This window comes from Xanthomonas sp. BRIP62415 (assembly GCF_003993515.1).
Lineage (GTDB): Bacteria > Pseudomonadota > Gammaproteobacteria > Xanthomonadales > Xanthomonadaceae > Xanthomonas > Xanthomonas euroxanthea.
Genome location: NZ_QEZH01000012.1, coordinates 1 through 115,343 on the forward strand (window position 1 = coordinate 1; position 115,343 = coordinate 115,343).

Below are 115,343 nucleotides of genomic sequence, written 5' to 3' on the forward strand. Positions count from 1 at the left end.
CTCCCCATTCCCCATTCCCCATTCCCCATTCCGCGCGGCACCGGCCAATCCCCAATCCCGAATCCCCGCCACTCAAAGCTCTTTCCTTTCATGGCCTTATTGCCAGAAGTTCATCTGTTCTCTGTTACCCTCGGCCGATGATTCGACGCACTCTGACCTGCCTGCTCACCCTCGGCCTTGTCGCCTGCGCGACCCAGCCCAGCCCTCCGACCCCGCCGCCGGCCGCCAGCGCGCCCCCGGCCAAGCCACCGAGCACCCCGGTCGCGCCCGTCAGTGCGGCTGCCGAAGCGCCCGCGCTGCCGCCGGTGGACCTGACCCCGGTGCCGTTCGAGATCGCCCGTGCCAACTTCGTGCGCGACACCGCTGCCAAGTACGGCATCGACGCCGCACAGATCGAAGCGGTGCTGGCGCAGGCGCAGTTCAAGGACGCCATCGTCACCGCGATGTCGCGCCCGGCCGAGCGGGTCAAGCCGTGGAACGAATACCGCCCGATGTTCATCACCCAGGCGCGCATCGATGGCGGCCGCAAGTTCCTGGCCGAACATCGTGCAGAGCTGAGCAAGGTCGAAGCAGCCACCGGCGTGCCGGCGCAGGTGATCGTGGCCATCATCGGGGTGGAAACCAGTTACGGCAGCAATGCCGGCAAGTACCGCGTGCTGGACGCGCTGTACACGCTGGCCTTCCGCTACCCGCGCAGCGGCGACCCGGCCAAGCTCGAACGCGAAGTGCGTCGCGAGCTGTTCTTCCGCGATGAACTCGGCCAGCTGTTCGCGCTCGGCAAGGAAGAGCAGCTCGATGTCACCACGCTGATCGGCAGCTATGCCGGCGCGATGGGCATGGGCCAGTTCATGCCGTCCAGCTACCGCCAGTTCGCCGTCGATGGTGATGCCGACGGCAAGCGCAACCTGTTCACCGACCACAACGACGTGTTCGCCTCGGTGGCCAACTACTTCGTCAAGAAGGGCGGCTGGGTGCGCGGTGGTCAGGTCGCGGTGCCGGCCACGCTGGCCGCCGGCCACGAGGAATTCAATCCCACCGACTGGTCGCCGGTGCACACGCTGGCCGATCTGTCCGCGCGCGGCTACCACCCCAATGCGCCGGTGGTGGCCGGCACTACCGCCACGCCGATCACTCTGGACGATGCCAACGGCAAGCAGTACTGGCTGGGCTTCCAGAATTTCTACGCGATCACCCGTTACAACATTTCCAAGATGTACGCGATGGCCGTGTTCCAGCTGTCCGAGGCCATCGCCGGCAAGGAGTTACCCCCGGCATGAACAGCACGACAGGCCCCAAGTGGCTGATCCCGATGGCGCTGATGCTCGGCCTGGCGGCCTGTAGCAGTGCACCGAAGAAGAGCGCCGGCACCGGCGGAAGCGGCGCCATCAAGGGCGTCAAGGTCGACGGCAAGGGGCCGGCGTATGTCGCCACCGGTTGCCCCTCGACCTCGCCGTACGCGGCCGCCAAGGAAGACCCGTCCACGCGCGGCGACTACACCGCCGGCGGCCTGTACAAGCCCGGCGTCAAGGACACCACGCCGGACCATGTGCCCAACGTGGCCTGCATCCCCGAACCGCTGGTCACCAACGAGCCACGTTCGGCGGTGGGCAACCGCTCGCCGTATGAGGTGCTGGGCAAGCGCTACGTGGTGATGGACAACCCCGGTGACTATGTCGAACGCGGGACCGCCTCGTATTACGGCAGCAAGTTCCACGGCCGGCTGACTTCCAACAAGGAGGTCTACGACATGTACGCCTTCACCGCCGCGCACAAGACCTTGCCGCTGCCCAGCTTTGCGTTGGTGACCAATACCGACACCGGCGATTCGGTGGTGGTGCGCGTCAACGACCGCGGCCCCTTCCACGACGGGCGCGTGATCGATCTGAGCTACGCCGCCGCGGTCAAGCTGGGCATCACCGGCAAGGGCACCGGCAACGTCGAGGTGCGTGGCCTGACCGAAGCCGACAACGGCAATCTGCTGGCCAAGCGCCGCAGCGGCAGCGCACCGGTCAGCACCGCGGTGGCCGCCGCACGGCCGGCCGCCAGCGCCAGCCAGATCGATGGCCTGGTGCAGCGTCTGCCTACCCGCACAGTGCCGTCCGCCGCTCCGCGCGCAGGGGCCGCCAGCGCCGCCGCTCCGGTCGCCGCCGCAGTGGCAAGCAGTGCCGGGACTGCTGCGGTTCCCGCGGGCGAGCGTTGGCGCTACCGCGTGGCCGACTCGCGCCAGCCCGGCAATGCCGACAATTTCGATGCCTGGATGAAGGCGCAGGGCGTGCGCGTGGCCACCGGCAAGCCGGCTGCCGCCGCGCCGCGGCCTGCCTCGTCTGCCCCGGTCGCGGTCGCGCCAGCCGCCCCGGTCGCGGTGGCGGCGATCAAGCCCGCCGACAGCGCGCCGGCACGTCCGCTCAGGAGCGAACCGGTACCGGTCAAGGCGCCGAGCGTGGCCGAGGCGGCACTGGGCGACATCCTGTTGCAGGTGGCCAGTTTCGCCAGCCGCGAAAACGCCAACCGCGCGCTGTCGCAGCTCGCCTCGGCCGGCATTGCCGGCGCCAGCGTCAGCGACATCGTCAGCGGCGGCCGTACCTTGTGGCGGCTGCGCGTCAACGCGCGCGACCACGCCAATGCCTCGGAAATCGCGCAGCGTATCGCCGGCCTGGGCTTCGGGCGTCCGCAGATCGTTGCCAACTAGACCGGGTCTGTCTGCCTGCCAAGGCGTCGGCGGGTAAGCCGGCGCCTGATATCGACAGGTATCGTCGGGCAGCCGCGATCACGACGCACCCCGTGCGAGTTGCTCGATTGCGCATTCCGTCAGCTAGGTTCAGCACGTCGCCTGCCGTCATCGCTGAACTGCGCAGGCGCGCGCGGCCTCTGGCGCGTCGCCCTGATCGCCGCGGCACCTTACAATTTCGCATTACCCAGCCTTCGGGCCCGTCAGGAGTCGTTCTTCAATGAAATTCCGCTTCGCCGCCGCTGCGGTGGCCACGTTCGCCTTTGGCCTGGTCTGCGCCCAGACGCCTGCGCCGCAGCCGACGCCTGCCGTTGCCGCTGCGCCGGCCGCCGTCCCGGTTCCGCCCGCACCCGCCCCGGCCGTGTCCAAGTCGTGGATCCTGATGGATTACGCCACCGGGCAGGTGCTGGCCGGTGAAAATATCCACCAGCAACTGGCGCCGGCCAGCATCACCAAGGTGATGACGTCCTACGTGGTCGCTGCCGAAATCAAGAACGGCAAGGTCAAGCGCGACGACCAGGTCATGATGAGCGAGCGCGCCTGGCGCGAGGGCGGCGCCGGCACCGACGGCAGCTACAGCGGTTTCCCGGTCAACCAGACCGCGCGTCTGGAAGACATGGAAAAGGGCATGGCGATCCAGTCCGGCAACGATGCCGCGATCGCATTGGCCGAGCATGTGGCCGGCAGCGAAGAGGCCTTCGCCTCGCTGATGAACAGCTACGCCGCCAAGATCGGCATGAAGGACTCCTACTTCGTCAACGCGCACGGCCTCAGCGCCGAAGGCCACCATTCCACCGCCTACGACCTGGCCATGCTGGGCCGCGCGATGGTGCGCGACTACCCGGAGACCTACGCCTACAACAAGATCAAGGAATTCCAGGTCGGCAGCATCAAGCAGAACAACCGCAACCTGCTGTTGTGGCGCGACCCGGCGGTGGACGGCATCAAGACCGGACACACCTCCGAGGCCGGCTACTGCCTGCTGAGTTCGGCCAAGCGCGGCGACCAGCGCCTGGTGGCGGTGGTGATGGGCGATTCGTCCGAGCGCCAGCGTGCCGACGACAGCCTGGCCCTGCTCAACTGGGGCTTCCGCTTCTTCGAAACCCACAGCCTGTACGCGCCCGGCAAGGTCGTGACCAAGCAGAAGGTCTGGAAGGGCGAGCAGGACGAAGTGCAGCTCGGCGTGGCCCAGCCGCTGCTGGTCAGCCTGCAACGCGGCCGCTACAACGACCTCAAGCCCAGCATGGAAGTGGCCAAGAACCTGCAGGCCCCGATCAAGCAGGGCCAGCAGATCGGCACCGTCAAGGTCAGCCTGGACGGCAAGATCATCGCCCAGGCCCCGCTGGTCGCCATCAATGCCGTGGAAGAAGGCGGATTCTTCAAGCGCCTCTGGGATGCGTTCTGGATGTGGTGGGAATCGGAATGATCCAAAGAAAAAGCCGGCGAAAGCCGGCTTTTTTCTTTGCGGAGATTGGGGATTGGGCATTCGGGATTGGCAGGAGCGAGAGCAGAGGCAAAGCACCAGCAGCCCGCTCTTGCGACTCCCCAATCCCGACTCCCCAATCCCAGCCCTCAAAGCATCCGACTGATCGTGAAACTGCCATACACCGGCGTTTCGCGCTGGGTGTCGAATTCGCGGGTGCGGTGGTAGCGGGCGATGGCGAACTTCCAGCGGCCGTACATCACCGCCAGGCCGTAGCCGACATCGCCCACGAACGCGCGCTTGTCCACGCTGTGGCTGTTGCGGAAGGTGTTGCCGTCCAGGGTGATGTCGCGCAATACCCAGCGCGCATCGGTGGTCACGAACAGATGGCCCGACCAGCCGCTGGCGCGCCCGAGCCGGCTGGGGGCGGTGTTCTCGCCGGCCGGGCGGGTCGGGGTGCTGCCGAAATCGTCCGGCAGTTTCCAGCCGAAGCGCGCCTCGCCACCGGCATTCAGATGCGTGGCCATGTTGCCGACCGAGCCGCCCCAATGCGAAATGAAATCCCAGCCGAAGCCGTCCGCATTGACCGCCGCATCGCCCGGCCAACGGCGCATGCGCTCGTGGACCAGGTTGATCAGCGGCTCGTTGTGCAGCTGGTTGTCCCAGCCCTGAAACTTCTCGTCGCCCAGGATGTCGTGGATGGCGTCCTGCGCTTCCTGCGCAAATGCCCATGGGCCGACCACGCCGATCTGCAGCTGGGTGGTGCGCAGCTGCGCATCGTTGCGCGCATTGTAGCCGAAGCTCGCCAGCAGGATGCCCGCATACGGGCGATCGTCGGGGATCACATCGCGGCGGGTGGGATCGGTGGGGGTGAAAATCGCCTGCCCGATCGAGAACACCATGTTCTGCTGCTCGAACTCGCCTGGATGCAGGCGCTCCAGGTAGCCGTTGACCCAGCGCGCGGTGCGCGGCAGGCAGGGGTCGTCGGTGTAGTCGACCAGGTTGGGCGAGACCAGCGTCAGTACCGCACCATTGGAGTAGCCCTGATCCTGGTCCTCCCCACCGAACAGGTCATTATCGACCCGGAAGTTCACCGCCGGCGGGGTCCGGCTCATCCTGCTGGAGTCGCACTGGTCGGCGGCCAGGGCCGGCATCGACAGCCCGGAAAGAGAAAGCAGCAGGGCAGCGGTCAACGCGCGCGGTCGAAGCATGGAGGGCCTGGGAAGGTAGGAAGGACGATGTGGGGCAAAGGTGCCTGCGGCCACGGCTGCGCCGCGTGAATGTGCAGGAGGGATCATGCCCGAGCCGCCTGGATGCAGCGGCGGGGTCTGGAACACCAGTCCGTTCCATTTGCGGTATGACGGCCATGAAAAGCTCGCGCGAATAGCATATGATCCGCCCCCGGGGAAACCAGCCCCAAGGAACGGCGGCCTTTTCAGGCCGTTTCATCACAACGGATCGCGTTTGCCGACGGCAGCGCAGGTGTCAGGGGAACAATATGAGCAAGACGATTTCTGTGAGCGCAGCGCTGTTGTCCGGCGTGGTTGGCATTGCACTGGCCAGCGTCAGCGCGCCGGCCCTGGCCGGACTGAAGGATGCCTTCAAGGGCTCCGCACAGGATCAGCGCAAGGATGCCGTCGCGCAGATCCCGGTGTGTGCCAAGCCGCTGGGCAGCCTGTCGGTGATCGAGCCGGAGGACGCAGTCAACTGGTGGTCCGGTCAGCAATTGCCGGCGCCATCCAAGTTGATCAAGGTCTTCGTCAACCGTTCCCGCTGCTTCACCCTGGTGGACCGTGGCGCGGGCATGGCGGCATCGCAGCGCGAGCGCGATATGGCGGCAAACGGCGATCTGCGCGCACGTTCCAACGTGGGCAAGGGCCAGATCCGCGCAGCCGATTATGTGATGACGCCGGACCTCATTTCGCAGAACCACAATGCCGGCGGCAGTGCCATTGCCGGCATGCTGGGCGGCCTGGTGGGTGGCAATGCCGGCAACCTGGTCGGTGGCCTGAACCTCAACAAGAAGACCGCTGACGTGGTGCTGACCATCACCGATGTGCGCTCCTCCGAACAGGTCGCCATGGCCGAAGGCAACGCCAAGAAGACCGACCTGGGCTGGGGCGCGCGTGGCAACGTCTTCACCGGCGGCGACTACGGCGCGGCCGGTGCCGGCGGTTATGCCAACACCGAGATCGGCCAGGTGATCACCCTGGCCTATCTGCAGGCTTACACCGACGTCGTCACCCAGCTCGGCGGTCTGTCCGGCAACGCGGCTGCATCCAATGTGCAGCAGGCTGTGACCGTGACCCGTGCGGGGCGTCTGTTGGGCAATGCCAAGGGCACTGGCGCAGCCGTGCGCACGCTGGAGCCGGGCATGATGCTGTACCCGACCGGCACCAAGGAAGGCGTCATGTGGGAAGTCGAAGACGAAATGGGCAATCGCGGCTGGGTCTCGTCGGCCATGCTGGAACTGTCCAAATAAGCAATTAGCGCCATCCATGCCGGGCGTGACGCGTCTGGCGTGAAACAACGGGGCCCCGGTGGCCCCGTTGTTCTTTCCCACGTACTGCGGGCTTGGGTTTGTCCGCCATCGTCCCGATAATGGGCGGATGGAAATCAGCACCGACAACCCCGATCACGGCTTCCAGTTTCCCGGCACCTTCGAGCTCAGCGCCATGGGCGCGGCCGAGCGCGGGCTGGAAAGCGAACTTCCGCGCCTGCTCGCCGCCACCGGCGTGGAGCTGCTGGAGGAAAGCATCAGCTGGAAGCATTCGTCCAGCGGCAAGTATGTCTCGGTCAAGATCGGCTTCCGCGCCGAAAGCCGCGCGCAGTTCGACGCTGCGCACCAGGCGCTGCGCGACCATCCGGAAGTGAAGTGGACGCTGTAGCGGTGCAGACGCTGGCGGGCCCGGTCCCCGCCCTGCCGGCGCAGTGGCGCGATCTCGGTCGACAGGAGTACGCGCCGGTGTGGCGCGCGATGCAGCGGTTCACCGATGCGCGTGATGACGCCACGGCCGACGAGGTGTGGGTGGTCGAACATGCGCCGGTGTTTACGCTGGGCCAGGCGGGCAAGCCCGAGCACGTGCTGGCGCCGGGCGAGATTCCGGTGCTGCAGGTCGATCGTGGTGGCCAGGTGACATACCACGGCCCGGGCCAGCTGGTGGTCTATCCGCTGCTGGATCTGCGCCGGCTCAAGATCGGCGTACGCGATTACGTGTGCAAGATCGAGCAGGCGCTGATCGACACGCTGGAGGAGTGGAACATCGTCGCCGAGCGCCGCGACGGCGCGCCGGGCGTGTACGTGGGCGGGGCCAAGATCGCCGCGCTCGGCATCCGGGTGCGGCGCGGCTGCACCTTCCACGGCCTGTCGTTCAACGTGGCGATGGACCTGGAGCCGTTCCACCGCATCAATCCCTGCGGCTACCAGGGCCTGCAGGTGACCTCGGTGCTAGACTTGGGCGGCCCCTCCGGGATGGACGCCGTCAAGGCGGTGCTGCTCGATCAGCTGGCGCGCCAGTTCGGTCTCGTCCTGCAGCCCGCGTCCGCGTTGCCCGACCTTTCGCTTCCGGCCTGAGCGCCCGTTATTGCCATGACCCAGCCTATCGCCCGTTCCATCCCCTTGCAGGTCGTCTCCGGCGACTCCGCCGCACCTGCGCCGTTGCAGACCGGCGTCAAGCAGATCGGTGGCGACAAGATCAATCGCTCGCCGGTGCAGTTCGTCGATGCGCCGGTGCTGCGCAAGCCGTCGTGGATCCGCGTGAGGATTCCGTCCGGCAATGCAGTGCAGAACCTCAAGGCCAAGCTGCGCGAAAACCGCCTGGTCACGGTCTGCGAGGAAGCCAGCTGCCCGAACATCCACGAGTGCTTCAGCCACGGCACCGCGACCTTCATGATCCTGGGCGAGGTATGCACGCGGCGCTGCTCGTTCTGCGATGTGGCGCACGGTCGGCCCAAGCCGCCGGATGCGAACGAGCCGGCCAGCCTGGCCACCACCGTGGCCGACATGGGCCTGAAGTACGTGGTGGTGACCAGCGTGGACCGCGACGATCTGCGCGACGGCGGTGCCCAGCATTTCGTCGACTGCATTGCGGCCATCCGGGTCAGTTCACCCAAGACCCGCATCGAGATCCTGACCCCGGACTTCCGCGGCAAGGGCCGCATGGACCGCGCGCTGGAGATCCTGGCGCTCAGCCCGCCGGACGTGTTCAACCACAACATCGAAACCGTGCCGGACCTGTATCCGAACGTGCGCCCCGGTGCCGACTACCAGTGGTCGCTGACCCTGCTGCAGCGCTTCAAGGCGCAGCATCCGTCCATCGCCACCAAGTCCGGCATCATGCTCGGCCTGGGCGAGACGATGGAACAGGTGCAGGCCACCTTGCGCGACCTGCGCGCGCACGATGTGGACATGATCACCATCGGCCAGTACCTGCAGCCGACGCCGCACCACCATCCGGTGATGCGCTACTGGACGCCGGAGGAATACAAGGCGCTGGAGGAGTACGGCAATGCGCTGGGCTTCAGCCACGTCGCCTCCGGACCGATGGTGCGCTCGTCGTACCACGCCGACCGGCAGGCGGCCGGCGCCGGCGTGGCTGCCTAAGGCAGGCGATCGCCCCCGTGCTCAGGCGGCTGCGGTCGCCCGCCCGGGCGGATGCACCGTCTGGCACCGCAGCTGCGTGCTGGCCGGGCGCATCCCACGTGGCAACTGCGTGCGAGCGGTTGTAACGATTTCGATGCCGAGCGACCCACGAGACCCCGCCTCTTGCGGGGTCTTGTCGTATCCGGTCTTCGCATTCTGGCCTGCAGGGTACGGTCGCGTTCACAATCCGCTACAGGCCCGGCGCTAGGCTGATTCAGCCAGCGGATGACAACGCCAGCAACTTTCGGCACTGTCATGCTGTCCGATCCGTTCACCGCCTTTCTTTCGTCGGCCCTGTGCCGAGAGCCATTCGATGACCTACAACGTTTCTGCGTCCATGAAGGCCGGCCTGCTGGCGCTGGTGTTGACCACCCCGATGGCATTGCTCGCACGCGCCGATACGGCGTTGCCGGCCGCAGCCACGCCCGACCAGGCCACTGCGACCAAGCTGGTCTATGGCCTGCTCTCCGATAGCCGTTACGCCTACCGTCCGCGCACGCTGGACGAGGCGATGACCAAGGACGTGTTCAAGCGCTATCTGGAAACCCTGGACGGCAGCAAACAGTTCTTCACCCAGACCGACATCACCGGCTTCGCGCCGCTGGAAGCGGGCGTAGGCGATGCGCTGCGCGGCGGCAAGCTGGACCCGGCGTTCCAGGTGTTTTCGGTCTACAAGAAGCGTGTCGATCAGCGCGTCAAGTACGCGCGCGACCTGCTCAAGCAGGACTTCGATTTCACCGGCAGCGACAAGTTCGAGTACGACCGCAAGGACGTGCCGTGGGCCGCCGACGACAAGCAGCTGGACGTGCTGTGGCGCCAGTCGGTGATGAACGACTGGCTGCGCCTGAAGCTGGCCGGCAAGAAGCCTGAGGACATCCGCAAGACGCTGGACAAGCGCTATGCCGCGCTGGCCGATTCGGTCAACGAGTTGAAGGCCGAGGACGTGTTCCAGTTCTTCCTCAACGCCTACACCAATGCGGTCGATCCACACACCGATTACTTCACCCCGCGCACGGCCGAAAACTTCAATCAGCAGATGTCGCTGTCGCTGGAAGGCATCGGTGCGCAGCTGCAGAAGCAGGACGACATGGTGGTGATCCGCGAGGTGATCCCGGGTGGTCCGGCGGCGGTGGATGGCACGCTCAAGCCGGGCGATCGCATCGTCGGCGTGGGCCAGGCCAAGAACGGTGCGATCGAGGATGTGATCGGCTGGCGCATCGACGATGTGGTGGCCAAGATCCGCGGCAGCAAGGACACCCAGGTGCGCCTGGAATACATCCCGGCCGAGTCGGGCATCGACGGCAAGCACCGCACGGTGACGCTGACCCGGCAGAAGGTGCGCCTGGCCGAACAGGCCGCCAAGGGCGAAACCATCACCCTGCCGGCCAAGGGCAGCGAACCGGAGCGTCGCATCGGCATCATCAAGTTGCCGGGCTTTTATCAGGATTTCGAGGGCCGCCGGCGCAACGCGACCGACTATGCCTCGGCAACGCGCGACGTCGCCAAGCTGCTGGCCGGCTTCAAGGCCGACAAGGTCGACGGCGTGGTGCTGGACCTGCGCAACAACGGCGGCGGTTCGCTGGACGAAGCGATCGAGCTCACCGGCCTGTTCATCGAGCAGGGTCCGGTGGTGCAGGTGCGCGAATCCGGCGGCCGCGTCACCGTCAATGGCGACAGCAATCCCAAGGTCGCCTGGGATGGTCCGCTGGGCGTGTTGATCAATCGCGGCTCGGCGTCGGCGTCGGAGATCTTTGCCGGCGCCATCCAGGATTATGGTCGCGGTCTGGTGATCGGTGAAACCAGCTTCGGCAAGGGCACGGTGCAGAACATCGTCGACCTGGACCGCTGGCCGGCTGCGGAAGGCCAGCGCTATGGGCAGGTCAAGCTGACGATCGCGCAGTTCTTCCGCGTCAGCGGCTCCAGTACCCAGCACAAGGGCGTGGTGCCGGACATCGCATTCCCGGCCAGCGTGGATGCCACCGAGTTCGGCGAGAGCACCTACGACAATGCGCTGCCGTGGACGCGCATTGCCGCCGCGCCGCATACCCAGTACGGCAACTTCGCGCCGCTGCTGCCCAAGTTGCAGGTCCTGCACACCGCGCGTATCGCCACCGACAAGGAGTTCCAGTGGTGGGAAGAGGACGTCAAGCAGTTCCGCGATGAGAAGGCCAAGAAGTACATCTCGCTGAACGAGGCCGAGCGCGTTGCCGAGCGTCAGAAGCAGGATCAGCAGCGCAAGGACCGCCAGCAGTTGCGCAAGCAGCTGGGCCTGCCGCTGGATCCGCTTGCCGAAGACAGCGACGACGGCCTGACCGGCAACGAGCGCGATATCGTCAAGGACACCGCACGCGAAAAGGCCGCGGAAAAGCGCCCGGACCCGTTGCTGCACGAATCGGCCGCCATCCTGGCCGATGCGCTGGGCCTGCTGTCGCAGGACCAGCCGCTGTCGGCGCAGGTGCTGCCGCAGTCGACCGCACCGGGACGCTGGGCCGACTGATCTGCCGAGCACCCGGCGACTCCATCGGGTTGAAGGAATAAAAAACGCCACCGCACTGCGGTGGCGTTTTTGTTGGCCGACCCTGCATATCGGTCTTGCCGGCGCGAGCGGGTGTGACTGCGGATCGACCAGCCGGCTGCCGTGCCGGTATGCCTTGCAGTGTTCAGTGCGTCCGATGCGACCTTACGCCATTGCCTGCCAGATGCCTTGCAGGCCCAGCACCAGCAGCGTGGTGAAAAAGAAGCGCCGGAACGTATCGGCGGAAATGCGATGGCGTACCCAGGCCCCCAGCCACATGCCGATGGCGGTGGGCAGCAGCGCCCACAGTGACGGAGCGATCGCCGCGCCCGGTAGCGCGCCGTGCCAGGCCAGGGCGATGGCCAGCGCCAGCGTCGCAACGCCGAAACACCAGCCCAGAGACCGGATCAACGACTCGCGCGGGAGCCGCAATGCGGTGAGGTAAGGCAGTGATGGCAGCACGAACACGCCGGTGGCGCCACTCAACAGGCCGGTGACCAGCCCGGCCACTGGCCCGGCCCAGGGTTCGTGACGCGCCTGCAGCGTCCACTGGCGGCGGGCCAGCCCAAGCAGGGCATACAGCGCCAGCAGCACGCCCAACCCGGCGCGGACCAAAGTGGGATCGGCGCCTGTCATCACTCCTGCGCTCAGCCAGGTGCCGAGCGTCACGGTTGCCAGCAATGGCCACAGGCGTCGCAACAGGGCGAGCGTGTCTGGTCCCCAGGCTTGCTGCACATTCGTCACCAGCGAAGGCAGCGCCAGTAACGTCGCTGCCTCGGCAGGTGTCAGCCATAGACCCAGCAGCCCCATGGCCACGGTCGGCAAGCCCATCCCGGCCACGCCCTTGACCCAGCCAGCCAGCAAGAAAATACCTGCGATCAGATACCAATGGGTGTGCAAGGTCTCCATGCAGGCAAGAATCCGGGCTTGTTCCGCTGCGGACAATGCGGGATTGTTTGATGCAGGCTTCGGTACAACCGAAGGCTGAGGCACGGGGCGCGGGGCGTGTGAGGATTCATGGCCAGCTAGGTGGCTGTTGGCTGGCCTGCCTTGGCGGCGGCCGGTGCACATCGATTGACGTACACGTGCCTGTGGAGCGCTCATGCATCTGGAATTTGTCGATCTACGCTTGTTCATCGCGGTGGTCGAGGCAGGCAGCATCACTGCTGGCGCGCAACGGGCGGCGTTGTCGTTGGCGGCTGCCAGCGCGCGGATTCGTGCGCTGGAGCTGCAAGTGGGCGCCGTCCTGCTGGAACGCGGGCGCCGCGGTGTCAGCCTGACCCCGGCTGGCGGTGTGTTGCTGCGGCACGCACGGCAGTTGCAGCGGCAGACCGAGGCGTTGCAGCTGGAGCTGGGCGGCTACGGTGGCGGCGGGCAGGTGACGCTGCGGCTGGCGGCCAATACCGCGGCGTTGTCGGCATGGCTGCCCGAACGGCTGGCGGATTTTCTCATCGCACACCCGCAGCTGGATCTGGCGTTGACCGAGCAGGGCAGCGACGAAGCCGCCGATGCGGTGCGCGAGGAGCGCGCCGACATCGCCGTGGTCGCAGGCCATGCCGATGTCAGTGGCCTGCAGGTGCTGCCGTTCCGTGAGGATCGGCTGGTGCTGGTGATGGCTGCCACGCATCCACTGGCTGGCGCCTCGACGCTGCGATTGAACGAACTCGCCGGAATGGACACGCTGGGCCTGGCCGGCGACAGCGCCTTGCAACGGCACCTGCGCGTACACGTGAACCGCGCCGGCGTGCAGTTGCGCACCCGTGCAAAGGTGCAAGGCATCGACGCGTTGTACCGCATGCTCGCACAAGGCATGGGCGTGGCGATTCTTCCGCACGCCGCAGTGCAACGCTCATGCGTGCGCGATCGGCTGGTGACGGTGCCCCTGGATGAAGCCTGGGCACCTCGGCAACTGTCGATCGTGCTGCGTCACGGGCCCGCGCCATCGACCATGCTGCAAGCGCTGGTCGATTGGCTGCAACGCGATTGACCTGCGTGCCGTCAGACGGGCCGGCATCGTGACAGCGTCACCTCGCCGGCACGATCAATGCGGCCAGGCGAATTCGGCCAGCACCGGGTAGTGGTCGGAGGGCAACACACCGCCTGGGCGGGTATCCAGCGTGGAAAAGCGTGTTGGTGTCAGGCCACGGAACAGGATCCAGTCGATGCGTCGGGTCGGTTGCGTGGTGAAGTCCTGGAAGGTTTTTTCCGGGCCTTGCGGCGTCGAGACGCGGGCACGTGCATCGCCAAGCGTGGCGGTGAGGATGCGGTAGGTGCCTTGGTCAGGATCGCTGTTGAAGTCACCGGTCAGCACCACCGGGATGTCGGCCGGCAGCGACGCGATGCGCGACAGGATGACGCGCGCGCTGTGCTCGCGGGCGGCCTCGTCCTGGTCGCGGTGGGCGAAGTGCGTGTTGAGCAGATAGAAGCGGCGCTTGTCGCTGCGGCGCTCGAACAAGGCCCAGGTCACCATGCGTGGCAGGTCGGTATTCCAGCTGCGGCTGCCGGGCACCTGCGGCGTTTCCGATAGCCAGAAGTCGCCCGATTCCACCACCGACAACGTGCGGCTGTCGTAGAACACGCCCATGTGTTCGCCGTTGCCGTCGGCGTCGCGGCCCTTGCCGAACCAGCGGTAATCAGGCAGCTGTGCAGCCAGATACTGCGCCTGCTCCTGCACCAGTTCCTGCATTCCGAAGACGTCCGGGTGCGCTTGTTCGATCGATGCCACCATCGCCGTGCGGCGCACGGCCCAGCGCTTGTCACCGTCGCTGTCCACCGGCACGCGCACGTTGAACGACATCACCCGCAAGGGCACAGGCGCGGGTGCGGCCAATGCAGGCAGGGCGATGCACAGCAGCGCGAGTGCGGCGAGCAAGGAATATGAGATAGCGCGAAAGGACAAGCGTGGCATGCAGGCGGATTCCTCAAGGACCAATCGGCGAGTCTAATCGGCCTGCATGACCGAAATGTCATTGCGACACCGCGCCGGCTTGACGTTATCGCGCATCGGCGTAGCATTTGCAGCAAGCCAGCGGATAGACCGCTGGCTGCCTAGCCAACCGTGAGGGATTCTCATGGCATCGCAGTACGACTATCTCGTGTTTATCGGGCGTTTCGAGCCCTTTCATAACGGCCACGCCGCCGTCGCCCGCCATGCGCTGGGCAAGGCGAACAAGCTCATCGTGTTGATCGGCTCTGCCGACACCCCCCGCACCATTCGCAATCCGTGGACCGTCGCCGAACGCGCGGTGATGATCGAGTCCGCGTTGCCGGGCGAAAGCTCGCGGCTGATCCTGCGCCCGTTGCGCGACCATCTGTACAACGAAAGCCTGTGGATTGCCGAGGTGCAGCGGCAGGTTGCCGAGGCCGTGCAGGCCGATGGCGGCACGCTCGATGCACGCATCGGCCTGATCGGCATGGACAAGGACGCCAGCAGCTATTACCTGCGCGAGTTTCCGCAGTGGCCGCTGGAAGACGTGCAACATACCGCCACGCTGTCGGCCACCGAATTGCGCCGCTACCTGTTCGAGGCCGGCGAGATCGGCTTCCACGGTGGGCTGCTGATGCTGCGTGGCAATGTGCCGGCGCCGGTGTACGACATGCTGGACGCGTTCCGGCGCAATTCGCCGAGCTACGCACAGCTGGTGGCCGAATACCGCTTCATCGAGCAGTATCGCGCCGCGTGGAAGGACGCCCCGTATCCGCCGACCTTCGTCACCACTGATGCAGTGGTGGTGCATTCGGGCCACGTGCTGCTGGTGCGTCGACGTGCCGAGCCGGGCAAGGGCCTGTGGGCATTGCCGGGCGGTTTCGTCGGCCAGGACGAAGGCCTGCTGGACGGCTGCCTGCGCGAGCTGCGCGAGGAAACCCGGCTGAAAGTGCCGGTGCCGGTGCTCAAGGGGTCGTTGCGTGGGCGCCAGGTGTTCGATCACCCCGAGCGCAGCTTGCGCGGGCGCACCATCACCCATGCCTTCCACTTCGAGTTTCCGGCCGGCGAGTTGCCTGCGGTGCGCGGGGGCGACGATGCCGACAAGGCGCGCTGGATTCCGCTTGCGGAAGTGATGGCGATGGGGCCGCGCCTGTACGAAGATCACCTGCATATCCTCGAATTCTTTCTGGGTCGCGGCTGAGAGCGACAACGGGCGCGTGCCGTCGTCCACCAAAGGCATCCGCGCGCAATCCAAGATCGGCTCGAACCGTAGCCTCCCGCCGGCGGACAGACCGCCGGTTCACCCGACGCGAAGGAGCTTCCGTCATGCATTACCTCGATAACCTGCTGCTCAACACCGACAGCTACAAGGCCAGCCACTGGCTGCAGTATCCACCTGGCACCGATGCGGCGTTTTTCTATGTCGAATCGCGCGGTGGCGTCTACGACCAGACCGTGTTCTTCGGCCTGCAGTCGATCCTGAAGGAGGCGATCAACCGGCCGGTGACGCATGCCGACATCGACGATGCCAAGGCCTTGCTGGCCGCGCATGGCGAGCCGTTCAACGAAGCCGGCTGGCGCGACATCGTCGATCGTCTCGGCGGGCAACTACCGATCCGCATCCGCGCCGTGCCCGAAGGCGCGGTCGTGCCCACGCACAATGTGTTGATGACGATCGAATCCACCGATCCCAAGGCGTTCTGGGTTCCGTCGTATCTGGAAACACTGCTGTTGCGCGTGTGGTACCCGGTGACGGTGGCAACGGTGAGCTGGCAGGTGAAGCAGGTGGTACGCGATTACCTGCAGCGCACCAGTGACGATCCGGAAGGGCAGTTGCCGTTCAAGCTGCATGACTTCGGCGCGCGTGGGGTGTCCAGCCTTGGTTCGGCCGCGCTGGGCGGTGCCGCGCATCTGGTGAACTTCCTCGGCACCGATACCTTGTCGGCGTTGCTGCTGGCGCGTGCGCACTACCACACGCCGGTAGCCGGCTATTCGATTCCCGCTGCCGAGCACAGCACCATCACCAGCTGGGGCCGCGAGCGCGAGGCCGATGCGTACCGCAACATGCTGGCGCAGTTCGCGCGCCCCGGTTCGCTGGTGGCGGTGGTATCGGACAGCTACGACATCTACCGCGCGATCCGCGAGCATTGGGGCACCACCTTGCGCGAGGAGGTGATTGCCTCCGGTGCGACGGTGGTGATCCGTCCGGATTCGGGCGACCCGGTGGATGTGGTCGAGCAATGCCTGCTGCTGCTGGACGAGGCATTTGGCCATCAGCGCAACGGCAAGGGCTACAAGGTGCTCAACCATGTGCGGGTGATCCAGGGCGATGGCATCAACCCGCAGTCGCTGCGCGCGATTCTCGAACGCATCACTGCTGCAGGCTATGCCGCCGACAACGTCGCCTTCGGCATGGGCGGTGCGCTGTTGCAGAAGGTGGATCGCGACACCCAGAAGTTCGCGTTGAAGTGCTCGGCCGTGCGCGTGGACGGGCAATGGATCGATGTCTACAAGGACCCGATCACCGACAAGGGCAAGCAGAGCAAGCGCGGTCGGCTGACCCTGCTGCGCGACCGTGCCGATGGCAGCTATCGCAGCGCGTTGCTGGATGAAGTCGACGCGCATGCCGACAGCGAAGATGCGCTGGTGACGGTGTGGGAGAACGGCGTCATGCAGCAGGAGTGGACCCTGGAGCAGGTGCGCGCACGTGCCGACGCCGCGCGCCGCTGACGTTCCCCGCGCGGATAGCGGCATGCACGCCTCCCTCGACGAAGACTCGTTGCTGTCTGCATCGCCGCTGTTGGCCGGGTTGCGCGCGGCCGCGCCCAGCCTGCGGCGGCGTGTGCCGCAGCAGGACGAGAGCAGCCGATGGCATGCATTGCGCATCGGCGAGCGCGCGTATCGGGCAGCGTTGCCGATCACCTTGACCCCGTATGCCTCGGTACGGCCATGTTCGGCGCGCTGCGGCTTCTGTTCGGAAAACCTGCGTCAACACCGTGGTGGCCCGGCGGCAGCGATGTTGCGGCCAGGGCCGGACTACTTTGCGCAGTTGCGCGCTGCGTTGCAGCTGCTGCACGGGGTGCCGTTGTCGTATTCCTTGTCCGGCCTGGAGATGACCGACGACCCGGACTGGTTGCAGGACTTGCTGCAGACCCTGGCGACGACGCCCGACGGCCCGTGCGTGGAGCAGCGTGTGCTGTACAGCAATGGTGCCGGCCTGGCGCGCGCGCGAGGAGCGCAGTTGCTCGATGCCCTGGTCGACTTCGGCCTGTCGTGGATCGAGCTGTCGCGTCACCACCCGCTGCAGGCCGGCAACGACGCGATCATGCGCTTTCGTCCAGACGAGCCCATTGCCGATGCGGCCATTTTCGCGCGGACGGCGCAACGCATCGCAGCGCGTCTGCCGGTGCGGCTGGTCTGCATCGTGCAGCGGGGCGGCGTGGACTGTGCCGATGGCGTGGCGCAGTACATCGCGTGGGCGCGTCGCTGTGGCGCCACGCAGGTGATCTTCCGCGAGTTGTCGCGTCTGGACGATGCGTACCGCAGCAATGGCACCTGGCGCTATATCGCGCAGCATCGCATCGGCATGGAAAGCCTCTTGGCGGACTGCATGCAGCAGCCGTGGTGGTCGCATTGGCAAGCCGACGGCATGACCGAGGGTTATTACTTCTGGAATCTGCGCATGCGCAGCGAGGACGGCCTGGAAGTGGTGTTCGAAAGCGCCGACTACGCGGCCATGCACGCACGCCACGCCACCGGCGACCTCTACAAGCTGGTGTTCTTCGCCAATGGCCGCCTGTGTGCGGGCTGGGACCCGGATGCCGATGTGCTGTGGGAGCCGGCCGGTGGATGAGCTCGATCAGCGCAGCTGGTGGACGCCCACACCGGATGACCCGTCCTGGGCACTGCCCGAGGCGTTGCGCGCAGCCGATCCACTTGGCGGGCGCGACTGTGGCTGGGTCAACCAGATGCGCCCGTTCGTGCGGCACTTCAGCGCGCCGGGCGCGCAGGTGTTCGACCCGTTCTGCGGATTCGGCAGCACGCTGCTGGCGGCCACGCTGGAAGGGCGTGGCGCGCATGGCATGGAGATCGATGCCGCAGGCGCGCAACTGGCACGCACGCGCCTGCAGCGGCACGGCGTGCAGGCGCCGGTGGTGGTCGGCACGCTGGTCGACACCGCGCCCGCCGCGGCGATCGACCTGTGCCTGACCAACGTGCCGTATTTCGGTTGCCGCTGGCACGGTGAGGTGCTGCCCGGGCAGCTGTACGCCAGTGCCGATTACGCGGGCTATCTGTCCGGCATGCGCGCGGTATTGCATGCGCTGCGCAAGCGGTTGCGACCGGGTGGGTTCGGTGTGGCGATGGTGGAGAACGTCGTCGTCGGCGGGCGGGTGATCCCGCAGGCCTGGGATCTGGGGCGGATCCTTGCCAGCCTGTTCACCCTGCGCGAGGAGCGGGTGCTGTGCTACCGGCGGCCGGGCGCAGCGCTGGCGCCTGCAGGCACGCAGAGCAATCGCAGCCACGAATACGCACTGATCTTCCAGCACTGCCGTGCGCGGCTGGACCTGCAGCAGGCAGCGCAGCTGCTGCATGCGTTGCGGGCAAACGGCCTGCCGGTGGAGGTGCACGGCAGCTACGCGCGCTGGCTGGAGTCGCCGGCGTCGGTGCCGGAGGGGCCGGCGGATCTGGACCTGATCCTGCAGGCCGAGCAGCCGCTCTGGGACCGCCTTACCGTGTGGCTGCAGGCGCAGGGATTCGTCCTGAGCCTGTGGGGCGAGCCGTGCCGGGCGCCGGTCGCGCTGGCGGCGGTGCGTGCGCACCACTATCTGCGCGCCGAGCGCATCGGTGCAGACGGCAGCCGCCTGCAGCTGGACCTGCAACTGCCAGCGGATGAACCGCCGTTGCCCTGAGCCGGCCAGGCGACGCCGCGCGCACATGGGTTGCGGCTATGCTCTGTGCCGGTTTTGGATGCCGGAATGTCTCCATGTCTCGTTCTTCCCTGATTGCGCACGGCGCCCTGCTTGGCGCGCTGGCAACCCTGGCTGGCTGCGGCGGCAGCAAGGGCGACACGATGCTGATGCGCGAGTCGTTCAATTCCGACGACACCTATTCGCGCAATGTGGCAGCCACCTCGCCGCAGGCCTGCGAGGCCGCGCGACGGGTGTTGTTGAGCCAGGGCTATGCGGTGACGCGTGCCGATGCCGCCGCGGTGGAGGGCAGCAAGAACTTCCAGCTCAAGGAAGCCGAGCAGAGCGAACAACTCAACCTGCGCATTTCCTGCGCCACGCAGGACGGCGGCAAGGCGCAGGTGTTCGTCAGCGCATTGCAGGACCGTTACGCGCTGAAGAAGAGTTCGACCTCGGCCAGCGTCGGGGTGGGCGTGCTCGGCTCGCTGTCGCTGCCGGTGGGCAGCAGCGGCGATTCGCTGGTGCGCGTATCCAGCACCACGGTGCAGGACGCGGCCTTCTACAAGCGGTTCTTCGATCGTCTGAATTCGTATCTGCCCAAGGTTACCGAGGCGGTGCCCGCGGCTGCAGCTGCGGTGCCGCCATCGCCTGCGCATGCAATGCCAGTGGCACCGGCGGCCCCCATGCCTGCGGCGACTGCGGCCACTCAGGCGGGCGAGGCGACCAACACGCCCGCTGCCGCGCCGTCACCGGTTGCAGCGCCGGTCGCTCAGCCCCCTGTCGCGCAGCCGCCGGTGGCACCGTTGCCGGTGGAAGCGCAAGACCCGCCACCGACGCCGGCCGAGGTGCCGCAAACCGAGCCGGCAACACAGCCGTGAGGACGTGATTCAGGCTCTGTGCCAAAGCCTGAATCGCTGGCCGCACGCTTCACGTTGCGTTCTCGACCAACTGGCGAAAGTGGAACCATGACTCGCCGAAGGGGCGAGATGGAGACAGACGATGAAGATGCGCAATTCCCTCGTGGGTATGTCCCTGATCGCGTTGATGGCGACGAGCACCTTGGCGCAGGCGCAGACGCGGTCGCATCAGCAGCGTTATACCGAAGCAGATGAAGGCCGCAAGTTCGGTGACGGAACGCGCGTGCGCTGCCGCAATGTCGAAGTGCAGAAGAACTCGACCGATCCCAATCGGATTGGTGGCACCGTCGCCGGCGCTGCCATCGGCGGACTGCTCGGCAATCAGGTCGGCGGCGGCAACGGCAAGAAGCTGGCCACTGTGGCTGGCGCGGTCGCCGGTGGTGCAGCGGGCCGCACCATCCAGGGCAACCGCCAGCAGACCAATGGCAATCGTCAGGTCGAGCGCGTCTGCGAACGTCGCTGAGAATGATGTATTGAATCCTTCGAGCCCCGGTCCTGCCGGGGCTTTCTACGTCTGAGGGTGCAGCGCCTTGCTGCCGATCCGCGTCACCGCAACTAGATGAGTGTTTTCCGCAGCTCCCGCAAGCGATTGCAGGCAGGACGCATGCGGCTTGCGTTCGCAGCCGCACCTGCGGCTGCACCGCATGGACGGCGTGGTCGCCTTGGCGTGCGCCTGTGCGCTGCCGCGTTGCTCGCCGCGCAGCTGCTGCAGTCCGCCTTGGCCACGCCGAGCGAGGCCGCGCGCAAGGCCCCGGTGGACTGCGTCGATATCCTGTTGCGCCAGCTCGGTTGGGAGATCGGCAACGCTGCGGTGAGTGCGCCGGTGATCCAGCGCGGCAAGCCATGCACGCGCGCGTCGCTGGCGCAGGCGCGCGCGGCCGGCGATCTGCAGCTGACGCTGCCGGCCAGCTGGAACGCGCAACAACGCGCTGCCACGCTCGTGGCCTTGCTGGACGATACGGCGACCCAATGCGCGTATGCGTTCGAACTCGGTGCGGCCACGCGGCGCGCCGCCACACGGCTGCAGGACAACCCGGGCTACCGGTTTTCGGCGCTGCAACTGGGCTGGATCGGCTTCGGCTGGCGCGGCGCGGCATCGCAGGGCTGGAGCGGCTTTCGCAGTTTCGGGCGGGGCTATCAACCGCGCGGCAGCAATGCGCAGGCGCTGGATGCGTTCTACCACGGGCAGGTGCGCTCCGAATGCGGGGTGGGACGGCAGGTGGCCCAATTGGCCACGCAGCGCGAACTGTATGGCGATGCGGGATTCGATCAGGTGTTCAGCGCCGGCGAGTTGTCGATCGGCACCTTTCTGACCCTGCACGACACCGACAGCATCCTGCTGGGTGCGCATGCCGGCGACTTCTTCGCCGACGGCAAGGCGGTCAGGACCGCGCAGCTGGGGCGCCAGGCGTTTGTCGGCGCGCCGGGGTTCATTGCGCATGTGTTCGACAAGTCGTCCCTGGACGACATCCACAACCAGGCCGAGAACTTCGTGGTGGTGGATGTGAGCGACGCAGCCGCGCAGGCGCTGGCCCAGCACGGCGGCTTTGCGCATTACGACGCGCGCAACCGGCAGATCTGGGAGCTGGCCAGGGAGCTGCGCGGGCCGGGCAAGCGGCGCTTCGAGCGGCTGCTGTACGAGCGCGATGCCGCGCTGCGTGCCACGCTCGACCCGCAGCAGCAGGTACGCCTGCAAACGCTGCAAGGCCTGTTGGATGACCCGTTCTACCAGGGCTTTCTGGTGTACGTGCATCCCAAGGGCATCAAGCCGATCGGGTACCACGTGGCGCGCCTGCTCGATCGCAACCCGCGCACGCCGTATGCCATCGACCTGACCTTGCACAACCTGCGCAGCACCCTGTACTGGCGCTGGATCGACTGGCAGCTGCAGCAGTGCGGCGCCGGCACCGCCGCGGAACAATCCATTGAGAATTCCGCCACGCCGGCGTACGCCGGGCGTGGCACCCTGCACTGATCAGATCATGAGGAGCGATTATGGAACTGGGTATGGTGGGTTTGGGCCGCATGGGCGCCAACATGGCCGAGCGCCTGGTGCACGGCGGACACCGCGTGCATGGCTACGATCCGGGCGAAAGCGCGCGTCGCAGTGCGCAGGCCAAGGGCATTGTCACCGCTGATGCGCTGGCCGCGCTGGTGTCCGCGCTGCCGAGCCCGCGCGTGGTGTGGTTGATGGTGCCGGCGGGCAAGATCGTCGACGACACTCTGGCGCAGTTGCTGCCGCTGTTGCAGCCTGGCGACATCGTCATCGACGGCGGCAATTCGTACTACAAGGATTCGCAACGCCGCGCCGCGTTGTTGCAGGCCAGCGGTATCGCCTTTGTCGACTGCGGCACCAGTGGCGGCGTCTGGGGCCTGCAGGAAGGCTATAGCCTGATGGTGGGCGGCGACGAAGCGGCGGTGACCACGCTGCATCCGGTGCTGGCCACGCTGGCGCCGGCCGCGGACAAGGGCTGGGGCCGGGTCGGTCCGAGCGGTGCGGGCCACTTCACCAAGATGGTCCACAACGGCATCGAGTACGGAATGATGCAGGCCTATGCCGAGGGCTTCGCGCTGATGCAGCACAAGACCGACTTTGCGCTGGACCTGCACCAGGTCGCCGAGATCTGGCGCGACGGCAGCGTGGTGCGTTCGTGGTTGCTGGATCTCACCGCCGATGCGCTGGCGCACAATCCGACCATGGCCGGGATTGCACCGTTCGTGGCCGATTCGGGCGAAGGCCGCTGGACAGTGGCCGAGGCGATCGACCTGGAAGTGTCGGCGCCGATCATCACCTTGTCGCTGATGGAGCGCCTGCGCTCGCGCGACAAGGATTCGTTCACCGACAAGCTGCTGGCCGCAATGCGCAACCAGTTCGGTGGTCATGCGGTCAAGACCACCACGGAAGCCGCGCCGACGATCGGCAGCAAGGACGTCTGAGCGATCGCGCCGACGCCTGCGCGCCTGCATGGCGCGCAGTGCAGGTCTGTTCCATCGCGTCTGTGTCCGGCGACTGCCGGCGTGCCCGCTGACTGAGTGCAGTGCGCATTGATGCGGTGCCCGCACTTGGCACCGCAGGACGCGGGCGCGCCATTGCCGATGCCGAATATCGGCTGGGCGCCTGCACCGGCGCCCGGCCGTGCATCAGCCGCGCGAAGCCGCGCTCGCGTCTTCCAGCCATTGCACCTGGCCCGAGGCGGCGCTGCGTTGCGCCAGCTCCAGCAGCTCCATCACCTGCACCGCGTCGGCGCCGCTGACTGGCGCCGGGCCGGTGCCTGCCAGGGCATCGCGGAAGGCGGCGTAGCACTGCCGGTAGTCGCCCGGCGTGGTGTCGGGTTGATGGGTGTGCACGCGGCCTTCGTCGTCCACGCGGGTCAGCGTGCCCGGGAGTGGGTCCACGCCCCAACCGGCGGTTCCGGGGCGGCGTCCGGCGCGTAGCTGGTCTTCCTGCGTGTCCAGCCCGTGCTTGAGATAGCTGCCACGGGTGCCGTGCACGGCAAAGCGCAGGCCACTGTCGGCCACCAGCGAGCCGGCATGCAGGATCACGCGCAGCCGCGGATACCGCAGGGTGACGTGGAAGTAGTCGTCGCTGCGCGCCTGGTTGCGTTGGCGCTGCAGATCCGCACCGATCGCCTGTGGCGTACCGAACAACTGCAGCGCCTGATCGAGCAGATGCGGCCCCAGGTCGTACCAGAGACCGGCGCCGGGGATGTCGCTCTCGCGCCAGCGGTCGCGCACCTGCGGCCGGAAGCGGTCGAAGTGCGAATGGAATTCCACCACCTCGCCCAACTGGCCTTCGTCGATCAGCCGGCGCACGGTCAGGAAGTCCGCATCCCAGCGCCGGTTCTGGAACACGCTGACGATGCGTCCGGCCGCTGCGGCAGCAGCCACCAGCGCGCGCGCCTGCGCGGCGTCCAGCGCGAAGGGCTTGTCGACCAGCACATGCTTGCCGGCTGCCAGGGCCTGCAACGCGAACGGCGCATGGGTCTGGTTGGGAGTGGCCAGCACCACCGCATCCAGCGCGGGATCGGCCAGTGCCGTATCCAGATCGGCAAGCACGGCGACCTCGGGAAAGTCGGCCTGTGCCTGCTGCGGCTTGGACGACACCACGCTGTGCAGTGTCAGGCCCGGAGTGCTGGCGATCAGCGGGGCATGGAAGGTGCGGCCGACATAGCCATAGCCGACGACGGCCAGATTGAACGGTTTAGGCATTGAAAACGGTTCATCGCAACGACGGAAGAGGCCTGCATGGTATTGCACACACCCGTGTGCGCCGGGTTCACAACCCCTGCATCCGGCAGTCACGTGTGCACGACGAGCGCCACTGCAGACTCCAGCCACATTCAACAGGAGGGACTATCCGATGAAGAACATCACACAGGTACGTAAGCTGCTGGCCGTGGCGCTGTCGCTGGGTCTGGCGCTGGGCGCCTCGCAGGCATTTGCCGCGCCGCAGGAACACGCCGACCACAAGGACCATGCCGCAGGCATGAACGAGTCCAAGAAGCCGGTCACCGACACCTGGATCACCACCAAGGTGAAGGCCGACCTGCTGGCGACCGACAATGTGTCGGGCACCGACGTCAAGGTCGAGACCAAGAATGGCATCGTCACCCTGACCGGCACGGTTGCGACCAAGGCCGAGCACGACAAGGCCGTGGCAGTTGCCAAGGGCATCGAAGGCGTCAAGAGCGTCAAGTCCACCGGTCTGAAGGTGGTCGCTGCAAAGATGTAAGTGCAGCGGTAGCGAATGCCGGGCCAGCCGAGGCGAGGCGGCTGATCCGAGCACGAGGCGCACTCCCAGGAGTGCGCCTTTTTGTTGTCTGCGCCCGACGCAGGCAGGCCGACGGGCGGCGGGGCGCTCGCGCCATTTTCACGTTTACTGCACTTATCATATGCCCATTCAGCTATGTCGCCATCGGAGCGACCAGGCTGAATCGTTAATCTCATCTCTGGCCTGATCGGACACAATACCGACTTGCCTTCGGGGCCCTGGCAGCGAGCGGACACAGACCTAGCAATGCAGACAACGGTCCAAGCAGACAAATGGGATCGCTGGCGCCTGCCGTTACTGGCGGTTGCCGTGTTCCTGATTGTGGTGGTGCCGTCGTTGCTGCTGCAGCAGATGGCGCACAACGCCAACCAGGCCGCAGTGTGGGTCTCGCATAGCCAGGACGTGCAGGAGACTGCCCAGCGTCTGGAAGCGGCGATGCGCGACACCGAATCGGCGGCCTTGATGCGCTCGCACGGCGTGCAGCGCCCGGCCCTGCTGGAGCGCATGCGGCGCGGCCGGCGCGAGTCAATGGACGCCGTGCAGCGGTTGATCGTGCTGACCAAGGACAACCCCGCGCAACAGGTGCGGATGGGGCGCATCCAAAGCACCATCGAGCGGCGCCTGTTGCTGGCCGAGCGGGTTGCGGTGACCACCGACCCGGAGCAGATCCGCGCACTGATCAACGACATGACCCTGAACAACCCGATCCGCGTGCTGATCGACGAGTTGCAGGAGGCCGAGGGCAAGCTGCTGGAGTTGCGCAACGTGCGTGCCGAGACCGAGCGGGCGCATTACGCGGTGTTGAGCTGGGCCACGCTGGTGGTGCAGTTGCTGCTGCTGGGCACGGTGACCTGGTTGCTGCAGCGGCAGATCCGTCGCCGCCTGGCGGCCGAGCAGGAATACCTGCGCGCCAACGGCCGCGCGTCGTCGGTGTTGCAGACCGTGCGCGAGCCGATCGTGCTGCTGGATTCCAGTCAGCGCATCCTGCTGCACAACCCGGCGTTTGCCGAGCTGTACGGGCTGGAGGAGCGCGGCAACGAATCGATGGCGCTGGATGACGTGGGCGAGGGCGTGTGGCGCGATGCGCAGATCCATCAACGGCTGGCCGACGTGCTGCTGCGCGGCCGCGAGTTGTGGGATTACGAACACGAGCAGCGCGCTGCCGATGGCGTGCTGCGCACCATGCTGATCAACGCGCGGCGCATGCCGCTGCCGGACACCAGCGACGAAGACGTGGTACTGATGACGGTCAGCGACATCAGCCTGCAGAAGGCCTCGCAGCTGCGCATCCAGGAGCTCAACCGGCAGATGGAAGGCAAGGTGGAGCAGGTGTCGGAGGTCAACCGCGAGCTGGAAGCCTTCAGCTATTCGGTCTCGCACGATCTGCGCGCGCCGCTGCGCCATGTGGCTGGATTCTCCGACAAGCTGGCGCGCCATCTGGGCGATGCGGCGGACGAGAAATCGCGTCACTACATGGAAGTGATCAGCAGCTCGGCGCGGCGCATGGCCTCGTTGATCGACGATCTGCTGGTGTACTCGCGCCTGGGCCGCAGCGCGCTGCGGCTGCAGGCGGTGGACATGCAGTCGCTGGTGTCGGAAACGCGCGCGATCCTGGATTCCAACGTGCAGAGCGAGAACACCGGCCACCGGGTGGACTGGCACATCGCGCCGTTGCCGGTGCTGGTGGCCGACGAAAACATGATGCGCCAGCTGTGGATGAACCTGCTTGGCAACGCGGTGAAATACAGCGCCAAGCGCACGGTGGCCAGGATCGAGGTCACCTACACGCCGATGGCCGACGGCGGCCATCAGTTCAGCGTGCGCGACAACGGCGCCGGCTTCGACATGGAATACAGCGCCAAGTTGTTCGGTGTGTTCCAGCGCCTGCACAAGGCCAGCGAATACGCCGGCACCGGCATCGGCCTGGCCAGCGTGCGGCGCGTGCTGACGCGTCACGGCGGCCGGATCTGGGCCGAGGGCGCGGTCGATGAAGGCGCCACGTTCTATTTCGTGCTTCCCCCTGCGCTTGAAGCGCCCAACCAAGAGTTCACTGTATGACCGCCATCCGTACCATTCTTCTGGCAGAAGACAGCCCGGCCGATGCGGAAATGGCCGTCGATGCCTTGCGCGAAGCCCGCCTGGCCAATCCCATCGTGCACGTCGAGGACGGCGTGGAAACCATGGACTACCTGCTGCGCCGGGGCATCTTCGCCGATCGCGAGGAAGGCCTGCCGGCCGTGTTGCTGCTGGACATCAAGATGCCGCGCCTGGACGGGCTGGAAGTGCTCAAGCAGATCCGCAGCGAGGAGACGCTCAAGCGCCTGCCGGTGGTGATCCTGTCATCCTCGCGCGAAGAGAGCGACCTGGCCCGCAGCTGGGACCTGGGCGTCAATGCCTACGTGGTCAAGCCGGTGGACGTGGATCAGTTCTTCAACGCAGTCAAGACGCTCGGCACCTTCTGGGCGGTCATCAATCAGGCACCGGAGCTGGACTGACCCATGCTGCATGAGGGGGGCAAACTGGAGCAGCTGAAGATCCTTCTGGTGGAAGATTCACCGGAAGACGCCGAGCTGTTGTCCGACCAGCTGCTCGATGCCGGGCTGGATGCGGCATTCGAGCGCGTGGACAGCGAGCCGTCGCTGCGCGCTGCGCTGGATGCATTCCAGCCGGACATCGTGCTGTCGGACCTGAGTATGCCCGGTTTTTCCGGCCATCAGGCACTGCGCCTGGTGCGCCAGAACGGCGCCACGCCCTTCATTTTCGTCTCCGGCACCATGGGCGAGGAAACTGCGGTCAAGGCGCTGCAGGATGGCGCCAACGACTACATCATCAAGCACAACCCGACCCGCCTGCCGAGCGCGGTGATCCGTGCGATCCGCGAGGCGCGCGCCGACCTGGAGCGCCAGCGCGTGGAAAGCGAGCTGATGCGCGCGCAGCGGCTGGAAAGCCTGGCGATGCTGGCGGCCGGCTTGAGCCACGACCTGCGCAATATCCTGCAGCCGTTGCTGATCGTGCCCGACCTGCTGGCCGGACGCACCGACGATCCGCAGCTGCGCCAGCTGGCCAACGTGGTGGCCGAATGCGGCCGGCGCGGGCATGAGATGGCCGAGTCGATGCTCTCGTTCGTGCGTGGCTCCAACAAGCCGCGCGAGCAGGTGTCGATCGCCAGCCTGTTCCAGGCGGTGCAGATGTTGCTCAAGAGCAGCCTGCCCGACGGCGTGCGCCTGCAGATGGACACGATCCCGCTGGATCTGACCATCGAGGCCAACTACACCGAGTTGCAGCAGTGCCTGCTCAACCTGGGCCTGAACGCGATCCAGGCGATGCCCGGTGGCGGCATGTTGACCCTGTCGGCCGATCGCCACGATGGCACGCGGGTACGCATGAGCGTGGCCGATACCGGCGTGGGCATGAGCGATGACACCCGCGCGCGCCTGTTCAGTCCCTTCTTCACCACCAAGGCCGATGGCACCGGCCTGGGGCTGATTTCCTGCAAGCGCATCGTGGAAAGCTACGGCGGCAGCATCGTGGTCGACAGCCGCCTGGGCGAGGGCACGCGTTTTGACATGATCGTGCCGATGCGTGCGGCCGCGGTGACGGTTGCCGACACCGAGCCGCCGCTGGCGTTGGGGCATGGGCAGCGCGTGCTGCTGGTGGATGGCGAGGCCACGCGCCTGTCGCTGCTGGGCAATGCCTTGTCCAGCCAGGGCTACCAACCGCAGCTGGCCAGCGATGGCGCAGCGGCGCTGCAGCTGGTGCAGCAGCACGCGATGCCGGACCTGGTGATCATCGACAGCGACATCATCCAGCTGTCGGCGGTGAGCGTATTGCTGAGCATGCAGGAGCTGGGCTATCACGGCCCGGCGATCGTGCTCGAAGATGTCGGCGCGCCGCTGCAACGTTCGTACTTTCCGCCGGATATCCCGGTGCATGTGCTGCGCAAACCGCTGGAGATGCGCCGGGTGTTCCGCGCTGTGGCGCACGCGCTCGAAGTGGCCTGAGGCCAGGGTTTGGCGCGTTGCGGGCGGGCATGGGCGCATGCGGCACGATGGCAACAGTTGACGCTGATGCGGGCTGCATGCGCGAATAACGCATGACCACCGTGCTTCTCAGCCTCGGCAGCAATGTCCAGCCGACCCACTACCTGCGCCTGGCCGTCGACGCCTTGCGCGCGCGCTTCGGCCCACTTGCCATCTCCCCGGCGTATCGCACGCCGGCGGTGGGCTTCGACGGGCCGGACTTCGTCAACAACGCCGTGGCGCTGGACACGGACATGGACCTGCAGGCGCTGGACCAGTGGCTGCATGCGCTGGAAGATGCGCACGGCCGCGATCGCAGCGGCCCGCGTTTCAGCGACCGCACCCTGGATGTGGACGTCGTGTTCTTCGGCGATTGCATCGTCCAAGGCCCCGGACATCTGCGCATCCCGCGGCCCGAGCTCAAGCATGCCTTCGTGTTGAAGCCGCTGGCCGATATCGCGCCGGACTTCATCGACCCGCTGAGCGGGCAGACCCTGGCCGCGCTGTGGCAGGCGCATCCGCAGCACGGCGTCGCGTTCACGACGGTGGCGCTGGACGCGGCCCCGGCGCTGGATGTGGCGCGCTAGCGTCGTTGCAGCTCAACTGAGCTGGCGGCCGCCATCCACATGCAGGGTGTGGCCGGTAACGAAGCCGGCATCGTCCAGCAGCCAGCGCACCGCCTCGGCGATTTCCTCGGGCGTGCCGATGCGCGCCAGCGGCGTGCGCGCCAGCAGCGCCTTCCTGGCGTCTGCAGACTTGCCTTGCTCCGGCCACAGGATCGCACCGGGCGCGACCGCGTTGACGCGCACCTCCGGGGCCAGCTCCAGCGCGAGCGAGCGGGTGAGCATCTCCAGCGCGCTCTTGGAGGCGCCATACAGCGGATGGTTGCGCATCGGCTGCTGCGCATGCAGGTCGGTGAGGTTGACGATGGCGCCGCGGTGCTGGCGCAGCTGCGCGGCGGCCGCCTGGGCGATGAAGAACGGCGCGCGTGCATTGACGGCGAACAACTCGTCCCATTGCGCCGCCGTCGCTGCGCCGAGCGCGGTGGGATAGAACGCGGAGGCATTGTTGACCACGCCATCCAGGCGGCCGAACGCGGCGATGCAGTCGGCAACCAGCTGCGCCGGCGCCTCCGGCAAGCGCAGGTCGGCGTGCAGGGCCTGCGCACTGCCGGCGCGCTGCGCGCAAAGCTCCGCTACACGCGCGCCGAGCGCCTCGCCGGAGCGGTGCGCATGCAGGGCGACGCGGTAGCCGGCCGCATGCAGCGTGGTGGCGATCTGCGCGCCAATACGGCGTGCTGCACCGGTGATCAACACCACCTTGGAACTGTCTGTCATGGCGTACTCGCTCGGCGTTGCAAAGGGCTCGGCTATCCTGTGCATTGTCCCCGCAACCGGTGCCCGCATGCACGCCGACCTTCCTATTCCCGATCCGGACGCCCTGGCGCACAGCGAGCAGCTGGCCGCGCATCTGCGCGCCGAGATTGCCGCCGCCGGTGGTGCGATTCCGTTTTCGCGTTTCATGGAGCTGGCGTTGTATGCGCCGGGCTTGGGCTATTACAGCGCCGGCTCCAGCAAGTTCGGCGAGGCCGGCGATTTCGTCACCGCGCCGGAGCTGGGACCCTTGTTCGCGGCCACCGTGTCCGGTGCGCTGGCGCCGGTGCTGCAGCAGCTCGGGCCGCAGGCGCGCGTGCTGGAAGTGGGCGGTGGCAGCGGCGCATTTGCCGAAGTCACGCTCAAGCGCCTGCTCGAGCTGGATGCGCTGCCGGAGCGTTACGCAATCCTGGAGCCAAGCGCCGACCTGCGCGAGCGTCAGCGCGAGCGGCTGGGACGCAGCCTGATCCCGCCGGTGTTCGACCTGGTCGAATGGCTGGACGGTCCGTTCCCGGACGACTGGGATGGGGTGCTGTTCGCCAACGAGGTGATCGACGCATTGCCCACGCCGCGCTTCACGCTGCGCGACGGCGAGGTGTATGAGGAAACCGTGGTGCTGGATGCGCAGCAGCAGTTCGCGCGCGGCGAGCAGCCGGCCGACGCATTGCTGGGCGCGGCGGTACGGCACCTGGAACGCTATCTGGAGCAGCCCTTCGCCGATGGCTATCGCTCCGAGTTGCTGCCGCAGTTGCCGTACTGGATCCAGGCCGTGGCCGGCGGGTTGAAGCGCGGCGCGATGCTGTTCGTCGACTACGGTTACCCGCGTGGCGAGTTCTATCGTGCGCAGCGCGAAGACGGCACCTTGCGCGCGTTCTATCGCCATCGCATGCATGAGGATCTGTATCGCTGGCCGGGCCTGCAGGATCTGACCGCGTCGGTGGACTTCACCGCGTTGGCCGAGGCCGGCACCGGGGCCGGTTTCGAGTTGGCCGGCTACTGCACGCAAGCCAGCTTCCTGCTCGGCAACGGCCTGGATGCGTTGCTGGCACAGGCCGATACGCGCACCGATGAGGTAGGGCGCATGCGCTTGCGCGAGCAGATCAAGCGGCTGACCTTGCCCAGCGAAATGGGCGAGCGCTTCCAGGTGATGGGGTTTGCGCGCGATGTCGACTTTGCGCCGGCATTTCTGGCGGGCGATCTCACATGGCGGTTGTAAGCCCGGCGCTGCGGCCGTTCCATCGACCACAGTTGTGGGTAGGCCTGTGGATTGCCGCAATCCTGGTGGTGATTGCAGTGTGCATGGGGCCGCCGCCGGAATTTCCGGAACTGCCGTCCAACAGCGACAAGGGCGAGCACTTCTTGACGTTCGCGTTGTTGTGCTGGGGGGCGGTGCAGCTGTTCGCCACCCGGCGCGCGCTGTTGTCTGCGGCATTCGGACTGGTGCTGCTGGGGATCGGCATCGAGATCGCGCAAGGGGCACTGACCACCAACCGCAGCGCGGATCCTTATGATGCGCTGGCCGATACGCTGGGCATCCTCGCCGGCTTGTGCCTGGCGTGGACGCCGCTGCGGTGGGTGATGCTACGGATGGACAAGCGCATGTTCGGGCGGCGCAGATAGGTCTCGTGTGGAGCGGTTGATCTGTCGTTTTTTTTTTTGAAGGATCTTTGCCCGCCCAGCATCGCGGGACACGCTGCAAGGAGGAGTGGCCGATCGACGGCTCTGCGGATAGATCAGCTGTGGAGCGGGTGATGTGCGGTTTTTCTGCAGGGCCCTTGCCCGCCCACCATCGCAGGACACGCCGCAAGTACGTCCATGTAGGCTCTTACGCGGCATCCATGCCGCGTAAGGTCCCGCGACGGTGAGCGGGCAAGGACCTGTGGAGATGGTCGGTATGCGCAGTTACAAGCAGGGCATGGCGTGCCTTGTTTGAATCACGTTGCGTCCGATCAGTTCCTCGCGCAGGCCGAGCGGCAGACAGGCTTCCAACACGCAACCTGCAAGCGTCTTGTCTGCTCACCGCAAGCCCAGTAACACGCTTTCAAGAAAGCAGCCGACTAACTGTCTGGTGCGGCGTCCTCGCCGGTTGCGGGACCGTGTGGCGGCATGGATGCCGCCACCGAGCCCCCAGGGACGGGTTCACGGCGTGTCCCGCAAGTGGTGAGGGCGCCGCGCCCTCGACTTACCGTGCTTTTGATTCAAACATCCGATCGCGACTGAAGAACCATGCCGTTGCAGATCTCGGCTGCTTTGTACGTCGTGTATCTGAGTGGATCTGCATGGGGATAATCCGGTTGCATCACGATCGTCGACGACCGGGCGATTACGTCCGCGTATGACCGCCGCTCTCAGCCGGGCAGGCGGACTGCACGCTCGCGCAGCCACTTGGTCGCGACCCACTTTTCGCCGGCCAGTACCGGCGCGCCGGCGTGCAGGCTGCGTGTCATCGGATGCGGGCGGTCGTAGCTGAAGAACACTGCGTTGCCCTTGACGGCGGCCACGTCCAGATGCGCATCGGGAAAGCGCGTGGCGCCGCCGCGTTCCGGCGTGTTGAGATACATCACCAACGATGCGACGCGCTGACCGCCGGCCTGCAGCAACACCGGTGTGCCTGCGGCAGCAGGGTCGAAGTAATCGTAGTGCGGCTGATATTCGGCGCCGGTGGCATAGCGCAAGACCTGCAGTCCTTCGCCGTGGTCGACCGGCCAGTCGAGCAGGCGTGCGATGCGTGCTTCGATGCGTTGGCACAGCGCGTCCTGCCCCAGCTGCAGGCACATGCTGTGGCTGGTGCGCGCGGCATGCACGATCTGCGCGCCGTTGTCGTTGTCCACGGTGCGCGAACGCACCAGGCGTGGCTGCGCCAGCGCAATCAATGCATCGCATTCGGCATCGGACAGAAAATCGCCCAGCACCACCACGCGCGGCAGCAACAGGCTGACCAGCACGCGTACCTGGCGATCGCCCAGGTCCAGCAGCGAGGCATCGTTGTCCTGCAGCAGCGCCGGCACGCGTACCGGCACCGGCAGGCCATGTGTCTGCGCGTGTTGCTGGATGTGGCTACGCAGCAGGGCTTCGACTGCGTCGATGGCGTCCTGTTCGTTCCAGCCTTGATCCAGGAGCGGCTGTAGCGCCTGTTCGGGCGGCTGGCCGGCCATTGCCTGCGCAATGATCCAGTCGCCCAGGGCGGCGGGGATGGTGGTCGAGGTCATCCCGCTACAGTGCATGTCACTGTGTGGCAGGCATATGTCAATTGTGTCGTGGTAAGACAAATGACACAGACACCCCCTATAAAAGTGACGGGGATCTAGAACGTGCTCGCCACTGCAGTGGGCGGAACGCAGCCAATTCTTGACGACTCCTCTTCATACCGGACCTTTTTTGACCTGGAGATCAGCCGCATGTCCGTTCGCAATAGCAGCAAGACACTTCTCATGACGTTTGGTACCGCGCTGGCGTTGTCGGCCTGCGGTGGTGGTGCCGATCGTGTCGCCTCGCCCGGCGAGGGCGCATTTCCGCCGGCACCGACGCCGGCTCCCGCACCGACTCCGGCGCCCACGCCGGCACCGACGCCGGCTCCGGCTCCGACCGGCCCGGCCGCCGATTGCCCGACCGGTTTTTCCAATGTCGGCACCATCGCCAACAACACGCTGCGCGCCTGCCAGCTGCCGGACACCATCAACGGCAATCTGGTGGTGCCGGCACGTGCGGGCACGGCGTATTCGATCAGCGGACGCGTCAACGTGGGCACCGACCGCGGCGGCAATGCCATCGCTCCGGCCGCCGGCAGCACGCAGGGCATCCTGACCATTGAACCGGGCGTGACCCTGTTCGGTTCGGCCGGTAGCGACTACATCGTGGTCAACCGCGGTTCGCAGATCTTTGCCGAAGGCAGCGCCACTGCCCCGATCGTGTTCACTGCACGCCAGGCCCTGGAGGGCCAGGTCAGCGCCAACACCATCGGCTTGTGGGGCGGCATCGTGGTGCTGGGCCGCGCGGCCATCAACAACTGCCCGGGCACCACGGTCTCCGGCACGCCGGAATGCCAGGCGCAGGTGGAAGGCACCAACGCCTTCTACGGCGGTAACAGCGCCACCGACAACAGCGGTTCCCTGCGCTACCTGCGGGTGATGTATTCGGGCTTCGAAATTTCGCCCAACAACGAGCTGCAGGGCATCACCCTGGCCGGCGTGGGCAGCGGCACGCGCCTGGATCATGTGCAGATCCACAATAGCTCCGACGACGGGATCGAATGGTTCGGTGGCACCGTCAATGGCAGCCACATCGTGATCACCGGCGCCGACGACGATTCGCTGGATACCGACGCCGGCTGGAGCGGCGCCCTGCAGTTCGGCATCGTGGTGCAGCGCGCCGGCGGTGGCGACCGCATGAACGAGTGGAGCAGCCTGCGTCGCCAGCCGTATTCGCGTCCGAAGGTGGCCAACTTCACCTACGTGGGCAATGCGCGTGCCGGTGCGGCAATCATGCTCAACCAGGGCACGCAGGCCGCGTTCTACAACTCGGTCGTCACGCGTCCGGCCGGTGGCACCGGTGATGGCCTGGTGTGCTTCAACCTGGCCGATGCCGACACGCTCGGGACCTTCAACTCGGTGTTCTTCGCCTGCCCGACCGCCTTCGGCAGCGATGCGCGTGCGGCCACCCAGTTCGCGGCCGGCACCAATAATGTCGCCAATGGCGTATCCACGTTGCAGAACACCTTCGTCAATGGCGCCAACGAAAGCGCCGTGCCGGCCTTCCAGGGCTTGAACGGGGTGAGCAGCTTCTTCCAGCAGGTGAACTACATCGGTGGCGTGCGCGATGCCAACGACACCTGGTGGCAGGGCTGGACCTGCGGCCTGACCGCCGATCGTCCCTGCTGAGGCACAGCATCGCCAGGCAGCCCACGCGGCTGCCTTGTGATGCGTCCAGCTTCATCTTTCAGTTGCCAGGGCTCCCACGATGCGAACCTCCGCTGTCGCCCGTCTCTCGCGGACGGGCCTGTCTCTTTCCATTTCCACCTTGCTGTTTTCCGGCGCTGCGCTGGCGCAGTCGACCAGCACCGATGCCGGCTCCAGCAGCGGCACCAGCAGCGCCACCAGTGCGCCCAAGCAACTCGACCAGGTCGTGGTGCGTGGCGAATACATTCCCGAACCGATGCTGCAGACCTCGGAGGTGGCCTCGTTCGTCACCCGCGAGGACATGGAGCGCACCGGCGACAGCAGCGCGGCGGTGGCGCTGACGCGTGTCACCGGCCTGAGCCTGTCGCGCGGCAAGTATGTGTATGTGCGCGGCCTGGGCGAGCGTTATTCCTCGGCGTTGTTCAATGGTTCGCCGTTGCCCAGCCCCGAGCCGATGCAGCGGGTGGTGCCGCTGGACCTGTTTCCCAGCGATGTGCTGGACAGCGTGACCGTGCAGAAAACCTATTCGGCCGATTATCCGGGTGAATTCGGCGGCGGCGTGATCGATCTGCAATCGATGGCGGTGCCGGACAAGCCGTTCCTGTCGCTGACCGTGGGCGGCGGCGTCAACAGTGTCAGCACCGGCGAAAAAGGCCTGACCTACTACGGCTCCGGCGATGACGAGTGGGGCTATGACGACGGCACGCGCAAGCAGCCTGCCGCGTTGCGCGATGCGATCCAGAGCGGCCGGCGCGTGGACCTGGGCAGTTTTTCGCGCGAGGACATCCGTAGCATCGGCCGTAGCTTGAACAACGCCAACCTGTACGTGCTGCAGGAAAAGGACAGCATCGCCCCGGACGTCAATGTCGGCGGCAGCGCCGGTTACAGCATGGACGTGGGCGAGGCCAAGCTGGGCGTCATCGCGGTGGCCAGCTACGACAACGAGTGGCGCACGCGCACCGGCAAGCAGCAGGACGGCATCTTTGTCGGCGATACGGTCGAGTTCAATTCCAACTACGACTTCGCCACCACTCGCAACAACGTGCGCACCAACGGCATGCTGGGCCTGGGCTGGGAGTACGGCAGCCACACCATCGGCTGGACCACCTTGTATGTGCACGATGCGTTGAAGGTCGCGCGCAGCCGCGCCGGCCGCGACGAACTGGCCGGTTTCGATGTGCGCGACGACAACACCGAGTGGTACGAGCGCCAGCTGATCAACAACCAGCTGCGCGGCACGCACGCGTTCGGCGAGTACGACGACTTGAAGATTGAATGGCGCGCAGCGGTGGCCAACGCCAGCCGCGATGTGCCGTACGAAACCGGCATTCGCTACGAGCTGCTGAATGGCTACTGGGCGCACGATGCCTCGCGCGTGCAGAACTACACCCGCTTCAGCAAGGTCGACGACACCGTGGCCAGCGGCGGGGTGGATGTGACCTGGCGTTTGCCGATCGAGCGCGATGTCACTCTCAAGGGCGGTCTGGCCTATCTGGACAACGACCGCAGCGCATGGAGCCGTGAATTCCGCTTCCTGGCACTGGACGGCCCGTTGCCGTTCTACAACCAGTTCCAGCGTGTGGATTACCTGATCTCCGATTACAACCTCAGCAACGATCTGCTGCGCCTGCGCGAGACCACCGGCAGCTTTGGTGCGGCCGCGTACGATGCGACCTTGAAGGTCAAGGCGGCGTATCTGCAGGCCGAAGGCGAGATCGTGCCGACGCTGCGGGCCACCGTCGGCGTGCGTTATGAGGACGCCACGCAGGCGGTGCATCCGTACGACATCTTCACCGGCGTGCGCCAGGACAGCGTGGCACCGCTGGAGAACAGCTACGCGCTGCCATCGGCCACGGTGACCTGGAATTTTGCCGAGAACCAGCAGCTGCGCTTTGGTGCGTCCAAGACCATCGCCCGCCCGCAGTTCCGCGAAATGGCGCCGCAGCAGTACCTGGACCCGGATATCGACCGCCAGTTCTTCGGCAACCCGTTCCTGGTCGATAGCGAGCTGGTCAACCTGGATGCGCGTTACGAGTGGTTCTTCGAGCCGGGTGAGTATTTCACCGTCGGCGCGTTCTACAAGAGCATCGACAAGCCGATCGAGGCCATCGTCAACGATGCACCGGGCGGCGGCATCGTGCAGAGCTTCATCAACGCGCCAGAAGCCACCTTGTACGGCATTGAGCTGGAAGCCAAGAAGTATCTGGACTTGCCGATCGCGGCCGACTGGTGGGGTGACAACCGGGTGTTCCTGTCCGGCAACTACACGCGCACCACGTCGGAAGTGAGTGCCAGCGATGGCGACACCGTGCAGCCGTTCGGCTTCACTGCGCCGGTGCAGGCGACCTTGTTCATCCGTGATGGCTCGGCCCTGCAGGGGCAGTCCGACGACATCGCCAACCTGCAGATCGGCGTGGAAAGCGAAAGCACCCACAGCCAGGCCACCTTGATCGCCAACTATGTCGGCGAGCGGGTGTCCGCGCGTGGTCGCCCCGGGCAACCGGATTACATCGACAAGCCGGGCACCTCGCTGGATCTGGTGATCAAGAAGGGCCTGGTATGGTCGGGCAATACGCTGTCGCTGAACTTCGCCGCACGCAACCTGCTCAAGACCCGCTACCAGGAGTACCAGAGCCTGGGCAGCAACCGGGTAGACCTGTACGAGTACCAACCCGGCGTGACATATGACCTGAGTGTGACAGCGCGCTTCTGATCCGGCGCCTGCCACCGGTACCGCAAACGCCCGCCCTGCCTCGCATGGCGGGCGTTTTCGTCTGCGGGTGTGTTGCCGTGTGTCGGCCTGTGTCATCACTTTCTTCGAACTGACACATTGCGGCCGCATTCTGTCATCCGACCGCAATCCTGAGACGGATGTCCGCTTTGCAGCGCGTTTTGCCCTCCTTGAAACCCCTGATGTCGGCGCGTGGCCGCAGCGCACTGGCCTGCGTACTGCTCGCCTTGCTCGCGCTGCAATGCGCGCGCGTGTTGTGGGTGGTGATCACCCCGATCGGGCCGCTGGGTACCGCCCAGGTCGCCACGCCTGCACAGGCGGAGCTGCCCGCACTGCGCCGCGATGTGTTCCATCGCAGCGTTCCGGAGGCCAGCAGCGACGGCATCGTGTTGCATGGTGTCCGCGCAGGCGGCATGCAAGCGGCCGCGTTCCTGAGCAGTGGCGATGGCCGGCAAGGCGCGTATCGCATTGGCGATGTCGTGGTGCCAGGCGTGGTGGTGCAGGCGATCGCGAGCGATCACGTGCTGCTGCGTACCGGCAGCGGCGTGCGACGTCTGGCCTTGGTGGAATCCACAGCGTCTTCGGCGCCGCCCTCGCCAGCAACGAGCGCGGCAGCAGCCACCAGCGCCGCACCTGCGGTGATGTCGAATGTCGGCGCAGCGGCTGGCACGGCCACGGCAATGGCTGTCGACCCGCAACAGCTGCTCACCACCGCCGGCCTGCGTGCAAGCGAGGATGGCAGCGGGTTCACCGTGATGCCGCGCGGCGATGGGGCCTTGCTGCGCCAGGCCGGCCTGGCCCCAGGCGATGTGCTCACCCAGCTCAATGGCCGCACGCTCGATGCCGAACACCTGCGCGAGCTGCAGGACGAACTGCGCGATGGCCAGGCGGCCACGCTGACCTACCGCCGCGACGGCCAGACCCACACCATGACCTTGAAGCGCCCGCAATGACTGCTGCCCGCCCCGCATGGCTGCTTTCGGCCACCTTGTTGCTCGCACTGCCGGCGGTGCCGATGGTGTCGCTGCATGCCGCCGACGCACCGGCCGTGCGCCTGCAGGACGTGGACCTGCGTGCCTTCATCCAGGACGTGTCGCGTGCCACCGGCATCACCTTCATCGTGGACACGCGCGTGCAGGGCACGGTCAACGTGGCGCGCGCGCAGGCGATGTCGGAACAGGATCTGCTCGGCATGCTGCTGGCGGTCTTGCGTGCCAATGGCTTGATCGCGGTGTCCAGCGGGCCGTCGACCTATCGCATCATTCCCGACGATACCGCTGCGCAGCAGCCCGGCAGCGCGGCCAACGGCAACCTGGGGTTCGCCACGCAGGTGTTCACCCTGCAACGCGTGGATGCACGCAGCGCTGCGGAGATTCTCAAGCCGCTGATCGGCCGCGGCGGCGTGATCATGGCGATGCCGCAGGGCAACAGCCTGCTGATTGCCGACTACGCCGACAACCTGCGCCGTGTGCGTGGCCTGGTCGCGCAGATCGACACCGACCGCGCGGCAATCGACACGGTGAGCTTGCGCAATAGTTCCGCGCAGGAACTGGCGCGCACGCTGACCTCGCTGTTCGGGCAGGCCGGCGAACGCAGCAACGTGCTGTCGGTGTTGCCGGTGGACAGCAGCAATTCGCTGATCGTGCGTGGCGACCCGGCACTGGTGCAGCGCGTGGTGCGCACGGCGGTGGATCTGGATGGGCGTGCCGAACGTCGCGGCGATGTCAGCGTGGTGCGGCTGCAACACGCCAGCGCCGAGCAATTGCTGCCGGTGTTGCAGCAACTGGTCGGGCAGACCCCGGGCAACGAGGCGCAGCCCGGGCAGGACACGCGCTCCAGCGCGGTGGATGTGGCCGCCGCTGCTGCGGGCGCTGCGCAGACGCAGGTGATCACGCCGGCCGCCGGCAAGCGCCCGGTGATCGTGCGCTACCCCGGCTCCAACGCCTTGATCATCAATGCCGACCCGGAAACCCAGCGCGCCTTGATGGATGTGATCCGTCAGCTGGACGTGCATCGCGAGCAGGTGCTGGTCGAAGCGATCGTGGTGGAGATTTCCGATACCGCCGCCAAGCGCCTGGGCGTGCAGCTGCTGTTGGCCGGCCGCAATGGCACAGTGCCGTTGATCGCCACGCAGTACAGTGGCGCGTCGCCGGGCATCGTGCCATTGGCCGCGGCAGCGGCCGGCACGCGCAGCAACAACGGCGACGACGATTCGGTGCTGGAACAGGCGCGCAATGTGGCCGCGCAATCGCTGCTGGGCCTGAGCGGCGGCCTGATCGGGCTGGCCGGGCAGAGCAATGATGCAGTGTTCGGCATGATCATCGATGCGGTCAAGAGCGACACCGGCTCCAACCTGTTGTCCACCCCGTCGATCATGACCCTGGACAACGAGCAGGCACGCATCCTGGTCGGCCAGGAAGTGCCGATCACCACCGGCGAAGTGCTGGGCGCGGCCAACGACAACCCGTTCCGCACCATCCAGCGCCAGGACGTGGGCGTGGAGCTGGAAGTGCGCCCGCAGATCAATACCGCCGGCGGCATCACCCTGGCGATCAAGCAGGAAGTCTCGGCCATTGCCGGGCCGGTCAGCGCGCAGTCCTCGGAGCTGGTGTTCAACAAGCGCCAGATCGAAACCCGCGTGGTGGTGGAAAACGGCGCCATCGTCGCGCTTGGCGGCCTGCTCGACCAGAACGACCGCCAGACCGTGGAGAAGGTGCCGCTGCTGGGCGATGTGCCCGGGCTGGGCGCGCTGTTCCGGCACAAGTCGCGCAACCGCGACAAGACCAACCTGATGGTGTTCATCCGCCCGACCATCATCCGCGACGCGGCCGATGCGCAGCGCATGACCGCACCGCGCTACAACTACCTGCGCGATCGCCAGCTGGCCGATGGCGACCCGGAAGCCGCGCTCGATGCACTGGTGCGCGACTACCTGCGCGCACAACCGCCGCAGCTGCCGGCGGCGCCGTCGCCAGCCGTGCCGGCGCCGGGAACAACGCCTGCGCCCGGCGCGCGTCCCGTGCAGCGCTGATGCCATGAACACTGCGCGCACCGGCATTTCCTATGCGTTCGCCAAGCGCCACGGCGTGGTGCTGCTCGGCAGCGACAGCGCCGCGCAGATCGGCCTGCGCGAAGGCGGCGATGTGCAGGCCCTGATCGAGCTGCGGCGTGCGCTGGGCCTGCCATTGCAGGTCCGCACGCTGGCACCGTCGGTGTTCGACCGGCACGTGTCGGAGATCTATGCCGATGCCGGCATGGAGCAGGGCGTGCAGGTCGAGGCGCTGGACCTGCACGGCAGCCTGGATTCGTTGATCGACGATATCCCCACTGCCGATCTGCTCGACAGCCAGGACGATGCGCCGATCATCCGCCTGATCAACGGCATCATCGCCGAGGCCGCGCGCCTGGGCGCCTCGGATGTGCATCTGGAATCCTACGAATCGCGGCTGCGCGTGCGGCTGCGCGTGGACGGGGTGATGCGCGAAGCGGCCACCTTGCCCGGACGCATCGCGCCGTTGCTGGTGTCGCGCGTCAAGGTGATGGCACGGCTGGACATCGCCGAAAAACGCATCCCGCAGGATGGCCGCGTGTCGCTGGTGATGGGTGCCAAGGCACTGGACGTGCGCGTGTCCACGCTGCCCACGCGCAGCAGCGAGCGCGTGGTGCTGCGCATCCTGGACAAGGAACAGGGCACCTTGTCGCTGGCCCAGTTGGGCATGCCGCCGGCGGTGATGCACACGGTGGAGCGCGCCCTGCAGGTGCCCAACGGCATCGTGCTGGTGACCGGGCCGACCGGCTCGGGCAAGACCACCACGCTGTATACGGCGCTGAGCCTGCTCAACGATGGCTCGCGCAACATCCTCACGGTGGAGGACCCGGTGGAATACGCCATCGACGGCGTCGGCCAGACCCAGGTCAATGCACGTGTCGGCATGACCTTCGCGGCCGGCTTGCGCGCCATCCTGCGCCAGGACCCGGACGTGGTGATGATCGGCGAGATCCGCGACACCGAGACCGCGCAGATCGCCGTGCAGGCCAGTCTGACCGGTCACCTGGTGCTGTCCACCGTGCACACCAACGATGCGGTGGGCGCGGTCACGCGCCTGCGCGACATGGGCATCGAACCATTCCTGCTCGCATCGAGCCTGCGGCTGATCCTGGCCCAGCGGCTGGTGCGGCGCCTGTGCACGCAGTGCCGCGCCCCGCGCCCGCTGGATGCCGGTACCCGCCAGATGCTGGAGGCGCCGGCCGATGCAACGCTCTACGGCGCAGTGGGCTGCACGGCCTGCCATCACAGCGGTTACGCCGGGCGCGTGGGCATCTACGAAGCCATTGCGGTGGATGATGCGATGCGTCGGCTGATCGGCGACAACGCCGATGAAGATGCCCTGGCGGCGGTGGCCTTCGCACGCGCGCCGCGCCTGGGCGATGCCGCGCGTGCAGCGGTGCTGCAAGGCCTCACCACACTGGAAGAAGCGCTGCGGGTGACCCGCCAGCAGGACGATGCGCATGCCGCGGTTTGACTACACCGTGCTCGATCTGCACGGGCATAGCCGCCAGGGCGTGATCACCGCCGACTCGGCGCAGGGTGCACGCGCGCAACTGGAGCAGCGTCAGTGGGTGCCGGTGCGCGTGGAGGCGGCGGTGGCGGCCAGCAGCGTGCGTCCGGCGCGTTTCAGCGGCAAGGATCTGGTGCTGTTCACCCGCCAGCTGGCCACGCTGGTGGAGACCGCGCCGCTGGAGGAAGCGCTGCGCACCATCGGCACGCAGTCCGAGCGTCGCGGCGTGCGCCGGGTCACTAGCCAGACGCATGGGCTGGTGGTCGAAGGCTTCCGCCTGTCGGATGCGATGGCGCGCCAGGGCAGTGCGTTTCCGCCGTTGTATCGGGCGATGGTGGCCGCCGGCGAAAGCGCCGGCGCGTTGCCGCAGGTGCTCGAGCGCCTGGCCGATCTGCTGGAGCGGCAGGCACAGGTGCGCAGCAAGCTGCAGTCTGCACTGGTCTATCCGGCCGCGTTGGCCCTGACCGCCGGTGCGGTGGTCATCGTGCTGATGACCTTCGTGGTGCCCAAGGTGGTCGACCAGTTCGATTCGATGGGCCGCGCATTGCCATGGCTGACGCGCGCGGTGATCGGCGTGTCTAACTTCCTGCTGCATGCGGGCATTCCGCTGCTGGTGGCACTGGTCATTGCGGTGATCGCCGCATTGCGCCTGCTCAAGCGCCCGCAGCTGCGCCTGGCGGCCGACCGCGCCGTGCTGCGTGCGCCCTTGCTCGGCAGGTTGATCCGCGACCTGCATGCCGCACGCATGGCACGCACGCTGGCGATCATGGTCAACAGCGGGCTGCCGCTGATGGAAGGCCTGATGATCGCCGCGCGCACCGTCGACAACCGCGCTTTGCGGTTGGCCACCGACAATATGGTCACCGCGATCCGTGAGGGCGGCAGCCTGGCCGCGGCAATGAAGCGCGCCGGCGTGTTTCCACCCACGCTGCTGTACATGGCCTCCAGCGGCGAAAACAGCGGGCGCCTGGCGCCGATGCTGGAACGTGCCGCCGATTATCTGGAGCGCGAATTCGCCTCCTTCACCAGCGCGGCGATGAGCCTGCTGGAGCCGGCCATCATCGTGCTGCTCGGCGGGGTGGTGGCGGTGATCGTGCTGTCGATCCTGCTGCCCATCCTGCAATTCAACACCCTCGCGCTTGGTTGAGCGCGGCCGCCTATTCCTGGAGATCCTCATGCAGTCCATCCGTCATCGCCAACGTCCTTGCTCGCTGTCCTCGCAAGCGCGAACGCGCGGCTTCACCCTGGTCGAGTTGATGGTGGTCATCGTCATCATCGGCCTGCTTGCCACGGTGGTGATGATCAACGTGATGCCCAGCCAGGACCGCGCCATGGTCGAGAAAGCGCGCGCCGACGTGGCTGTGCTGGAACAGGCACTGGAAACCTATCGCCTGGACAACCTCAGCTACCCGAGCACCGAACAGGGCCTGCAGGCCTTGCTCACTGCGCCAAGCGGCCTGACCCGGCCGGAGCGCTACCGCCAGGGCGGCTATATCCGCCGCCTGCCCGAAGATCCGTGGGGACACGCCTACCAGTACCGTCGCCCGGGCCGCAACGGTGGCTTCGATGTGTACTCGTTCGGTGCCGATGGCGCCGAAGGCGGCGACGCCGACAATGCCGATATCGGCAACTGGCGCTGAGGCCGGGCAGTGTTCGCGCAAGCCGCCATGGCAAGCCAATCCCGTGGACGCGCGTCGCCGGCGCCTGCGCGCGGCTTCACCTTGCTCGAGTTGCTGGCGGTCCTGGTGATCACCGCACTCGCCAGCACGCTGGTGGTGCTGACCTTGCCGGATACGCGGCGCGACCTGCACGACCAGGCCGATGCATTGGCCGGTGCCTTGGGCCATGCACGCGACGAGGCGATCCTGAGCCTGCGCATGGTCGAGGTGACCGTGGATGCAGGTGGCTACAGGTTCCGCCGCCAGGCGCAGCAACGCTGGGTGCCGCTGGATGAAAAACCTTTCGCCGCGATGCGCTGGCCTGCCGGCGTGCAGGCGCAGATGCCGGTGGGCGGCACGCAGGTGAGCGTGCGCTTCGACCCCACCGGTGCTGCCACGCCGCAACGCATCGCGCTGGCCGACGGCCAACAACAGCTGCAGGTCGTAGTGGACGCCGCCGGCGTGGTAAGGGTCGATGCCCCACGGCCGTAGCCCGCATGCCTGCGCCGGATTCTCGCTGCTCGAACTGATGATCGCGCTGGCGATCTTCGGCATGGCCGTGGTCGGTCTATTGAACGTGTCCGGCGAAAGCACGCGTACCGCGGTGGTGCTGGAAGAGCGTGCGCTGGCCGCGGTGGTGGCGGAAAACCAGGCGATCGACGCGATGCTCGCGCCCACGGCCGCAGCACTGGTACCGGCCAACGGGCAGGAAACGCTGGGCGGACGCAGCTGGGACTGGCAGCGTCAGTCGATGCCGGCCGGTGCTGCGGGCATCGTGCGCATCCAGGTGCGGGTGCGGGCCGCAGCGCAGGCGCAGGAACTCGGCAGCCTGAGCGTGCTGCGGAGTGCCGAATGAGCCGCGCGCGTCGCAGCGCAGGGGGGGGCCGTGGCAGCGCGGGCTTCACCTTGATCGAGCTGCTGGTCGCCCTGGCGTTGTTCGCGCTGGTGGCAGTGGCGGCGGTGGTGGTGATGCGGCAGAGCATCGACCAGCGCGATGCCGTGCGTGCGCGCCTGCAGCAGGTAAGCGAGTTCCAGCTTGCCCATGGCCTGCTGCGCAGCGACCTGCAGCAGGCCGCAGTGCGGCGCACGCGCAATAGCGAAGGCAGCGCTGCACGCACCGCGTTCGTCGCAAGCCCGCCCGGTGTGCCGGGTCCGCTGTTCGGTTTTGTGCGACGCGGCTGGAGCAATCCGGATCAGGCGCCGCGCGCGTCCTTGCAATACGTGGAATACCGCCTGGTCGACGGACGCCTGGAGCGCAGTGCGCGTCCGGCCCTCGACGGTGCGGTCGCCGGCACGCCGCAGGTGGTGTTGCATGGCGTGCGCTCGGCGGTGGTGGGGTTCCACTATCGCGCGCAGTGGAGCGACGGCTGGAGCGGGGGGCTCGACGCGCTGCCGGATGCGATCTCGCTGGAGCTGGACCTGGAACAATGGGGCCGCGTACGCCAGTTGTTCCTGCTGCCGAAGGGGCGCGGATGACGGCGTTGAATGCACGCAGGCAGCAACGCGGCGTCGCACTGCTGACGGTGCTGTTGCTGGTCGCGGTGATGACGCTGCTGATGGTTGCGGTGCTGGACGATCTGCGCTTTGGCCTGCGTCGCACCGGCAACGGCGAGGCGATGACGCAGGCGCAGTGGTATGCGCTGGGCACCGAAACCGTTGCACGCGCGCGCCTGCAGGCACTGGCCAGGCGTGATCCGATGCGCACCACGCTGGAAGGCGGCTGGAACGATCAGCCGATCATCTTCCCGCTGGACGACGGCACGGTGAGCGTGCGCCTGCGCGATCGCGGCGGCTGCTTCAATCTCAACAGCGTGGTCGCCGGTGCGCCCGAGCAATGGCAGCGCAGCGACGACGGCGCAGCGCAATACCGCGCCTTGCTGGAGGTGCTGGGCATCGCACCGCAACAGGCACAGGCGCTGACCGATGCGCTGGTGGACTGGATCGACAGCGACAGCCAACCCGGCACGCAGGGGGCCGAAGACGCACACTATCTGCAATTGGCAGTGCCGCGACGCACCGGTGCGACCCTGCTGGCGGGCGTCGGCGAGCTGCGCGCCATTGCCGGCTACACGCCGCAGGTGATCGCGCAGTTGCGGCCGTATGTGTGTGCATTGCCGGAGGCGCGCCTGTCGCCGGTCAATATCAATACGCTGCGCCCGCAAGATGCGCCAGTGTTGGTGGCACTGACCGAAGGCGTGCTGGAACTGCCGGCCGCGCGCCGCGTCATCGCCGCGCGGCCGGCCGCAGGATGGCGCGACGTCAGGACCTTTCTAAGCCAGCCTGCGCTGATCCAGGCCGAGCCTTCCAATGCGGTGCTGGAACAGATCGCACTACGCACCAGTTACTTCTCGCTCTACAGCCAGGTCGACCATGCAGGCGCGCAGGTGATGCTGGATGCCTTGCTGCAACAAGACCCTGCAGGGCGCGTGCGGCTGGTGGCGCGTCAATGGAGTTCCGACGAATGAGTACCAGCTTGCTGTTGCTGCCCGCCGATGCCGCTGCGCCGGCGATCGCCGTGCGTGTGGATGCGCAGGGTCAGGTGCTGTCGCAGCGCCCGGCCAGCGCGCCGTGGGAACCGTCCGCACGTACCGTGCTGGTGGTGCCGGGCGTGGATGTACACCTGCGCTGGCTGTGCTTGCCCGGCCGCAGCATCGCGCAATCGGTCGCGGCTGCACGCCTGCAGCTGGCCGAGCACCTGGCGGTCGAGACGCCGGGCCTGCATGTGGTGATCGCCGATCGCGTCGAGGCCGATGGCACGCGTCTGGTCGCTGCGGTGGACAACGCGGTGATGCAGCAGTGGCTGGCGCGTGCAGCGCAGCTGGGTGTCGTTCCCGACGCGGTGGTGCCCGATTGCCTGTTGCTGGAGCCCGGCGCGGACGCTGCGGCGGCAGTGGTGGACTGGGACGGTCGCTGGCTGATCCGCGGCGCAGGGTTGGCCTGCAGCCTGGAGCCGGAGGCCGCGCGCATGCTGCTGGGCGAACGCGCACCGGCACCGCCGCCGGCACCTGACGCCGCGCAAACCATTGCCGGCTTTGCGCGATGCGCCATGCGCGCGCCGATCAACCTGCTGCAACACGCATTCGCCGCAAGGCCGGCCGCTGCACAGACGGTCACTCCGCGCCGTCTTGCGGCGCTGGCCGCGCTGGTGCTGCTGTCGCCGCTGGTGCTGTTGCTGGCGCAGACACTGCGCTACGAACTCGGCGCGCGCCTGCTGCAATCGCGCGCCGCTGCGCAGTTAGGCGTGCGCGATGCGGCGGCGGTACCGGCCGCATTGCAGGCACGCCGGCACGCGGGTGCGGCCGCCGATGTCCTGGCCGTGCAGCTCGGCAGCCTGTTCGCAGCGGTCGATGCCGTTCCGGCGGCGGAACTGGACCAGCTCGACTATCAGGCCGCGCAGCCGCTGCGCGGCACACTGCTGCACAGCAATGGCGCCAGCCTGCAACAGCTGTCCGGGCGGCTGGCCGAAGCAGGATGGCAGCTGCAGCCGGGCAGTAGCCAGACCGAAGACGAGCGCATGCGGACACCGTTCGCACTGGAGCCAGTGCGATGAATGCACGCCTGCAACGCAGCACGCAGTGGTGGCAGGCGCGCGCGCCGCGCGAGCGGTTGATGCTGGGCGTGATGTGCGCCGCGCTGGCCGCGTTTGTCGGCTGGTACGCGCTCTACACCCCGTTGCGGCACTGGCACGCCCAGGCGCAGGCGCGCTATGCCGTTGCGGCGCAGCTGGTCCTGGACGCCTCTGCACAGGCATCGGCAAAAGAGCCCGCCACCGCGCCGGGCACCGCGGCGTTGGCCGAGCGCATCGCCAGCAGTGCACGCGATGCCGGCGTCAGCATCACCTCGCAGCAACGCAATGCAGCGGGTGGGGTGGACGTGCAGATCGATGCGGTCAGTGCCGTCACCTTGTTCGGCTGGCTGCAGCGGCTGCGCCAGGCGTATGGCTTGGTGCCGACCCAGCTGCGCATCGTGCGCGACCAGGGCCAACTCCGGGTACGCTGCGGGTTTGCGGAGCCTGCACCGTGACGCGCCTGCGCTGGATCCTGATCTTCCTGCTGATGGTGGGTGTGGCGCTGCTGGCATGGCTGCCGCTGCGCCTGGTGCTGCCACGGGAGGGCCTGCCATTCTCGGCGCTGGACGTGGAGGGGCCGGTATGGGCCGGCACCTTGCGGCAGGTGCAATGGCAAGGCATCGCCTTCGGCGATGTCACGGTACGGCCGCGGCTGTGGCCACTGGTGCGCGGAGAGCGCCAGGTGCACCTGCAGGCCACGCAGCTGCAACTGCTGCTGGTGGATGGCGCGCAACACGGCATCCGCGATGCGCAGGGCCAGTTGCTGGTGCGCCAGCCAGCGGGCATGGCGTTGATCGATCTGGCATTGGAGCTGCAGCAGGTGGATCTGTTGTTCGATGCCACCGGCTGCGTGCAGGCCGCTGGGCGGGTCGGCCTGCAAGTGCTGGCAAGTGGGGCGGGCGAGCTGCCCGGGCTACCGCCGTTGCACCTGTCCGGACAACCGCGCTGCGTGGGCGACACCGCCGTGCTGACCCTGCTGCCCGACGCCGCGCTGCCTGCCGGCGTGCAGGCCGATGCACAGCTGCAGCTGTGGCGCGATGGACGCTGGCAGCTGCAGTCGCGTGTCGATCCGGGGCAGGACGCGGTGCTGGGCGTGGGCCTGCAACTGCTGGGCTTTGCCGCCACCCCGGAGCGCACCTTGCTGCGCGTCGACCAGGGGCAACTGCGCTGAGCGCAGCTTTGCTGGCCGGGCGTGGCGCGATTTTCCATCTGCACCATTCGCGTGCATGGGCACGGCCGGTGTCCTTGTCCCGGCCAACGCAGCGCCGCTTCTATCCAGTCCGCTGACATCGTTGTCGCCCTGGCGCGGCTTGCAGTCATCGCTGCAGCGCGTGGCTGCGGCGACGCGGCAGGCATGCCGCCCTCGATGACGTAGAAGCGCGCGGCACTGGACTGTGATGCCACCCACAATGCTTCCGCTGCATCGGCTACCGCCGGATCCTCGAGAAATTGGTCTGGTTACCAACGATTGGTCGGTGACTGGTCCTGTGACAACGATACCCGCGCCGCACCCAAATGACCCTGCACGCACCGTCGAAGTCTTTGAAAACAAGCCCTAGGGCGCGATCCCGGCCGGGCGGAAAACGCTTTCGACAGTGACTGTTGACAGGATCTTTTAAAGACCATAAGAATCAAATCCACTGAATTGGTATTTGCCAGTCAGGGCCGTTGATCAGCAATGGCAGGCGATGACCGTCCTGGGAGGGAGGCGGCATCGGCACCCACGGGGGGCCGTACGGGGTGCTCGCAGACAACAGATCGCAGGCGGTTCCGGACGTCCGGAACTGGTGGCCTGTGCGCGTGTGGGTGGGTTGCCCAACGCCGGGATCTGTCAGCGCTGATCGATCGGAATGCCAGCCGCGTCGTCGTCCAGCCATTCCACCTCAGGATCTCCCATGTCACCTGTCCCGCGTGCCGCGTTGCGTTGTTGTTCGCCCTCCTCGCTGTCCCTGGCCATTGCGCTGTCGCTGCTTGCCTGCGGCGCCAACGCGCAGGCGCAGGAATCGCCGCCAGCGGCATCGGCGCAGATTTCCCAGCTCGACACCGTCAAGGTCACCAGCTCCTACCAGAAGAGCCTGATCACCGCGATGGACAACAAGCGCGACGACGTGCGCATGACCGATGGCATCTCCGCGCAGGACATCGGCAAGTTTCCCGCCGAGAACATCGCCGAGGCGATCCAGCGCATCCCGGGCGTGCAGATCTCCACCATCAACGGGCGCGGCTCCACGATCAGCGTGCGTGGCCTGGGCCCGCAGTACTCGGCCACCACCATCAACGGCCAGGTGATCAAGAGCGCCGACTTCACCGACGGGTTCCGCTACGACATCATCCAGCCGGAAGTGGCCGCCGGGATCGAGGTGATCAAGTCGCCGTCGGCGGACATGGATGCCGGTGGCCTGTCCGGCACGGTCAACATCAACACCACCAAACCGCTGGACTACCAGCAGACCAAACTGCTGTTCTCGGCCAAGACCCAGTATGCGGAATTTGCCGGTGGCTCGCCCACGCCCAAGGGCGTGCTGACCTATATCGACCAGTTCAAGGTCGGTGGCGGCGAGCTGGGCGTGTTCCTCAGCGCCGGCTACCAGAAGCTCAAGGACCGCGCCGATTATCTGTGGATCGACCGCTGGTACACGAAGGACACCGACGCCGGCACCTTGTACATCCCGCGTCGTCCGCGCTATCGCTCGATCGAGCGCGAGACCACGCGCAAGATGTTCAACGGCGGCTTGCAGTGGAAGCCCAACGACCAGCTGGAGATGAACCTCACTGCGCTGTATTCGCAGGACAAGACCGCCAACGACATGAACCAGCTGGTGTACTCGTTCGAGCGCACCCCGCTGACGGTGCTGCAGACCAACGGCCTGACCGCCACGCAGGTGGCGGCATCGGACTACTGGCTGGAAAACAACCGCCAGATCGAACAACACGACCTGTCCACGCAGTTGCTCACCTACGACTTCAAGTGGAAGGGCGATGCCTGGACGCTCAGTGGCGCGGCCAATTACACCCAGGGCAAGACCGACGAGAACGAACGCGCCGCGATCCTGGGCCGGATTCCCTCGGCAACATTGCTGGACACCTCCAATCCCGACGCGATCTCGCTGACCACCGATGCCGACGCCACCGATGCCAGCGCCTGGGACAAGGCCAATCTGGTGCGCAGCGAGTACCCCAACGGTTCCATCCAGTCGCTCAGCAACAAGGAATGGTCGCTGCAGCTGGATGCAGAACGGTATCTGGAGCTGGGTGCGTTGAACGCGGTGCGCTTCGGTGCCAAATACCGCCGCGAGACCTTCGAGCGCGATGTGCGCCGGCGCGACTTCCTGTATCTGCTCAGGACCGGTGCCGTATCGGGCTTCGACATGTTCCCGGAACTGTCGGCCGCCAACAGCACGGTGAGCAATTTCCTCGACGGGCAGCTCGCCTCGCAGGACAGCTGGGTCACTCCGGATATCGCCGCCTACGCGCGCTCGCTGGCGGCCGCCGGCATCAGCGTGCCGGTGCTGTTCGCGCCGCAAAGCAGCTACAGCATCGAGAACGACATTTCCTCGGCCTATGCGATGGCGCGCATCGACACCGACATCGGCAGCATGCGCCTGCGCGGCAACCTCGGCCTGCGCTACGAAAACACCAAGCGCACCACCGACACCTACCTGACCCAGGCGCAGGCCGCCAGCGACGATGCCAATGTGGTGATCGGCACCGCGCGTGCGCCGTACGACTATTCCAACTGGTTGCCCAGCCTGAACCTGGTGCTGGACATGCGCGAGGACCTGCTGCTGCGCTTTGCCGCCGCCAAGGTACTGGTGCGGCCGATCCTGGACAGCAACACCGCCATCGCCTCGACCATTTCCACCGGCACCAATACCGGCGGCACGACGACCTATGTCGTCACCCAGGGCCAGACCGATCTGAAGGCGCTGACTGCCGACCAGGCCGACCTGAGCCTGGAGTGGTACTACGGCAACGGTGGCGCGCTGACCGTGGCCGGCTTCTGGAAGAACATCAAGAACGGCACCTTCAACAGCATCGTCTGCCCGGCCGCCTTCAACGGCACTGCGCTGTCCAGCAACGCAGCCGGCGACTGCGTGGACAGCGGCGGCGATATCTACGAGATCACTGCCACCACCAACGATCCGAGCAAGGTCAAGATCCGCGGCTACGAACTGGGCTGGACGCAATCGCTGGACGCCTGGTTGCCGATCGACGGCTTCGGGGTGACCACCAACTTCACCCGGGTGATTCCGCAGCGCGATACCGACTTCCAGATCCGCAACCTGTCCGAACAGACCTGGAACGCCACCGCGTACTGGGAGAGCGCGCATTATTCGGCGCGCGTCTCGCTCAACCACCGCAGCGAGTACGAACAGGACAGCAGCGACAGCTTCTTCGCGCGCGAAGGCCACACCATGAAGGCGCGCACCCAGCTGGATGCGGTGCTCGGCTACCAGGTCAACGACACGCTGAGCTTCCAGCTGGGTGGCCTGAATCTCACCAACCGCACCGAGGAGGCGTACAAGGACATCGCCAGCCGCTGGCAGATGACCGGTGTCACCGGTCGCAGCTACTACCTGTCGATGCAGTGGGACATGCTGTGATGAGGCGCGAACAAGCGCTGTGCGGCCATGCACCGCTGCGTGCGGCGGCCAGGGGTGAGTGCAACGCCGCCGCCGTGATGAAAGCGCGTTATGCCGCGGCCGCGGAAGTGGCTGCGCCGCGCGCCCCTCATGGGACGCCTGCAGCGCAGTCGAGCGGGCGCTGTCATGCGCAGGCGTGAGTTCCTTGCCGGCAGCGTCTGCGCCTCGTCGCTGCTTGGCGTGCCGGCGTTGCTGCCAGGTGCCGCGAGCGCCGCAACGACGCGCCTTGGTAGCGGCGACACGGCGCGTCCCGCGCCACCGCCAGCGGGCACCGATCACGCTGGCCAATGGCTGGATCTGGACGAAGGTTGGCGCTTCCATGCCGGCGATCTGCCGTTGCCGCGCCTGCTTGCGCAAGACGAGACCTACGACAACGCCAAGGCCGGCCGCGCCTGGGGCGCGGCGGCACCGGACTTCGACGACACCGGCTGGCGGCAACTGCAATTGCCGCACGATTTTGTGGTGGAGCAGGCGGTGCGCGCCGACGCCAATATCGCGCAGGGGTATCGCCCGCGCGGGATTGCCTGGTACCGACGCACGCTGCGGCTGGACGAGTCCCTGCGCGGCCAGGCGGTGGAGCTGCGTCTGGACGGCATTGCCAGCCATGCCACCGTGTGGGTCAACGGCATGCTGATGGCGCGCAGCTGGAGCGGCTACACCGGGCTGGTCATCGACCTCACGCCGGTCGCGCGCTACGGCAATGCCTTGAACAGCATCGCCATCCGCGTCGATGCCGAGGCCATGGATGGCTGGTGGTACGAGGGCGGCGGCATCTACCGGCACACCTGGCTGGTGCTGCGTGCGCCCTTGCATATCGCCGGCGACGGCCTGGCGGCGGTGCCGCGCGAAGGCGCTGGCGATGTCTGGCAGCTGCCGGTGCAGCTGGACCTCGTCAACAGTGGCGAACAGCCTGCCGAGGCGTGGGTGGATGTGGCGCTGCGCGACCCAAACGGTGCTGTCGTGGCGAGTGGCCAGACGCAACTGCGCGTGGCTGCATTCGGCACCGCGCAGGCGACGGTCAGCGTCGCGGTGGCGCAGCCGCAGCGCTGGAACGTGGACACGCCGGTGCTGTATCGCCTGCAGGCCAGCGTGCGTGGCGCAGACGGCCGCAGCGACCGTGCCGGGTGCGAAATCGGCTTTCGCAGCCTGCGCTTCGATGCCGACCACGGCTTCTTCCTCAATGGCCGCCCGCTCAAGATCAAGGGCGTCTGCCTGCATCAGGACCATGCCGGCGTCGGTGTGGCGCTGCCCGATGCCTTGCACGCGTTTCGCCTGCAGCGCCTGAAAGCGATGGGTTGCAATGCCATCCGCCTGCATCATGCGGTGGCACCGGAATTGCTGCAGGCCTGCGACCGGCTCGGCATGCTGGTGATGGCCGAGAACCGGCTGTTCAATCCCGCACCCGAGTATGTGGCGCTGCTGCGCAGCATGGTGCGGCGCCAGCGCAACCATCCCAGCGTGTTCCTGTGGTCGCTGCTCAACGAGGAGCCGCTGCAGGGCACCGCCACCGGTTACGCGATCATGGCGCGCGCCGCCAGCGCCGTGCGTGCGCTCGACGACAGTCGCCCGATCACCGCGGGCATGAACGATGGCATGTTCGCCACCCGCGGCGCGGCCGACGCGGTGGACGTGCTCGGCTTCAACTACCGCCAGTACAACTACGACCGGGTGCATGCCGCGCGGCCGCGCACACCGATGCTGTCCAGCGAGGACACCAGCGCCTTTCAGACGCGTGGCGCATGGTTCACTGATCTGGATGCGCATGTGGTGGCCGAAGACGACAGCCTGGCGGCCGACTGGGGCAATACCCATCGGCGTGCCTGGCAACTGATTGCCGAACGCCCGTTCGTGGCCGGCAGTTTCGTGTGGACCGGCTTCGATTATCGCGGCGAACCCACGCCGTTCGAATGGCCGTCGGTGGGGTCGTTCTTCGGCATCATGGACCAATGCGGATTTGCCAAGGGGGCGTATTGGTTGCGCCGCGCGTTGTGGATCGACGATGCGCCGGTGCTGCACCTGTTGCCGCACTGGAACTGGCCCGGCCGCGAAGGCCAGCCGATCAAGGTGATGGTGTTCTGCAATGCCGCGCAGGTGGAGCTGTGGCTCAACGGCCGCTCGCTGGGGAAGCAGGTGGTGGATCGGGCGCAGATGAATCAGTGGCAGGTGGACTATGCGCCGGGCGTACTCGAAGCGGTGGCCTGGCGCGATGGCCGCGAGGTGGCGCGAACGCGGGTGGAAACCACCGGCGCGGCGGTCGCGCTGCGGCTCACGCCGGACCGCACCCGGCTACGCGGCGATGGCCGCGATGCGCAACCGGTGACCCTGGAAGCGCTGGATACGCAAGGCCGCCACGTGCCCGATTGCAATGCACCACTGACGCTGCAGATCAGCGGTGGCCGCTTGCTGGGTGTCGGCAATGGCGACCCGAATGCGCATACGCCCGATCAGGGCATGCAAGTGGCCTTGTTCAACGGGTTGGCGCAGGCAATCGTGCAGGCCGGGCGTGGCGCAGGCGTGTTACGGCTGCAGGCGCGCAGCGCAGGCTTGCGCGATGCGGTGCTCGAGATCGCGTGCGCGGCGGTGCCGCTGCCAGCCACGGTGCCGATCGTGGCGCCGGCGATGGTGGTCGAAAGCTGGCGCCACACCGCCGCCTTCGCGCAGCCGCCGGCGCCGGATCTGCCGCGCCGCCCCAACGACAACAACAGCTGGAGCAATACGTTGCCCGGCACGCTGGAAACCGCACCCGAACGCGCCGGCTACGTGCTGTACCGCACCGAGTTCACGCCGTGGCAGGGCGTGCAGACCCACGGCGGCATGCTTGACCTGGGTCGTCTCAGCGGGCCGGCGCAGGTGTTTCTGGATGGCCGTGCAGTTGCCCAGGTACCTGCCGGCACGCCGATTCACGTGACGCTTGCACCCGCGACCGGCGCGCGCACGCTGGCGGTGATCCTGCAGGTCGCTGCCGATCAGCCGTTTGGATTCCACGACGTCGTCACCGTGCACTACCGGAACTCGCCATGATTGCCTCACCGTTTTCTCCGTCGTCGCCTGCGCGCCTGTTCGTCGGTGCCGTGCTGGGCGCGTTGCTCGCCATTCCGCATCTGGTGCTGGCCGCACCGCCCGCGCAGGCGGTACTGCAACGCCTGATTGGCGCACGCGCCGCACAGTTCGAGATGACGATGGCGCCGCGCGGCGACGGCGCGGACTGGTACCGCATCGACGCCGGTGGCGATGCGGTGCGCATTGCCGGCTCCTCGCAGGTGGCCTTGGCGCGTGGCGCCTATGCCTATCTCGGCCAGGCCGGTGCGGCCTCGATGAGTTGGGAGGGCGACCGCGTGGCGCTGCCGGCGCAATGGCCGGCCTACCGCAGCGGCCAGGTGCGCACGCCGTTTGCCCACCGCGCCTATCTCAACACCTGCACCTACGGCTACACCACGCCGTTCTGGGACTGGCCGCGCTGGCAGCGCGAGATCGACTGGATGGCGCTGCACGGCATCGACATGCCGCTGGCGATGGAAGGGCAGGAGGCGATCTGGCAGGCGCTGTGGCGCGAGTTCGGTGTGGGCGATGACGCGCTGGCGGAGTATTTCTCCGGCCCCGCGTTCACCCCATGGCAGCGCATGGGCAATATCGAAGGCTATCGCGCACCGTTGCCGCAGCACTGGATCGACAGCAAGCGCGTGCTGCAGACGCAGATCCTCACCCGCATCCGCGAGCTGGGCATGCAGCCGGTGCTGCCGGCGTTTGCCGGCTACGTGCCCAAGGCATTCGCGCAGGCGCATCCCAACGCGCGCATCTACCGCATGCGCGCCTGGGAGGGCTTCCACGAAACCTATTGGCTGGATCCGCGTGATCCCTTGTTTGCCCAGGTCGCGCGGCGGTTCCTGGAGCTGTACACGCAGGCCTATGGTGCAGGCGAGTTCTATCTGGCCGACGCCTTCAACGAGATGCTGCCGCCGGTGGCCGACGACGGCAGCGACGTGGCCGCCGCCAGGTACGGCGACAGCATCGCCAACTCCGACGCTGCACGTGCCAAGGCCGTGCCGCCAGCGCAACGCGACGCACGCCTGGCCGAGTACGGGCAGGCGTTGTATCACTCGATCGCGCAGGTCAATCCGCAGGCCACCTGGGTGATGCAGGGCTGGTTGTTCGGTGCCGACAGAGCGTTCTGGCAACCGCAGGCGATCGCCGCGTTTCTCGGCAAGGTACCCGACGCGCGATTGATGGTGCTGGACATCGGCAACGACCGCTATCCCGGCACCTGGAAGGCTTCGCAGGCCTTCGACAACAAGCAGTGGATCTACGGCTACGTGCACAACTACGGCGCCAGCAATCCGCTGTATGGCGACTTCGCGTTCTATCGGCAGGATCTGCAGGCCTTGCTGGCCGATCCGGATAAACGCAATCTGCGCGGCTTCGGTGTGTTCCCGGAAGGGCTGCACAGCAACTCGGTGGTCTACGAGTATCTCTACGCGCTGGCCTGGGAAGGACCGCGGCAGTCCTGGTCGCAATGGCTCACCCAATACACCCGCGCGCGCTACGGCCGCAGCGATGCGGCCTTGCAGCGGGCCTGGTCGGATCTGGAAGCAGGCATCTACCGGACCCGCTACTGGTCGCCGCGCTGGTGGAACAAGCGCGCCGGCGCCTACCTGCTGTTCAAGCGTCCGACCGCCGACATCGTCGGCTTCGACGACCGCCCCGGCGACCCGCAACGTCTGCGCCGCGCCATCGATGCCTTGCTGCAGCAGGCCGGCCGCTATGCCGACGCACCGCTGTACCGCTACGACCTGGTCGAAGACGCGCGGCACTACCTGAGCCTGCATGCCGACCGTCAATTGCAGGCGGTGGTACAGGCCTACGACGCCGGCGAGTTCGCGCGCGGCGATGCGCTGCTGGCGCGCACCACGCAACTGGTGCAGGGGCTGGATGCACTGGTCGGCGGCCAGCATGAAACCCTGGCCGACTGGACCGGCCAGGCCGCGGCGGCCGCCGGCAACGATGCCGCACTGCGTCGCGCCTATGTCGGCAATGCGCGTGCGCAGGTCAGCGTCTGGGGCGGCGACGGCAACCTGGCCGACTACGCGTCCAAGGCGTGGCAGGGCATGTACGCGGATTTCTACCTGCAGCGCTGGACACGCTTTCTGCGCGCGTATCGCGCCGCGCGCAAGGCCGGCACGCCGTTCGACGCAGCGGCGGTCAACACGCAGCTTGCAGCCTGGGAACGCCAATGGGCCGAGCAGGACGCGCTGCCGAAGCGACAGCCACCGCGCGATCCCTTGGCCTTGCTGCACACGTTGCTGGCGCAGGTGGATGCGCAGGATGGCGTGCAGAACGCAGCGGGAAGCGCCAGGCAAGACGCGACGCAAGGCTTCGACCAGGGCAACCTGCAAGAGATTGCGCACGGCGCCGCGCACAGCACCACGCAAGGAACTGCGCAATGAACAGATCCGCATTGCATCTGATGCTCGTGCAAGAGCACGGTAGCGCCGATGCAAGGACGCAGGGCATAGGCAGCACCTATGCATGTCATCTCCATCGGCAGTCACTGGGCAAGGAGCTGCGATGAACGCATACCCATTCCCTGCTGCAGCTGGCACCGCAACCACACCGCCGACGCGCGAACGCTTCCTGTCGCTGGACGTGTTCCGCGGCCTGACCATCTTCCTGATGATCCTGGTCAACACCGCCGGGCCGGGCGCGCAGCCATACGCACAGCTGACCCACGCGGCCTGGTTCGGCGTCACGCTGGCCGATCTGGTGTTTCCCTCGTTCCTGTTCGCCGTCGGCAGCGCAATGAGTTTTGCGTTGGCCACCCGCATGCCGCATCGGCAGTTCCTCGGCCGTGTGGGCAGGCGCGCCGCGCTGATCTTCTTGTGCGGCGTGCTGATGTACTGGTTTCCGTTCTTCCATCCGCAGCCCGATGGTGGCTGGGCGTTCACGGCGGTCGATCAACTCCGCCTGACCGGCGTGCTGCAGCGGATCGGCCTGTGCTACCTGCTCGCGGCGCTGCTGGTGCGCTATCTGCCGCCACGCGGTATCGCGCCGGTCTGCGTGGCGCTGCTGCTGGGCTACTGGGTAGTGCTGTATGCGTTCGGCCAGCCCGGCGCGGAGTTGAGCAAGACCGGCAATGCCGGCACCCGGCTGGATCTGTGGCTGTACGGGCGCGCGCATCTGTATCGCAAGGATGACGGCTTCGACCCCGAGGGCCTGCTCGGCACGCTGGCGGCCACGGTCAACGTGCTGGCCGGGTATCTGAGCGGGCGCTTCCTGCAACGGCACGGCAAGACCGCTGCCGCCACGCGCAGCATGCTGCTGGCGGGCGCGGGGCTGGTGCTGCTGGCGCTGCTCTGGCACCCGGCCTGGCCGCTGTCGAAGAAGCTCTGGAGCGGGTCCTTCGTCGCCTGCACGGTGGGCCTGGATCTACTGGCGCTGGGCGTGCTGGTCTACCTGCTGGAGCTGCGTGGCTGGACCGGCGGCAGCGGGTTTTTCACCGTGCTGGGGCGCAACCCGCTGGCGATCTATCTGTTCTCCGAATTGTTCGTGGTGGTGTTGCGGCTGCTGCCGGCCGGCAGCTCCGGCCTGGACCTGTACGCCTGGGCCGGCATCCGCGTGTTCCAGACCATCGCGCCGGGCCCGCTCGGGTCGCTGTTGTGCGCGCTGAGCTACACGCTGCTGTGCTGGGGCGTGGGCTGGTGGATGGACCGGCGGCGCTGGTACCTGCGGCTGTGACGGCATCGCCAGCCAGGCGATGGCGCAGCCACTGGGCGCCTGCACGCGCCGGTGACGGGAAGCGGGCGTTGACCACGGCGTCCAGTCAGCGGGCCGCGGGAACGCGGGTCAGCGCCTGCCGCGCTGCCGGGGCCGACTGCGGCTAATGCGCCGCAGGCAAATTGGTACTATATTGGACCTAACGAATCCAAGTCGGTCCGGAGGACAGGCAATGGCCAAACCGAAAACCGAAACCAGGACGGACACCGACCCCCGGATGGACGCGCTGACGCTGGATGCCTCCGCGCCGACGCCGCTGTATCTGCAACTGGCGAGCAAGCTGGACGAGCAGATCCGCGGCGCGCAGTGGAAGGCCGGCGAAGCGCTGCCGGCCGAGCGCCAGCTGTGCGAGCGGTTGCAGATCTCGCGGGTGACCCTGCGCCAGGCCGTGGACGTGCTGGTCGAACAGGGCCTGGTCTCGCGTCGGCAGGGCGCCGGCACCTTCGTCACCACGCAGATCCAGCATCAGCTCAGCGGCCTGACCAGTTTCAGCGAGACGCTGCGCATCAAGGGCTACGAGCCCGGCACCCGCTGGCTGGAGCGGCGGCTGCGCCCGGCGCATGGCGAAGAGATCCTGCGCCTGGGGCTGTCGCCGGACGCGGCGGTGGCCTCGCTCACCCGCCTGCGCAGCGCCGACGAGCGCGTCATGGCCTACGAGCACGCGGTGCTGCCGCAACGCATCGTCGCCGACCCGCAGCAGATCGGCGATTCGCTCTACAGCTACCTGGATGCGCAGGGCACCCCGGTGGTGCGCGCCCTGCAGTATTTCCGCGCGATCAATCTGCCTGCGCGGCTGGCCGAGCACCTGCGCATGAAGACCGGCGAGGCGATCCTGCATGTGGTGCGCGTGGGCTATGCGCGCGACGGCAGTGCGATCGAATTGACCGACACCTATTGCCACAACGATTTCTACGATTTCGTCGCCGAACTGCGTCGCTGATCCAGCGCGGCGCCCCCCAACCGACAACTCAAGAGCCCGCCGATCCATGACTACCGCCAGGCCCGCAAATCCCGTTGTCTCGATCGCCATCGTCGGCGTGCTGTTCTTCATCATCGGCTTCTTCACCTGGATCAACGGGCCGCTGATCACCTTCGTGCGGCTGGCGTTCGACCTCAACGAGGTCAATGCCTTCCTGGTGCTGATGGTGTTCTACCTGTCGTACTTCTTCCTGGCGCTGCCGGCGTCGTGGATCCTCAAGCGCACCGGCATGAAGAAGGGGCTGGCGCTGAGCCTGGTGGTGATGGCGGTGGGCGCGGCCGGCTTTGGCCAGTTCGCCACCCAGCGCTGGTATCCGGGCGCATTGGGCGGCCTGTTCGTTATCGGCAGCGGCCTGGCGCTGCTGCAGACGGCGATCAATCCGTACATCAGCATCCTCGGGCCGATCGAAAGCGCGGCGCGGCGGATCGCGCTGATGGGTATCTGCAACAAGATCGCCGGCATCCTGGCGCCGATCCTGATCGGCACACTGGTGCTGCACGGCATCGGCGATCTGTCCGCGCAGGTGGCCAGCGCCGATGCCGGCACCAAGGAACAACTGCTCACCGCCTTCGCCGCCAAGATCCACGCACCGTATCTGGTGATGTCCGGCGTGCTGCTGTTGCTGGCGATCGGCGTGCTGTTCTCGCCACTGCCGGAGCTGCGGGCCTCCGAAGCCAATGCCACGCCCGGCAGCGCGGCCGGCGTGCAGAAGTCCAGCATCTTCCAGTTCCCGCATCTGTGGCTGGGCGTGCTGTGCCTGTTCGTCTATGTGGGCGTGGAAGTGATGGCCGGCGATGCGATCGGCACCTACGGCCACGGTTTCGATCTGCCGCTGGACAGCACCAAGATCTTCACCTCCTACACGCTGGGCGCGATGCTGCTGGGCTATCTCGCCGGCCTGGTATTGATCCCGCGGGTGATCTCGCAGGCGCGCTACCTGAGCGTGTCGGCGGTGCTGGGCGTGCTGTTCTCGCTGGGTGCGCTGCTGACCCACGGCTATGTGTCGGTGGGCTTCGTGGCCGCGCTTGGTTTCGCCAACGCGATGATGTGGCCGGCAATCTTTCCGCTGGCCATTCGCGGGCTTGGCCGCTTCACCGAGATCGGCTCGGCACTGCTGGTCATGGGCATTGCCGGCGGCGCGATCATTCCGCAGCTGTTTGCCATTCTCAAACAGCACTACGACTTCCAGGTCGTGTTCGCTGCGCTGATGGTGCCGTGCTATCTGTACATCCTGTTCTATTCGCTGCGCGGTTACCGTGTGGGCCTGCCGGCCCAGGCCAAGTGAACCGGGCGGCATGATGCGTTCCGACGAACAAGGTACACCCATGCGCAGGCCCACCATCAAAGATGTCGCCGAGCGCGCCAAGGTCTCGTTGAAGACCGTGTCGCGCGTGATCAACAACGAACCTTCGGTGATGCAGGCCACGCGCGCGCGCGTGCTGCGCGCCATTGCCGATCTGGACTACGAACCCGATCCGTCCGCGCGCAACCTGCGCAGCGGCACGCCGTTCGTGATCGGCCTGGTCTACGACAACCCCAACCCGTACCACATCATCGGCATCCAGAATGGCGTGCTGGCCGCCTGCCGCGAGACCGGCTTCGGCCTGCAGATCCATCCCTGCGATTCCACCTCGCCATTGCTGGCCGAGGAGCTGGCCGAATGGGTGCAGCGCTCGCGGCTGGCCGGCGTGGTGCTGACCGCACCGATGTCCGAACGCCCCGAGCTGATGGCCGGCCTGGCCGCGCGCGGCATCAAGAGCGTGCGCATCATCGCCGCCACCGACGATCCGGGCGATGGTCCCTGCGTGTATATCGACGACCGTGCTGCCGCCTACGAGATCACCGAGCATCTGGTGCAGCTGGGCCATCAGCGCATCGGCTTTTTGTGGGGCGGCCCGCAGCACCGCTCCAGTGGCGAGCGCTATGCGGGCTACGAAGCCGCGTTGAAGGACTACGGCATCACCCTGGACAAGCACCTGGTGATTCCCGGCGATTACACCTTCGACGACGGCTTCCGTGGCGCGCGCCGCCTGCTGTCGCTGCGCGAGCCGCCGACCGCCATCTTCGGCAGCAACGACGAAATCGCCGCCGGCGTGCTGGCCGCGGCCAAGTCCACCGGCATGAACGTGCCGTACCAATTGTCGATCGCCGGCTTCGAGGACAGCCCGTTCTCGCGCCAGTCCTGGCCGGCGCTGACCACCGCCAAGCAGGCCACCGACGACATCGCGCGGCATGCCGCACGCCTGTTGATCAGCCAGTTGCGCAGCGATGCCTACGACGACCAGCCCGCGCAACTGCAGAACCGCGGCTTCGTGCCGCAGCTGGTGGTGCGCGGTTCCACCGCACCGGCGCAGACGCCGGCCGCCAAATCCTTTCCCCCCGAATCCGCCTGAGCCTGATGAGCCTTCCCACCGAAACCGAGACCTTGATGTTCCGCGAGGCGGCGCAGACTGCCGACGTGGTCGCCGCACAGTTCGCCCGTAATGCCGACACCGTTGCTGCACTCGCGCAGTCGCTGCGCGATACGCCGCCGCCGTTCGTGGTGACCTGCGCGCGCGGCAGTTCCGATCACGCCGCAACCTACGCCAAGTATCTGTTCGAAACCCAGCTCGGCATCGTGACGGCCTCTGCATCGCCGTCGGTGGGCTCGGTCTATGCAGCGCCGCTGCAGTTGCGCGGCGCGCTGTACATCGTGATTTCGCAGTCGGGCAAAAGCCCGGACCTGTTGCGCAATGCCGAGGCCGCCAAGGCGGCCGGCGCGCGCGTGGTCGCCCTGGTCAATGTGGAGGATTCGCCGCTGGCGCAACTGGCCGAGGTGGTGATTCCGCTCGGCGCCGGCCCGGAAAAAAGTGTCGCCGCCACCAAGAGTTATCTCGCCTCGCTGGCCGCCGTGCTGCACCTGGGCGCGGTGTGGAAGAACGACCCGGCCCTGCTCGCGGCGGTGGATGCATTGCCGCAGCAGTTGCGCAGCGCCTGGCAGGCCGACTGGTCCGCACTCACCGCCGGCCTGGTGCCTGCGCACAACCTGTTCGTGCTCGGGCGTGGCCTGGGCCTGGGCGCGGCGCAGGAAGCGGCGCTGAAGTTCAAGGAAACCTGCGGCCTGCATGCCGAAGCGTATAGCTCGGCCGAGGTCAAGCATGGCCCGATGGCGCTGGTGGGGCCGGGCTTCCCGGTGCTGGTATTTGCGCAGCCGGATGAAACCGGCGCGGGCACGCGCGCGCTGGCCGAAGAGTTCCGCGCACGCGGCGCACAGGTGTGGCTGGCCGCGCCCGATGGCGATCTGCCGCTCGTCGACGCCGTGCATCCGGCCAGCGCACCGCTGCTGACCGTGCAGAGCTTCTACCGCGCGATCAACGCGCTGGCGCTGCAGCGCGGCCATAATCCCGATCTGCCGCCGCATTTGAACAAGGTCACGGAAACCGTTTGAACATGGATGCTTCCCCGATTCAGGCGTTATGCAATGCACGCGTGCTCACCGACGACGGCCTGCAGGATGGACTGGCCGTATTGCTGGCTGGCACGCAGATCCTGGCGATCGTGGCGGCCGACGATGCGCGTGTTGCGCAGGCGCACACGCGCGTGGATCTGGGTGGCGGCACCTTGCTGCCCGGGTTTATCGACATCCAGGTCAATGGCGGTGGCGGCGTGTTGTTCAACAACGCGCGCGACCCGCAGGCCCTGGCCACCATCGCCGCAGCCCATCGTCGCTACGGCACCACCGGCATGCTGCCGACGCTGATCAGCGACACCGCCGAGGTCATGGCCGAGGCGATCGACGCCACGCGCCAGGCCATCGCGCAAGGCGTGCCCGGCGTGCTCGGCATCCATCTGGAAGGCCCGTACCTGAGCCCGGCGCGCAAGGGCACCCACGATGCGCACAAGTTCCGCCTGCCCGACGCGCACGAGATTGCCGTCGATACCTCGCTGGACAACGGCGTCACCCTGATCACGCTCGCGCCCGAGCGCGTGCCGCTGGACGACATCCGCGCCTTTGTCGCCGGTGGCGCGATCGTGTTCGCCGGCCACACGGCAGCGACGTACGAGCAGGCGCACGCTGGCATTGCCGCCGGCGTCAGCGGGTTCACCCATCTGTACAACGCGATGTCGCAACTGACCGGGCGCGAGCCCAGCGCGGTGGGCGCCGCACTGGAAGACCCCGCTGTGTGGTGCGGCATCATCGTCGACGGCGTGCACGTGCATCCGGCCAGCCTGCGCCTGGCGCTGGCCGCCAAGCCGCGCGGCAAGCTGTTGCTGGTCACCGACGCCATGCCGATGGTCGGTGCCGACAGCCCCAGCTTCGACCTGTACGGCGAAACCATCACCGCGGTGGACGGCGTGGTGCGCAATGCCGACGGCGCACTAGCCGGCTCGGCGCTGGACATGGCCACCGCGGTGCGCAACAGCGTGCAGTGGCTGGGCGTGGACCTGGCCGAAGCCGCACGCATGGCATCGACCTATCCTGCGCAATGCATCGGCCTGGGCGACCGGCTGGGGCGCATCGCACCGGGCTATCAGGCCGACCTGGTGCTGGTGGATGCCGATGTGCAGGTGCTCGGCACCTGGGTGGCCGGGCAGGGCGCGTAAGCATATCGGCCGGGCCGCAGACGCCCGCGTCAAGCGGGCTTGATGACTGCGCGACGCCGCATGTGTTGTTCAACCACCGCGGTTGTTGCGCGCGATCTGCGGCTGCAGTGCCCCTCGTCGCCACGTCCGGCGGGTTGGATGTCGCAGCTCGCGTACGGCATGCAGCGCATTCAGATGACTGCTAGAGTTGCGTCCGACCTCAGCTTGCGACGGGTGAAGGATGAACTACGCATGGACGCGATGGTGGCTGCTGCTGAGCCTGTTGTGCAGCGTGCATGCGATGGCAGCGATTCCACACTGGTACGCGGCTGCCGGTGGCGCTGATTACCAACTGACTGCCGTGCAAGGCGACGTGCAGTCCGGTGAAGGGGCGCAATTGCGTCTGACCGCAGTTGCCGCGCGCACTGCGCCGTTCGGGGCTGCCTCCGCAGCGTTGGACGCGGTTTCCTTGCGCGGCCAGTCGTTGCTGTTGTCCGGTGTATTGGCAACCTCCAACGCATCGCAGGGCGCTACGTTGTGGATGCGCGCCGACGATGCGCATGGCAAACGCCTGGCGTTCGAAAGCTCACAAACCGACCCGGTCGTCGGTACGACGCGTGCAAGCCGCTCCATTGCGCTACAGGTACCGATGGGTGCGCAGAAGGTATTGATCGGTGTTGTGCTGCGAGGCGATGGAGCGCTGGACGTAAGCCAGCTGCGTTTGACTGCAGAGCCGCTGGCCGATGCGGCATCGGCCAGCGCGATCCTGGATGTCGCCATCCCCGCGATCCGGGAGAACGCCTTGCACAGCGCCCGTATCGATTGGACCACGCGTGAGCCGCAGCTGCGTGCGCAGGCCGCACACATGCGCGAAGTGGACGCCTATGTCGCCATCGATGCATTGGTCGCCCAGCTCGATGACGGCCATAGTTTCCTGATGCGTCCTTCCAGGCGACATGCCGTGGAAGCCGTTGCACAGCGCGAGCGGCCCGCCATGCAGGCGCGTCTGCTGCCATCCGGCATCGCCTATCTCGAGGTCCCCGGCCTGATGACGTCCTCCAAGGAAGTCAGCAATGCTTACGGGACATCGCTTGCAACGGCGCTGGATCAAGCCGCCGCACAGGCCAGCTGTGGCTGGATCGTCGATGTACGCAACAACACCGGCGGCACGATGTGGCCAATGATCAACGGGCTGCATCCGCTACTGGGTGATGCAGTGCTCGGCAGCTTTGTCGATGCGGCAGGCAAGCAATCGCCCTGGCGGGCACGATCTTCGGCACGCGCGACTGCCTCGCTGCAAATAGATCGCCCGGTCGCGATCTTGATCGGCCCCAGCACCGCAAGTGCGGGCGAGATGGTCGCGATCTCCTTTCGCGGCCGTGCAAATACGCGCAGCTTCGGTCAGCCAAGCGCCGGCCAGACCACCGGCAATCGCTCTGTGGACCTGCCTGGCGGCGCTGTCCTTGCGATTGCCAGTAGCCACACGCAGGATCGCAACGGGCGTCGCACCGACGGCCGGCTGCAGCCGGATGTCCTGCTTGGCCCGCAGGTGGATATGATCGATGCTGCTGCACAGTGGCTGCGGACGCAGGCCTGCATCCGTTCTAGGTGATCGCCTGTTCGAGGGCTGACGTATCCGCCAGACATGTGACGATCGACCGGTGTCGGTGCGCTTTCAGCCGTATGGAACCGACGTGGGCGCAATGGCTTGCTTCGCCGCCGAGTGCCGCGATCGCAAGGCGATCTGCAGTGCGCGAACACTGCCTGCGGAACAACAAACGCTTGCACGCATCGCATCGATGTCTGCAAACACGCTGCATTGCGGCATTTGGCTGCGCGGCCTATGGCGGCCGTCCTCTAACGGCAGTGGTCTATTCATCGAGGCGAAGGAATGCGTTCACGATTGCGTTGTCATTCCAATATCTGCACTCAAGGCGCGGTTTCAGGCATGAAAGTGGCTATTTGTGTCGTTGAGTTGACAGCGCCGCGTGGGGAAGGCACCTTCGCTGATAACGTTGTCAGCGATCAGGAGCGTGCTCCGACTTCATGAAAGACGTTGCCGGCCGGTCACGCATCGGCCTGGCGCCTTGCCCCGCACGCCGCCACCGGCCTGCGGGAAGACGCTGCTCGCCGTCCGGTGTACAGGGGGACGGATCGCGGGTGTGGCGCGCGCTCTGCGCGTTCTCAAGCAACCGGACGGTTGCGACCCGACGCATCAGCCAAGAGGTCCACGCAATGCTGCAAGCCCGTGTGTGTGAGTTGTCCCGTGATTCCGCCAACGCTGCCGAGCGTGCGCCATGTCGCTCGCGACTGAGCGTTGCCGTCCGTCGCCTGCTGCTGGGTGGCGCTGCCCTTGCCGGTGCCGGCATGCTTCCCGCGTTTGCGCAGGAGGCGGAGCCCGCCCAGCAACAGCCGCCCGCGCAGACCAACCCATCGGTGTCCACGCTGGACGAGGTCAAGGTGGTTGGCTATCAAGCCAGCCTCGGCAAGGCACTCAACGTCAAGCGCAACGCCGATGCGATCGTCGATGCGATCAGCGCCGAAGACATCGGCAAATTCCCCGATACCAACGTCGCCGAGTCGCTGTCGCGCCTTTCCGGCATCACCGTGGACCGGCAGTTCGGCGAAGGCGAGAAGGTCAGCATCCTCGGCACCGATCCGGCGCTCAACCGTGTGCTGCTCAACGGCCAGACCATTGCCTCCACCAGCTGGGGCGGCGACCCCAACGACCCGGACAGCCGCTCGTTCAACTACAGCACGCTGGCGCCGGAAGTGGTCGGCCTGATGGAGGTCTACAAGACACCGGAGGCGCGCATCGACGAGGGTTCGATCGGCGGCACCGTGATCGTGCACACGCGCAAGCCGCTGGAGCTCGAGCGCAATGCGCTGACCGGTACGGTGAGCTACGGTTACAACGACCGGTCCGACGAAGGCAAGCCGAACGCTTCGGCCCTGTACAGCTGGAAGAACCAGGATGAAACGTTCGGTGTCCTCACCTCGGTGATGCATTCGCAGCGCGTGCTGCGTCGCGATGGCGTGGAGATCTTCGGCTACGACGATGTCGCCGGCGCTGCGTTTCCGCCGGCCGTGGTCGGCAATAACACCGGCGTGTTTCCGACCTCGATCAACACCGCCTTGTTTCAGCAGACGCGCAAACGCGATGGTGTCAGCGCTGCATTGCAGTGGAAGCCGGATGCCGATTTCGAGCTCAACCTGACCGGCCTGTACGTCAAGGAAAGTTTCGACAACTACAACCAGAGCCGCTACGGGTACTGGGGCTCCAACCCTGGCGATGCGCAGGCGCTGGGCTTCGAGAACGGCGTGGCGACCTCGGGCACCTTCGGCGATCAGTCCACCACATTCCTGGATGGCTACCTGCGCAACAGCGATGTCAGCACCGGCAGCATCCATCTGCGCGCGGACTGGCATGGCGACGGCTGGAATGCGTCCAGCCAGGTGGGGTATACCAGTTCGCAAGGCGGCGCCGAGCGCATCTACGGCATCCAGTTCCGTAATCTCGCCGGTTACAGCTACGACATCGACGGGCGCCGCACTGCGATGGACTACAGCACCGACCCCACCAACGCGGCGGCGATGCAACTCAACAATGCCTCGGCCAGCCACAGCCCGCAGTACGACAAGGAGCGCTACCTTCAGCTGGATTTCGACCATGCGGTGGAGTGGGGGCCGTTCACGCAGATCCTGACCGGCATCAAGCTCACCAATCACGCCACCGGGCAGTCGTCCTACAGCCGTACCTGGACACCGAACGACGGCAGCACGCTCGCAGATTTTTCGCCAGGCACCACGCCGTCCGGCTACCTGGACGGCCTGTCCACCAGCGCCGACATGCAACGCTGGTCCACCATCGGCCGCGGTGCGATCGGTCGCTACATCGGTGGCCTGGAAGGCGATGCCGGCCTGCCGATCAGCTATGCCGGCAACTACAGCATCGAGGAGCAGAACCGCGCCTGGTTCCTGCAGGGCAATTTTTCCGGCGAGCGCTATCGCGGCAACATCGGCGTGCGGTACGTGCACACGCGTGATTCCACCGATGGTTTCAGCTACGCGCCCGGTGGCGGCTACACGCCGGTCAACTTCCTCAACAGCTACGGCAAGTGGCTGCCGTCGTTCAACATCGCCTACGACCTGCGCGATGACCTGATGCTGCGCCTGGCTGCCTCCAAGGTGATCGCGCGGCCGCGCTACACCAACATGACCCCGTACGTGGCCACCGACGACACCACGCTTACCGCGTCCACGGGCAATCCCGGCCTGAGTCCGTATGAGTCCACCAACCTGGGCGCATCGCTGGAGTGGTATTTCTCCGACAGCAGCCTGCTCAGCGGCGAGTTCTTCTCGCGCGATATCTCCAACTACATCCTCACCACGGTGGAAGACCGGGTGTTCTTCAACAACGCCACCGGCGGCTCAAGCACCTACCAGACCTCCGTGCCGACCAACGCCGGCGATGCCAAGGTGCAGGGCGTGGCGCTCAACCTGCAGCACAACTTCGGCAACGGGTTCGGCGTGGTTGCCAACTACACCTATTCCGATTCGAAAACCGATGGCGATTACAGCCTGCCGTACAACTCGCGCAACGCCTACAACATCAGCCCGTACTACGAGCAGGGCAAATGGAGCGCACGGGTGAACCTGGGCTGGCGCTCGGAATATTTCACCCAGATCGGTCGCCTCAACGGGCAGCAGATGACCGATGCGTTCACCCAGGTCGATGCATCGTTCGGCTACCAGGCCACCGAGCGGCTGCGCGTGGCACTGGAAGCCACCAATCTGCTGGACGAAACCTACTTCAGCTACATCGGCAACAAGAACCAGCCGTACTATATCTACAAGAACGGCCGCTCCTTCATGCTGAGTCTGAACTTCAAGCTGTGACGCATGGCCAGGCGGCTGCTGTTCTGCAGCCGCCTGGTTGAATGGCGAACACCCTACGTGTGCCCCGCATCCCTGACGTCGACCGGGTTGGGTGGTCGCCAGCCCGGAGCGGTGCAGCCACGCCCTGCCTGGCGCTCTCGCATTTTTGTTGCGTTGCTACGACGGTATGCGCGACGCCTTGGCTATGCGCTGGTCTTGCGCGCCGCTGCAATCGCCGCAATCCGTGCCTTCGCCAACGCCTCGCCGATTTGCGGGCCTTGCAGGCCTTCTGCGGCCAGGTCGCGCGCATTGATGGCCAGCGCAGCAGCATGCAGGCGTTTGAGTTGGTCGCGCTGTGGATACGCGGCCTCTTCGCTGCCCCGCCGGCCACGCTTGTCGGCTTCGCAGACCAGCGCGAGTTGTGCGACACGCTCGGGGCGGCGGAAGGCATCGCAGCGCACCAGCAGCTCGTGCACGGTGCGGTCGCGCAGCTCGGCCAGGCGGTGCACGTTCAGATGTTCGCGGCAGGCGGTGATGGCGAGCTGGCGATAATCCTGCGGCACCTTGAGGCGCTCGCACACTGCCTGCAGCGGGGCGACACCGCGCTGTTCGTGCATGATGTGGCGCGGCCATTCCTCCGGCGGTGTGAGCGCCTTGCCCAGGTCGTGGGTCAGTGCGGCAAAGCCCACCAGCGCATCGCCGGGCGCCAGTCGCGCGGCCATGTCGCTGACCATTTCCTGGTGAATGCCGGTATCCACCTCCGGATGAAACTCGGCACGTTGTGGCACGCCATACAGCGCATCGATCTCGGGCAGGATGACGCGCAACGCATCGGTGTCGTGCAGCGTGCGCAGGAAGGCCGACGGCTGCGCACTCTCCAGCACGCGGCGTAATTCCTGCCACACGCGTTCGGGCACCAGGCTGTCCAGCTCGCCGCTGGCGGCCATCTCGCGCATCAATGCGGCAGTTTCGGGCGCAAGAGTGAAACCGAGCGGCGCCAGCCGCGCCATGAAGCGGGCAGCGCGCAACACACGCACGGGATCTTCGACAAAGGCCGGCCCCACGTGCCGCAGCACGCGCGCTTGCAGATCGCGCGCGCCGCCATATGGGTCGAACAACTCGCCGGTGTCTTCGTCGCGTGCAATCGCGTTGATTGTGAAATCACGGCGCAGCAGGTCTTCTTCCAGCGTCACCGATGGATCGGCATCCACCACAAAGCCGCGATAGCCGCGCCCGGACTTGCGCTCGGTACGCGCCAACGCATATTCCTCGCCGCTACGCGGATGCAGGAATACCGGGAAATCTTTCCCCACCGGTTTGAAACCCAGGCGTTCCATCTGCGCCTGATCGGCACCCACCACGACCCAGTCGCGGTCGCCAGCGGGCTGGCCAAGCAGGGCATCGCGGACTGCGCCGCCAACGAGATAGATCTTCATCGCGACATGATGCCCGATGCGGTGCGCGGGTCGAAACACCATGCATCAATTGCTGTGGGATTTCCGCGCAGCGTTTTTGGAATGCCAGGTGACGCCAACATGCAAATCTCGGCAGCTGGTCCCGATTGGTCAATGCGGGTCATTCAGTCGTAGCGCTGAGAGCGGCGGATCTGCGGCTTGGCTGCAGGGCCCTCGCCCGCCCACCATCGCGGGACACGCCGCAAGTACGTCCATGTAGGCTCTGGCGCGGCATCCATGCCGCTCAAGGTCCCGCGACGGTGGGCGGGCAAGGACCTGTCGAGATGGTCGGTGTGCGTGGTCAAGGGTAGCGAGTGTGTATTTTGCAGAATGATTTATCAGCCGAAGTCCCAACGTCCGGCTGTCTGATGCACGTCGCGTGACAAGTGACCTTGACCCGACTGCCGGCCATTTTTCTGGTGCGGTGTCCTCGACGACCTAAGCTTTCGACCTGAACTTTTGATACGTTCCCAAGGCAGACGTAGTGCTAGGCATTTTGATCCGACAACCGACCAACTTCCGGGTGCGGTGTCCTCGCCGGTTGCGGGACGGTGTGGCGGCATGGGTGCCGCCACCGAGCCCCAGGGATGGGTTCACGGCGTGTCCCGCGAGCGGCGAGGGCGCCGCGCCCTCGGCGCTGCGAGTTTCCTGCAGGGCCCTTGCCTGCCCACCATCGCGGGATACGCCGCAAGTACGTCCATGTAGGCTCTTACGCGGCATCCATGCCGCTCAAGGTCCCGCGACGGTAGGCGGACAGGGACCAGTCGAGATGGTCGGTGTGCATGGGGCAAGCGCTGCCTGGGACGCGTTGTTCGGTAACGGCGCGCCCACCCAGCCCTCTCACCCGTGGCCGAGCGACAACCACCCGCAACCGCGCAAGCGCGACCACCTCATCCGGCGGTGGTGCCTGGCGGCTGACTTGAAGCTTAGTCCTGCGCCGCGTTGGTGGTCGCCTGGCCTGGCGTGCACACGGGCTTCAGGCGCTTGTCCACCAGTTTGCCCATCAGGCGATCACTCAGCGGCAGCATGTCGCCGTTGAGTTGCCAGTCGTAGATCACGCTGAAAGCCAGCACGCGTGCGACGTACTCGCGGGTTTCCTTGTAGCTGATGGTCTCGATCCAGAAATCCGGCTCGAAGTTGGGGCGTTGCGATTGCCAGCGGCCGGTCGGCCCCGGGCCGGCGTTGTAGGCGGCGATGGTGAGGTAGGGCCGGCCGTAGGTATTGAGCAACTGGCGCAGATAGGCGGTGCCGATGGCGATGTTGGTGTCCGGCTCGTACAGGCTGGTGGCGCCCGCGTAGCCGGGCAGGGCGATGCCCTTTGCCACCGCCGCGCCGGTGCCCGGCAAGACCTGCATCAGGCCCATCGCGTTGGCAGGCGAACGCGCGCGTGGATTGAAGATGCTCTCGGCACGGATCTCTGCTGCCACCCAGGCCGGGTCGATCGCGTTCTTGGCCGCTTCGCGGCGAATGCTGTCGTCGTGATGCAGCGGAAAGCGCAACGCATACAGGCGCTGTTCGTCCGGCTGCTTGCCGAGCGCGAACACCGCGCGGTCGAACCAGCCGTTTTCGCTGGCTACCTGCACCGCCAGCCGGCGCTGGGTGTCGTCGAAGCGGCTCGCGGCATCGTTCCACTCGGCCACCGCCCAACCCGGCCGGTCGATCTGGAACAGGGCGATGGCGCGGATCAACGCCGGATCGCGTGCAACGGCGGCCTTTGTTTGCGGATTGTCCTTGGGCTCCCACGGACACAGCCGATAGGGCTGCTGCAGACGGTCGGCGGCCAGGAAGCCGTGGAAGGTCGGCGATTGCGCGGCTGCGCGATACAGCGGCTGTGCGGCTGCGGCCGCGCCGGTCTTCTCGGCCAGGCGCGCTTCGAAGTACTGCCAGCGCGAATCGCTGCGCTGGGTCGCCGGCATCTTGCGGATCGCCGCCAGGGCCGCCGGCCAGTCGCCACGCGACATCGCTTCGCGCGCGCGCCATTCGTGCAGGCGCTCGTCGTATGAGGCATCGGGGACTGCATTGAGGCGCCGTGCCGAATCCGGCAGGTAGGACGCCACCGTCCACAGCGCGATCTGGTACAGCACCTGGCCGCGCTGCGCCTCGCTGAAGCCAAGCGCGGTCGCCAGCTGTGGCAACTGCTGCTCGGCCGCGTCCGGATCGCTCTTGGCCAGTTTGGCCAGGCCGTCGACGGCGATGCGACGGCTGCGCTCGGTCTTTGGCCAACCGAGTGCACGCGGGTGCACCTTGTCCAGAAACGCGGCGTAATCGTTAGCCAATGCCAGATCGGCCGCCGGCAAGCCGCGCGCGGCCGTGCGCATCACCGCAGGCTGCTGTGCATCGGCCGCCGCCTCCACGCGCTCCCAGCGCAGCGCCGGGGTGAGTTCGCCCCGCGCTTCCAGCCCGGCAACCACCGGATCGCAGGCATCGGGCAGGCCCTTGCCGGTGCGCCACAGGGTCAACGCGTCGCGGCTCCACTGTGCATCCAGCTTGCCGGTCGCCTGGCGCGCGGTCAGCTGCGCGCAGCGCAGGCCCAGGTTGTCGGTGGGCTTCCAGTTGGCCAGCAGCGTGTTCCAGTCCTGGCGGCGTGCCACCGCCGGCAACCAGGTGCCACGGAAGCTCTCGGCCACCGGCTGGCCTGCATAACGCTGCAGGAATCCCTGCGCCTGTGCCGTGGAGACGTTGTCGATGTTGCGCTTGAGCGTGGCAAATTCCAGCCAGCCATAGAGCGGGTGGCGGTTCAATGCGGCCAGCTGACCGGCATCGGACTGGCCGCGCTCTGCAGCCGCGATGGCATCGCGCATGGCGGTCAATTGCGGGTCCAGGCTCTGGGCATGCAGCGCAGTACTGCCAAGGCACAGCAAGCCGACGAAAACAGTGGCAAGACGGGGGGTATAGGTCATTGCGCGATGATACCGAAGCACGCCGGCGCGCCTGAGTGAATGCGCAGCAGACCGGTGCCGCCCGTCGCTGCCGGCAGCGATGGGCGTGCGATGCCGGTGCGTACCGCGCGTGTGCACCGTGGCCTGCCGCCGCGGAGCACTGCGGACCACTTCCCACTGCGTCACGGCTGGCTTGCGGGGCGTTAAGGTTTCGTTTAAAAGTGGGGGCGGACCGCAGGGCACGGGGGCGTGCGGACACTCAAGAATCCTTCTGGAGAGAGAGAGGATGAAGCGTCTGATTGGCCCCCGTCGGTCATGCCTGGCCGTGCCGTTGTCCTTGTGTCTGGTTCCTACACTCGCCTGGGCGCAACAGCCCGAGGCCGCCCCGAGCACGCGCACGCTCGACAGCGTGCAGGTCACCGGCACGCGCATCCGGACCGCAGAGTTGCAGGGCCAGGTGCCGATCCAGACGCTCAACCGCGCCGACATCGAACGCACCGGCCTGACCTCGATCGGCGAGGTGCTGCAGGAACTCACCGCCTCGGGGTCGGCGCTCAACGCCAAATTCAATTCGTCCGGCAACTTCGGCTTCCCGCCCGATGGCGGTGGTGTGGGCGCCGGCTCGGCGCAGGTGGACCTGCGCCACCTCGGTTCCAAGCGCGTGCTGGTCCTGGTCGATGGCATCCGCTGGGTCAACGAATCCTCGGCCTCGGGCGTGGGCTCGTCGACCGATCTCAACACCATTCCGTTGGCGATCGTGGAGCGCATCGAGGTGCTCGAGGACGGCGCCTCGTCGCTATACGGCTCGGACGCGATTGCCGGCGTGGTCAACATCATCACCCGGCGCAGCTTCGACGGTGCGCAGGTCACGCTCAACTACGGGCAATACGGCAAGGGCGACGGCGCCAACCAGGGCATGGACCTGGCCTGGGGTACCAGCGGCGAGGACTTCAGCCTGTTTCTGGGGGCCAGCTACGTCAAGCAGGATCCGATCTACGCGCGCGATCGTGCGCAGGCCCGCTTCCCGATTCCGGGCACCGGGCTGACCTTCGCCAGTTCGGCGACGCCGGATGGCCGCTTCCAGTTCGTCGACCCCAACACCGGCGTGCGCCAGAACCTCACGCCCAACGCCGGCGTCGGTGCGCCGCAATACGATGGCAGTGCCGGCTGTACGCGCAGCGACGATTACCACTGTTTCGGCACCGCTGACCGCTACAACTTCGCCGAACAGAATCTGTTGCTGACGCCGTCCGAGCGCAAGGGCGTGTTCGCGCAATTTCGCTATTACTTCAACGACGACGTGCAGTGGTACGTCAAGGCGCTGGGCAACCGGCGCGAGTCGACCAACCAGGCCGCGCCCGAGCCGATCTTTCTCGGCCCCGATGCCGGCACCGGCAATCCGCTGGCCGACAACATCGTGATTTCCGCGCTCAATCCCTTCAATCCATTCGGCTTCGCGTTGAACTCGGCCACCAACCTGATCCAGATCGGCCGCCGCCCGGTGGAGGGCGGCGCGCGCCGGTTCGAGCAGCAGGTCGACACGCAGTATTTCGGCACCGGCCTGGTGGGCACCTTCGAAGGCGCGGCGCGGACGTGGTACTGGGACGTCAACGGCATGTACAGCAAGAACAAGGCCGAACAGACCAACTACGGCAGCTACAACCTCTACAACATCAATCTGGGCCTGGGCGATCCGGCCGCGTGTGCGGCGGTGGCTGGCTGCGTGCCGCTGGATATCTTCGGCGGCGCCGGCAGCATCACGCCGGAGATGTTGCGCTGGATCCAGCCGGTGGTGCGCGACCGCAGCCAGAACGAGTTGAGCCTGTTCACCGCCAACCTCAGCAGCGAGTTGTTCCAGCTGCCCGGCGGCGCGGTGTCGTTCGCCACCGGCTACGAGTACCGCAAGTACGAAGGGTCCTACCAACCCGATCCGCTCACCGTGGCGGGGCGCTACAACGGTGTACCGTCATTGCCGACCTCGGGCAGCTACGACGTCAACGAGGCCTATCTCGAACTCAATATTCCAATCTTCGCCAATTCGTCGCTGGGCGACAAACTCGACTTGAACATCGCCGGCCGTTATTCGGATTACTCCACCTTCGGCGGTGAGTTCACGCCAAAGTATGGCTTGCGTTGGCAGGTCACCGATGAGTTGGTGTTGCGCACCAGTTACGCGGAGGGCTTCCGTGCGCCGACCATCGGCGAGTTGTTCGGTTCGGCCGCGCGCGCCGATCTGCAGTTGTCCGATCCATGCTCGATCGGGTTGGGCGGCACCGCGCCGCGCGGCAGCGCCGCCAACTGCGCATCGCTCGGCGTACCGGCCGGCTATCAACAGGCCAACCAGCAGATCTCGGTCACCACCGGCGGCAACGAGCAACTGGATCCGGAGCGCTCGCGCAGCTTCAGCGCCGGCTTCGTGTTCAGCCCGGGCTTTGCCAGCAATGCCAGCTGGTCCGATCGCCTCGATCTGGAGATGACGTTCTATCGGCACCATGTCGATGGCGCGATCCAGGCGATCAATGCGCAAACGCAGCTGGACCTGTGCGTGGATACCCTGGACGCACTGTATTGCAATGGCATCGGGCGCGCGTCCACCGGCGGCATCAATGCGTTCAACAATCGCTTGACCAACCTGGGCTCGATCAAGACCGACGGTTGGGATGTGGATTTGTTCTGGACATTGCCGGAAACGGCGTTTGGCCGTTTCAAGGTGTCCTGGCAGAACACCTTCGTGGGCCGTTACGAGGCGCTCGGTGCGGCGGGGCAACGGCAGCCGCAGGGGCCAGGCATCGAAGTGGTGGACAGCGCAATCCCGGAATGGACCAGCAACGCGGTGCTGGACTGGTCGCTGGGCCGCTGGACTGCATCATGGACCGCGCGCCACATTTCCAAGCTCACCGAGCAATGCGGCGATGCGGTGGAATTTGCGGTGTGTTCCGATCCTGCAGTGGGCATCAATCGCCTGGATGCGATCACCTATCACGATGCACAGCTGGGTTATCGCGTCGATTGGCTCAAAGGCCTGCAACTCACGGCCGGCTTGAACAACGTCTTCGACAAGGATCCGCCGCTGTGCCTGTCGTGCTCTCTCAATGGTTATGACGCGTCCACTTACGACATCCCTGGTGGGCGCTTCTGGTATGCGCGGGTCGACTTGAAGTTTTAGTCTGTCTGGGCAGTCGTAAAGCGGAGAGCGGCTGATCTGCGGATTTGCTGCAGGGCCCTTGCCCGCCCACCATCGCAGGACACGCCGCAAGTACGTCCTTGTAGGCTCTTACGCGGCATCCATGCCGCGTAAGGTCCCGCGACGGTGAGCGGGCAAGGACCAGTCGAGACGGTCGGTGTGCATGGTAAGAGCGGTGCTGATGCGCCTCGTTCGATCATGAAACATCGGCTCCACGTGATGCACGCCGCACCCTCGACGCTGTGAGTTGGCTGCAAGGCCCTTGCCCGCCCACCATCGCAGGACACGCCGCAAGTACGTCCTTGTAGGCTCTTACGCGGCATCCATGCCGCGTAAGGTCCTGCGACGGTGGGCGGGCAAGGACCAGTCGAGATAGTCGGTGTGCAGGGTAGGAGCGTTGCTGATGCGCCTCGTTCGATCATGAAGCATCGGCTCCACGTGATGCACACCGCACCACAGACAGCTTTTTCGAACAAGCGCCGACCAACTTTCTGGTGCGGTGTCCTTGCCGGTTGCGGGACCGTGTGGCGGCATGGATGCCGCAACCGAGCCTCCAAGGATGGATTCACGGCGTGTCCCGCGAGCGGTGAGGGCACCGCGCACTCGACCCGGGCGGCGCACCGCGTTTTCTAGCGTCACCCGCGCACGGGCGCATCGCCGGCCACGTAGTAGTCGGCCGTGCTGCGCGGCAGTGGCGTGCGGCCACGCATGCGATCGGCGATCTTCTCGGCGATCATGATGGTGGTGGCATTGAGGTTGCCGGTGATGATGCGCGGCATGATCGATGCATCGATCACGCGCAGGCCTTCCATACCGTGCACGCGGCCCTGTCCATCGACCACCGCCATGTCATCGCTGCCCATCGCACAGGAGCAGGACGGGTGATACGCCGTCTCTGCGCGCGCGCGCACGAAGGCGTCCAGCTCGGCATCGGTCTTGCAGTCTGCGCTCGGGCTGATTTCGCGGCCGCGGTAGGCATCCAGTGCGGGCTGGGCGATGATCTCGCGGGTGATGCGGATCGCATCGCGGAATTCCTGCCAGTCCTGATTGGTGGATTGGTAGTTGAACAGGATCGACGGATGCTGGCGCGGGTCGCGCGACTTGGCATGCACGCGCCCGCGGCTGGGGGTGCGCATCGAGCCTACATGCGCCTGGAACCCGTGTTCCTTCACCGCATTGCTGCCGTTGTAATTGATCGCGACGGGGAGGAAGTGGTACTGGATATTGGGCCAGTCGAATTCCTCGCGCGTGCGGATGAAACCGCCGGCTTCGAATTGATTGCTGGCGCCGGTGCCGGTACCGGCGAACAACCACTGCGCACCGATGGCCGGCTGGTTCCACCATTGCAATGCCGGATACAGCGACACCGGCTTGGTGCAGGCGTACTGGATGTAGACCTCCAGATGATCCTGCAGGTTCTGGCCGACGCCGGGCAGGTCGTGCACCAGTTGCACATCGAGTGCTCGCAGCAGGTCGGGCGCGCCGACGCCGGAGCGCTGCAGCAGCTGCGGCGAGGCAATTGCTCCGGCACACACCAGCACTTCGCGGCGCGCATGTGCGTCGATGCCTTCGCTGCTGTTGCCGACCAGGTAGTGCACGCCGATTGCGCGCTTGCCGGCAAACAGGATGCGGTCGGTGGTGGCATGGGTGACGATGTGCAGGCCCTCGCGCGGGCGCGCCATGTCCAGATAGCCGCGCGCCGTGCTGGCACGGCGCCCCTGTGGCGTCACCGTGCGGTCCATCGGCCCGAAGCCTTCCTGCTGATAGCCATTGAGATCGTCGGTGCGCGGGTAGCCGGCCTGCACGCCGGCATCGACCATGGCGTGGAACAGCACGTTGTTGTCGTTCTTCGGCGTGGCCACGCTGACCGGGCCTTCGCCGCCGTGATACGCGTTGGCGCCGATGTCGCGTGTTTCGGCCTTGCGGAAGTACGGCAGCACATCGCGGTAGCTCCAGTCCTCCAGGCCCGGGCGCCTGGCCCAGTGGTCGAAGTCCAGCGCGTTGCCGCGGATGTAGCACATGCCGTTGATCAACGATGAGCCGCCCAGCCCCTTGCCGCGCCCGCATTCCATGCGCCGGTTGTCCATATGCGGCTCCGGCTCGGTCTCGTAGGCCCAGTTGTAGCGGCGGCCCTGCAACGGAAAGGCCAACGCCGCCGGCATCTGGGTGCGGAAGTCCAGCCGGTAATCCGGCCCGCCCGCTTCCAGCAGCAACACGCTGACGCCCGGATCCTCGGTCAGGCGCGCAGCCAGCACGTTGCCTGCCGAGCCGGCGCCGATGATGATGTAGTCGTATTCGCGTTGCATGGGGTTCTCCTTGTTGCGGTGCCGGTGTGAAGCGGCTTTCAAAACGATTGCGCGGTGGACCGGCGGCCGCTGTTCGAAACGGCAGCGTTCAAGCCGGCAGCGCGGTCCGCAGGTTGCGGCTGGCGCATGGCGCGGTGCCGCCGGCGGCTGCCTGCCTGGTGGTGTCGGCCCGTCAGAACACCGACGCGTAGCGTTCCAGTTCGACCTGGATGGATTTGGTGCGGGTATAGGCCTGCAGCGTCGCCAGGCCGTTTTCGCGGCCCACGCCGGATTGCTTGTAGCCGCCCACCGGCATCGGTGCCGGCGATTCGCCCCAGGTGTTGATCCAGCAGATGCCCGCTTGCAGGCGATGGATCAGGCGATGCGCGCGCGCCAGATCCGGCGTCACCACGCCCGCGGCCAGGCCGTAGGTGGTGGCATTGGCGCGGGCGATCGCTTCGTCCTCGTCGTCGTAGGTGAGCAGGCTCAGTACCGGCCCGAAGATCTCCTCGCGCACGATGGTCATCACGTCGGTGCAATCGCTGAAGATGGTCGGTGCGACATAGCAGCCCTGTGCCAATGCGCCGTCGCGCAGACGTTCGCCACCGCACAGCAGGCGTGCGCCCTCGGCCTTGCCCTGTTCGATGTAGTCGAGCACCCGCTGCATGTGCGCGGCGCTGACCATCGGGCCGAAGGTGGTGCGTTCGTCCAGCGGGTCGCCGATGTGGATGCGTTGCACGCGTGCCAGCAGCCGCGCCTCGAAGGCGGTGCGCAGCGCGCGCGGCACGAACACGCGCGTGCCGTTGGTGCACACCTGCCCGGAGCTGTAGAAGTTGGCCATCATCGCGATGTCGGCGGCCAGATCCAGGTCCGCGTCGGCGCAGACGATCAACGGCGACTTGCCGCCCAGTTCCATGGTCACGTCCTTCAGCGACGAACTCGAGGCACTGGCCATCACCTTGCGTCCGGTCGCGGTGCCGCCGGTGAAGCTGATCTTTTCGATCTGTGGGTGTTCGGTAAGCGCGGTGCCCACGCTGGCGCCGTCGCCGGGCAGCACGTTGAACACGCCATCGGGCAGGCCGGCCTCGGTGAACAGTTCGGCCAGCTTGAGCGCGGTGAGCGGGGTCACCTCGCTGGGTTTGAAGATCATCGCATTGCCGGCCGCCAGCGCGGGCGCGGCTTTCCACAGTGCGATCTGGATCGGGTAATTCCATGCGCCGATCGCGCCGACCACGCCCAGCGGCTCGTGCCGCGTGTAGAAGAAGCTGCCTTCGCGCAACGGCACCTGTGCGCCTTGCAGCGCCTGCGCCACGCCGGCGTAGTACTCCAGCACGTCCGCGCCGGTGACGATGTCCACGCTGCGGGTCTCGCTCAGCGGCTTGCCGGTGTTGAGCGTTTCCAGTTCGGCCAGCGCGTCGTTGCGCTCGCGCAGCAGCGCCACTGCACGCAGCAGGATGCGCGAGCGTTCCACCGTGGTCAGTACCGCCCATTGCTGCTGGCCGGCCTTGGCGCTGTCGACCGCAGCATCCAGGTCGTCGGCGCCGGCATTGTGCACATTGGCCAGCACCTCGCCGGTGGCGGGATTGACCACCTCGAAGGTGTGGCCGCCGCGGGCGGGAACATAGCGGCCGCCGATATACAGCAACTGGTCGGGGAAACGTGGCATGGCAAACCTCCTGTGGGGCGCACGCGGCAGCGGCGGCACCTCAGCGCGTGAGATGCAGGAACTGCAGGTGACGCTCGTATTGATCGATGATGTCGTTGATGATCTGTTCGCGGCTGTAACCGACCAGGTCGTAATCCTGGCTGCCTTCGTACAGATACACTTCGGCGCGGTAATAGCGTTGGTTGCGCAGGCGCTGCGCGGCAAATGACGGTGTCAGGTAGCCGCGCATCACCACCTGGTAGCGGAAGCCCTGCTGCTCGCCGTGGTCGACGCTGATCTCCATGTCGTCGTCGTCCAGCCGGCTGCTGACCTGCCAGCCTTCTTCCTGCAGCTGCGCGGTGACCGCTTCGATCGCCGGGCGCACCTGGTCGTGCATGAAACGATAGACCTCATCGCGCGCCGGGAAGTGCATCGCCTGGCCCAGGCGCTGACGCCAGCCGCGGTGGTGCCGCGATTGCCCTATCAGCGGGCTGGGGCTGTAGAGCTGCGCACGCTTGCGCTGCGATTCCTGGCTGAGCGCGCGCGACAGGCCCCAGGCCATCAGCAGCAGCACCGCGGAGAACGGCAGCGAGGCCAGCACCACGGCCGATTTCAGCGCGTCCATGCTGCCGGCCAGCAACAGGCCGCCGGTCACCACCGCGGTGAGCACGCCCCAGAACACGCGCAGCCAGCGCGGGCCATCGTCGTGCGGTTCGCCGCCGTGGGAGGACAGCGTGGACAACACCACCGTGCCCGAATCGGCAGAGGTCACGAAGAACACGAAGCTGATCGCCACCGTCACCGTAATCACCGTGCGGCTCCACGGGTAGCCCTGCAGCAGCGTGTACAACACCGTCTCCGGTGCAGCGATGGCCTGTTGCGCCAGCGCACCCTGGCCGTGATGCAGCACCTGGTCCAGCGCGCTGTTGCCGAAGATCGACAGCCACGCCAGGGTGAAGCCGAGCGGGATCAGCAGCACGCCGAGCACGAACTCGCGAATGGTGCGGCCGCGCGAAATGCGTGCGATGAACAGGCCCACGAACGGCGCCCAGCCGATCCACCATGCCCAGTAGAACACCGTCCAGTTGCCGAGCCAGTCGCTGCGGCCGCCGTAGGCGTACACATCGAAACTCTTGTTGACCACACTGCCAAGGTAGTCGCCCAGATTCTGCATCAGTGCGTTGAGCAGGTACTGCGTGGGGCCGGCGAACAGCATGAACAGCAGCAGCGCGATCGCCAGCAGCATGTTGATGTCAGACATCCAGCGCACGCCTTTTTCCACGCCGGACACCGCCACCACGATCGCCGCACCCATCATCGCCACGATCAGCGCCACCTGCACCCAATGGGCGTGCGGCACCTCCATCAAGGTGCTCAGGCCGGCGTTGAGATGCAGCACGCCAAAGCCCATGTCTGCGCCCAGGCCGAACACGGTGGCCACGATGCCCAGTGCATCCACGGTGTAGCCGATCGGCCCGTTGATGCGCTTGCCGATCAGCGGATACAGCGCCGAACGCAAGGCCAGTGGCAAATTGTGCCGGAACGCGAAATACGCCAGCGCCATCGCTGCCAGTGCGAACACGCCCCAGCCGTGCAGGCCCCAGTGCAGGAACAGCAACTGCATCGCCTGCCGCGCCGAGGCTTCACCGCTACCGGTGCCGCCTTGCGGCGGTTGCAGGTAATGGGTGAGCGGTTCGGAGACGCAGAAGAAGAACAGCGTGATGCTGATGCCCGCAGCGAACAGCATGCCGGCCCAGGAGAGATAGCTGAATTCCGGCTCGTCGTGATCGGCGCCGAGCTTGATGTTGCCGTAGCTGGACAAGGCCACGCCGAGCACGAACACCAGATACACCGTCATCGCCAGCAGGTAGTACCAGCCGACATTGCGCGAGGCCCAGGTCTGCGCGTCCAGCAGCACACGGCCTGCATCCAGCGGAAACAACGACACCAGCAACGCAAATGTGCAGACCACGGTTGCCGCCAGCACGAACACCGGGCGCAGGGTGCGCACCGGCAAGGGCTGCGGCGCTACCGCACTCATGCCGACACACTCATAAGATGCGTATCACGTGCTGTGTTCCCAACGAAAAACCGCCTGCGTTATCGCACAGGCGGCGTCGAGGGGGTGTCATCGGTCGAGTCCGCCAGTGCGAACCCGTAGCCACTTTGCGTGGCTGTCAGCGCAGCAGGTGCAGCGGCACGCGGATATCCATGCCGACCGCAAGATGGTCGGAGAACGCTGCGGGAATCGCTTCGATATGTTCGATCGTCAGGCTGTCGCTGACCAGGATATGGTCGATCGCCCGGTCCGGACGCCAGCTCGGAAACGTATGCACCTCGCAGCTGGGCGGTTGCAAGCGCGTGTGCCGATACAGCGCCTGCATTTCCGGCCGGTCGGCCATGCAGTTGAAATCGCCCATCAACATCGCGTTGGGATGCTCGGACAACAACTCGGCGATGAAGGCCAGCTGCGCCATGCGCGAATTGGCGCCCAGCGACAGGTGCGCCACTGCCACCGCCAGGCCTTCGCGGCCCTGCCCGAACTTGGCCAGCAGGATGCCGCGCCCGCCGATCCGGCCGGGCAGGGCATGGTCCTGCACTTCCAGCGGTTCCAGCTTGCTCAGCAAGCCGTTGGCGCTGGAGGCGACCCCGCCCATGCGGCGGTTGGGCTGGTGGCTCCAGTAATGGAAGCCGGCGCGCTCGGCCAGATAGTGGGTCTGGTTGGTGAAGCCCGAGCGCAGGCTGCCCGGGTCGGCCTCCTGCAGGCCGACGATGTCGCGCTCGCCGGCCAGTTTGGCGATGCTGTCCAGGCTGGTGCGCTTGCTGCCCAGCGGCAACGCATGCGACCAGCTGCGCGTGACGTAGTCGCTGTACCGGCGGGTGCTGGAGCCGGCCTGGATATTGGCCGTCAGCACCCGCAGGGTGCGCGAATCCGAAGCGTTCACGGGGCTGCGATCGACAGGATCACTTGGCCAGCGTGGCGCGTTCGCGCGCGATCAGGTGATCGGCGATGCGCAGCATGTCCGGGAAGCTCTGGCCCTTGACCAGGTACTTGCCGTTGACGATCAGCGACGGGGTGCCGGTGAGCTTGCTGCGGGTGGCGAACTGCTTGGCACGGTTGGTCTTGGCCGACACGCCGAAGCTGCTCATGGTGTCGATGAAGGTCTTGGGGTCCACGCCGTACTTGGCGTAGAACGCGGCGATGTCCTGCACCGAATCCTTGCCGCGCTCGCCCTTGAGGGTCTGCTCGGTATGGATGGCCTTGTACAGCGCTTCGTGGGTCTTTTCCTGCACGCCCAGGGTTTCGGCGGCGTAGAACGCACGGCCGTAGTCGTCCCACGGGCCGCCGAACATCGCCGGCACGTAGACGAAATGCACGTCCGACGGCAGGCCGGCCTTCCACGGCCCGATCAGCGGCTGGAACGCGTTGCAGGCGGGGCAGACATAGCCGAAGACTTCGGCCACTTCGATCTTGCCGGCAGCCTGCTGATAGGGCTGGCCGCCTTCGATATCCAGATAGTCGGTGCCGGCGACCGGCTCGGGGCCGTTCGGTGCGCGCGGTGCGGCGCTGGGCGCGGCGGCCGGCGCGGTGCTGGCGCTCTCGCCTACGGCAGGCGGCGCGGCGGGGTCGGCGGCCGGCGTGGCAGCGGCCGGAGCAGGTGCCGTCTCGGCGGCCGGCGTGGTGGCGGCAGGTGCGGTATCGGACGAGCCGTCCTGGGCCTTGCAGGCGACCAGGATCGGCAGCAGCGCCATCAGCGTCAGGGCGAAGCGGGTCTTCATCGGATTGGATCTCCAGCGTGGGGCGAGGAAAGGGCCGGACGGCCGCGGGGCGCATGATGCCACGGGCGGCCGTTGGTGGCGGTTACGCGGTTCAGCGCTTGGCAGGCGCGGCGTGTTCGCGGGCGATCAGGTAATCGGCCACGCGCAGCATGTCCGGGTAATTGCGCGCGCCGATCAGGTAGCGCCCGTTGATGATGATGGCCGGGGTGCCCGGGAGCTTGCTGCGCTTGGCGAATTCGCGCGCCGCATCGAGCCTGGCATCCACCGCCTGGCTCTTGTAGGTCTCGATGAAGCGCTGCTGCGGCACGCCGTAGCCGGCGTAGAACGCGGCCAGTTCCTCCGGGGCGACGTTCTGGGTCGGCACGGTCTGCTTTTCGTGGATGGCCTCGAACATGGCGCGATGGCTGCGCTTGGCCACGCCCAGGATGTCGGCGGCGAAGTAGGCGCGTGCGAACGCATCCCAGAACCCGCCGAATGCCGCCGGCACCGGGGTGAAGCGCACATAGGACGGCTGCTTGGCCACCCAGGCCTCCAGGGTGGGCTCGAAGTGCGCGCAGTGCGGGCAGGTGTAGCCGAACACTTCGGTCACTTCGACCTTGCCGGCCAGTGGCGCGTACGGCTGGCCGCCGTCGATCACGATGTAGTCGTCGCCTTCCACCGGCGGGGCGTTCTTGTCGGCGGCGCAGGCCGCCAGCGGCAGCAGCACCAACAGCAGCAGGGACAGACGGGAAAGCAGATTCATGCGGGCTCCGTGGGGATGGGGAGGGGAGAGCGGGAAACGACGACGCCGGTCGCGGGACCGGCGTCGTGACACGGTGTGGCGGTTGCGGCAGTCAGTTCATGAGCGTGCGGGCGTTGCTGTGGGCGGTTGCTGCGCGGCGGCCGCATCGTCGGCGCGGTCGTGCAGACCCTGCAGATAGCTGGCCAGCGCCTGGATCTCCTGCTCGGTCAGCGGGTGCGCCACCTGCGCCATGATATTGAACAGCGCCGGGTTGCGCTCCTGGGTGGTGCCGGCCTGGTATTCCTTCAGGCGCCGCGCCACGTACTCGGCATGCTGGCCGCCCAGGCGCGGATACGCCGGGCCCGGATTGCCGCTGCCGGCCGGGCCATGGCAGGCCATGCAGGCCGGCACACCGCGCGCGATGTCGCCGCCGCGGTAGAGCTTCTCGCCGACCTCGTAGAACTTCAGGCCCTGGTACGGCCCCTCGTTGACCACCGCGTCGTCGGCCACGCCGGCGGCGGATTTCTGCGTGGCGAAATAGGCACCCAGGTCGCGCATGTCCTGCGCGGTAAGGTCCTTGACGAACGGCACCATCACCGCCGACATGCCGGTATTGCGCTCGCCGCTGGCGATCAGGGCGACCTGGTGCGCCACGTAGCGCTCGGTCTGGCCGGCGATGCGCGGGTACATGGCCACCGCCGGATTGCCGTCCGGGCCGTGGCAGGCCGCGCAGGCGGCGGCCTTGGCCTGGCCGGCCTTGGCATCGCCCCAGGTGGTCTTGGACAGGTCCACCTCCAGCGGGGCAATGCGCACCGGCGGCGGATCGGGGATCGGCGTGACTGCCGATTGCGCAAACGCCACGGCGGCAATGACCGGCACGGCGACGGCGGCGAGGACTAGCACACGAGCATGGCGCATCAGCTAAAGCTCCGTATGGACCCGGCCCGCGCGCGTTGGGTGCTGGCTGTGGCAGGCGTGCTTCGATTATCGACACGCCTTTGCGCCAGGGTCAACGAACAGTGCAGCAAAACCGTCAGGCCCCGAACGTGCGATCCTAGGGAGATGTCGCTCCTTATCGAACAAGCCCGCTACCACCTGTCCGCCCACAACGCCCGGCAATTGCCCGACGATGGCGGCTACGAGGTCGCCTTCGCCGGCCGCTCCAACGCCGGGAAATCCAGCGCGCTCAATGCGCTGACCCGCCAGAACGCGCTGGCCCGCGTGTCCAAGACCCCTGGCCGCACCCAGCAGCTGGTGTTCTTCCAGATCCAGCCCGAGCGCTATCTGGTGGATCTGCCCGGTTACGGCTACGCCAAGGTGCCGCAGGACCTGCAGGCGCACTGGCAGGCCTTCATCGACCGCTATTTCCGCACCCGCGAGGCCTTGCGCGGGCTGGTGGTGGTGATGGACATCCGCCATCCGCTCAAGGATTACGACCTGCAGATGCTCGGCTATGCGGCCGAGCGCGGCCTGCCCGCGCATGGGTTGCTGACCAAGGCCGACAAGCTCGGCCGTGGCCAGCAGATGCAGACTCTGCAGAAGGTCAAGAAGGAAGTGACCTCGCGCTTCGGCGACAGCGTGACCGTGCAGACCTACTCGGGCGAGTCGCGCCAGGGCGTGGACGAGTTGCGCGGCATCGTCGGCGGCTGGCTGGGCCTGGACGTCGCGGCGCCTGCCGCAGAGTGAGCCGGGCCGGGCTGGCGGATGACGCCTGGCCCTGCAGACAGCCCACAACGGCGAGCCAGGGCTCGCCGTTTTTCATTGTGGCACCGGGCCGAACTCGGTCGGCACCCAGGCGAACGCGGCGCCCTCGCGGCGGACATGGCCCAGGCCCGGGAACGGCAGATGCGCGCCGGCCACCCACCAGCGGCCGTCGGCGGCCTGCGCCAGCAGGCGACGCCGTGCGGCGATTGCCTTGGTGCGATCGCTGTCGGCCTCGAACGATGCGTCCGGCTGGGCAAACTGCACGGCGTGGTAGTGCAACACATCGCCCCACACCAGCAGGGTGCTGCCAGCGCCGCCGTCGAAGCGGTAGGAGACGTGGCCGGGCGTGTGGCCCTGGCTGTCCAGGGCGGTGATGCCGGCCGGCAATGTGGTTTTGCCCGGCTGGAAACGGCGCAGCCGACCCTGGGCCTGATAGGGCGCGACGGCCGCGCGCGCCAACGGGAAGGCGAACTGCAGCGTCGGCGCGGCAGCGGCCTCCGAGGCGGGATCAAGCCAGTACGCGGCATCGGCGTCGGACAGCCACACCGTGGCGTTGGCAAAGGCCGGTGTGCCCTGCGCATCGAGCAGGCCGCACAGGTGGTCCGGATGCGCGTGGGTGAGCAGCACATCGTCGACCTGGGCGGGGTCGACACCGGCGGCGCGCAGGTTGGCCAGCACCTGGCCCAGGCCGGGCCCCAGGCACTGCGCGGTGCCGGTATCGACCAGGCTGAGGTGGCTGCCGTCCTGGATCAGGTAGGCGTTGACTGCGGTCTGCAGCCCCTTGGCGTCTTCAGGCACGTAGCCCCGCGCAAGCAGGCGGTCGCGCTCTGCCGGGTCCACATTGGACAGTTGTTGACGCGTCAGCCCCACGCGGCCGTCGAACAACGCGGTGACGCGCAGCGTGCCGATGCGCTGCAGGTAGAAACCGGGAACCTGCGCGTGGGTGGATGCGGGCGCAGCGGCGTGCGCCAGCGTGGCGCTTGCGGCCAGTAACAGCGGCACCAGCGTACGCAGGACGGAAACAGACATGAGCAACTCCAGGACAGGCGGCAACTGCCGCGGTGTCGCCATGCTGGCGGCAGCGAGCTGCGCGATTCGCTCAATGCGCTGCGCCAAGCGCTCGCGTTGGCGCCCTAGCGGCTATTGCCGATGCTGGCCGGGTCCAGCCCGTAGCGCTGCTGGAAGCGCTGGCTGAAGCTGCGGGTGGAGCGATAGCCGGCGCGCGCGGCCACGGTCTTGAGCGGCCAGCGCGTGCTGTAGAGCAGGGCCATCGCGTGCGCCAGCCGCGCATCGGTGATCAGTTCGCGCAGCGAGCGTTGTTCGGCGGCCAGATGCCGGCGCAAGGTGGCGCCACTGATGCCCAGGCTGTCTTCGATATCGCGCGAGCGCCACGCCCGCTGCGGTTGCGCGACGATCAGCGTACGCACCTGCTCGGCGATGCTTGGCGCCGGCGGCAGCAGCAGGCCGCCATGGCCGCGACGGCACACGTGGATGACCAGTGAGGCCAGCGCCAGGCGTGCTTCGGTATACAGGCCGCGTTGCAGCGCATCGCGCCATTGCCGCAGCGGCAGTGCGACATCGATCGCCGGCAGCCGCGCGATGTCGGCGCCCGCCTCGGGCAGCGGCTCGTTCCACAACGCGCGCGCAGCGGCCAGTGCCTCCTCGCACAGGGGTACCACCGCGCTCATGTAGAGCCCGGTCTGCGGGTCGGGCGTGTTGATCAGATCGATCCGGCAACGGCGCGTCGCCAGGAACAGATCGCCCGGCACGAGTTGCAGCGACTGGGTCGCGCTGCGCACCTGTTGGCGGCCCTGCAGCACAATCGCGAACTGCGGCTGGGTCAGGTCCACCGAGCGCGCCCCGTGTTCGCGCCGTGCGCTCACGCAGGCGTAGCCGTCGGCGCGCTCGCAGTGCATCAGAGTGGTCATCTGCGCGAGCAGGGCGTCGGTGGGTGTGGGCGCAACGGTCATGGCCGGGCGATGCTACAGGATCGCGGGTGCGCGGCCTGGGTGATCGAACGCCGTGCATCCTGCCTGCGGGGATTTGCGGGTGGCCGTGTTCAGCGTGAACGGCTGCGGCCTGCCGCACCCTCCGTCACGCCCGCCCTCGGGCGGTGGGGTCGCGCTTGCTGCTGCGTCGGCCACGCCGTGCGCATGGATGGAAATCTCAGACCCGGTCGATGGCAGCAATTCTTTCCATGCCCTGCGGTTATAGTGCGGGCCTTGCGGTGGCAGGGGAGGACCCCCACATCGTTCCCCTAAATTTTTCCTGCGAGCCTGCCCTTGTCGAGTCCCAGCCACGTTGCCGAAACGCCGATCACCGAACGCGCGGAACTGGTCCAGGTGCTGGCCTCCGGCGAGAAGCCCAGTGCTGACTGGCGGATCGGCACCGAGCACGAAAAGTTCGGCTTCCAGCTCGACGACCTGCGCGCGCCCACGTTCGAAGGCGCGCGCGGCATCCAGGCGCTGCTGACCGGCCTGACCCGCTTCGGCTGGGAGCCGGTGCAGGAAAACGGCCACACCATCGCGCTGCTGCGCGACGGCGCCTCGGTGACGCTGGAGCCGGCCGGCCAGCTGGAGCTCTCCGGCGCGGCGGTGGAAACCCTGCATCACACCTGCGTGGAAACCGGCACCCATCTGGACGAAGTGGCCCAGGTGGCCGGCGAGTTGCAGCTGGGGTTCCTGGGCATGGGTTTCCAGCCGAAGTGGCGCCGCGACCAAATGCCGTGGATGCCCAAGGGCCGCTACCAGATCATGAAGAACTACATGCCCAAGGTCGGCTCGCTCGGCCTGGACATGATGACCCGCACCTGCACCGTGCAGGTCAACCTGGATTACGCCACCGAAGCGGACATGGTGAAGAAGTTCCGCGTGTCGCTGGCGCTGCAACCGATCGCCACCGCGTTGTTCGCCGATTCGCCGTTCACCGAAGGCAAGCCGAACGGCTACCTGAGCTACCGCTCGCACATCTGGACCGACACCGATGCCGATCGCACCGGCATGCTGGATTTCGTGTTCGAAGACGGCTTCGGCTACGAGCGCTACGTCGATTACCTGCTCGATGTGCCGATGTATTTTTCCTACCGCGACGGCGTCTATGTCGACGCCAGCGGGCAGAGCTTCCGCGATTTCATGCAGGGCCGGTTGCCGGCACTGCCGGGCGCGTTGCCGACGCTGCGCGATTGGTCCGATCACATGACCACCGCGTTCCCGGAAGTGCGTCTGAAGAAGTACCTGGAAATGCGCGGCGCCGACGCCGGCCCGTGGGATCGGCTGTGTGCGCTGTCGGCATTCTGGGTCGGCTTGCTCTACGACGACACCGCGCTGGATGCGGCCTGGGATCTGGTCAAGGATTTCAGCACCGCCGAGCGTCACGCGCTGCGCGACGGGGTGCCAAGGCAGGCACTCGGCCTGCCATTCCGCAACGGCACGCTGCGCGAGCTGGCGGTGGAAGCGGTCAAGATCGCCCGCGAGGGCCTGCGCCGGCGTGCGCGGCTGAATGCCGATGGCCAGGACGAGACCGGCTTTGTGGACGTGATCGCCGAGATCGCCGAGAGCGGCGTGACCGCCGCCGAGCGCAAGCTGGCGCTGTATCACGGTGCATGGAACGGCGACATCGATCGGGTGTTCCGCGAGTTCGCGTACTGAGCGCTTGCGGAGTGCCGCAGCCGTAGCGCCTCGCCGGGCTGGCACGCGGCGCGTTGCTGGCAGGCATGGACCCGGGCGCGACGGTACCGCCGAGCGCGCATGCGCAAGACCGCATTCCCGCCCGGCTTTAGCGTCGCTCCGGCATGCACGGCAGGCGCACCGTCACGCGTAGGCCGCCACCTGCCGCACGGTTGTCCAGGCGCAGGTCGCCGCCATGCGCCAGCACGATGCTGTGCGCCACCGACAACCCCAGCCCGATGCCGCCGGTGTCGCGATTGCGCGAGGACTCGCCGCGCACGAAGGGCAGCAGCAACTGGTCGCGCTGGGTCGGGTCGATGCCGGGGCCGTCGTCGTCGATCCACAGCACGCCGTCCTCGCCATCGCGCTGCAGCTGCAGGCGCGCGCGCTTGCCGTACTTCAGCGCGTTCTCCAGCAGATTCATCACCGCCCGACGCAATGCCAGCGGGTCGCCATCCAGGGTGATTTCCGGGCCGGGCAGCAGTTCGGCATCGGCGCCGATGTCGGTGGCATTGTCGACCACGCTTTCCACCAGCAGGCGCAGATCCAGCGGCGCGCGCTTGCCGCGGTGGCGATCGTTCTGGATGAAATCCAGCGCGGCGGAAATCATCGCCTTCATCTCGTCGATGTCGGCCAGCGCCTTGTCGCGCAACGGTGGCTGCAGGCCGTCCAGGCGGAACGACAGGCGTGCCAGCGGCGTGCGCAGGTCGTGCGCGATCGCCGCCACCATGTGGGTGCGCTCGTTGATCAGGCGATTCAGGCGTGCCTGCATTGCATTGAACGAGTCGGCCGCGCGCACGATCTCCGGCGGGCCGCTGCGTTGCAGTGCGGCCGCATCCGGATTGCGGCCCAGCCGGTCGGCGGCCTCGGCAAAGCGCTTGATCGGCGCTGACAGCGCACGCGAGAACCACCACGCCAGCGGCACGTTGGCCAGCAGGCCGGCCAGGAACAGCAGCACCACGTGGGTCTTGAACTCGGCCGACAGCTGCCGTGGCGGCGATTCGACCGTGCGCCAGCGGCCATCGGGCTGCTGCAGCGCGGCGGTGAAGCCATCCAGCAACGGCACGCCCGGGGTCAGCCGCTCGCTTTCCCAGGCGGCAGGGGGAGCGTCCGGACCCAGCCCGTTGCCGACCGGCGGGGTGCCGGGGGCACGATCGCCCGGCCAGGCGCCTGGCGCTGGCGGCGATCGCTGCGCGGCATCGCGGCGATTGCCGGCGGGGCTGGCATCGCCGCCAGCGGCCCGGGGGCGCTGCGGCTGGTCGGGCATGCGCGGCGGCCGCGCCATGCCGAGCTGCGGGCCCTGGCGATCGTCGGCGCTGCGGTAGAAGCGCACGCGCTGTTCGGGGACATCCAGCCAATGGGCCAGCAGCATTTCCGCAAACCCATCGCGCACATGGCCTGCCGGCGGCAGCGGGGCCTGGGCCGATTCGCGCACCGTCAGGGTCTGGGTGCCGGCCGGCATGCGGGTGGACAGCAGCGCCACCACCTCCGGCGGATGCACCGGCGGCTCGTAGACCGGGGTGCGCATCACCAGCAGCGCGATGCCGACCGCCTGGGCGGTGAGCAGCGCCACTGCCAGCAACACGAAGGTCCGGGCAAAGATCGACAGCCCGCGACGTGCCGGTTTGCTCACAGACGCGAAACGCCCGGCAGCAGCATGTAGCCCTCGTTGCGCACGGTGCGGATCAACTCGGTATGCACGCGCTCGTTGATCTTGCGGCGCAGGCGGCTGATCTGGCTGTCGATGGCGCGGTCGTAGACGTCGGTGTCCCGGCCACGGGCGTAGTCCAGCAACTGGTCGCGGCTCAGCACCCGCTGCGGATGCTCGACGAAGGTGCGCAGCAGCGCGAACTCGCCATCGGACAGGTTGATGAAGATGCCGGTGGGGTCGCGCAGGTCGCGGCGGACCACGTCCAGCCGCCAGCCGGCAAACTCGTAGACGTTGCCGCGCTGGTCGGCCTGCTCGCTGCTGGCCTGGCTGCGGCGCAGCAGGGCGCGCACCCGCGCCAGCAGCTCGCGCGGATTGCAGGGTTTGGCCAGGTAATCGTCGGCACCCACTTCCAGGCCGATGATGCGGTCGGTGTCGTTGCCCAGCGCGCTGAGCATGATGACCGCAGGTGAACCACGCTCGCTGGCCAGCGCCCGCGCCGCGCTCAGGCCGTCTTCTCCCGGCATCATCACGTCGAGTACGATGAGGTCCGGGCGGCGCTGCGCGATGCGCTTGCGCATCTCCGCCACGTTTTCGGCAACCTCGACCTGGTAGCCGTGGGCGCTGAGGAACTCGCCGATCAGCTTGCGCAGGTCCGGGTCGTCGTCGACCACGAGAACGCAGGGTTGTTGCATGTCCATGGAGGTCATCGTCGGTGGCGCGGAGCTTGGCCCGCGCAGGGTGGTGGCTACCGGATACATGGTGCTCGCAGTTGCAAGGCTGGAGCACGCATCATAATGATTGAATTTGTCAACCTTTGGCACACGCGTGACGCACCATGACAGAACGGAACATCGTGCAGGAAACCGGGCAAACGACACTGCGCCGCTGCAATGGCGAGTGTACGCATGACAAGGCGTTTCCGATGATGCGGGTGATCAGCCGCGACAACGGCGTGGGCCTGACCCGGGACATGGTGCTGATGGCGCAGACGCTGCGCGCCGGCGGCATCCCGGTGCAGGAAGTGGGCTTCACCAGTCAGCGGCTGCACGACACCGCGCGCGAAGCCCGTCTGTGGGCCAGTCGCGCGCTGTTCGGGCGGGTGCCGGTGCAGATCTTTTCCGAGCGTGTGTATGCGCGCTGCCTGCCGCTGGGCCAGACCAACCTGCTGGTGCCCAATCCGGAGTGGTTGCTGCCCAAGTGGCTGCCACGGCTGCCGCAGTTCGACGCGGTGCTGTGCAAGACCCATCACGCGGAGCGGATTTTTCGCAGCCTGGGCTGCACCACGCGCTTCATCGGCTTCACCAGCCCGGATCGCCACGATGCGCAGGTCCCGCGTCAGCGTGCGTTCTTCCACCTGGCCGGGCGCAGCACCGCCAAGGGCACCCAGGTGCTGCTGGAGACCTGGCAACGGCATCCGGAGTGGCCGCTGCTGACGGTGGTGCAGAGCCCGCGTACCGCCGGCAAGCCGGTGGTGGCGCCGAACATCGACCACCGCGTCCGCTATCTCGACGATGCCGAACTGCGGCGGCTGCAGAACGCACATCTGTTCCATCTGTGTCCGTCCGAGGCCGAAGGCTTCGGGCATTACCTGATGGAAGCGCTGAGCGTGGGCGCGGTGACCCTGGCCACCGACGGTGAGCCGATGAACGAACTGGTCAGGCCCGAGCACGGCGTGCTGATCCCGGTGGCCGAGGTGCGCCAGCGGCGTCTGGCGTCGTACTACTACGTGGATGCGGCGGGCATCGCGCAGGCGGTGGAAACCGCGCTGGCGTTGCCGCAGGCGCAGCTGGATCGGTTGTCGGCCAATGCGCGCGCGTTCTACCAGGCCAACAATGCCGCATTCGCAGCGCGCTTTCGCACTGCGGTGCTGGCGTCGTTGCCCGCAGAGGTGGCGGACGTCAGCGCGGGCGTGGCCCCGGCAATCGTCGAAAACTGACACGTCCGCCCGGCCTGGCCTTCACCACGGTCCGGGCATATCGCCTGCAGCGCCCGGTGCCCGCGTGGTTGCAGGCCTTGTGCGCCGCGTGGCGGCGTACGCCAGCGGGCGGCGCGCAGCGGCAAATGCACGACATGGCGCGATGCGAGGCTCTCCCTGACCAAGCGGGGACATCCCGCAGTGCCATGTGCGTGCAGGACGCGCATGTGCGCCATCCAGCCAGGGAGATCGACGATGGTCCAGACACGCACCACAGCCGCCATCACCGCACTGCTGGCAGTGCTCGGCCTGGGCGGCTGCGCCAGTATCTGCGGCGCGCCTGCCGGCGGGCCGCCGCCTGCGCCGCCACAGGCGCGTCGTGGCCCGCCACCCCATGATTCCGACTTCGACGCCGCGCTGCAGGCATGTGCCACCGTGCAAGGCATCGCATGGGCTGCGCCTGACGCATCGTCCCTCGGCCCGCCATCGCCAGCGCTGCTGCAATGCCTGCAGGCCCAGGGTTTCGGGCCGCCGCCCCGGCATGGCTGATCCTGCTGGTCTTGGAGATCACGTCCACCGTCGCTGCCAGCTACCCGCGGCGATGCTGCAGCTGGTGAACTCCGCACGTGCGACAGTCGCCCTGCTCGCTGTAATGCGCAACCCGAGCGAAGCGGACGCTTGCCGCGCTTGGCGATCTCTGCACCGGAGGTCCGGCAGCCGGCAGGCCGAATTAAACGATTCCCCTCGGCTTCGCTTCAGCCGTCTTGTCCGCACGCGCGGCACCGGCAACAACCCGCTGTGTCGAGCACGCTACTGACAAGCCCTTCGCCATCGAGTGCGCACTGTGGGGGCTCACCCGGTACGAATGATCGATCGCGATGGGCGCAGGCCAGGGCCGGACACGATGAGTGCCATGCCCGACAACACCAGGCAGGACAACGCGGCACTGCAGGACGAACTCGCCGGCATGCGTCGCCTGCATGCCTTGCAGGTCAGCCTGGCGGCACAGGCCGACGCCCGTATCGCGCTGCAGGACATCACCGCGCTTGCCTGCGCCTTCGCGCGTACCGACTGCGGCTGCGTGCAACTGGTCAGCGCACACAGCAGCGAGATGGAGTTGCGCGTCTATCGCGGACATGACGAACGCAGCGCCTTCGTCCAGCAATTCCTGAAAGACGGTTTCCAGGCCACCTGCGACACCGTGCGGCGCGAACGCCGGCAGTTGGTGATCGAGGACATCGAAACCTTCACCCCGTTGAAGGGAACGCCCGATTACGAGGCAGCGCTGTGCAGCGGCATCCGTGCTGCCCAGTTCACCCCGTTGTTCAATCGTGCCGGTGGCCTGCTGGGATTGCTCGGAACCCAGTTCACCGTGCCGTATCGGCCCGCGGAACACGAACTCAGATTGCTCGAACTGCTCGCATGGACGGCCGCCGACTACATCGAGCGCTATCGGGCCGAGCTGGCATTGCGTACCAGCGAGTCGCGGCTGGCCGCGCTGTCGGCGGCAAGTTCCGAGGTGTATTACCGCATGAGTGCGGACTGGGACGAGATGCACCAGCTGACCGCCGGCACGCGCGCCGCCGATGCGCCGGCGACCAGCCGTTCGTGGATCATGGATTACATTCCCGCAGAGGATCAGGCGCTGGTGCGCAGCAGGATCGATGCAGGAATCCGCTCGCGCAGCGCGATCGTGTTCGAGCACCGGGTACGACGCGCCGATGGCAGCATTGCGTGGATGGCGACCAAGGCGGTCCCGGCACTGGATGCGGAGGGACGCATCACCGAGTGGTTCGGTGCCGGAACCGACGTCACGGCGCGCAAGCAGGCCGAGGAATGCCTGCGCGATAGCGAGGCGCGGCTGACGTACGTGCTCGACCAGGTCCCCATCGGGATCGGCCTGTTCGATCTGCAAGGTCGCTTCACCTACCGGAATCCACAACTGCGGGACCAGCTGGCTGCGCGGGTCCCCTCGTGCGCGCCGCCGCTGGAGCAGCCGCGCGCCGGTGTCGATCAGCAAGGGCAGGCGGTTGCGATCCAGGACTTTCCCTGCGCCCGCGCGCTGCGTGGCGAAGACACGATCGCGCCGGTGGACTTCCTCGATCCCCATGACGCTGCACAGCGCTGGTTGCGGATTACCGCAGTAGCGCTGCGCGAAGCCGGCCGCGTCACCGGTGGCGTTGCAGTGTTGCAGGATGTCACTGCGCAACGCCGGGTGCAGATGGAGGTGGGCGCGCTTGCCGAGCGCAATCGCGACATTCTCGAAAGCATTTCCGATGCGTTCTACGGCGTCGATGCGGACGGGCGCTTCACCTACATCAACCAGAAGGCCGAGTTGCTGTGGGGGCGCGCGCGCGATCAATTGCTCGGGACCTTGCTGTGGGAACAATTTCCCGATTCGATCGGGTCGCTGCCGTATCAGGCCTATGTGCAGGCCTCGCAGACCCGCCAGGTGGTCAGGCTGGAAACCGTGTCGCCGGCATTGGGGTACTGGGTGGATGTCAGCATCTACCCCACCAACGATGGCGGAATGTCGGTCTACTTTCGCGACATCTCCGACAAGCGCCGGGCCGACGAGCGGCTGCGTGCCAGCGAAGAACGCTTCCGCACCGCGTTGACGATCGAAACCGTCGGCGCGACGTATTTCGACATGGGCGGTCGCCTCACCGATGCCAACGACACGTTCTTGAAGATGAGCGGCTACAGCCGTGCCGACGTGGAAGCGGGCACGCTTTCCTGGCAGGCGCTGACGCCACCCGAATTCAGGGGCGTGTGCGAGCAGGCCTTCGAGGAGCTCAAGAGCAAGGGAAGTGCCACGCCTTACGAGCGCCAATATCTGTGCAAGGACGGAACCCGGCGCTGGGCCCTGTTTGCGTCCAAGTGCCTGCCGGATGGCACCGGCTTCGAGTTTGTACTCGACATCACCGACCGCAAGCTCACCGAGGCGGCGCTACGCGAGGTGCAGGACCGCAACGCCTTCCTGCTGAAACTCTCCGACGCCTTGCGGCCGCTGCCCGATCCGGCCGCCATCCAGGCCGAGGCCGCGCGCGTGCTCGGCGAGCATTTGAACGCCGGCCGCGCCTACTACGTGGACGTGGATGCCAGGGCGCACCAGTACGTGGTTGAACGCGACTGGCATCAGCCCGATGAAACCAGTCATGCGCGTCGCTTCGCGTCGACGGACTGGCCGATGCCCTGGCTGCTCGACGCGCAGACCTGGGTGGTGCGCGATGCCGTCGCTGACCCTGCATTGCCCGACGATCGGCGCCCGGCCTATGCGGGCCACGAGATCGGCGCGCTGATCGTGGTGCCGCTGATCAAGGGCGGCCAGCTGGTGGCCACCTTCGTGGTCAATCAACGGACCGCGCGTAACTGGAGTGCGGCCGAGATCCGCCTGGCGGAGGAGACCGCCGAGCGCACCTGGGCGGCGCTGGAGCGTGCGCGCGCACAGGCCGCGCTGCTCGAAAGCGAAGAGCGCTACCGGGTGATCGTGGAGAGCGCGCTCGACTACGCAATCTTTACCACCGATACGCGCGGGCATATCCAGACCTGGCCGCCGGGTGCCGAAGCGGTCTTCGGCTGGACCGCCGAGGAGGCGATCGGCCAGCACATCGCAATGACCTTCGTGGCCGAGGACCGCCTGACCGGCGTGCCGCAGCGCGAGATCGAGCAGGCGCATTACACCGGCGGCGCGCCGAATGTTCGCTGGCATCAACGCAAGGATGGCCGGCGCGTCTTCATCGAAGGCGCGACGCGGCCGCTGCGCGACGGCAGCGCCGAGCCGCTGGGCTATCTCAAGATCGGCCAGGACGTGACCCGGCGACGGCAGTGGGAAGATCGCCAGCAGGTGCTGCTGGCCGAGCTGCAGCACCGCACCCGCAATCTGATGGGGGTGGTGCGCGTGGTCTTCAATCGCACGCAACGCAGCAGCACGACCATCGCCGAGCTGACGCTGATCTACAACGACCGCCTGGACGCCCTGGCGCGTGTGCAGGGGCTGCTGTCGCGCCTGAACGAAGGCGATCGCATCCTGTTCGATGAATTGATCCGGGCCGAGCTGTCGGCGATGGGCGCGATTGATGCGCACGGCCATGGCGACCGCGTCACCCTGGACGGCCCGGACGGCGTGCGTCTGCGCTCCAGCACCGTGCAGACCTTCGCGCTGGCCCTGCACGAACTGGCCACCAACGCCACCAAGTACGGCGCGCTTGCACAGGCCGGCGGACAGTTGCAGGTGCGTTGGCGCTTGCTGCGTCCGGCCCAGGGCACCCGCCTGCGCATCGAGTGGAGCGAGACCGGCGTGCACATGCCGGCGCCTGGCGAGGCGCCGCAAGGGTCCGGCTACGGCCGCGAGTTGATCGAACGTGCGCTGCCATACCAATTGCAGGCCGAGACCACCTACGTGCTGGGGCCGGACGGGGTGCGCTGCACCATCGAACTCCCGGTGTCGGAGAGCATGCGCCTGGACCGCGACGAGGGCTGACACTGCGTGCCGCGCCTGCACATGCCGGCCAGTGCCGTGCTGCAGTGCAACGACGGCGGCTGCCGGCGCGCGGAATCCACAGCACCCCGATACAACGCGTCGATCACCTGCAGGCGCCTGGATGGACGTGCAGCGCCATGGCTGACGCGAAAGGTGTAGCGGCGGCCGCCCGGTCCCGGCTGCGGCCGCCCGGGCTTTGTTCGGGCAGGCGTGTTCGCAGGCGTGGCTTTTTTCGAGCGGATCCATATACTACCCCCCAGTATTTGACCGGGGGCGCCATGCCGCATTCGCCACAGGAGAAAAAGCGCGCGCTTGCGCGTGTGCGACGCCTGCGCGGGCAATGCGACGCGCTTGAGCGCGCGCTGGAGGCGGGCGCAGACTGTGCCCCTGTCCTGCAGCAGATCGCCGCGATCCGGGGTGCCGTCAATGGACTGATGTCGCAGGTGCTCGAAGCGCATATCCGCGAAGACTTCGGCCACGCCGCCGCTTCCGATGCGCAGCGTGCCGAGCGGGTGCAGGAATTGCTCGGGCTGGTCCGGTCCTACCTCAAATGAACTCCCACCGGGCCGGCGCATGCCGTGCCCGTCCTTGAATCTCATCGTCAGGAGCGCCATCACATGAAATCCCGTGCAGCAGTTGCATTCGGACCCGGCAAGCCGCTGGAAATCGTCGAGATCGACGTCGCACCGCCGAAGGCCGGCGAAGTGCTGGTCCGCATCACCCACACCGGTGTGTGCCACACCGATGCATTCACCCTGTCTGGCGATGACCCGGAAGGCATCTTCCCGTCCGTGCTGGGCCATGAAGGCGGCGGCATTGTTGAGCAAGTGGGCGAGGGCGTGACCAGCGTCAAGGTGGGCGATCACGTGATCCCGCTGTACACCGCCGAATGCCGCAAGTGCAAGTTCTGCCTGTCCGGCAAGACCAACCTCTGCCAGGCGGTGCGCGCCACCCAGGGCAAGGGCCTGATGCCCGACGGCACCACGCGCTTCTCCTACAACGGCGAGCCGATCTACCACTACATGGGCTGCAGCACCTTCAGCGAGTACACCGTGGTGCCGGAGATTTCGCTGGCCGTGGTGAACCCGGACGCGCCGCTGGAAAAGGTCTGCCTGCTCGGTTGCGGCGTCACCACCGGCATCGGTGCGGTGCACAACACCGCCAAGGTCAAGCCGGGCGAAAGCGTGGCGGTGTTCGGCCTGGGCGGCATCGGTCTGGCGGTGATCCAGGGCGCGGTGCAGGCCAAGGCCGGGCGCATCCTGGCCATCGACACCAACCCGGGCAAGTTCGACCTGGCGCGCAGCATGGGCGCCACCGACTGCATCAACCCCAAGGACTATGACAAGCCGATCCAGGAGGTCATCGTCGAGTTGACCGATGGCGGCGTGGACTTCAGCTTCGAGTGCATCGGCAACGTCAATGTGATGCGGTCGGCGCTGGAGTGCTGCCACAAGGGCTGGGGCGAGAGCGTCATCATCGGCGTGGCCGGTGCAGGCCAGGAAATCAGCACCCGTCCGTTCCAGCTGGTGACCGGCCGCGTGTGGCGCGGCTCGGCCTTCGGCGGAGTCAAGGGACGGACCCAGTTGCCGGGCATGGTGGAGCAGTCGATGACGGGCGAGATCGATCTCGACCCGTTCATCACCCACACCATGCCGCTGGAAGAGATCAACGAGGCCTTCCACCTGATGCACGAAGGCAAGTCGATCCGCACCGTGATTCATTTCTGACCGTACGGCCAGAATCGGCGCGCGGCCGCTTCCGCGCACGTGGTACCCGATACTCCGGGAGGGGCATGATGACCAGCGTCTCGATTCATCCTTCGGTAGACAGTGGTGTAGCGCGTGGAGGTGCGGAAAGTTTTCAGGGCGGAACCCTTGCGTGCCACTGCGCCAGCGACAAGGTGACCGTGGACGTGGCTGCGCAGACCGCGCACAACCACGCCTGCGGCTGCAGTAAATGCTGGAAGCCGGAAGGCGCGACATTTTCGGTGATTGCAGTGGTGCCGCGCGACAAGGTCACGGTGACCGCGCATGCGGAAAAGCTCAAGGTCGTCGACGAAACTGCGGCGATCCAGCGGCATGCATGCACCGGCTGCGGCGTGCACATGTTCGGTCGCATCGAAGACAAGGAACACGCGTTTTACGGTCTGGACTTCATCCATACCGAGTTGTCGCAGCAGTCGGGCTGGTCGCCGCCGGGCTTTGCGGCGTTCGTGTCCTCCATCATCGAAACCGGCACGCCGCCGGCTGCCATGGACGGCGTGCGCGCCCGTCTCAACGAGCTCGGGCTGACCCCGTACGACTGCCTGTCGCCGGGATTGATGGATGCACTGGCTGCCAACGTGGCACGCAAGAAGGGCCTGCTGCACTGATCGCCCAACCCCGCGGCCGGCACGCATGCCGGCCGCAGGTTCTTATCGAAGGAATCTCATGGAACGTATCGAACACCATGCCTGCTTCGGCGGCTGGCAAGATGTCTATCGGCATCAATCGCAGAGCTTGAACTGCAGCATGCAGGTGGGCGTCTATCTGCCGCCGCAGGCCGCCGATGGCCCGCTACCGGTGCTGTACTGGCTCAGCGGCCTGACCTGCACCGAACAGAACTTCATCAGCAAGGCCGGCGCGCAGCGCTACGCGGCCGAGCATGGCGTGATCCTGGTCGCCCCCGACACCAGCCCGCGTGGCGACGATGTGGCCGACGCGGACGGCTACGACATCGGCAAGGGCGCCGGCTTCTACGTCGATGCCACCGAGCAACCGTGGGCGGCGCATTACCGCATGTACGACTATGTGGTGAACGAATTGCCGGCATTGATCGAAGCGCGCTTTGCCACCACCGGTGCACGCGCGATCAGCGGCCACTCGATGGGCGGCCATGGCGCCCTGACCATCGCATTGAAGAATCCCGGCCGCTATCGCAGCGTGTCGGCGTTCTCGCCGATCGTCGCACCCAGCCTGGTGCCATGGGGCGAGAAGGCGTTTGGCCAGTATCTGGGGCCGGACCGCGCAGCGTGGCAGGCGTACGACGCCACTGCGTTGATCGCACAGGCACAGGAGCGCCTGCCGCTGTTGATCGACCAGGGCGATGGCGATGAATTTCTCGAGAACCAGCTGAAGACGTCGCTATTCGAAGAGGCCGCCACCGCGGCCGGCTACCCGGTCACGGTGCGGCTGCAGCCCGGTTACGACCACAGCTATTACTTCATCGCCAGCTTTATCGGCGAGCACATCGCACACCATGCCGCGGCGTTGCGTGGTTGATCGTTTTGGGCAAGCGGGTGGTGCTGCGTGCCATGAGACGGCGCATGGCGGTGGTGCGCATCGCGTTGCGTTGCCGCGCTGCCGTATTGCGCGCGCCGTGGCATGAGTAAGGTGTCGAGCTGAACTCCCTTCTCCCCCGAGAGAAGGAGCCCCGCAGGGGCGGATGCGGGGAGGGCCGAAGCCCGGCGGAGGGGAGGCCAGCTGGTAAAACGGCTGACGTGCGGCCTGGGTCCCTTCTCCCCTCGGGAGAAGGTGCCCCGCAGGGGCGGATGAGGGTACGGGCTCACTGGCGGATGAGGGACGGGCGACGCCCGGTGGAGCGGGTAGCTGGCCTTGTAGAGGAGCCGATCTGCGCGTGGCTGCGGGGCCTTTGCCCGCCCACCCTCGCGGGACACGCCGCAAGTACATCCGTGTAGGCTCTTACGCGGCATCCATGCCGCGTAAGGTCCAGCGACGGTGGGCGGGCAAGGACCAGTCAGGATGGTCGCTGTGCATGGTGCAAGCAGGGCATGACGGCGTTGCCTGGATGACCGCGCGTCCAGCCAGCACGCAAGTTGATGCGAACCACCAGGAACGGCTAACGCGCCACTTGCGCCGCAAGCTTGCCCAGCCGCCGCATCGCGCGCTCCAGCGTATCGCTCCACGGCTGGCCACAGGTCAGGCGCAGGTGATCTGCGTAGTCGCCACGGCTGGAGTACAGATGGCCGGGCGAGGTGCCGATGCGTTCTGCCAGCGCGGCTTCGAACAGGGCCTGGCCACTGCCGGCGTCGGGCAATTGCAGCCATAGCGATAACCCGCCGGCCGGGTCGCCCACGCGTGTGTCCTGCGGCCAATGCCGCACGATTGCATCGCGCAGCCGCTGCCCGTTGTCGGCCAGCGTGCGGCGCAGCTTGCGCAGGTGCCGTTCCAGATCGTGTTGCGCCAGATAATCGGCCAGTGCCAGTTGCGGCAGGCTGGCGCTGCCGACAGTGGAAAAGTACTTGGCGCGTACCAGGGCGTCGGTCCAGTCGCCACCGAGCAACCAGCCCACACGCAAGCCGGGTGACAGCACCTTGGAGAACGAGCCGCAGGTGATCACGTTGGCATGGGTGTCGAAGTGGCGCAGCGGGCGCGGGCGCTGGCCCGACCAATCCAGTTCGCCATAGATGTCGTCTTCGATCACCACCGTGCCATGGCGGGCGCAGCTGTCGAGCAATGCGCGCTTGGCGCTGTCGGGAGTGAGGCTGCCGTTTGGATTGTTGAAGTTGGGGATCAGCACTGCCGCACGCACCGGGGTGCGCTGCAGCAGCGCATCCACACGTGCGACATCGATACCGTGACCGGGGCGATTGGGTACCTCCAGCACCTTGAGGCGCAGCGCGGCCACCGCCTGCAGGATGCCGTGATAGGTGGGTGTTTCCACCAGTACCACATCGCTTGGTGCGGTGAGCGTGCGCAGCGCCAGGCTGATCGCTTCCATCGCGCCGGCGGTGATCACCACTTCGTCGGCATCGACGGTGGTTGCGCAGTGTGCATACCGCTGTGCGATCTGGCGGCGCAGTGCGGCGTGGCCCTGCGGCGGTGCGTAATCCAACGCAGCCGTGCGCTGGCGACGCAACTGCCGCGCCAGGGCTGTGGCCAGGTGCGCGGTGGGCAACAGCGCAGGCGCGGGCGTTGCGGTGTGCAGCGGCACCAGGTCGGTACGCGCCAGGGTCTCGAGCACGCGCTGCAAGGCCGGGTTGTCGACCATGCCCGGTTTGCGCCGACGCGGGAGGAGCGCTGCGGCCGGCAATGCAGACGCCGTGCCGCGCACGAAGTAGCCCGAGCGCGGGCGCGCTTGCACGCGGCCTTCGCGTTCGAGTTGCAGGCAGGCCTGCACGGCGGTGGCGGTGCTGATGCCATGGTTGGCAGCCAGTTGCCGGATCGAGGGCAGGCGCTCGCCGGCACGCAGGGTGCCGCCTTCGATCTGCTGCCGCAGTTGCGTGGCCAGCGATTCATACAGCAGCATCTGCGGGTGCCTCCCATCTGTATTGGTCGATTTGCAGCGTATCTGAATCTGTCATGGTCGTGTAGCACGTTGCAGACTGGGCGTGCCCGGTGAGTACGCCGGGTATGTCTTCTCGTCCGTGAGGTTGGCCGTGCTGCTTGCTGTGTTTGCTGTTGCCCGCTATTTCCGCCCTTCCGATGGCGTTGGCGAGGGTCCGCTCACCCAATCGATCGATGCCGCGCATGCACCACGCTGGGCACAGCGGCTGGTCAGCACGCGGCTCACTGCGCTGCAGGGCCTTGCGCGGGGCGGCGAACTGCAGTGCCGGGTCGTACCGCAGCACGTCTACGTGCGCGGCAGTGCCGTCCAGTATCTGCAGGGAACCATTGCGCCATGAGCACGCCCGTGTATGTGCAAGCGGCATCGGCCGGCGCTGGGCGACGTGCGATCTGGCAATTGCTGGTTGCCGAGGTGTTGATTGGATCGGTCGGCGTATTCGTGCACGAAAGCGGGCAGGATCCGGTGACGGCGGTGTTCTATCGCTGCCTGTTCGGCGCGCTGTTTCTCAGCGTGTGCGGAGTGATCGGTGGACAGCTGCAAGGACTGTGGCGCGAGCGTGCGCTGTTGCGTGATGCCACCATCAGCGGCGTGCTGCTGGTGTTGAACTGGGTGGCATTGTTCGCGGGGATGGCGCGCTCGTCGATCGGCGTGGCGACCATGGTCTACCACGTGTTCCCGTTCGTGATGCTGCTCCTGGCCGCATTATTGCAGGGCGAGCGCACGCGGCGTGCCGATCTGGGCTGGACGCTGCTGGCATTCGTCGGCGTGGCCTGCTCGGCAGATCCGGCACGCTTGTGGCAGGCGGCGGATCGTGGCTACCTGATCGGCATTGCGCTCACGCTGTTGGCAGCGTTGCTGTGCGGTGCCTCGTTGCTGATGTCGCGTCGCATCAGCCGTGAGCGGCCGCTGGCGGTGGTGACCGTGCAGTGCTGGGTCGGCACGTTCCTGCTGGCCGGGTTTTCCAGCGGCGCGGCATTGCATCCGGGCCTGCATTGGCTGTGGCTGGTTGGCCTGGGCGTGATCCACAGCGGCATCGTCTATGTGCTGTTCTATTCGTCCTATCGCCATCTGCATGTGGCCACGATCGCGGTGCTGGCGTTCGTGTATCCGCTGGTGACGCTATTGCTGGACTATCTGCTCTACGGCCACGCATTGGTGCCGGTGCAGTGGTTGGGCCTGGCGCTGATCGTGGTTGGCACGCTGGCGGTGAATCTGAAATGGCGCTGGCCGCGGCGGGTGGCACACGGCGCACCGACCTGAGGATATTGCCGCCGCGCTGTACGCACGGCGGCAATAGAGTCAACGCACGTCGCGCAGTTCCCAGTGGTGCCCGGCCAGGGCCTGCATGCGCTGCTTGAGCAGGTCGCCGGGGATGCTGGTGGTGGCGACCAGGTCGATCCGCAGGTCGCCCTGCTTGCCGGTCACCGTCGCCGAGGGATCGGTGACGCCCAGGCTGGGGTCCACCGCATCCGGGTCGGCCTGCAGCAGGCGCCAGCGATCGAACCAGGCCGGATCACGCAAGGCGGCCTGCAACTGTTCGGCAAAGGCCTCGGCACCATGGGCGGTGAAGCTCACGCTGGCATCGCCGCCACGGGCGAGCTTGGGGTCGGGCAGGCTGATCGAGTAGCTGACAGGCATGTGCAAGGACTCTGATGGATGACGCCGGCACGTTAGTGCAGCGGCAGTGAGCGTTCCGTCGACAGGCCGCATATGTGGGAGTCTTCAAGTGCGGAGTTGCTGCCTGTTCCGCGGGTGGCTGGGGCGCCGCGCCCTCTATGCTGCGGGTTTGCTGCAGGGCCCTTGCCCGCCCACCATCGCAGGACACGCCGCAAGTACGTCCATGTAGGCTCTTACGCGGCATCCATGCCGCGTAAGGTCCCGCGACGGTGGGCGGGCAAGGACCTATCGAGTTGGTCGGTGTGCATGGAAGAGCAGTGCTGGATGCGCCTTGTTCGATCATTGAAGCATCGGCTACAGGTCTGATGCACACCGCATGAGAGACAGCTTTTTTAGATGAGCGCCGACCACTTGTCTGGTGCGGTGTCCTTGCCGGTTGCGGGACCGTGTGGCGGCATGGATGCCGCCACCGAGCCCCCAGGGATGGGTTCACGGCGTGTCCCGCAAGCGGTGAGGGCGCCGCGCCCTCGATGCTGCGGGTTTGCTGCAGGGCCCTTGCCCGCCCACCATCGCAGGACACGCCGCAAGTACGTCCATGTAGGCTCTTACGCGGCATCCATGCCGCGTAAGGTCCCGCGACGGTGGGCGGGCAAGGACCTATCGAGTTGGTCGGTGTGCGTGGAAGAGCAGTGCTGGATGCGCCTTGTTCGATCATTGAAGCATCGGCTCCGGGTCTGATGCACACCGCACGACAGACAGCTTTTCAGATGAGCGCCGCGCCCTCGACCGGCAGAGCGTTGCTACAGCTTCATAACGCCCCGACTCAAAAGCTGGTCGTCCTGAGTCGGCACCGGAGGGTGTGGACGAACTAGAAGTCGTGGTTGCCTGGAACGGCTGCACGGTCGGGATACGCGACTGCACACCGTCGCTGCGCAGCATTTATGCGGAATTTACGCGAGGGCTGTCGCAGGTCCATAGCGACTTTACGTAGCCAGGGAAGACACTGCGCAGGTTGGCGGAGCGGTTCCGCCCTGGACGATTCCGATGCATCCCTTGACCTGTCTGCTCCATCGCCGCTGCGCGCGCGGTGCGGCAGCGCTTTGCCTCGTCGGCCCGCAGATGCTGCATGCGCCGCCGCACACCGTCTCCATCGCGCCGCGTTGCGCGCGTCTCTAGGAGTAGCCGACATGCCTGCCTGGTTGTCCCTGTTGTGCGGCGTGGCCGTGCTCGTTGCCGCTGCGTACCTGTTGTACGTGGTCCTGCGCCCCGAAGACTTCTGATGCGAGTGCGCTCCAATGATTGAAACTCTTCTTGTCTATGCGCTGGCCATTGTGCTGGCCTGGCCGCTTGGCCGCTATCTGGCGGCGGTGATGCGCGGCGCCCCGATGCGTGGCGATGCGCTGTTCGGCTGGATCGAACGGCCGCTGTATGCACTGCTCGGCACCCGCCCACAGCAGGGCATGTCGTGGCGCGGCTATGCGGTGGCGTTTTTGCTCAGCAACCTGGTGGTTGGCCTGCTCACTTGGGCAGTGTTCATGACCCAGGCGTGGCTGCCGTTCAACCCGGACGCCGTCCCGAACATGCGCTGGGATACCGCGTTGCACACCATGGTGTCGTTCGTCACCAACACCAACCAGCAGCATTACTCGGGCCAGGCGCAGTTGTCGTATCTGGCGCAGATGACCGGCATCGTCGGCCTGCAGGTGGTGACGCCGATGATGGGCCTGGCATTGGCGGTGGCGACCTTGCGTGCTTTGTTCGGTGGGCGAGTTGCCGCAACGGTGTCCGATGCCACGCTGCTGCCTCCTGCGACAGCGGGCGCCAAGTCACTGACGGCTGGGCCGGACGAGCCGGAGCTGGGCATGCCGCGCCAGGGACGGCAGCCGTCGGGTTCCGGCGTGGAGGACCTGCCGGACGCGGATGTCGGCAATTACTGGGCCGATGTGATCCGCGCCAGCGTGCGCGTCCTGCTGCCGTTGTGCCTGCTGTGGACGGTGCTGCTTGGCTGGCAGGGCGTGCCCTCCACGTTGCAGGGTGCGGCCACTGCCGCACCGCTGGACAGCAGTGCCGGCATGCCCAAGCAGACCATACCGGTCGGGCCGGTTGCGGCGATGGTCGCGGTCAAGCAGCTTGGCACCAATGGCGGCGGCTGGTACGGCCCCAACAGTTCGGTGGCGCTGGAAAATCCCACGCCGCTGAGCAATCTGCTGGAGACGCTGGCGCTGGTGCTGTTGCCGATGAGCGTGGTGTTCATGGTCGGCTACCTGACCGGGCGCAAACGTCTCACCGCCCTGGTATTGGGCACCATGCTGACGATGTCGGCCGCGTCCACCGCGCTGTTGCTGTGGTCCGAAGCGCATTCGGCCAGCGCCAGCTCGCCTGCCCTGATGGAAGGCAAGGAGGTGCGCATCGGCGCGGATGCGTCCGCGTTATGGGCGGCGTTGACCACACAGACCTCCAACGGCTCGGTCAACGCGATGCACGATTCGCTGGCGCCGTTGAGCGGCCTGGTCACGCTGGTGGACATGCTGATCAACGCGATCTGGGGCGGCGTCGGCTGCGGTCTGCAGCAGTTCGTGGTGTATCTGCTGCTGAGCGTGTTTCTGGCCGGTTTGATGACCGGGCGCACGCCGGAGCTGTTCGGCCGCAAGATCGAAGCGCGCGAGGTGCAGTTGCTTGCGCTGCTGATCCTGCTGCAGCCGTTGGTGGTGCTGGGCTTCACCGCGGTGGCACTGGCGGTGCCTGCATGGACGGCCAATTCCAATCCCGGCTTCCACGCGATCAGCCAGGTGTTCTACGAGTACACCTCGGCCTTTGCCAACAATGGCTCCGGTTTCGAGGGGCTGGGCGATGCCACGTACTGGTGGAACCTGAGTTGCTCGGTGGTGCTGGCATTGGGCCGCTACCCCGCGTTGATCCTGCCGCTGATGGTGGCCGCGCGCATGGCCGTGAAGCGGCGTGCGCCCGAGTCGGCCGGCAGCCTGCAGGTCGAAACACCGACCTTTGCGCTGACCCTGATGGCGATCGTGCTGGTACTCACCGTGCTGCAGTTCATGCCCGCGCTGGTGCTGGGTCCTATCGCTGAACACCTCGCCCTGGCGGCGTCCTGAGAGTTTGAGCAATGTCTACGATCGATACGACTGAAAAACGCGAGCGCGGTGACGCAGCGTTGTTCGACGCCGCCGTGCTGGTGGCGGCGATGCGCGCAGCCTTCCGCAAGTTGGCGCCGCGGCATCTGCTGCGCAGCCCGGTGATGGCGGTGGTGATGGGCGGCACGGTGCTCGCGGCGGTGATCACCGCCAGCGGGCATGGCAATGCCGGGTTCGGCTGGGCGGTGACGGCGATCCTGTTCGTGACCGTGCTGTTCGGCAACTTTGCCGAGGCCATCGCCGAAGCGCGCGGGCGTGGACAGGCCGCATCGCTGCGCCGTGCGCGCAAGGATCTGGTCGCGCGCCGGGTGGAAACCGCACTCGGCGGCCGCGAGACCCGCGTGCCGGCGGCCGAGCTGCGCCCGGGCGACTACGTGATGGTGTCCGAAGGCGAATTCGTCCCGGCCGATGGCGAAATCGTGCGCGGTGTTGCAACGATCAACGAAGCGGCGGTGACCGGCGAATCGGCACCGGTGCTGCGCGAGGCCGGCACCGATCGCAGTGGCGTGATCGGCGGTACGCGCGTGCTTTCCGACGAGATCGTGTTCAAGGTCACCGCCGAACCGGGGCAGAGTTTTCTCGATCGCATGATCGCCCTGGTGGAAGGCGCCAACCGGCAGAAGACGCCGAACGAAATCGCGCTCACCTTGTTGCTGGCGGCGATGACGCTGACCTTCCTGATCGTGGTCGCCTCGTTGCCGGCAATTGCCGGTTTCGTCGGGGTCACGCTGGATCCGCTGTTGTTGATCGCGCTGCTGGTGTGCCTGATTCCAACCACCATCGGCGGGCTGTTGCCGGCCATCGGCATCGCCGGCATGAACCGCGCGCTGTCGGCCAATGTGCTGGCCAAATCCGGCAAGGCGGTGGAAGTGGCCGGCGACGTGGACGTGCTGTTGCTCGACAAGACCGGCACCATCACCTACGGCGACCGCCAGGCCACCGCGTTCCATCCGCTGGCCGGCATCGACCGTGCGCAACTGCGCGATGCGGCCATGCTCGCCTCGCTGGCCGACCCGACGCCGGAAGGCAAGTCCATCGTCAAGCTGGCGCGCCAGCAGGGTGCCGTGGCTGTCGAGCCGGAGGGCGCGCATTTCATCGCCTTCACCGCGCAGACCCGCATGTCCGGCGTGGATGTGGCCGGGCGCAGCATCCGCAAGGGCGCTGGCGATTCGATCGTGGCGTATGTGCAGGGCATGGGCGCGACGGTGTCACCGGAATTGCAGGGACGTATCGAAGAGGTCGCACGCGGCGGCGCCACACCGCTGGTGGTGGCCGAAGGCCGGCATGTGCTGGGCGTGGTCGAGCTGAGCGACGTGGTCAAGCAAGGCATCAAGGAGAAGTTCGCGCAGCTGCGTGCGATGGGCATCAAGACGGTGATGATCACCGGCGACAACCCGCTCACCGCCGCCGCGATTGCCGCCGAAGCCGGCGTGGACGACTACATCGCCCAGGCGCGGCCGGAAGACAAGCTGGCCCGCATCCGCGCCGAGCAGGCCGGCGGGCGGCTGGTGGCGATGGTGGGCGACGGCACCAACGATGCGCCGGCGCTGGCCCAGGCCGACGTGGGCCTGGCGATGAACTCCGGCACGCAGGCCGCCAAGGAGGCCGGCAACATGGTGGACCTGGATTCGGATCCGGCCAAGCTGCTGGCGGTGGTCGAAGTGGGCAAGCAGCAGCTGATCACACGCGGTGCGCTGACCACGTTCTCGTTGGCCAACGACGTGTCCAAGTATTTCGCGATCCTGCCGGCATTGTTTGCCGCGGCGATTCCGTCGATGGCCGCGCTCAACGTGATGCAGTTGTCCAACCCGCGGCATGCGGTGCTGGCGGCCTTGATCTTCAATGCGCTGATCATCCCGGCATTGATCCCGCTGGCCTTGCGCGGCGTGCGCTTTCGTCCGTCCAGCGCCACGGCCCTGCTGCGCCGGAACATGCTGATGTACGGCGTGGGCGGCGTGTTGCTGCCGTTTGCCGCCATCAAGTTGATCGACCTGGCGCTTGTCGCCACCCTGGGGAACTGAGTCATGACGATTTCTTCGAAAACCGGTACGCCCGCTGCGCTGCCGTTGCGCGACGACGGCGCCCTGCGCGGGGCAGTGATGCTGGCGCTGTTCATCCTGCTGGGTCTGGGCTTGAGCTATTCGCTGGTCGCCACCGGCATCACCGGCGCGCTGTTCCCGGTGCAGGCGCACGGCTCGCTGCTGCGCGATGACGCGCGAGTGGTCGGCTCGGCCCTGGTGGCCCAGCCGTTTGCCGATGCGCGCTATTTCCAGCCACGCCCCTCGGCCGCCAAGTACGACCCGACCGCGGCGGCCGGCAGCAACCAGGCGCGTTCCAATCCAGACCTGCAGACCCGCATCGCCGCCACGCGCGCCGAGGTGGCGGCACGCGACGGCATCGCGCCGGAGGCAGTTCCCGGCGAATTGCTGACCCAGTCCGGCAGTGGCCTGGACCCGCACCTGAGCCCGGCCGCGGTGCAGGTGCAACTGCGCCGCGTCGCCACCGCGCGCGGCTGGCCGGAGCAACGCGTCGCCGCGCTGGTCCAGGCCGCCACCGAATCGCCACAGTTCGGCCTGCTCGGGCAGCCGCGGGTGAATGTGCTGGCGCTGAACCTGGCACTGGATCACGCCGGGAATGGGGAGTCGGGAATCGGGAATGGGTCAAAGCCACAACGCTAGATCTGTCAGCTCGCGGTAGGCTCCACACATCCCCAATCCCGACTCCCCAATCCCGGCCTCCATGATCGACGCCCGCACCCAACAAGCCGACGCGCTGATCGGCGAACTGCAGCGCGAACACGGCGGGCGTCTGACCGTTTTTCTGGGCGCCGCGCCGGGCGTGGGCAAGACCTACGCCATGTTGTCGCGCGCGCGTGAGCGCCTGCGCCAGGGCATGGACGTGGTGGCCGGAGTGGTGGAAACGCACGGCCGCAGCGAGACCGCCGCACTGCTGGATGGCCTGCCGTTGCTGGCGCGTACCCGCATCAGCTACCAGGGCCGGCAGCTGGAAGAGCTCGACCTGGACGCCTTGCTCGCGCGCAAGCCGAAGCTGGCCCTGATCGACGAGCTGGCCCACCGCAACGTGCCGGGCAGCCGGCACGAGCGGCGCTGGCAGGACATCGTGGAACTGCTCGATGCCGGCATCGATGTCTACACCACGGTCAACATCCAGCATCTGGAAAGCCTCAACGACATCGTGCTGCGCATCACCGGGGTGCGCGTGTCCGAGACCGTGCCCGATGCGGTGTTCGATCGCCTGCGCGACATCGTGCTGGTGGATCTGCCGCCACGCGAACTGATCGAACGCCTGCAGCAGGGCAAGGTGTATCTGCCCGAACAGGCCACCCAGGCCTTGCAGGCGTTCTTCTCGCCCTCCAACCTCACTGCCCTGCGCGAGCTGGCGATGCAGACCGCGGCCGACCGCGTCGACAGCGATCTGCGCGACACCCAGGCCGCGCGCGGCCTGCCCGGCACCGCCGCCTTGCGTCGCCGCGTGGTGGTGGCCATCGATGGGCGTGGCGGCTCGGATTATCTGGTGCGGGTGGCGCGGCGGCTGTCCGAGCGGCGCGATGCGCCGTGGACGGTGGTCACCGTGCAGACGCGCACCGTGGCCGATGCCGCCTGGCAGCTGGAGATCGACCGCGCGTTCGCACTGACACGCCGGCTGGGGGGCGATACCGCGCTGCTGCATGGCGCCAACGTCGCGCAGGCATTGCTGGATTTCGCTGCGCAAAACGGCGTGTCCACGCTGGTGCTGGGGCGCACGCGCGAACGCCCGCTGGCGCGCATGTTCAACCGCACGCTGACCCAGCAACTGCTGCAGCGTGGCGCGCATTACGAACTGGTCATCGTCAGCTCCGCCGATGCGCGTGCACGCGCGCGCCAGCGTTGGCGTAATCCGCGCCAGTGGCTGCAGCGCTACGACCTGGCGTTTGCGGCGATCGCCGCCGCTGCGGCGGTCGCGGTGGCGTGGGTGATCCAGCGCTGGACCGACATCGACGACCTGTCGATGGTGTTCATCGTCGCGGTGGTGCTGGTGGCCTCGCGCACGCGCATGGCCGCGGCGGTGATCGCCGCGCTGCTGAGTTTTTTCGCCTACAACTTCTTCTTCATCGAACCGCGCTTCACCCTGCACATCAGCGCGCGCCAGGGCGTGGTGACGGTATGCCTGTTCCTGATCGCCGCGCTGGTCGCCGGCCGCCTGGCCTCGCGCCTGCGCAGCCAGGTGCTGGCCCTGCGCGCCGCCAACGCGCATGCCAATGCACTGCAGGCGCTGGCCCGCGAGCTCAGCACCGCCGCCGACCTGGGGCAGGTGCTGGAAGCCGGCCGCCGTGCGCTGGCCACTGCACTGGATGCCGAGGCCTGGTTGCGGCTGGAGCAACGCGAGAGCGATGCGCCGGCCAGCTTCGGCGCACTCGATCGCAGCGCGGCGGAGTGGACCCAGCGCCACGGGCAGCCGGCCGGCCACTTCACCGATACGCTGGCCGGCGCGCAGTGGTGGTGCCTGCCGGTGCGGCACGAACGTGGCAGCCTGGGCGTGGCCGCGCTGCGCTTTCGTCAGAGCGTGCAGCGGCCCGGCCTGGAGCAACGTCGGCTGGCCGAAGCGATGGTGGAGGACATCGGCCAGGCGGCGCTGCGCACGCGCCTGGTCGCCGATCTGGAGGGCGCGCGCGTCAGTGGCGAAACCGAGCGCCTGCGCTCGGCATTGCTGTCCTCGGTCTCGCACGATCTGCGCTCGCCGCTGGCCTCGATGATCGGCTCGGCCAGCAGCCTGGCCAGCTACGGCGATGCGATGGACGCGCAGGACCGCCACAGCCTGCTGGACACCATCCAGCTCGAAGGCGAGCGGCTGGATCGCTACATCCAGAACCTGCTCGACATGACCCGGCTCGGCCACACCGGCCTGACCTTGAAGCGCGACTGGATCGGCGTGGACGAGTTGATCGGCTCGGCCACGCGGCGGCTGCAGCGCTACCAGCCGGCGGTGCGCCTGCAGCTGGAGCTGGCTGCCGACCTGCCGGCGATCTGGGTGCACCCGGCACTGGTGGAGCAGGCCATCTTCAACGTGCTGGAGAACGCGGCGAAATTTTCGCCAGCCGGCGTGGCCGTCACCGTGCAGGCGCGGCTGCAGGCCGGCGCCCTGCAGATCGATATCGGCGACCAGGGCCCCGGCATTCCCGAGGACGAGCGCGCACGCATCTTCGACATGTTCTACAGCGTGGAGCGTGGCGACCGCGGCCGCCATGGCACCGGGCTGGGCCTGACCATCTGCCAGGGCATGATCGGCGCGCATGGCGGCAGCGTGGAGGCGCTGGCCGGCGCCGATGGTCACGGCACCACGATCCGCATTACGCTGCCGTTGCTCGTTCCCGCCGCGCCACCTCGCCCCGATGCCGACTGACCCCACTGCCATCCCGCCTGCCCGCGTGCTGATCGTCGACGACGAGCCGCAGATCCGCCGCTTTCTTGACATCAGCCTGCGCGCACAGGGGTATCGCGTGCTGCAGGCCGGCACCGCCGAGGAAGGCCTGGCCATGCTGGCCGGGCAGGGCGCCGAACTGGTGGTGCTGGACATCGGCCTGCCCGATCGCGACGGCCACGAGGTGCTGCGCGAGATCCGCCAGTGGTCCAGCGTGCCGGTGATCATGCTCACCGTGCGCGCCGGCGAAACCGAAAAGGTCGCCGCGCTCGATGCCGGCGCCAACGACTACGTCACCAAGCCGTTCGGCGTGCAGGAACTGATGGCGCGCATCCGCGCGTTGCTGCGCCAGGCCGGCGCCGGCAGCACGGTGGAGGAGAGCGTGTTCGACGACGGCCGCCTGCACATCCACCTGGGCCTGCGCGAGGTCACCCTCGATGGCGAAGCGGTGCCCTTGAGTCGCAAGGAATACGCCCTGCTCGCGCTGCTGTTCAAGCACGCCGGCCGCGTGGTCACCCAGCCGCAGCTGCTGCGCGAGGTGTGGGGCCCCACCCATGAAGACGACACCCATTACCTGCGCATCCTGGTCGGCAAGCTGCGCCAGAAACTGCACGACGATGCCGCCGCCCCGCATTACATCGTCACCGAACCGGGCGTGGGGCTGCGCTTCATCGGGGTGACGCGCTGAGGCGGCTGCGTCACTCGAGCGGTGGCAACACCTTGCCCGGATTCAGGATCCCGTCCGGATCCAGCGCGGCCTTGATCGCACGCATCGCCGCCAGCGTCGGTGCGCTGAAGGCCTGGGCCATGAAATCGCGCTTGGCCACGCCGATGCCGTGCTCGCCGGAGAGCGTGCCTTCCAGCGCCAGCACCAGCGCAAACAGGCGCGGCAATGCGGCATGGGCGCGTGCGTCTTCGTCGGCATCGGCCGGGTCGTACATGATGTTGACGTGCAGGTTGCCATTGCCGGCATGGCCGAAAGCCACAATCGGCAGCGCGAATTCCGCAGCCAATGCCTCCACGCCGGCCACCAGGTCGGGGATG

The 115,343-nt window shown here is 67.0% G+C and carries 89 protein-coding genes and 1 pseudogene (1 of these 90 running past the window's edge); 68 read left to right on the forward strand and 22 right to left on the reverse strand.

The window, feature by feature from the left end; translation table 11 throughout:
- Positions 1–137: 137 nt before the first annotated feature.
- The 3 genes from mltB (at position 138) to EO141_RS02525 (ending at position 4,154) form a co-directional block, all read left to right on the forward strand.
- A complete protein-coding gene (gene mltB / locus EO141_RS02515; RefSeq protein ID WP_119129567.1) occupies positions 138–1,277 on the forward strand; it encodes a lytic murein transglycosylase B in 1,140 nt (379 codons plus the stop codon).
- Positions 1,274–2,689: a septal ring lytic transglycosylase RlpA family protein gene (locus EO141_RS02520; protein WP_127168460.1), complete on the forward strand. Its 1,416-nt coding sequence runs from the start codon at positions 1,274–1,276 to the stop codon at positions 2,687–2,689. The genes mltB and EO141_RS02520 overlap by 4 nt, the downstream gene beginning before the upstream one ends.
- Positions 2,690–2,948: 259 nt before the next feature.
- Positions 2,949–4,154, forward strand: coding sequence for a D-alanyl-D-alanine carboxypeptidase family protein (locus EO141_RS02525; RefSeq protein ID WP_104583775.1), 1,206 nt, complete (start codon positions 2,949–2,951; stop codon positions 4,152–4,154).
- A 146-nt stretch (positions 4,155–4,300) separates the two neighbouring features.
- On the opposite strand, the gene EO141_RS02530 is transcribed toward EO141_RS02525, so the two are convergent.
- On the reverse strand, positions 4,301–5,362 hold the full coding sequence (locus EO141_RS02530) for a lipid A deacylase LpxR family protein (protein WP_104583776.1): 1,062 nt from the start codon (positions 5,360–5,362) through the stop codon (positions 4,301–4,303).
- A 287-nt stretch (positions 5,363–5,649) separates the two neighbouring features.
- Between EO141_RS02530 and EO141_RS02535 the strand changes: the two genes are divergently transcribed.
- The 5 genes from EO141_RS02535 (at position 5,650) to EO141_RS02555 (ending at position 11,290) form a co-directional block, all read left to right on the forward strand.
- Positions 5,650–6,633: a CsgG/HfaB family protein gene (locus EO141_RS02535; RefSeq protein WP_104583777.1), complete on the forward strand. Its 984-nt coding sequence runs from the start codon at positions 5,650–5,652 to the stop codon at positions 6,631–6,633.
- A 127-nt stretch (positions 6,634–6,760) separates the two neighbouring features.
- Positions 6,761–7,039 (forward strand): YbeD family protein, encoded by a 279-nt coding sequence (locus EO141_RS02540; protein WP_104583778.1) that lies wholly within the window; start codon positions 6,761–6,763, stop codon positions 7,037–7,039.
- A complete protein-coding gene (gene lipB, locus EO141_RS02545; RefSeq protein WP_126944581.1) occupies positions 7,027–7,725 on the forward strand; it encodes a lipoyl(octanoyl) transferase LipB in 699 nt (232 codons plus the stop codon). Before EO141_RS02540 ends, lipB begins: the two co-directional genes overlap by 13 nt.
- A gap of 15 nt (positions 7,726–7,740) precedes the next feature.
- Positions 7,741–8,754 (forward strand): lipoyl synthase, encoded by a 1,014-nt coding sequence (lipA, locus tag EO141_RS02550; RefSeq protein WP_104583780.1) that lies wholly within the window; start codon positions 7,741–7,743, stop codon positions 8,752–8,754.
- 376 nt (positions 8,755–9,130) lie between these two features.
- Positions 9,131–11,290 carry a carboxy terminal-processing peptidase gene (locus tag EO141_RS02555; RefSeq protein ID WP_181116419.1) on the forward strand — a complete coding sequence of 720 codons (2,160 nt, stop codon included), beginning with the start codon at positions 9,131–9,133 and terminating at the stop codon, positions 11,288–11,290.
- Positions 11,291–11,473: 183 nt separating this feature from the next.
- On the opposite strand, the gene EO141_RS02560 is transcribed toward EO141_RS02555, so the two are convergent.
- Positions 11,474–12,217, reverse strand: a complete 744-nt coding sequence (locus EO141_RS02560) for a sulfite exporter TauE/SafE family protein (protein ID WP_127168461.1) — start codon at positions 12,215–12,217, stop codon at positions 11,474–11,476.
- Between the two features lie 193 nt (positions 12,218–12,410).
- Here EO141_RS02560 and EO141_RS02565 point away from each other — a divergent pair, with 193 nt between their 5' ends.
- Complete coding sequence (locus tag EO141_RS02565; protein WP_127168462.1) at positions 12,411–13,295, forward strand: LysR substrate-binding domain-containing protein; 885 nt, start codon at positions 12,411–12,413, stop codon at positions 13,293–13,295.
- Between the two features lie 54 nt (positions 13,296–13,349).
- Here the strand turns inward: EO141_RS02565 and EO141_RS02570 are convergent, their stop codons facing one another.
- The gene (locus tag EO141_RS02570) at positions 13,350–14,216 is read right to left on the reverse strand and encodes an endonuclease/exonuclease/phosphatase family protein (RefSeq protein WP_127168463.1); all 867 of its coding nucleotides are present in this window, start codon (positions 14,214–14,216) and stop codon (positions 13,350–13,352) included.
- Positions 14,217–14,379: 163 nt separating this feature from the next.
- Here EO141_RS02570 and EO141_RS02575 point away from each other — a divergent pair, with 163 nt between their 5' ends.
- From EO141_RS02575 to gnd, 8 genes are all read left to right on the forward strand, one after another.
- Positions 14,380–15,435: a bifunctional nicotinamide-nucleotide adenylyltransferase/Nudix hydroxylase gene (locus tag EO141_RS02575; RefSeq protein ID WP_127168464.1), complete on the forward strand. Its 1,056-nt coding sequence runs from the start codon at positions 14,380–14,382 to the stop codon at positions 15,433–15,435.
- A 125-nt stretch (positions 15,436–15,560) separates the two neighbouring features.
- A complete protein-coding gene (locus tag EO141_RS02580) occupies positions 15,561–16,964 on the forward strand; it encodes a nicotinate phosphoribosyltransferase (protein WP_127168465.1) in 1,404 nt (467 codons plus the stop codon).
- A gap of 22 nt (positions 16,965–16,986) precedes the next feature.
- Positions 16,987–18,087 (forward strand): hypothetical protein, encoded by a 1,101-nt coding sequence (locus EO141_RS02585; protein ID WP_127168466.1) that lies wholly within the window; start codon positions 16,987–16,989, stop codon positions 18,085–18,087.
- Positions 18,080–19,144, forward strand: a complete 1,065-nt coding sequence (locus EO141_RS02590; RefSeq protein WP_127168467.1) for a DNA methyltransferase — start codon at positions 18,080–18,082, stop codon at positions 19,142–19,144. The genes EO141_RS02585 and EO141_RS02590 overlap by 8 nt, the downstream gene beginning before the upstream one ends.
- 74 nt (positions 19,145–19,218) lie before the next feature.
- Positions 19,219–20,019 carry a DUF2242 domain-containing protein gene (locus tag EO141_RS02595; RefSeq protein WP_164739033.1) on the forward strand — a complete coding sequence of 267 codons (801 nt, stop codon included), beginning with the start codon at positions 19,219–19,221 and terminating at the stop codon, positions 20,017–20,019.
- Between the two features lie 121 nt (positions 20,020–20,140).
- Positions 20,141–20,521, forward strand: coding sequence for a glycine zipper 2TM domain-containing protein (locus tag EO141_RS02600; RefSeq protein ID WP_104583789.1), 381 nt, complete (start codon positions 20,141–20,143; stop codon positions 20,519–20,521).
- A 141-nt stretch (positions 20,522–20,662) separates the two neighbouring features.
- Positions 20,663–22,033, forward strand: coding sequence for a hypothetical protein (locus EO141_RS02605; protein ID WP_241236613.1), 1,371 nt, complete (start codon positions 20,663–20,665; stop codon positions 22,031–22,033).
- Between the two features lie 20 nt (positions 22,034–22,053).
- Positions 22,054–22,995, forward strand: coding sequence for a phosphogluconate dehydrogenase (NAD(+)-dependent, decarboxylating) (gnd, locus tag EO141_RS02610; protein WP_104649208.1), 942 nt, complete (start codon positions 22,054–22,056; stop codon positions 22,993–22,995).
- Between the two features lie 204 nt (positions 22,996–23,199).
- Here gnd and EO141_RS02615 read toward each other — a convergent pair whose 3' ends face one another.
- Positions 23,200–24,267, reverse strand: a complete 1,068-nt coding sequence (locus EO141_RS02615; RefSeq protein WP_127168469.1) for an oxidoreductase — start codon at positions 24,265–24,267, stop codon at positions 23,200–23,202.
- A 151-nt stretch (positions 24,268–24,418) separates the two neighbouring features.
- Here EO141_RS02615 and EO141_RS02620 point away from each other — a divergent pair, with 151 nt between their 5' ends.
- The 5 genes from EO141_RS02620 to folK all read left to right on the forward strand — a co-directional run bounded on the left by EO141_RS02620 (position 24,419) and on the right by folK (position 29,435).
- Complete coding sequence (locus tag EO141_RS02620) at positions 24,419–24,790, forward strand: BON domain-containing protein (protein ID WP_164739034.1); 372 nt, start codon at positions 24,419–24,421, stop codon at positions 24,788–24,790.
- A 285-nt stretch (positions 24,791–25,075) separates the two neighbouring features.
- Positions 25,076–26,887: an ATP-binding protein gene (locus tag EO141_RS02625; RefSeq protein WP_104649206.1), complete on the forward strand. Its 1,812-nt coding sequence runs from the start codon at positions 25,076–25,078 to the stop codon at positions 26,885–26,887.
- The gene (locus EO141_RS02630) at positions 26,884–27,324 is read left to right on the forward strand and encodes a response regulator (protein WP_104583792.1); all 441 of its coding nucleotides are present in this window, start codon (positions 26,884–26,886) and stop codon (positions 27,322–27,324) included. Before EO141_RS02625 ends, EO141_RS02630 begins: the two co-directional genes overlap by 4 nt.
- 3 nt (positions 27,325–27,327) lie before the next feature.
- Complete coding sequence (locus EO141_RS02635; protein WP_119129579.1) at positions 27,328–28,830, forward strand: hybrid sensor histidine kinase/response regulator; 1,503 nt, start codon at positions 27,328–27,330, stop codon at positions 28,828–28,830.
- Between the two features lie 92 nt (positions 28,831–28,922).
- Positions 28,923–29,435: a 2-amino-4-hydroxy-6-hydroxymethyldihydropteridine diphosphokinase gene (gene folK, locus EO141_RS02640; RefSeq protein ID WP_127168470.1), complete on the forward strand. Its 513-nt coding sequence runs from the start codon at positions 28,923–28,925 to the stop codon at positions 29,433–29,435.
- Between the two features lie 12 nt (positions 29,436–29,447).
- Here the strand turns inward: folK and EO141_RS02645 are convergent, their stop codons facing one another.
- Positions 29,448–30,185, reverse strand: coding sequence for a pteridine reductase (locus tag EO141_RS02645; RefSeq protein WP_127168471.1), 738 nt, complete (start codon positions 30,183–30,185; stop codon positions 29,448–29,450).
- Between EO141_RS02645 and EO141_RS02650 the strand changes: the two genes are divergently transcribed.
- Positions 30,184–31,437 (forward strand): SAM-dependent methyltransferase, encoded by a 1,254-nt coding sequence (locus EO141_RS02650; RefSeq protein ID WP_180496884.1) that lies wholly within the window; start codon positions 30,184–30,186, stop codon positions 31,435–31,437. The two genes, EO141_RS02645 and EO141_RS02650, sit on opposite strands and share 2 nt — an antisense overlap.
- Positions 31,425–31,841, forward strand: a complete 417-nt coding sequence (locus EO141_RS02655; protein ID WP_127168472.1) for a VanZ family protein — start codon at positions 31,425–31,427, stop codon at positions 31,839–31,841. Before EO141_RS02650 ends, EO141_RS02655 begins: the two co-directional genes overlap by 13 nt.
- Positions 31,842–32,569: 728 nt before the next feature.
- Here the strand turns inward: EO141_RS02655 and EO141_RS02660 are convergent.
- Positions 32,570–33,430: a 2OG-Fe(II) oxygenase gene (locus EO141_RS02660; protein WP_127168473.1), complete on the reverse strand. Its 861-nt coding sequence runs from the start codon at positions 33,428–33,430 to the stop codon at positions 32,570–32,572.
- Between the two features lie 189 nt (positions 33,431–33,619).
- On the opposite strand from EO141_RS02660, the gene EO141_RS02665 reads away from it, so the two are divergent.
- The 26 genes from EO141_RS02665 to EO141_RS02790 all read left to right on the forward strand — a co-directional run bounded on the left by EO141_RS02665 (position 33,620) and on the right by EO141_RS02790 (position 69,484).
- Complete coding sequence (locus EO141_RS02665; protein WP_127168474.1) at positions 33,620–35,098, forward strand: hypothetical protein; 1,479 nt, start codon at positions 33,620–33,622, stop codon at positions 35,096–35,098.
- Between the two features lie 79 nt (positions 35,099–35,177).
- The gene (locus tag EO141_RS02670; RefSeq protein WP_127168475.1) at positions 35,178–37,829 is read left to right on the forward strand and encodes a TonB-dependent receptor; all 2,652 of its coding nucleotides are present in this window, start codon (positions 35,178–35,180) and stop codon (positions 37,827–37,829) included.
- A gap of 158 nt (positions 37,830–37,987) precedes the next feature.
- Positions 37,988–38,800: a type II secretion system protein N gene (locus EO141_RS02675; protein WP_104649730.1), complete on the forward strand. Its 813-nt coding sequence runs from the start codon at positions 37,988–37,990 to the stop codon at positions 38,798–38,800.
- Positions 38,797–40,878 carry a type II secretion system secretin GspD gene (gene gspD, locus EO141_RS02680; RefSeq protein WP_127168476.1) on the forward strand — a complete coding sequence of 694 codons (2,082 nt, stop codon included), beginning with the start codon at positions 38,797–38,799 and terminating at the stop codon, positions 40,876–40,878. Before EO141_RS02675 ends, gspD begins: the two co-directional genes overlap by 4 nt.
- 4 nt (positions 40,879–40,882) lie before the next feature.
- Positions 40,883–42,370 (forward strand): type II secretion system ATPase GspE, encoded by a 1,488-nt coding sequence (gene gspE, locus EO141_RS02685; RefSeq protein ID WP_127168477.1) that lies wholly within the window; start codon positions 40,883–40,885, stop codon positions 42,368–42,370.
- Positions 42,357–43,553 carry a type II secretion system inner membrane protein GspF gene (gene gspF, locus EO141_RS02690; RefSeq protein ID WP_127168478.1) on the forward strand — a complete coding sequence of 399 codons (1,197 nt, stop codon included), beginning with the start codon at positions 42,357–42,359 and terminating at the stop codon, positions 43,551–43,553. The genes gspE and gspF overlap by 14 nt, the downstream gene beginning before the upstream one ends.
- 28 nt (positions 43,554–43,581) lie before the next feature.
- Positions 43,582–44,046 carry a type II secretion system major pseudopilin GspG gene (gene gspG, locus EO141_RS02695; protein ID WP_104649727.1) on the forward strand — a complete coding sequence of 155 codons (465 nt, stop codon included), beginning with the start codon at positions 43,582–43,584 and terminating at the stop codon, positions 44,044–44,046.
- A gap of 27 nt (positions 44,047–44,073) precedes the next feature.
- The gene (locus tag EO141_RS02700) at positions 44,074–44,556 is read left to right on the forward strand and encodes a GspH/FimT family pseudopilin (RefSeq protein ID WP_127168479.1); all 483 of its coding nucleotides are present in this window, start codon (positions 44,074–44,076) and stop codon (positions 44,554–44,556) included.
- Positions 44,540–44,920, forward strand: a complete 381-nt coding sequence (gene gspI, locus EO141_RS02705) for a type II secretion system minor pseudopilin GspI (protein WP_127168480.1) — start codon at positions 44,540–44,542, stop codon at positions 44,918–44,920. The genes EO141_RS02700 and gspI overlap by 17 nt, the downstream gene beginning before the upstream one ends.
- The gene (gene gspJ, locus EO141_RS02710; RefSeq protein ID WP_127168481.1) at positions 44,917–45,540 is read left to right on the forward strand and encodes a type II secretion system minor pseudopilin GspJ; all 624 of its coding nucleotides are present in this window, start codon (positions 44,917–44,919) and stop codon (positions 45,538–45,540) included. Before gspI ends, gspJ begins: the two co-directional genes overlap by 4 nt.
- Positions 45,537–46,529: a type II secretion system minor pseudopilin GspK gene (gene gspK, locus EO141_RS02715; RefSeq protein ID WP_127168482.1), complete on the forward strand. Its 993-nt coding sequence runs from the start codon at positions 45,537–45,539 to the stop codon at positions 46,527–46,529. Before gspJ ends, gspK begins: the two co-directional genes overlap by 4 nt.
- Positions 46,526–47,614, forward strand: a complete 1,089-nt coding sequence (gene gspL, locus EO141_RS02720) for a type II secretion system protein GspL (RefSeq protein ID WP_127168483.1) — start codon at positions 46,526–46,528, stop codon at positions 47,612–47,614. Before gspK ends, gspL begins: the two co-directional genes overlap by 4 nt.
- Positions 47,611–48,087 (forward strand): type II secretion system protein GspM, encoded by a 477-nt coding sequence (gspM, locus tag EO141_RS02725; protein ID WP_127168484.1) that lies wholly within the window; start codon positions 47,611–47,613, stop codon positions 48,085–48,087. The genes gspL and gspM overlap by 4 nt, the downstream gene beginning before the upstream one ends.
- Before the next feature lie 5 nt (positions 48,088–48,092).
- Complete coding sequence (gene gspN, locus EO141_RS02730) at positions 48,093–48,803, forward strand: type II secretion system protein N (protein ID WP_127168528.1); 711 nt, start codon at positions 48,093–48,095, stop codon at positions 48,801–48,803.
- A 724-nt stretch (positions 48,804–49,527) separates the two neighbouring features.
- Complete coding sequence (locus EO141_RS02735) at positions 49,528–52,236, forward strand: TonB-dependent receptor (protein WP_127168485.1); 2,709 nt, start codon at positions 49,528–49,530, stop codon at positions 52,234–52,236.
- Between the two features lie 165 nt (positions 52,237–52,401).
- Positions 52,402–55,296 (forward strand): beta-galactosidase GalA, encoded by a 2,895-nt coding sequence (galA, locus tag EO141_RS02740; protein ID WP_127168486.1) that lies wholly within the window; start codon positions 52,402–52,404, stop codon positions 55,294–55,296.
- The gene (locus EO141_RS02745) at positions 55,293–57,716 is read left to right on the forward strand and encodes an alpha-N-acetylglucosaminidase (RefSeq protein WP_127168487.1); all 2,424 of its coding nucleotides are present in this window, start codon (positions 55,293–55,295) and stop codon (positions 57,714–57,716) included. Before galA ends, EO141_RS02745 begins: the two co-directional genes overlap by 4 nt.
- A 121-nt stretch (positions 57,717–57,837) precedes the next feature.
- A complete protein-coding gene (locus tag EO141_RS02750; RefSeq protein WP_127168488.1) occupies positions 57,838–59,004 on the forward strand; it encodes a heparan-alpha-glucosaminide N-acetyltransferase domain-containing protein in 1,167 nt (388 codons plus the stop codon).
- Positions 59,005–59,260: 256 nt separating this feature from the next.
- Complete coding sequence (locus EO141_RS02755; protein ID WP_164739039.1) at positions 59,261–59,983, forward strand: GntR family transcriptional regulator; 723 nt, start codon at positions 59,261–59,263, stop codon at positions 59,981–59,983.
- Positions 59,984–60,029: 46 nt separating this feature from the next.
- Positions 60,030–61,307, forward strand: coding sequence for a sugar MFS transporter (locus tag EO141_RS02760; protein ID WP_127168490.1), 1,278 nt, complete (start codon positions 60,030–60,032; stop codon positions 61,305–61,307).
- A gap of 40 nt (positions 61,308–61,347) precedes the next feature.
- Entirely contained in the window at positions 61,348–62,415 is a 1,068-nt protein-coding gene (locus EO141_RS02765) for a LacI family DNA-binding transcriptional regulator (protein ID WP_104583816.1), read from the forward strand.
- Positions 62,416–62,420: 5 nt separating this feature from the next.
- Positions 62,421–63,449, forward strand: coding sequence for an SIS domain-containing protein (locus EO141_RS02770; RefSeq protein ID WP_119129598.1), 1,029 nt, complete (start codon positions 62,421–62,423; stop codon positions 63,447–63,449).
- Between the two features lie 2 nt (positions 63,450–63,451).
- On the forward strand, positions 63,452–64,606 hold the full coding sequence (gene nagA, locus EO141_RS02775; protein ID WP_119129599.1) for an N-acetylglucosamine-6-phosphate deacetylase: 1,155 nt from the start codon (positions 63,452–63,454) through the stop codon (positions 64,604–64,606).
- Positions 64,607–64,826: 220 nt separating this feature from the next.
- The gene (locus tag EO141_RS02780; RefSeq protein ID WP_206514773.1) at positions 64,827–66,197 is read left to right on the forward strand and encodes a S41 family peptidase; all 1,371 of its coding nucleotides are present in this window, start codon (positions 64,827–64,829) and stop codon (positions 66,195–66,197) included.
- A gap of 49 nt (positions 66,198–66,246) precedes the next feature.
- Positions 66,247–66,537, forward strand: a complete 291-nt coding sequence (locus tag EO141_RS02785; RefSeq protein WP_127168491.1) for a hypothetical protein — start codon at positions 66,247–66,249, stop codon at positions 66,535–66,537.
- A gap of 415 nt (positions 66,538–66,952) precedes the next feature.
- A complete protein-coding gene (locus EO141_RS02790; protein ID WP_127168530.1) occupies positions 66,953–69,484 on the forward strand; it encodes a TonB-dependent receptor in 2,532 nt (843 codons plus the stop codon).
- A gap of 182 nt (positions 69,485–69,666) precedes the next feature.
- Here EO141_RS02790 and EO141_RS02795 read toward each other — a convergent pair whose 3' ends face one another.
- Together EO141_RS02795 and EO141_RS02805 are read right to left on the reverse strand one after the other, a co-directional pair.
- Positions 69,667–70,899, reverse strand: coding sequence for a multifunctional CCA addition/repair protein (locus tag EO141_RS02795; protein WP_127168531.1), 1,233 nt, complete (start codon positions 70,897–70,899; stop codon positions 69,667–69,669).
- A gap of 944 nt (positions 70,900–71,843) precedes the next feature.
- Positions 71,844–73,817: a transglycosylase SLT domain-containing protein gene (locus tag EO141_RS02805; RefSeq protein WP_206514774.1), complete on the reverse strand. Its 1,974-nt coding sequence runs from the start codon at positions 73,815–73,817 to the stop codon at positions 71,844–71,846.
- 265 nt (positions 73,818–74,082) lie between these two features.
- Between EO141_RS02805 and EO141_RS02810 the strand changes: the two genes are divergently transcribed.
- Positions 74,083–76,962 (forward strand): TonB-dependent receptor, encoded by a 2,880-nt coding sequence (locus EO141_RS02810; RefSeq protein WP_127168493.1) that lies wholly within the window; start codon positions 74,083–74,085, stop codon positions 76,960–76,962.
- Positions 76,963–77,615: 653 nt separating this feature from the next.
- Here the strand turns inward: EO141_RS02810 and betA are convergent.
- The 7 genes from betA to EO141_RS02850 all read right to left on the reverse strand — a co-directional run bounded on the left by betA (position 77,616) and on the right by EO141_RS02850 (position 86,329).
- Entirely contained in the window at positions 77,616–79,286 is a 1,671-nt protein-coding gene (betA, locus tag EO141_RS02820; protein WP_127168494.1) for a choline dehydrogenase, read from the reverse strand.
- Positions 79,287–79,458: 172 nt separating this feature from the next.
- Positions 79,459–80,931: a betaine-aldehyde dehydrogenase gene (gene betB / locus EO141_RS02825; RefSeq protein WP_127168495.1), complete on the reverse strand. Its 1,473-nt coding sequence runs from the start codon at positions 80,929–80,931 to the stop codon at positions 79,459–79,461.
- 40 nt (positions 80,932–80,971) lie between these two features.
- A complete protein-coding gene (gene betT / locus EO141_RS02830; protein ID WP_127168496.1) occupies positions 80,972–82,951 on the reverse strand; it encodes a choline BCCT transporter BetT in 1,980 nt (659 codons plus the stop codon).
- Between the two features lie 136 nt (positions 82,952–83,087).
- Complete coding sequence (locus EO141_RS02835; protein WP_104533297.1) at positions 83,088–83,825, reverse strand: endonuclease/exonuclease/phosphatase family protein; 738 nt, start codon at positions 83,823–83,825, stop codon at positions 83,088–83,090.
- A gap of 49 nt (positions 83,826–83,874) precedes the next feature.
- Positions 83,875–84,690 (reverse strand): thiol:disulfide interchange protein DsbA/DsbL, encoded by an 816-nt coding sequence (locus EO141_RS02840; protein ID WP_115676077.1) that lies wholly within the window; start codon positions 84,688–84,690, stop codon positions 83,875–83,877.
- 91 nt (positions 84,691–84,781) lie between these two features.
- On the reverse strand, positions 84,782–85,432 hold the full coding sequence (locus EO141_RS02845; RefSeq protein ID WP_104586010.1) for a thiol:disulfide interchange protein DsbA/DsbL: 651 nt from the start codon (positions 85,430–85,432) through the stop codon (positions 84,782–84,784).
- Between the two features lie 96 nt (positions 85,433–85,528).
- Positions 85,529–86,329 (reverse strand): c-type cytochrome, encoded by an 801-nt coding sequence (locus EO141_RS02850; RefSeq protein WP_164739036.1) that lies wholly within the window; start codon positions 86,327–86,329, stop codon positions 85,529–85,531.
- A 144-nt stretch (positions 86,330–86,473) separates the two neighbouring features.
- Between EO141_RS02850 and yihA the strand changes: the two genes are divergently transcribed.
- Positions 86,474–87,097: a ribosome biogenesis GTP-binding protein YihA/YsxC gene (gene yihA, locus EO141_RS02855; RefSeq protein ID WP_024939454.1), complete on the forward strand. Its 624-nt coding sequence runs from the start codon at positions 86,474–86,476 to the stop codon at positions 87,095–87,097.
- Between the two features lie 72 nt (positions 87,098–87,169).
- Here the strand turns inward: yihA and EO141_RS02860 are convergent, their stop codons facing one another.
- Complete coding sequence (locus EO141_RS02860; protein WP_127168497.1) at positions 87,170–88,144, reverse strand: MBL fold metallo-hydrolase; 975 nt, start codon at positions 88,142–88,144, stop codon at positions 87,170–87,172.
- A 104-nt stretch (positions 88,145–88,248) separates the two neighbouring features.
- Positions 88,249–89,085 (reverse strand): helix-turn-helix transcriptional regulator, encoded by an 837-nt coding sequence (locus tag EO141_RS02865; RefSeq protein WP_104649709.1) that lies wholly within the window; start codon positions 89,083–89,085, stop codon positions 88,249–88,251.
- A gap of 312 nt (positions 89,086–89,397) precedes the next feature.
- Here EO141_RS02865 and EO141_RS02875 point away from each other — a divergent pair, with 312 nt between their 5' ends.
- Complete coding sequence (locus EO141_RS02875) at positions 89,398–90,762, forward strand: glutamate--cysteine ligase (protein ID WP_104586009.1); 1,365 nt, start codon at positions 89,398–89,400, stop codon at positions 90,760–90,762.
- Between the two features lie 127 nt (positions 90,763–90,889).
- Here EO141_RS02875 and EO141_RS02880 read toward each other — a convergent pair whose 3' ends face one another.
- Entirely contained in the window at positions 90,890–92,413 is a 1,524-nt protein-coding gene (locus EO141_RS02880; protein WP_119130711.1) for an ATP-binding protein, read from the reverse strand.
- Positions 92,410–93,129 (reverse strand): response regulator transcription factor, encoded by a 720-nt coding sequence (locus tag EO141_RS02885; protein ID WP_104649706.1) that lies wholly within the window; start codon positions 93,127–93,129, stop codon positions 92,410–92,412. The genes EO141_RS02880 and EO141_RS02885 overlap by 4 nt, the downstream gene beginning before the upstream one ends.
- 137 nt (positions 93,130–93,266) lie before the next feature.
- Between EO141_RS02885 and EO141_RS02890 the strand changes: the two genes are divergently transcribed.
- The 7 genes from EO141_RS02890 (at position 93,267) to fghA (ending at position 102,089) form a co-directional block, all read left to right on the forward strand.
- A complete protein-coding gene (locus EO141_RS02890) occupies positions 93,267–94,367 on the forward strand; it encodes a glycosyltransferase (RefSeq protein WP_104586006.1) in 1,101 nt (366 codons plus the stop codon).
- Positions 94,368–94,601: 234 nt separating this feature from the next.
- Positions 94,602–94,895, forward strand: coding sequence for a hypothetical protein (locus EO141_RS21310; protein WP_164739038.1), 294 nt, complete (start codon positions 94,602–94,604; stop codon positions 94,893–94,895).
- A gap of 355 nt (positions 94,896–95,250) precedes the next feature.
- A complete protein-coding gene (locus tag EO141_RS02895; RefSeq protein WP_241236614.1) occupies positions 95,251–98,829 on the forward strand; it encodes a PAS domain S-box protein in 3,579 nt (1,192 codons plus the stop codon).
- A gap of 278 nt (positions 98,830–99,107) precedes the next feature.
- On the forward strand, positions 99,108–99,383 hold the full coding sequence (gene frmR, locus EO141_RS02900; RefSeq protein WP_016902624.1) for a formaldehyde-responsive transcriptional repressor FrmR: 276 nt from the start codon (positions 99,108–99,110) through the stop codon (positions 99,381–99,383).
- A 63-nt stretch (positions 99,384–99,446) separates the two neighbouring features.
- On the forward strand, positions 99,447–100,556 hold the full coding sequence (locus EO141_RS02905; RefSeq protein ID WP_104585998.1) for an S-(hydroxymethyl)glutathione dehydrogenase/class III alcohol dehydrogenase: 1,110 nt from the start codon (positions 99,447–99,449) through the stop codon (positions 100,554–100,556).
- A gap of 68 nt (positions 100,557–100,624) precedes the next feature.
- Complete coding sequence (gene gfa / locus EO141_RS02910; RefSeq protein WP_104586020.1) at positions 100,625–101,200, forward strand: S-(hydroxymethyl)glutathione synthase; 576 nt, start codon at positions 100,625–100,627, stop codon at positions 101,198–101,200.
- A gap of 58 nt (positions 101,201–101,258) precedes the next feature.
- Complete coding sequence (fghA, locus tag EO141_RS02915) at positions 101,259–102,089, forward strand: S-formylglutathione hydrolase (protein ID WP_127168499.1); 831 nt, start codon at positions 101,259–101,261, stop codon at positions 102,087–102,089.
- A 577-nt stretch (positions 102,090–102,666) separates the two neighbouring features.
- On the opposite strand, the gene EO141_RS02920 is transcribed toward fghA, so the two are convergent.
- A complete protein-coding gene (locus EO141_RS02920; RefSeq protein ID WP_127168500.1) occupies positions 102,667–104,076 on the reverse strand; it encodes a PLP-dependent aminotransferase family protein in 1,410 nt (469 codons plus the stop codon).
- A gap of 151 nt (positions 104,077–104,227) precedes the next feature.
- Here EO141_RS02920 and EO141_RS02925 point away from each other — a divergent pair.
- Both EO141_RS02925 and EO141_RS02930 read left to right on the forward strand, forming a co-directional pair.
- Positions 104,228–104,452, forward strand: a pseudogene (locus EO141_RS02925) (phenazine biosynthesis protein PhzF); the annotation flags it as partial.
- Positions 104,449–105,375 carry a DMT family transporter gene (locus EO141_RS02930; RefSeq protein ID WP_127168502.1) on the forward strand — a complete coding sequence of 309 codons (927 nt, stop codon included), beginning with the start codon at positions 104,449–104,451 and terminating at the stop codon, positions 105,373–105,375. The pseudogene EO141_RS02925 and the gene EO141_RS02930, both read left to right, overlap by 4 nt.
- A gap of 39 nt (positions 105,376–105,414) precedes the next feature.
- Here EO141_RS02930 and EO141_RS02935 read toward each other — a convergent pair whose 3' ends face one another.
- Positions 105,415–105,753, reverse strand: a complete 339-nt coding sequence (locus tag EO141_RS02935) for a hypothetical protein (protein ID WP_161960113.1) — start codon at positions 105,751–105,753, stop codon at positions 105,415–105,417.
- Between the two features lie 1,166 nt (positions 105,754–106,919).
- Between EO141_RS02935 and EO141_RS02945 the strand changes: the two genes are divergently transcribed.
- The 6 genes from EO141_RS02945 (at position 106,920) to EO141_RS02970 (ending at position 114,987) form a co-directional block, all read left to right on the forward strand.
- Positions 106,920–107,012, forward strand: coding sequence for a potassium-transporting ATPase subunit F (locus EO141_RS02945; protein ID WP_006452907.1), 93 nt, complete (start codon positions 106,920–106,922; stop codon positions 107,010–107,012).
- Between the two features lie 15 nt (positions 107,013–107,027).
- Positions 107,028–108,842 carry a potassium-transporting ATPase subunit KdpA gene (gene kdpA / locus EO141_RS02950; RefSeq protein ID WP_127168503.1) on the forward strand — a complete coding sequence of 605 codons (1,815 nt, stop codon included), beginning with the start codon at positions 107,028–107,030 and terminating at the stop codon, positions 108,840–108,842.
- An 11-nt stretch (positions 108,843–108,853) separates the two neighbouring features.
- Complete coding sequence (gene kdpB, locus EO141_RS02955) at positions 108,854–110,902, forward strand: potassium-transporting ATPase subunit KdpB (protein ID WP_127168504.1); 2,049 nt, start codon at positions 108,854–108,856, stop codon at positions 110,900–110,902.
- Positions 110,903–110,905: 3 nt separating this feature from the next.
- A complete protein-coding gene (gene kdpC, locus EO141_RS02960) occupies positions 110,906–111,559 on the forward strand; it encodes a potassium-transporting ATPase subunit KdpC (RefSeq protein WP_127168505.1) in 654 nt (217 codons plus the stop codon).
- Between the two features lie 61 nt (positions 111,560–111,620).
- On the forward strand, positions 111,621–114,281 hold the full coding sequence (locus EO141_RS02965) for a sensor histidine kinase KdpD (protein ID WP_127168506.1): 2,661 nt from the start codon (positions 111,621–111,623) through the stop codon (positions 114,279–114,281).
- Complete coding sequence (locus tag EO141_RS02970) at positions 114,271–114,987, forward strand: response regulator transcription factor (RefSeq protein WP_104584534.1); 717 nt, start codon at positions 114,271–114,273, stop codon at positions 114,985–114,987. The genes EO141_RS02965 and EO141_RS02970 overlap by 11 nt, the downstream gene beginning before the upstream one ends.
- A gap of 10 nt (positions 114,988–114,997) precedes the next feature.
- Here EO141_RS02970 and EO141_RS02975 read toward each other — a convergent pair whose 3' ends face one another.
- On the reverse strand, positions 114,998–115,343 hold the 3' portion of the coding sequence (locus EO141_RS02975; protein WP_127168507.1) for an FAD-linked oxidase C-terminal domain-containing protein. 1,043 nt of this gene lie beyond the right edge of the window; 346 of the gene's 1,389 nt are visible here — the last part of the coding sequence; the start codon falls outside the window, past its right edge; its stop codon occupies positions 114,998–115,000.

What these genes read in the sequence shown, in the direction of transcription:
- kdpB (WP_127168504.1), top strand. Translation starts at nt 108,854, where the DNA reads ATGTCTACGATCGATACGACTGAAAAACGCGAGCGCGGTGACGCAGCG.
- EO141_RS02780 (WP_206514773.1), top strand. Translation starts at nt 64,827, where the DNA reads ATGAACTACGCATGGACGCGATGGTGGCTGCTGCTGAGCCTGTTGTGC.
- EO141_RS02810 (WP_127168493.1), top strand. Translation starts at nt 74,083, where the DNA reads ATGAAGCGTCTGATTGGCCCCCGTCGGTCATGCCTGGCCGTGCCGTTG.
- EO141_RS02790 (WP_127168530.1), top strand. Translation starts at nt 66,953, where the DNA reads ATGCTTCCCGCGTTTGCGCAGGAGGCGGAGCCCGCCCAGCAACAGCCG.
- EO141_RS02670 (WP_127168475.1), top strand. Translation starts at nt 35,178, where the DNA reads ATGCGAACCTCCGCTGTCGCCCGTCTCTCGCGGACGGGCCTGTCTCTT.
- betB (WP_127168495.1), bottom strand. Translation starts at nt 80,931, where the DNA reads ATGCCACGTTTCCCCGACCAGTTGCTGTATATCGGCGGCCGCTATGTT.
- EO141_RS02645 (WP_127168471.1), bottom strand. Translation starts at nt 30,185, where the DNA reads ATGACAGACAGTTCCAAGGTGGTGTTGATCACCGGTGCAGCACGCCGT.
- folK (WP_127168470.1), top strand. Translation starts at nt 28,923, where the DNA reads ATGACCACCGTGCTTCTCAGCCTCGGCAGCAATGTCCAGCCGACCCAC.
- EO141_RS02625 (WP_104649206.1), top strand. Translation starts at nt 25,076, where the DNA reads ATGCAGACAACGGTCCAAGCAGACAAATGGGATCGCTGGCGCCTGCCG.
- EO141_RS02630 (WP_104583792.1), top strand. Translation starts at nt 26,884, where the DNA reads ATGACCGCCATCCGTACCATTCTTCTGGCAGAAGACAGCCCGGCCGAT.
- EO141_RS02750 (WP_127168488.1), top strand. Translation starts at nt 57,838, where the DNA reads ATGAACGCATACCCATTCCCTGCTGCAGCTGGCACCGCAACCACACCG.
- EO141_RS02840 (WP_115676077.1), bottom strand. Translation starts at nt 84,690, where the DNA reads ATGAAGACCCGCTTCGCCCTGACGCTGATGGCGCTGCTGCCGATCCTG.
- EO141_RS02570 (WP_127168463.1), bottom strand. Translation starts at nt 14,216, where the DNA reads ATGCCACGCTTGTCCTTTCGCGCTATCTCATATTCCTTGCTCGCCGCA.
- EO141_RS02560 (WP_127168461.1), bottom strand. Translation starts at nt 12,217, where the DNA reads ATGGAGACCTTGCACACCCATTGGTATCTGATCGCAGGTATTTTCTTG.
- EO141_RS02755 (WP_164739039.1), top strand. Translation starts at nt 59,261, where the DNA reads ATGGACGCGCTGACGCTGGATGCCTCCGCGCCGACGCCGCTGTATCTG.
- EO141_RS02585 (WP_127168466.1), top strand. Translation starts at nt 16,987, where the DNA reads ATGCACGCCTCCCTCGACGAAGACTCGTTGCTGTCTGCATCGCCGCTG.
- EO141_RS02765 (WP_104583816.1), top strand. Translation starts at nt 61,348, where the DNA reads ATGCGCAGGCCCACCATCAAAGATGTCGCCGAGCGCGCCAAGGTCTCG.
- EO141_RS02965 (WP_127168506.1), top strand. Translation starts at nt 111,621, where the DNA reads ATGATCGACGCCCGCACCCAACAAGCCGACGCGCTGATCGGCGAACTG.
- EO141_RS02745 (WP_127168487.1), top strand. Translation starts at nt 55,293, where the DNA reads ATGATTGCCTCACCGTTTTCTCCGTCGTCGCCTGCGCGCCTGTTCGTC.
- EO141_RS02805 (WP_206514774.1), bottom strand. Translation starts at nt 73,817, where the DNA reads ATGACCTATACCCCCCGTCTTGCCACTGTTTTCGTCGGCTTGCTGTGC.
- EO141_RS02970 (WP_104584534.1), top strand. Translation starts at nt 114,271, where the DNA reads ATGCCGACTGACCCCACTGCCATCCCGCCTGCCCGCGTGCTGATCGTC.
- gspF (WP_127168478.1), top strand. Translation starts at nt 42,357, where the DNA reads ATGCCGCGGTTTGACTACACCGTGCTCGATCTGCACGGGCATAGCCGC.
- EO141_RS02615 (WP_127168469.1), bottom strand. Translation starts at nt 24,267, where the DNA reads ATGCCTAAACCGTTCAATCTGGCCGTCGTCGGCTATGGCTATGTCGGC.
- EO141_RS02860 (WP_127168497.1), bottom strand. Translation starts at nt 88,144, where the DNA reads ATGTCTGTTTCCGTCCTGCGTACGCTGGTGCCGCTGTTACTGGCCGCA.
- EO141_RS02845 (WP_104586010.1), bottom strand. Translation starts at nt 85,432, where the DNA reads ATGAATCTGCTTTCCCGTCTGTCCCTGCTGCTGTTGGTGCTGCTGCCG.
- EO141_RS02905 (WP_104585998.1), top strand. Translation starts at nt 99,447, where the DNA reads ATGAAATCCCGTGCAGCAGTTGCATTCGGACCCGGCAAGCCGCTGGAA.
- gspG (WP_104649727.1), top strand. Translation starts at nt 43,582, where the DNA reads ATGCAGTCCATCCGTCATCGCCAACGTCCTTGCTCGCTGTCCTCGCAA.
- EO141_RS02655 (WP_127168472.1), top strand. Translation starts at nt 31,425, where the DNA reads ATGGCGGTTGTAAGCCCGGCGCTGCGGCCGTTCCATCGACCACAGTTG.
- EO141_RS02635 (WP_119129579.1), top strand. Translation starts at nt 27,328, where the DNA reads ATGCTGCATGAGGGGGGCAAACTGGAGCAGCTGAAGATCCTTCTGGTG.
- gspL (WP_127168483.1), top strand. Translation starts at nt 46,526, where the DNA reads ATGAGTACCAGCTTGCTGTTGCTGCCCGCCGATGCCGCTGCGCCGGCG.
- gspM (WP_127168484.1), top strand. Translation starts at nt 47,611, where the DNA reads ATGAATGCACGCCTGCAACGCAGCACGCAGTGGTGGCAGGCGCGCGCG.
- EO141_RS02555 (WP_181116419.1), top strand. Translation starts at nt 9,131, where the DNA reads ATGAAGGCCGGCCTGCTGGCGCTGGTGTTGACCACCCCGATGGCATTG.
- EO141_RS02865 (WP_104649709.1), bottom strand. Translation starts at nt 89,085, where the DNA reads ATGACCGTTGCGCCCACACCCACCGACGCCCTGCTCGCGCAGATGACC.
- EO141_RS02520 (WP_127168460.1), top strand. Translation starts at nt 1,274, where the DNA reads ATGAACAGCACGACAGGCCCCAAGTGGCTGATCCCGATGGCGCTGATG.
- EO141_RS02895 (WP_241236614.1), top strand. Translation starts at nt 95,251, where the DNA reads ATGAGTGCCATGCCCGACAACACCAGGCAGGACAACGCGGCACTGCAG.
- EO141_RS02595 (WP_164739033.1), top strand. Translation starts at nt 19,219, where the DNA reads ATGTCTCGTTCTTCCCTGATTGCGCACGGCGCCCTGCTTGGCGCGCTG.
- EO141_RS02850 (WP_164739036.1), bottom strand. Translation starts at nt 86,329, where the DNA reads ATGCGCCATGCTCGTGTGCTAGTCCTCGCCGCCGTCGCCGTGCCGGTC.
- gspD (WP_127168476.1), top strand. Translation starts at nt 38,797, where the DNA reads ATGACTGCTGCCCGCCCCGCATGGCTGCTTTCGGCCACCTTGTTGCTC.
- EO141_RS02770 (WP_119129598.1), top strand. Translation starts at nt 62,421, where the DNA reads ATGAGCCTTCCCACCGAAACCGAGACCTTGATGTTCCGCGAGGCGGCG.
- EO141_RS02935 (WP_161960113.1), bottom strand. Translation starts at nt 105,753, where the DNA reads ATGCCTGTCAGCTACTCGATCAGCCTGCCCGACCCCAAGCTCGCCCGT.
- EO141_RS02675 (WP_104649730.1), top strand. Translation starts at nt 37,988, where the DNA reads ATGTCCGCTTTGCAGCGCGTTTTGCCCTCCTTGAAACCCCTGATGTCG.
- EO141_RS02885 (WP_104649706.1), bottom strand. Translation starts at nt 93,129, where the DNA reads ATGGACATGCAACAACCCTGCGTTCTCGTGGTCGACGACGACCCGGAC.
- EO141_RS02580 (WP_127168465.1), top strand. Translation starts at nt 15,561, where the DNA reads ATGCATTACCTCGATAACCTGCTGCTCAACACCGACAGCTACAAGGCC.
- EO141_RS02890 (WP_104586006.1), top strand. Translation starts at nt 93,267, where the DNA reads ATGACAGAACGGAACATCGTGCAGGAAACCGGGCAAACGACACTGCGC.
- EO141_RS02735 (WP_127168485.1), top strand. Translation starts at nt 49,528, where the DNA reads ATGTCACCTGTCCCGCGTGCCGCGTTGCGTTGTTGTTCGCCCTCCTCG.
- EO141_RS02620 (WP_164739034.1), top strand. Translation starts at nt 24,419, where the DNA reads ATGAAGAACATCACACAGGTACGTAAGCTGCTGGCCGTGGCGCTGTCG.
- betA (WP_127168494.1), bottom strand. Translation starts at nt 79,286, where the DNA reads ATGCAACGCGAATACGACTACATCATCATCGGCGCCGGCTCGGCAGGC.
- gspI (WP_127168480.1), top strand. Translation starts at nt 44,540, where the DNA reads ATGCCCCACGGCCGTAGCCCGCATGCCTGCGCCGGATTCTCGCTGCTC.
- EO141_RS02930 (WP_127168502.1), top strand. Translation starts at nt 104,449, where the DNA reads ATGAGCACGCCCGTGTATGTGCAAGCGGCATCGGCCGGCGCTGGGCGA.
- EO141_RS02600 (WP_104583789.1), top strand. Translation starts at nt 20,141, where the DNA reads ATGAAGATGCGCAATTCCCTCGTGGGTATGTCCCTGATCGCGTTGATG.
- EO141_RS02565 (WP_127168462.1), top strand. Translation starts at nt 12,411, where the DNA reads ATGCATCTGGAATTTGTCGATCTACGCTTGTTCATCGCGGTGGTCGAG.
- fghA (WP_127168499.1), top strand. Translation starts at nt 101,259, where the DNA reads ATGGAACGTATCGAACACCATGCCTGCTTCGGCGGCTGGCAAGATGTC.
- EO141_RS02605 (WP_241236613.1), top strand. Translation starts at nt 20,663, where the DNA reads ATGCGGCTTGCGTTCGCAGCCGCACCTGCGGCTGCACCGCATGGACGG.
- EO141_RS02665 (WP_127168474.1), top strand. Translation starts at nt 33,620, where the DNA reads ATGTCCGTTCGCAATAGCAGCAAGACACTTCTCATGACGTTTGGTACC.
- kdpC (WP_127168505.1), top strand. Translation starts at nt 110,906, where the DNA reads ATGACGATTTCTTCGAAAACCGGTACGCCCGCTGCGCTGCCGTTGCGC.
- frmR (WP_016902624.1), top strand. Translation starts at nt 99,108, where the DNA reads ATGCCGCATTCGCCACAGGAGAAAAAGCGCGCGCTTGCGCGTGTGCGA.
- EO141_RS02795 (WP_127168531.1), bottom strand. Translation starts at nt 70,899, where the DNA reads ATGAAGATCTATCTCGTTGGCGGCGCAGTCCGCGATGCCCTGCTTGGC.
- EO141_RS02660 (WP_127168473.1), bottom strand. Translation starts at nt 33,430, where the DNA reads ATGACCTCGACCACCATCCCCGCCGCCCTGGGCGACTGGATCATTGCG.
- EO141_RS02540 (WP_104583778.1), top strand. Translation starts at nt 6,761, where the DNA reads ATGGAAATCAGCACCGACAACCCCGATCACGGCTTCCAGTTTCCCGGC.
- galA (WP_127168486.1), top strand. Translation starts at nt 52,402, where the DNA reads ATGCGCAGGCGTGAGTTCCTTGCCGGCAGCGTCTGCGCCTCGTCGCTG.
- EO141_RS02945 (WP_006452907.1), top strand. Translation starts at nt 106,920, where the DNA reads ATGCCTGCCTGGTTGTCCCTGTTGTGCGGCGTGGCCGTGCTCGTTGCC.
- EO141_RS02650 (WP_180496884.1), top strand. Translation starts at nt 30,184, where the DNA reads ATGGCGTACTCGCTCGGCGTTGCAAAGGGCTCGGCTATCCTGTGCATT.
- EO141_RS02535 (WP_104583777.1), top strand. Translation starts at nt 5,650, where the DNA reads ATGAGCAAGACGATTTCTGTGAGCGCAGCGCTGTTGTCCGGCGTGGTT.
- gspJ (WP_127168481.1), top strand. Translation starts at nt 44,917, where the DNA reads ATGAGCCGCGCGCGTCGCAGCGCAGGGGGGGGCCGTGGCAGCGCGGGC.
- gnd (WP_104649208.1), top strand. Translation starts at nt 22,054, where the DNA reads ATGGAACTGGGTATGGTGGGTTTGGGCCGCATGGGCGCCAACATGGCC.
- lipA (WP_104583780.1), top strand. Translation starts at nt 7,741, where the DNA reads ATGACCCAGCCTATCGCCCGTTCCATCCCCTTGCAGGTCGTCTCCGGC.
- EO141_RS02760 (WP_127168490.1), top strand. Translation starts at nt 60,030, where the DNA reads ATGACTACCGCCAGGCCCGCAAATCCCGTTGTCTCGATCGCCATCGTC.
- EO141_RS02525 (WP_104583775.1), top strand. Translation starts at nt 2,949, where the DNA reads ATGAAATTCCGCTTCGCCGCCGCTGCGGTGGCCACGTTCGCCTTTGGC.
- EO141_RS02700 (WP_127168479.1), top strand. Translation starts at nt 44,074, where the DNA reads ATGGCAAGCCAATCCCGTGGACGCGCGTCGCCGGCGCCTGCGCGCGGC.
- EO141_RS21310 (WP_164739038.1), top strand. Translation starts at nt 94,602, where the DNA reads ATGGTCCAGACACGCACCACAGCCGCCATCACCGCACTGCTGGCAGTG.
- EO141_RS02920 (WP_127168500.1), bottom strand. Translation starts at nt 104,076, where the DNA reads ATGCTGCTGTATGAATCGCTGGCCACGCAACTGCGGCAGCAGATCGAA.
- betT (WP_127168496.1), bottom strand. Translation starts at nt 82,951, where the DNA reads ATGAGTGCGGTAGCGCCGCAGCCCTTGCCGGTGCGCACCCTGCGCCCG.
- EO141_RS02530 (WP_104583776.1), bottom strand. Translation starts at nt 5,362, where the DNA reads ATGCTTCGACCGCGCGCGTTGACCGCTGCCCTGCTGCTTTCTCTTTCC.
- nagA (WP_119129599.1), top strand. Translation starts at nt 63,452, where the DNA reads ATGGATGCTTCCCCGATTCAGGCGTTATGCAATGCACGCGTGCTCACC.
- gfa (WP_104586020.1), top strand. Translation starts at nt 100,625, where the DNA reads ATGACCAGCGTCTCGATTCATCCTTCGGTAGACAGTGGTGTAGCGCGT.
- yihA (WP_024939454.1), top strand. Translation starts at nt 86,474, where the DNA reads ATGTCGCTCCTTATCGAACAAGCCCGCTACCACCTGTCCGCCCACAAC.
- mltB (WP_119129567.1), top strand. Translation starts at nt 138, where the DNA reads ATGATTCGACGCACTCTGACCTGCCTGCTCACCCTCGGCCTTGTCGCC.
- gspK (WP_127168482.1), top strand. Translation starts at nt 45,537, where the DNA reads ATGACGGCGTTGAATGCACGCAGGCAGCAACGCGGCGTCGCACTGCTG.
- kdpA (WP_127168503.1), top strand. Translation starts at nt 107,028, where the DNA reads ATGATTGAAACTCTTCTTGTCTATGCGCTGGCCATTGTGCTGGCCTGG.
- gspE (WP_127168477.1), top strand. Translation starts at nt 40,883, where the DNA reads ATGAACACTGCGCGCACCGGCATTTCCTATGCGTTCGCCAAGCGCCAC.
- EO141_RS02575 (WP_127168464.1), top strand. Translation starts at nt 14,380, where the DNA reads ATGGCATCGCAGTACGACTATCTCGTGTTTATCGGGCGTTTCGAGCCC.